This is a genomic window from Herbidospora cretacea, from assembly GCF_001570605.1.
Classification (GTDB): Bacteria; Actinomycetota; Actinomycetes; order Streptosporangiales; family Streptosporangiaceae; genus Herbidospora; species Herbidospora cretacea.
Genome location: NZ_BBXG01000017.1, coordinates 1 through 111258 on the forward strand (window position 1 = coordinate 1; position 111258 = coordinate 111258).

The following is a 111258-nucleotide window of genomic DNA, read 5'->3' on the forward strand; positions in this document are numbered from 1 at the left end:
CGATGACGTCCTGCTTGCGGATGCGGCCGCCGACGCCGGTGCCGTTGAGCTGCTCGAGGTTCACGCCGTGCTCGGTGGCGAGCTTGCGGACCAGCGGGGTGACGTAGGGCGTGTCACCCGTCGGCGCCGGGGCGGCCGGGGCCTGCTGGGCCGCCGGGGCCGGCTGGTAGCTCTGCGGCGGGGCCGGGGGGGCGGGCTGCGGGGTCGAGGAGATCGGCGCGCTCTGCTGCGCCGGCTGCGGGGCCGGGGCGGGAGCGGCCTGCGGGGCCGGCTGGGGCGCGGGCTGCGGGGCAGGCTGCGGGGCGGCCTGCTGGACCGGCTCGGGCTCGGGTTCCGGCTCGGGCTCCGGCTCCGGCTCGGGGGCCGCGGCGGGCGGCTCCTCCTGCGCGGCCGGAGCGCCGCCCTCGGCGGCGTTTGAGTCGATGACGGCGAGCTCGGCGCCCACCTCGACCGTCTCGTCCTCGGCGACCAGGATCTTCGTCAGATATCCGGCGGACGGTGAGGGGATCTCGGTGTCGACCTTGTCGGTCGACACCTCAAGCAGCGGCTCGTCGGCCTCGACGTGCTCGCCCTCCGACTTCAACCAGCGGGTGACGGTGCCCTCGGTCACGCTCTCGCCGAGCTGGGGCATGGTTACGGAGACAGGCATGGTGAGTCTTCGTCTTCCTTAGAGGGCTCTTAGTTGTGGACGTGGAGGGGTTTGCCGGCCAGGGCCAGCATGGCCTCGCCGAGGGCCTCGGACTGCGTCGGGTGCGGGTGGATGAGCTGCGCCACGTCGCCCGCCGTCGCCTCCCAGTTGTAGATGAGCTGCGCCTCGGCGATGAGCTCGCCGACCCTGGCGCCGACCATGTGCACGCCCAGCACCCGGCCGCCGTCGCGCTCGGCGACGACCTTGACCTCGCCCTGGGTCTGCAGGATCTTGCTACGGCCGTTGCCCGCGAGGTTGTAGCTCAGCTCGACCACGTCGTGGCCGCGCTCCCGGGCGGTCGCGGCGCTGATGCCGACCGCGGCCACCTCGGGCTCGGAGTAGGTGATGCGCGGCACGCCGTCGTAGTCGATCGGGATGACCTTCTGCCCCGCGATGTGCTCGGCGACCATGATGCCCTCGGCGAAGCCGACGTGGGCCAGCTGCAGCGTGGGGATGAGGTCGCCCACGGCGTAGACGCCCGGGACGCTGGTCTGGCAGAACTCGTTGACCAGGACGTAGCCCCGGTCGACCGAGACGCCCTGCTCCTCGTAGCCGAGACCGGAGGAGACCGGGCCGCGCCCGACCGCGACCAGCATGAGCTCCGCGTCGAGGGTCTTGCCGCCCTCCAGGGACACCACGACCCCGGTGTCGGTGGTCTTGACGCTCTCGAAGCGCTGACCGAGTTCGTACTTGATGCCGCGACGGCGGAAGGCCCGCTCCAGAAGCTTGGAGTTGGACTCGTCCTCCAGCGGGAGCAGGTGCGGCAGCGCCTCGACGATGGTCACCTCGGCCCCGAAGGAGCGCCACACGCTGGCGAACTCGACGCCGATGACGCCGCCGCCGAGGATGATGACCGACGACGGCACCCGGTCGAGGACCAGGGCGTGGTCGCTGGTGATGACCCGCTCGCCGTCGATGTCGAGGCCGGGAAGCGACTTCGGCACCGAGCCGGTGGCCAGCACGACGTTGCGGCCCGTGTAGACCTCACCGTTGACGGTGACCTGGTTGGGACCGGTGAGCCGGCCCTCGCCCTCGACCACGGTGATCTTCTTGCTCTTGATGAGGCCCTGCAGGCCCTTCCAGAGCCCGCTGATCACCTTGTCCTTGTAGGCCAGCACCCCCGGCACGTCGATCCCGTCGAAACGGGTCTTCACACCGAAGGCCTCGCCCTCGCGCGCCTGGTCGGCCAGCTCCGCGGCGTGCAGCAGGGCCTTGGTGGGGATGCACCCCTGATGGAGGCACGTGCCGCCCACCTTGGCCTTCTCGATGAGAACGACGCTCTTGCCGAGCTCGGCCGCCCGCAGGGCGCAGGCGTAGCCGCCGCTACCGCCGCCTAGGACAACGATGTCGAAGGGGCCGCTGCCTTCAGCCACTGGAAAGCTCCCTAATGAATACTGCCGTGGTACGGCATCTTTTCACTTGTCTTGGATGATCGTGTGCTCAGCCCGCATAGCGTTCGGCGATGGCGACGAGCGTGCGGGTGATCGCTCCGGTGCCGCCCTTGGGGGTGTAACCGTAGGGCTCGCCCTTGTTGAACGCCGGGCCCGCCATGTCGATGTGAGCCCAGTCAACCCCTTCGGGCACGAACTCGCGCAGGAAGATGCCCGCCGCCAGCATGCCGCCCCAGCGCTCGGGGTGGAGGTTGGCGATGTCGGCCACCGACGAGTCGAGCCCCTTGCGCAGTTCGGCGGGCAGGGGCATGCCCCACACGCTCTCGCCCTGCGCCCCGGCCAGTTCGACCACGGAGCTCCGCAGCCCGTCGTCGTTGCTCATCACCGCGGCCGTGCGCCAGCCGAGCGCCACGATCTGGGCGCCGGTCAGCGTGGCCGCGTCGACGATCAGGTCGGGCGAGTCCTGGGCCGCGCGGGCGATGCCGTCGATGAGGACCAGCCGGCCCTCGGCGTCGGTGTCGAGCACCTCGACGGTCTTGCCGCTGTAGGTGTGGAGCACGTCGGAGGGCCGCTGGGCGGTGCCCGAGGGCATGTTCTCGGCCAGGCACAGGTAGCCGACGGCGTTGACGTGGAGCCCGAGACGGGAGACCGCCAGCAGGGCGCCCAGCACGGCGGCCGCGCCGCCCATGTCGGACTTCATCCAGTCCATCGACGCGGACGGCTTCAGCGACAGGCCGCCGGAGTCGAACGTGATCCCCTTGCCGACGAACGCGACCGTCTTGGTGGCCTGCGGGTGGGAATAGGCCACCCGGGCCAGCCGCGGCGGGCGGGACGAGCCCTGGCCGACGCCGACGATGCCGCCGTAGCCGTTCTCCTTGAGCTCGTTCTCGTCGAGCACCTCGACGCTCAGCCCGTTCTTGCCGCCGATCTCCTCGGCGATCTCCGCGAACCGGGCCGGCCACAGGTCGGACGGCGGCGTGTTGACCAGATCGCGGACCAGCGTGACCGAGTCGGCCAGCGTGGCGGCGCGCCGGACGGCGCTCTCGGCCTCGGCGGCGGAGGTGACCAGCTCCACCTCGGCCAGCGGGGCCCTCTGCTGCCCGTTGGTCTGATAGCGGCTGAAGGAGTAGGCCCCCAGGATGGTGCCGATGGCGACCGCCTCGACCTCCTCGGCCGTGGCGGCGGGCAGCGCGACGGCGGCCGACGCGGTGCCGGCCAGCGCGCGCGCTCCGGCGCCGGCGGCCCTGCGGAGGGTCTCCAGTTCCAGGGACTCGCCGTCGGCGGGCGGGGCGCCGAGCCCCACCGCCACGACGAGCGGCGCCGGGATCGCGCCGAACGTGGGGAACTTGGCGATCTCCTCGGGCTTGCCCGCGAAACCCATCGCGGTCAGCGTGGCGGCGAGCCGTCCGCCCAGGGCCTGATCAAGGCCGGCGGCCCCGGCCGCGGCCTGTGGGCCCTCCGGGGTGGCGTGGATGCCGATAACGAGGGCATCGGTCTCTATGGAGACCGTGTCAGATGCATTGACGCGCACTGTGGTCACGTGAGCCGATGCTAGCTGTGCTTTCTCCGTACTCATAAACTCGGGTTCGTCCTACCAATAGGTTGGGGGATGTTTACGGGGCGGTGAACGTCACCGCGACGGCGAGCAGGCTCGCCGCGGTCGCGACCTCCGCGAGCGCCCCGAGCACGTCCCCGGTGATCCCCCCGAGCCGCCTCACCGCGGCGGCGAGGACGAACCAGGCGGCGGCCAGCCCGATGGGCACCGCGCTGACCAGCACCGGAACGTCGCGAAACGCGATCATAGCGACGATCGTCAAGGTGCCAGTAGAGGCCAACGCCCCCGGGACCCCCACTGTTCCCGCCACGAGCACGCCCAGCCCCTCGGGCCGCGCGGCCCTGAACCGGGGCGTACAGGCCCACATGACCGCGAGCCGCCCGGTCGCCACCGCGACGGGCAGCGCCCACACGGCGCGGGGCCCCGCATCTCCCAGCGCGGCCACCTGGAGTCCCACGCAGAAGATCAGCGCGACCACCCCGAAGGGCCCGATGTCGGACCGCTTCATGATCGCCAGCGCCTCCGGCGCGGCCTTCCCGCTCCCCAGCCCGTCGGCCAGATCGGCGAGCCCGTCGAGATGCAGCGCCCGCGTCAGCAGCACCAGCGTCCCGAGCGCCAGCAGCGCGGCCGTCACCGGCCCGAGCCCGAACCAGAACGCCCCCTGCCAGACCACGGCCGCGATCGCCCCCAGCAGCAGCCCGACGAGCGGCGCGAGCGTCATGGCCCGCCCGGCGGTCCGCGCGTCGACGGCGACATGCCGGGGCACCGGCAGCACACTGAGCAGCGACACCGCCAGCCACCAGCCGTCCACCCACCCCCGGGCCGTCGTCGGGACGCTCACGGCAGGGAGGTGACCCGGCCCGCGACGACCAGGGCCGCCTCCTCCGACTCGTCGGCCAGGCGCCGGTTCAGCTCACCGAGCGTGTCGCGGAAGATCCGCCCCGAGGCGTGTTCCGGCACCACCCCGAGCCCGACCTCGTCACTGACCAGCACGACCCGCGCCCGCGTGGCCCGCCACGCCGCCACCAGCCCGTCACAGGATCCGCGCACCCGCCCCGGGTCCTCCCAGCCGCCGAGCTCGTCGAAGACGCCCGCCAGCCAGGTCCCCAGCCCGTCGACCAGGACCGCGCCGGTCTCGGCGGCCAACACGTCTTCCAGGTCGCGCGTCTCCCGGGTCCGCCAGTGGGCGGGCCGGCGGTCGCGGTGGGCGGCGATCCGCCCGGTCCAGTCCGCGTCGCCGTGCGCGTCACCCGTGGCGACGTAAAGGACGTCCGGCTCCCCGGCGAGCCGCATCTCCGCCTCCTCCGACTTCCCCGACCGGGTCCCCCCCAGCAGGACCGTCCGGTGAGGCCCCGCCGAGTCGTGAGCGGCCCGGTCGGAGGTCTCCAGCACGGTCCCGTCAGGCACCCGCACCGCCCCCCAGAAGCCCAGCCGCCGGTCGAACTCCGCCTCCGACCTGACCCGATGGTCCAGCCCCACCGCCACAACCCGGGTCGCCCGGTTCACCAGCCCACGGCTCCTTAGCGCCCCCAGCCGGAAGGGGTCGTCAAGAAGGTCGATCAGCACCAGGTCGAACGCCGGCCCCGGCCCGGTCCCGCCGCCCCCGTTGGCGAACAGCAGGCTCCCGCCGTCCGGCCCCACGACGACGTCCCCGTCGTCGGTCCGCGCGAGCTCATACCCGTCGAGCGCGGCGTTGTCGTCCACCACCACGGAAAGAGGCCTGACCCCCGCCCCCACCGAACGACACGAAGCGCACCCGTCCGACGGCCACCCGTTGGGCCCACCCGTCCCGCTCAGCTCGACCTTCAACCCCGTCTCCTCTCACCCGGAAGCCGATGGAAGCATCCATCCCCTCGGGCATCCCACTCCTGCACGAGCCCCCTCATCGTGGATTCGGCGTCTCAAGGCCAGGACGAATCCCCGCTCCCCGGAAATCCATGAGCGCCCAACCGCCTCCAAGCGGCGCAACCCCTGCCAGCCCGTCGAGGACCGGCGAGGAGGTCGGCCTGGAGATGCCGTACAGAAAAACTAAGACCGCCGCCCGAAACCCTAGAGGGCCGGGCGGCGGTCGCGGCGGGCGGGTGCGCGCCTGGGGGAACGGGTTTCAGCTCGCGCGGCGGCGCAGGAGGAAGAAGACGCCGGCGCCTGCCGCCACCGCGGCGGCGCCGCCCGCGATGAGCAGGACGGGGACTCCGCCCTCCTCTGCGGCGGGGGAGGCCGGGGCGGCCTGGCTGACGGGGAGTTCCCGGCCCGTCGTGGTGTTCTTGGCCGGGTAACCGCTGACGGCCAGCACGTTGCCGGTCTCGTCGACCCTCGGGCGGGTCGTGTCCGAGGACAGCAGCTGGAGCGACGTCGCCGACTCGGGGGCGACGACGCAGGTCACGGTGCTCGCCGGGGGAGTGTCGCCCGGGTAGGCGTCGACCTCGCCGTCGCCGTAGTCGACGGCCAGGACGACCCGCTTCTGGCCCGACGTGGCGGCCTGCTTGCCGCAGACGTCGTCGAAGGCGGGGACCTCGCGGGGCGAGTCGGTGCCGGTGCCGTCGGGGGAGACGCCGAAGCGCCAGCCGATGACCGAACCGTCCTGCGGCACGCCGGCGGACTCCGGCAGCAGCCAGGCCAGGCCGTCGCTCTGCCAGAAGGTCCAGGCGCGTGGCGTGTCGGGCCCCGGCTGGGGCGCGAACGCTGAGAGCGCGGCCAGCACCAGCGCGCCGAGAGTAACGCGGATCAGCAGTTTGTGAGGGTTTGAGGGCAGCATGGAATGGCCTCCGTGCTCGGGTTTGAACGCTGGGGGAGATAGGGTTCCCAGGCACCCTTCGGATTTCCCCTGGAGGGAACGAGCGGCCGCGAACAGGAGCGTATGGCATGACATGGCGCTGGCGTTATGAAAACGCTAATGGTGGTGAGGTATCCGCCGCAGAATTGTCGCGCGAGGTCTTTCCCAGCCAGGCCGATGCGGAGTCGTGGCTCGGAGAAAGCTGGCGTGAGCTGCTGGAAGCAGGTGTGGAGCAGGTGACTCTGCTCGATGGCGACCGGGTCGAATACAAGGGAATGTCATTGCGCCCACAGGAATGAAAAAGGCCCGCCGTGAATGGCGGGCCTTTTGTTCTACGGGCGTTTCTTGGGAGCGTTGGTACTCGTGAGGGAGGGGTCGGTCACGACGACCGGGCCGAGGATGTCGTCGACCTTCTTCATGACGTCGGCGTCGAGCTTGACCCCGGCCGCCTTGACGTTGTCGCGCACCTGCTCGGGCCGCGAGGCGCCGATGATCGCCGACGACACGTTGGAGTTCTGCAGCACCCACGCCACGGCGAACTGGGCCATCGACAGCCCCAGGTCGGCGGCCACCGGCTTGAGCTCCTGGACGCGGGTCAGCAGGTCGTCGTCGAGCATCCGCTTGATGAAGTTCCCGCCGCTCGGGTCGAGCGCCCGCGAGCCCTCGGGCGGCGCCTGGCCGGGCAGGTACTTGCCGGTCAGCACGCCCTGGGCGATCGGCGAGAACACGATCTGGCCGATGCCCTCCTTCTCGGACAGCGGCACGACCTCGCCCTCGATGACCCGCCACAGCGCGGAGTACTGCGGCTGGTTGGAGACGATGCGGTCGAAGCCCATCTCGTCGGCCAGCTTCAGCGCGGCGGCGATCTGGTCGGCGGTCCACTCGCTGACGCCGATGTACAGCGCCTTGCCCTGCCGCACGATGTCGTCGAAGGCCCGCAGGGTCTCCTCGAGCGGCGTCTCGTGGTCGTAGCGGTGGGCCTGGTAGAGGTCGACGTAGTCGGTCTGGAGGCGGCGCAGGGAGCCGTTGATCGACTCCATGATGTGCTTGCGTGACAGGCCCCGGTCGTTGCGGCCCTCCCCGGTCGGCCAGTAGACCTTGGTGAAGATCTCCAGCGACTCACGGCGGACGCCTTCGAGGGCGCGACCGAGCACCTCCTCCGCGCGGGTGCCCGCGTAGACGTCGGCGGTGTCGAAGGTCGTGATGCCCTCGTCGAGGGCGGCCTTCACGCAAGCGCGGGCGGCGTCCTCCTCGACCTGGGAGCCGTGGGTGATCCAGTTGCCATAGCTGATCTCGCTGATGACGAGGCCACTTCGGCCCAGATGGCGGAATTCCATGGGCCAACTCTAGACAACTAAGACAAAAACCTACCTTTTGGGGGAGGTTTCGGGGACCGGCGCGCCACCCGGCTGGACGGTCGGCTTGGGGAAGCGCAGCCGCCGGATCTGCGAGGACCGCATGGCGGCGTAGAAGCCGACGCCCTTGAGGTTCTCGTCGGGGAACCGCTCGGCCGCGAGCTTCTTGACCTTGCCCGCGACGTAGAAGGAGCTGCCGACCACGAGCACCAGCACCACCGGCAGCGACATCGTGTAGATCGTGAGCACCCAGCGGCGGATCTCGACCGGGAAGGGGATCATCGACAGCAGCATGATGATCAGCACGGCCGGCAGGAAGTACTGCCCCGGAAGACGCCGGGCGTCGACGAAGTCACGCGCCAACTTGCGCACCGGGCCCCGGTCACGGGCCGGCAGATAACGGTCTTCACCCCGCATCATGCCCTCTCGGGCCTTGTCGCGGAGCAACCGGTCACGCTCGCGCGCCTGCCGGTAGGCCTCCTTGCGGTTCTTCGGTGCCGTCACCGGAGACCGGCGGCGCCCCTCGGCCTCGCTGCGCTTGGGCGTCGGACGGCCCTTCGCAGGGGTCACGGCAGGCTTAGGATCAACATCAGGGACGGGGGTAGCGTCCGTGGTGGTCTGGGTACGACGTCGGAACACGTTGTCCAGCGTACCGGGAGTGCAACTTAGTGACGCCCCCGTGCGTTATGCGTAGGGTGAACCCAGGCGGCCTTGGCCGCCTTTGCGGGGCTTGAAACGGCTGGGGTTACCCACGCACAACCTAAGAAGGGGACGGCCGACGCGCATGAGCGTGATGAAGAGACTTTCCATGATCTTCAGGTCCAAGGCCAACAAGGCCCTGGACAAGATGGAGGATCCGCGGGAGACCCTGGACTACTCATATCAGCGCCAGCTCGAGTTGCTCCAGAAGGTACGGCGCGGCGTGGCGGATGTGGCGACCAGCCGCAAGCGGGTCGAATTGCAGATCAACCAGGCCGAGGCCGAGGCCGCCAAGCGTGAGCAGCAGGCCAAGAGCGCGCTGGCCGCCGGTCGCGAGGACCTGGCCCGTGACGCGCTCTCGCGCCGGACCGCCATCGCGGCGCAGGTGGCCGACCTGCGGATCCAGTACAACAACCTGCAGGGTGAAGAGGAGAAGCTGACTCTCGCGAGCCAGCGTCTCCAGTCCAAGGTCGACGCCTTCCGCACCCGGAAGGAGACGATCAAGGCCACCTACACCGCCGCCGAGGCGCAGACCCGGATCAACGAGGCCTTCTCCGGCATCTCCGAGGAGATGGGCGACGTCGGCCTGGCGATCCAGCGCGCCGAGGACAAGACGGCGCAGATGCAGGCCCGCGCGGGCGCCATCGACGAGCTGCTGGCCAGCGGCGCGCTCGACGACTACACCGGCCAGCGCGACGACATCCAGGCCGAGCTCGACCGCATGGGCGCCGGCGGCGACGTCGAACTGGAGCTGGCCCGCATGAAGGCCGAGCTGGGCCAGGGCCCGGCGCCGAAGAGCGCCATCGAGCAGGGGCAGCCGGCCGGGCAGCCGCAGCCCCAGCACACCCAGCAGTACCGCCAGCCGGGGGAGGCATAACAGTGATCGTCCGCATCATGGGTGAGGGGCAGGTCCAGATCGCCGACGGCGACCTCGACGTGCTGAACGCCCTCGACACCGAGCTCGAGTCGGCCATCAACACCGACGACGAGCCCACGTTCCGTTCCGCGCTGCACGCGCTTCTCGACAAGGTCCGCCATGTCGGCAAGCCCCTCGCGGACGACGCCCTGGAACCGTCTGAGCTGATCCTGCCCCCCGCGGACGCCTCGATCGAGGAAGTCCGGGAGATGCTGGGCGACCAGGGGCTCATCCCGGGTTAGCCCCGTGTCCCGGTACCGGCCCGACTCCGGGCTGACCCGCCGCATGGTCCTGACCATGTTCCTGCTCGGCCTGCTCTACGTCGTGTTCATGGCGGTGCTCATCGCCGTCGGGGCGCGTGCGGTCGTCGTTCTCGTCATCGCGGCGGGCTTCCTGCTGGTGCAGTACTTCTTCTCTGACAAGATCGCCCTGTACGCCATGGGCGGCAGAGAGGTCTCACCGCAGGAGGCCCCGCAGCTCCACGCCGTGATCGACCGCCTGAGCGCCCTCGCCGACATGCCCAAACCCCGCGTGGCCGTCGCCGACAGCGACGTGCCCAACGCGTTCGCCACCGGGCGCAACCAGAAGAACGCCGTCGTCTGCGTGACGACCGGCCTGCTCCGGCGGCTCGATCCGCCCGAGCTCGAAGGCGTCCTGGCCCACGAGATGTCCCACGTCGCCCACCGCGACGTCGCGGTGATGACGATCGCCTCGTTCCTGGGCGTGGTGGCCGGGCTGATGACCCGGTTCGCCCTCTACGCCGGCCTCGGCCGCAGCCGCGACAACCAGGGCGGCCTGCCGATCGGGCTGATCATCGTGCTGGTCTCCACGATCGTCTACGCCGTCAGCTTCGTGCTGACCAGGCTGCTGTCGCGCTACCGCGAACTGGCCGCCGACCGGGCCGGGGCCTATCTGACCCAGCGGCCGTCCGCGCTGGCCAGCGCCCTGACGAAGGTCACCGGCGAGATCGCCCGCATTCCGACGCGGGATCTGCGCGAGGCGCAGTCGTTCAACGCGTTCTACTTCGCCCCGGCGCTCAACCGGGCGAGCGTGGCGACGCTCTTCGCGACCCACCCGCCGCTGGAGAAGCGGCTCGAACAGCTCGCCCGGATCTCCGGCGAGCTCGGCAGGGAGGCCTGATGGGCTGGTTCGACGCGCTCCTCGGCCGGTCCAGACAGGCCAAGCCCGATCTCGACGCGCTGTTCGCGCTGCCGTCGGCGGCGATCACGCTGCAGGTCGCGACCACCTTCGCGCCGGCCGGGGTGGGCTCGGTCTGCTTCCGCGCCGCCGAGGGCGGCGCGTTCGCGCGTCTCCAGGACGACGTGAAGGCCCTCGTCGGCACGCCCGAGATCACCCAGGACGACTACGGCTTCACCTGGCTGACCGTCCGCGACGACGACGTGTCGGCGCTGGTGACCAACCTCCACGGCGCCAACTCCAGCCTGGAGTCGGCCGGGTTCGGAAGTTCGCTGCTCTGCACGACCGTCGTGTTCGCCGACCCCACCGGGCGGCGGCTGGCCCTGGTATACCTCTACAAGCAGGGCACGTTCTACCCGTTCGCCCCTCTGCCGGGCCAGCGGCGCGACAACGCCCTGGAACTGCAGGTGCGCGGCACTCTCGCCGGCGACCTGCCCGTCGAGGCCGACCTGTCCCGCTGGTTCGCGGTGTGGGGCGCGCCCGGACTGTGAACCCGCAGAAGGGGGAGTTCGTGGAACACGCCGCCGACCGCATCCTGCGCCTGGCCGACACGCTCAGAGGGCAGGACCTGTCGAAGCCGGTGCCGACCTGCCCCGGCTGGGATCTGCGCGAGCTCGTCGCCCACCTCGGAGCGGGCCACCGCAGGGCCACCGTCGTGGCCCGCGAGCTGCGCCAGGAGCCGGTCCCCCGGGAGGACGTCGACCCCGGCCTGCCCTCCGACCCCGCCAAATACGCCGACTGGCTGGCCGAGGGCGCCGAGCCGCTGCGCGACGCGCTGGCCGCCCACGACCCCGCCACCCAGGTCTGGACGTGGACCGGCCCCCGCCCGCTGGCGTGGTGGTCCCGCCGCCAGCTCCACGAGACCACCGTTCACGCCGCCGACGCCGACATCGCGCTGGGCCACACCCCGCGGATCGACGAGGCGGTGGCCGCCGACGGCGTCGGCGAGCTGCTCGACATCCTCCCCTACGCCGACTGGAACCCCCGCGAGCTCACCGGCGACGGCGAGCGCCTGTCGTGGCAGTCCGACACCGGCGTGGGCTTCCTGGTGACGCTCTACCCCGACGGCTTCACCTACGAGCCGTCGGCCATGCCCGGCGAGGTCACGGTCCGGACCTCGACCGCCGCCGACATCCTGCTGCTCCTGTGGGGCCGGCGGGGCTACGGCGACTACTCCGTCGAGGGCGACGCCGCCCTGCTCAAGCGGTGGGTGACCAACACCACGATGTGACCAAGGAGGGCGTGGCGCGCGGTCGCCGCAGGTGAGCGGGATGATGGGATCGCGGCCATGATCACCTTCAGGTACGCGGCCGCGGCCGCCTTCCTCGCCGCCGGACTGGTGTCCGCCCCGCTGGCCGCCCCGGCGTTCGCGTCGACGTCCGTCGGGTATGCCGGGATCGTGGCAGACGACGCGAAGATCACCGTCACCGGCAACGGCACGGTCTCGGCGGCCCCCGACCGCATGCGCCTGCAGGCCGGTGTCGAGGTCCGCCGCGCGAGCGCCGGAGCCGCGTTCAGCGGGGCACGCACGGCCGCCGCCACCCTCCGCGCCGCCCTGCTGGCCGCGGGCGTGGCCGAAGACGACCTGCGCACCAGCGAGATCTCCCTCGGCCCCGAGTACGACGACTACCCGAAGGTCTCCGGCTACCGCGCCGGGCAGGGCGTCGAGGTGCTCGTCCGCGACCTCGACATCGCCGACCGCGTGGTCGACGCGGTGGCCTCCGCCGGCGAGGAGGCCCGCCTCAACGGGATCTCCTTCGAGATCGGCGACCCCGCGAGAGCCCTGGCCGCCGCGCGCGACGCCGCGTACAAGGACGCCCTGGCCAAGGCCCGGCAGTACGCAGGGCTGACCGGCCGGACCCTCGGCGCGGTGCTGCGCCTGGAGGAGGACTCCGACGGGCGCTCCCCGATCCCCTTCGAGGGCATCCACCTGATGGCGGCCTCGGACAAGTCGATCTCCCCGGGCCGCCAGTCGGTCGGCGTGAGCGTCAAGGTCGTCTACGAACTGCGCTAGGACGCGCGGCGGCGCCCGGACGCGACGTCCGGGCGCCGGTCCGGTCTACGGGAGCGCGAGCATCCGGTCGAGGGCGACCTTGGCCCAGTGGGTGGTCTCGGCGTCGACCGTGATCTGGTTGGGCACCTGCCCCGCCACCAGCGACTCCAGCGCCCACACCAGGTGAGGCAGGTCGATGCGGTTCATCGTGGAGCAGTAGCAGACGGTCTTCTCCAGGAACATGACCCGCTTGTCGGGGAACATCGCGCCCAGCCGCCGCACCAGGTTGAGCTCGGTGCCCACGGCCCACGTCGACCCGGCGGGGGCCGCCTCCAGCTTCTTGATGATGTACTCGGTCGAGCCGACGTAGTCGGCCTTGGTCACGACCTCGTGGCGGCACTCGGGGTGGACCAGCACGTTGACGCCGGGGACCTGGGCCCGGACGTCGTCGACGTTCTCGGCGGTGAAGCGGCCGTGGACCGAGCAGTGGCCGCGCCAGAGGATCATCTTGGCGTTCCTGAGCTGCTCGTCGGTCAGGCCGCCGTTGGGACGGTGGGGGTTGTAGACGACGCAGTCGTCCAGGCTCAGGCCCATCTCCAGCACGGCGGTGTTGCGGCCCAGGTGCTGGTCGGGCAGGAACAGCACCTTCTCGCCCTGCTCGAAGGCCCAGTCGAGGGCCTTCTTGGCGTTGGACGAGGTGCACACCGCGCCGCCGTGCCGCCCGCAGAACGCCTTGATGTCGGCGCTGCTGTTCATGTACGTCACCGGCACCGTGACCCCCGCGATCCCGGCGTCCTCCAGCGCCTCCCAGGCCTCCTCGACCTGGTCGAAGGTGGCCATGTCGGCCATGGAGCAGCCGGCGGCCAGGTCGGGCAGGACGACCTTCTGGGCGTCCGAGGTCAGGATGTCGGCCGACTCGGCCATGAAGTGGACGCCGCAGAAGACGATGAACTCGGCCTCGGGCCGGGCGGCCGCCTCGCGGGCGAGCTTGAAGGAGTCGCCCGTCACGTCGGCGAACTGGATGACCTCGTCGCGCTGGTAGTGGTGACCCAGCACGAAAAGCCGCTCGCCGAGGGCCTCCTTGGCCTTGCGGGCCCGCTCGACCAGCGCCGGGTCCGACGCGGGCGGCAGCTCGCCGGGACAGTCGACACCGCGCTCGCTGTGCGGGTCGACGCCCTGCCCGAGGACGAAGAGCGGAAGACTCGTGGTCGTCACGACCACACCCCCTTGGGGACTTATCGTCGAACTGACGACTACTACATTACACATCCGCTTTGGGTTGTATTCCGGCAGGGTGTCCGTCCCGGGAATGTAGGGACAGGGCCAACGTGTTGCTAACGTTCTAGAAGGACGTCAGATACAGACGGTGGGAGTCACCAACATGACGGTTGAGAGCAGCGAGACCACGCGGCAGGGCCTGAACCTTACCGACGCGGCCGCCGCCAAGGTCAAAGGGCTGCTGGAGCAGCAGGGCGAGGAGGGCCTCCACCTCCGCGTCGCCGTGCAGCCGGGGGGCTGTTCGGGCCTCCGTTACCAGCTCTACTTCGACGACCGCTCGATGGACGGCGATGTCGTCTCCGACTTCGGCGGCGTCTCGGTCGTGACGGACCGGATGAGCGCCCCCTACCTGATCGGTGCCACGGTCGACTTCGTCGACACGATCGAGAAGCAGGGCTTCACGATCGACAACCCCAACGCCACGGGTTCCTGCGCCTGCGGCGACTCCTTCAACTAGGACGTCGCCCGGCGAGACACCCGCGAGCCCGCTCGGGGCACGCGGGTGTCTCGTCATGTCCCGGGTCAACCGGAATATCGCGTATTCTTGCGAGGCTCGCGATCCGGCGGGCGTTTCACGCGCTGCTGACAACGAGGAGAAAACCCCGTGCGCATCGCCGTCACCGGCTCCATCGCGACCGACCATCTGATGACCTTCCCCGGTCGCTTCGGCGACCAGCTCATCGCCGAGCAGCTCGACCGCGTCTCGCTGTCGTTCCTCGTCGACGAGCTGGAGATCCGGCGGGGCGGCTGCGCGGGCAACATCGCGTTCGGCATGGGCGGTCTGGGGCTGCGGCCGATCCTGGTGGGCGCGGTCGGCGACGACTTCGCCGACTACCGGTCCTGGCTGGAGCGCCACGGTGTCGACTGCGACTCCGTCCACGTCTCCGAGCTCCACCACACCGCGCGGTTCCTGTGCACCACCGACCAGGACCACAACCAGATCGCGTCGTTCTACACCGGCGCGATGGCCGAGGCCAGGAACATCGAGCTCGGCCCGATCGCGGCCCGCGTCGGCGGCCTCGACCTGGTGCTGATCGGCCCGAACGACCCCGACGCCATGCTGCGCCACACCGCCGAGTGCCGGTCGCGCGGCATCCCGTTCGCCGCCGACATCTCCCAGCAGCTGGCCCGGATGCCCGGCGACCAGATCCGCGAGCTGATCGACGGCGCGGCCTACCTCTTCTCCAACGACTACGAGAAGGGGCTCATCGAGCAGAAGACCGGCTGGTCCGACGAGGAGGTCCTCGACCGCGTCGGCGTCCGGATCACCACGCTCGGCCCGAAGGGCTCGCGCATCGACCGCAAGGGTGAGCCGTCGATCCACGTCTCCCCGTCGCCCGAGCGCGGCAAGGCCGACCCGACCGGCGTCGGCGACGCGTTCCGCTCCGGCTTCCTGGCCGGTCTGACCTGGGGCCTGAGCCTGGAGCGCTGCGCCCAGATCGGCAACCTCACCGCCACCCACGTGCTGGAGCGGGTCGGCGGCCAGGAATACGAGCTCGGCCAGGCCGACTTCCTCGAGCGCTTCGCCGCCTGCTACGGCAAGGACGCCGCCGAGGAGATCGGCGCGCACCTGCGCTGCCTGCGCCCGTAGTCATCCCATGAGAAGGCCGCCCGGTCCGGGCGGCCTTCTTCAGTACTTCCGCCGCACGTGGATGGCCCAGCCGCCCTGCGGCAGCTCGTAGCTGTCCACGTGTTCGTGCGACTTCAGGCGGCACCACGCGGGGATGTCGGTGAAGGCGGCCGGGTCGTCGGCCAGCACGGAGATCACCGCGCCCATGGGCACCTCGCCGACGCGCTCGGCCAGCATGATGATCGGGATCGGGCACTTGCGGCCCAGCGCGTCGATGGTCAGCGCCGTCTCCGGGATGACCGGAGCCGGGTTCTCCACGACAGGCGCGGGCGCCTTCTTACGCCAGATCACCGCACCCCCAGACTCCGGCGGACGCGAAGCACGACGTCGGGGAGGACCGTGAGGAACCGCTCGACGTCGTCTTCAGGGATCCCACGTGGCAGCGATACCCGGACATTTCCATGCGTAAGCACGCCCATCGCCTCCAGCACGTGTGATGGACGAAGCGTACTCGCCGTACACGAACTTCCTGACGAGACGGCGAAACCGGTCTTGTCGAGTTCGGTCAGGAGGGCCTCGCCGTCGACGTACAGACACGAGAAGGTGACCAGATGGGGGAGGCGGTCCACCGGATCGCCGATCACCTCGACGTCGGGGACCCGGCGCGGGACCTCGGCGCGGATCCGGTCGACCAGCGCGGACAGGCGGGCGTTCTCGGCCGCCGACTCGGCGGCGCGGGCCCGCAGCGCCGCCGCGGCGGCCACCACGGCGGGCACGTTCTCGTAGCCCGGCACCCGGCGCTGCTCGCGCTCGTCCTCCGGATAGGGCGAGCGCCAGCGGGTGCCCTTGCGGACCGCGAGCACCCCCACCCCGGCCGGGCCGCCCCACTTGTGGGCGCTGGCGGTCAGCACCGACCAGCCCGGCGGGATCGGCAGCCGCCCGGCCGACTGGGCCGCGTCGACCAGCAGCGGCACCCCCGCCGCCCGGCACGCCTCGGCCGCCTCGGCCACCGGCTGGACCGTCCCGACCTCGTGGTTGGCCGTCTGGAGCGCCGCCACCGCGACCCCCTCGGCGGCCACCGCCCCGGTGAACTCCGGCAGGTCGACGCGCCCGGACAGCGCGACGCCGACCGTCTGGACGGTCCCGCCGTCCCGCTCGTGGACCCCGGCGGCGTGGAGCACGCTCGAATGCTCGACCGCGCTCACCACCAGGTGCCTGCCGGCCCGCCTGCGGCCCTGGAGGGCGCCGAGCAGGCCCAGGTGGACGGCCTGCGTCCCCGACGAGGTGAACGACAGCTCGTCGGGACGGGCCCCCAGCACCTCGCCGATCTCGGCCCGCGCCTGGTCGAGCAGCAGCCGCGCCCGGCGCGCCGAACCGTAGAGCCGGGCCGGATCGGCCCATCCCACGTCGAGAGCTGCCAGCATGGCCTCCCGGGCCGCCGGATGGAGGGGCTCGGTCGATGCCGCGTCGAGGTACGCCACAGTGAGGACATTAACGGGGGCTGGAACGAGGACCGGTGCCGGTCCGCGCTAAAGTGTCTCGGCATTGAAGTGAATCAAGTAAAGCGGGGGAGAAGATTCCCCCGGCTGTGTGGAATCCTCGAAAACCGCCCAGGGATGTGTCCCGTGGGCTTCAAGTGTGGGGTAGGCGATCCGTGAGTCCGACCCGCCGTACGACACGGCGATCGTTGGCCCGCCGCCGGCTGCCCAGTCTCGCCGGTGTGGCGGTGCTGGTCGCGTCCGCGACGGCGTGTAGTTCCGAGGCAGCCGATCAGTGGTCCAGGCTCGCCCAGCCTGAGCCGCAGACGCAGCAGGGCAACCTGATGCTCGACCTGTGGCTGGGCTCGTGGGTGGCCGCCTTTGCGACGTTCGTCGTCGTCTTCGGCCTGATCGCGTGGTCGGTGCTGTTCCACCGCAAGCGCAAGAACACCGATCAGCAGCTGCCGCCGCAGGTGCGGTACAACCTGCCGATCGAGATGCTCTACACGCTCGTCCCGCTGGTCATGGTGGCGGTCTTCTTCTACTTCACCGCGCGCGACGAGACGGAGATCATCAAGGTCTCCGGCACCGCCCCGGTGAAGGTCAAGGTCGAGGGCTACCAGTGGAGCTGGCGCTTCACGACCGAGGCGCAGGGCAAGACGGCGAGCGTGGCCGGGGTGCCGGTCGACCTGTCCAAGCAGAGCCTGACCAACCCGCAGGGCCCGCAGCTGGTGCTGCCGGTCGGCACGAAGGTCGAGTTCGCCCTGGAGTCGCCCGACGTCATCCACTCGTTCTGGGTGCCGGCGTTCCTCTTCAAGCAGGACGTCATCCCGGGCGTGCACAACAAGTTCGAGCTCGACACGCTCGACAAGCCCGGCGTGTTCGTCGGCCGCTGCGCCGAGCTGTGCGGCGTCGACCACAGCAAGATGCTCTTCTCGGTCAAGCTGGTCCCGCAGGCGGAGTTCGACCAGTACATGACCACCCAGTCCGCGGCGGGAGGCGCCCAGTGACCGCCACAGTGGAGAACACGGGCCTCGCGACCGCGCGGCCCTACCGCAAGGGCTCGACGGTCGTGAAGTGGCTGACCACCACCGACCACAAGATCATCGGCCACCTCTACCTGATCACCTCGTTCGTGTTCTTCCTCATCGGCGGCGTCATGGCTCTGGTCATGCGCGCCGAGCTGGCCCAGCCCGGCATGGAGATCGTCTCGAACGAGCAGTTCAACCAGCTGTTCACCATGCACGGCACGATCATGCTGCTGATGTTCGCGACCCCGCTGTTCGCGGGCTTCGCCAACGAGCTGATGCCGCTCCAGATCGGCGCCCCCGACGTGGCGTTCCCGCGTCTGAACATGGTGAGCTACTGGCTCTACCTCTTCGGCAGCATCATCGCCGTCAGCGGCTTCTTCACCCCGGGCGGCGCCGCCGCCTTCGGCTGGACCGCCTACGCGCCGCTGTCGAACGCGGTCACCTCGCCGGGCATCGGCGGTGACCTCTGGGTGATGGGCCTGGCCCTGTCGGGTCTGGGCACCATCCTCGGCGCGGTCAACTTCATCACCACGATCATCTGCATGCGCGCGCCCGGCATGACGATGTTCCGCATGCCGATCTTCACCTGGAACATCCTGCTCACCAGCATCCTGGTGCTGCTGGCCTTCCCGGTGCTGGCGGCGGCGCTGCTGGTGCTGGAGGCCGACCGGAAGCTGGGCGCCCACGTCTTCGACCCCGCCAACGGCGGAGCGATGCTGTGGCAGCACCTCTTCTGGTTCTTCGGGCATCCCGAGGTCTACATCATCGCCCTGCCGTTCTTCGGCATCATCACCGAGGTCCTGCCGGTCTTCAGCCGCAAGCCGATCTTCGGCTACATCGGCCTGGTCGGCGCGACGATCGCCATCGCCGGTCTGTCGGTGACGGTGTGGGCCCACCACATGTTCGTCACCGGCCAGGTGCTGCTGCCGTTCTTCTCGTTCATGACGTTCCTCATCGCGGTCCCGACCGGGGTGAAGTTCTTCAACTGGATCGGCACGATGTGGCGGGGGCATCTCAGTTTCGAGACGCCGATGCTCTTCGCGGTCGGCTTCCTGGTCACCTTCCTGTTCGGTGGCCTGACCGGCGTCATCCTGGCCTCGCCGCCGCTCGACTTCTCGATCTCCGACTCCTACTTCGTGGTGGCCCACTTCCACTACGTGGTGTTCGGCACGGTCGTGTTCGCGATGTTCTCCGGCTTCTACTTCTGGTGGCCGAAGTTCACCGGGAAGATGCTGAACGACAAGATCGGCAAGGTCCACTTCTGGACCCTGTTCTTCGGTTTCCACCTGACGTTCCTGGTCCAGCACTGGCTCGGCGTCATCGGCTTCCCGCGGCGCTACGCCGACTACTCGGCGGTCGACGGCTTCACCGACCTGAACATGATCAGCTCGGTCGGCGCGTTCCTGCTGGGCGCCTCGACCCTGCCGTTCCTCTGGAACGTCTGGACGACCTGGCGCAACGCGCCCAAGGTCACCGTCGACGACCCGTGGGGCTACGCCGGTTCGCTCGAATGGGCGACGTCGTGCCCGCCGCCGCGGCACAACTTCCACCGGCTGCCCCGCATCCGGTCGGAGCGGCCGGCCTTCGACCTCAAGTACCCCCACATCGCGCCGGGCAAGGCCCAGCCTGAGCTCATCGAGGAGGCCAAGTCGTGAAGGTCCAGGGATGGATGTTCATCCTCACCGGCCTGTTCTTCGCCGCGGCCGACATCGTCTACTGGTTCTGGTCCAAGGAGGTGACCGGCACCACCGCGATGGCGATCTCGGTGGGCCTGGCCCTCATGATCGGCTACTACCTGCTGTTCACGGCCCGCCGCATCGGCGACCAGCCGGAGGACGACAAGGAGGCCGAGATCAGCGACGGCGCGGGTGAGCTGGGCTTCTTCAGCCCCCACTCGTGGTGGCCGCTGTTCGTGTGCCTGTCGGCCGCGCTGACGTTCTTCGGGTTCGTCATCGGCTGGTGGCTCTTCATGATCGGCCTCTTCGCGGTCATCATGAGCACGATCGGGTTCGTCTTCCAGTACTACCGGGGTCACTTCTCCCACTAGTGGGTATGTCAGAGTCCCGGTCCGCCTTTGGCGGGCCGGGACTTTTTCTTTGCCGTCGAATGGAGTGTCGGCCGACCGAACTCCCCGTAATCGGGTAATAACTCAGAGATAGTGATCAAGGTGACCCGGGGGGAGATCCGCGTGCGAACTCGTGCTGCGGGGGCGTTGGCCCTACTGATGCTGACCGGTTGTGCGACCACGGCCACAGCGGGCGAGGACGCGGCCAGCAAGAAGACGGCCGAAGCGGTGATGATCTTTCCGAGCAACGGGGCGGCCAACCTGCCTCCCGAGCTGCCGATCAAGATCTACGCCTCGGGCGCGGCGCTGGGCTCGGTCGCCGTCACCGCCGAGGGCGGGAAGGCCGTCGAGGGCGTCTACAGCGCCGACCGCACGATGTGGCGCAGCGTGCGCCCGATGATGCCGGGCACCCACTACACGGTCACGGCCACCGCCGGGTCGGCGCGGTCGACCAGCTCGTTCTCCACGCTCAAGGCCGCCAAGACCTTCGAGATCGACACGCTGCTGCCGAACAAGGACTACACCGGCCTGACCGTCGGCGTCGGCATGCCGATCATGATCACCTTCAGCACGCCCGTGAAGGACCGGGTGTCGATCGAGCGGAACCTGGTCGTCCAGGCCTCCAAGCCGGTCGAGGGCGCGTGGCACTGGTTCGACGACAAGACGATCGCCTACCGGCCGAAGAAGTTCTGGCCCGCCCGGACCAAGGTCCGGGTCACCGCCCGGATGGCCGGCGTCCGCGGCGACACCGGCCTCTACGGCGGCAAGGACGTCGTCCGCGACTTCACCATCGGCCGCTCCCAGATCACCAAGGGCAGCATCAACGAGCACACGATGGACGTCATCCGCGACGGCAAGGTCATCCGGACGATCCCGTTCAGCGCCGGCAAGGGCGGGGTGTGGAAGTACCACACCACCAGTGGCATCCACCTGGCCATGTCGCGCGAGGACGTCACGGTCATGACCTCGCCCGACGCGGGCCCCGGCCAGGCGGGCTACTACCAGCAGACCGTCTACGACACCGTCCGCATCTCCAACAGCGGCGAGTACGTCCACGGCGCGCCCTGGTCGGTCGGCTCGCAGGGCAACTCCAACGTCAGCCACGGCTGCGTGAACATCAGCCCGTCCAACGCCCAGTGGTACAAGGACGAGACCCTGATCGGCGACCCGATCATCCTCACCGGGTCGCCGCGCCCGCTGGAGACCACCAACGGCTGGGGCCACTGGCAGCCGAAGTGGAGCGAATGGCTCAAGTGGAGCCGCCTGCGCGACGCGACGACCGACCCGATGGTCTAGCCCAGCCGTGCCAGGAGCGCCGCGCTGCGGCGTTCCAGGTGGGGGATGGCCAGCTCCCGGTGCGTCCGGGCCGCCCGCCGCGCGTGGTCGCGGGCGCGGTCCGGGTCGCCGAGGGCCTCGTACAGCTCGGCGACGGCCTCGTGGATGGAGCCCCACGAGACGCAGCCGGTGCCCAGGGTGGCGATCTGGCCGGCGACCGGCAGCAGGGCCGTCAGCATCTCCTCCGGGGCCGGACGGCCGATCCGGGCCGACACCAGGGCCCACTGCCAGGCGGAGAACTGCCAGGCCCAGTCGCGTTCGACGGCGGCGCCCCAGCGGGTGAGCAGCTCCTGGGCCCGTGACCGCTCGCCCGACTCCCACAGGGCCAGGATCGCGGTGGGGCGCAGCAGCCGGTCGGACGGGTCTTCGGCTCGCTCGGCCAGGGTGGCGACCAGGGCGGGCGGCACCGTGCCCTGGGACCAGTCGATGTAGAACTCGCTCATCAGGTCGACCACGTCGGGCCCCCACAGGCTGGTGCGGCGGTACCACTCGCCGGCCAGCGCGCTGTGGCGGCGGGCCTCGGCCCAGTCGCCCGCCAGCACCGCCCGGCCCGAGGCGGCGTAGTTGACCTGGGCGGTGATCTCCGGGATCCGCAGTTCCTCGGTCAGCCGCAGGCAGCGGGCCAGTTCGGCGTCGTACTCGGCGATGGCGCCGTCCTGCATGAGGCCCTGCATGCGGTGCAGCCGCGAGATGACCTCGGTGAGCCTGGGCAGGCCGGGCAGGGTGAGGATCTCGGCCGCGGCGGCGAACCGGTCGGCGTCGTGGTCGGGCGACCAGTTCGCGATGACGTAGTTGTTCAGGGTCCGGGCCAGCAGCTGGGGGTCGCCGGTCTTGCGGGCCAGCGCGACCGCCTCGGCGGCGTGGGCGCGGCCCTCGGCGCGGGGGCCGTAGTAGAGCTCGACGGCGAGGGTGCCCAGGAGCGCGGCGCGGCGGGCCAGGTCGTTCTCGGGCAGCCGGGTGAGCTGGTCGCGCAGGACGTTCACCATGCGCGGGTTGACGACGCCGTAGGACCACCAGTTCCAGAGGGTCACGCCGCCGAAGACGCTGGTGGCCTCGATGGCCATGTCGTCCTCGCCCAGGCGGGTGGCCAGGTCGACGGCCTCGTCGAGGGGCGCGCGGGCGCCCAGCACGTCGCCGGTCAGCCGCCGGGCCCGGCCCAGCTCGATCAGCAGGCGGCAGCGGCGGGAGGTGCCCGCCGGGCCGTGGGAGGCCAGCGCGAGCTCCCAGTAGCGGACCGCCTCGTCGTAGGCCAGACCGGCGGCGGCCTGCTCGGCGGCCTTTTCGGCGTAGGCGACGGCCTTCTCCGCGTGGCCGACCCGGGCGGCCTGGGCGAAGTGGTGGGCCAGCACCGGGACGCGGTCGAGGTCGCCGCCGCCGAACGACTCGGCCGCCTCGCCGATCCTCCCGTGGAGCTGGGCTCTCTGGAGGCGGGTCAGCTCGGCGTACAGGGCCTCCTGGACGAGGGCGTGCGAGAACCGGTAGTCCCAGCCGCCCTCCACCTCGACGAGCAGGCCGGTCGCCACGGCCGGTTCGAGCAGCAGGAGCAGCCGCGCCGGATCGAGCCCGGCCGCGCCTGCCAGCACGTCGCAGTTCACGTCGCGGCCCACCACCGAGGCGGTGCGCAGCAGCGTCTGGGTCTCCTCGGGCAGGCGGGAGACGCGCTGCGCGATGACGTCGCGCACGCCGTCGGGCACGGGCAGCGCCGCGATGTCGGCCGACCGCGTCGAGGCCGCCAGCCGGAGCAGTTCGCCCAGGTAGAAGGGGTTGCCGCCGGTCCGGTCGTGGAGGACGGCCACGTGGTCGAGCAGGCCGGGGTCCCGGCCGTCGAGGTAGTCGGCGACGTCGGAGGCGGTCAGCGGGCCCACCGTGAGCCGTTCGGTGCCGCGCTGGCGGGCGAGCTCGGCGAACACGTCGACCGGCTGGGGGGCGTCGTGGTGGCGTACCGTCACGATCACCAGGAGCGGGACGCGGTGCAGCTCCGCGCCGAGGAAGGTGAGGAGCTTCAGGGTCGCGGCGTCGGCCCAGTGGGCGTCCTCCAGGACGATCAGCAGCGGGCCGCGGGCGGCGCGCCGTTCGAGGGCGCGGGCGATCGCGTCGTGCAGCAGGAACCGGGCGGCGTCGGGGTCGGCGGCCTCGCCGGGGGCCGACAGGCGCTCGGCGGCCGGTGGATCGAGCACCCGCAGCGCCTGGATCCACGGCCAGAACGCGGGCGCGTCCTCGGCGCAGCGGCTCCACGCGGTGGTGAAGCCCAGCGCGGCGGCCGTCTCGGCGGCGGCCTCGGCCAGCGTGGTCTTCCCGATGCCCGCCTCGCCGCCGATCAGCAGCACCCCGCCCGCGCCTCGGGCGGCGTCGGTGATCCGGTCGTGCACGCGGCGGCGCTGGGCGGCCCGGCCGATGATCCGGGGCAGCTCGGCGTGGGCCGTCTCCGGGGCCACGACCACGGTGACCCGTGAGGCGGGCAGCTCCTCCTGGCGCAGCACGGCCTGCTCCAGTGCCCGCAGCTCCGGGCCGGGCAGCAGCCCGAGCTCCTCGTCGAGCATCGTGCGGCAGCGCTGGTAGGCGGCCAGCGCGTCGGCCTGCCGCCGGTCGGTGTAGAGCGCCCGGATGAGCAGCGACCAGAGCCCTTCTCTGTACGGCGCCGTCTCCAGCAGCCGCTCGACCTCCAGCGCCACCTCGGCCGGACGTCCCAGCGCCAGGCGGGCCTCGGCCCGGGTGGACAGCGCGGTCAGCCGGGCCTCGTTGAGGTGGGCGATGGTAGGCCGCAGGTACTCCTCGTCCTGGAGCCCCGTGTACGGCTCGCCGCGCCACAGCGCCAGCGCCGGGTTGAGGATCTTCTCCACCTGGTCGGGCGGGGCCGCCTCGGCCCGCTCCATGGCCTTGAGGAACCGGTGGGAGTCGATCTGGTCGGGGTCGATCTCGAGCAGATAGCCCGGCTCGCGGGTGCGCAGGATCTTCGCCGGGGTCCGGGGGGACCGCTCGGGTTCGAGCGACTTGCGGAGCTGGAAGATGTACGCCTGGAGCGTTCCGGTCGCGCTGGAGGGCGGCTCGTCCTGCCACAGGGCGTCGATGATCTGATCGAGCGCCACGACCCTCGGGGCGTGGGTCAGCAGCAGCGCCATGACCGCCCGCTGCTTGCGGGGACCGAGGTCGACCGTCCGTCCCTCGCCGAGGACCTCCACGGGTCCGAGGACCCGGAAGTCGTGCCGCATCGGAAGCCTCCTAGTCGATTAGGACCCCACTAGGATGCCGCCTTCAGCGGCATACGAGGGCACCATGGGACAACTCTCCCATGAACGAAATCACGGGTTTCAACCTCGCCGTCCGGCACCACCCCGCCCTCGTGGCCGAGGCCGAGACGGCCCAGGACGTGGCCGAGGCCCTCGCGTACGCGGCGTCGCGTGATCTTCCGGTGGCGGTCCAGGCGACCGGGCACGGGGCCGTCCAGGCCGCCGACGGGGCGGTCCTCATCCTGACCTCCCGGATGCGGTCGCTGACCGTCGACCCGGTGGAGCGCACCGCGACCGTCGGGGCGGGCTGCACGTGGGCGGAGGTCGTCCGGGCGGCGGCCCCCTTCGGGCTCGCGCCCCTGTGCGGGTCGGCCTCGGGGGTCGGCGCGGTCGGGTTCACGCTCGGCGGCGGCATCGGGCCGCTGGCCCGGACCTACGGCTTCGCGGCCGACCACGTCCGCAGTCTGACCGTGGTGACGCCGGACGGCGCCGTCCGGGTCGCCGACCCCGGCAGCGAGCCCGACCTGTTCTGGGCGCTGCGCGGCGGCAAGAGCGGCTTCGGCATCGTCACCTCGCTGACCGTCGAGCTGTTCCCGCTGGCCACCGTGTGGGGCGGCGGGTTCTACTTCGCCGCCGCCGACGCTCCCGCCGTGCTGCGGGCCTACCAGCGCTGGGCGCCCGGCCTGCCCGAGACGCTGACGACCTCGCTCGCCTTCCTGCGGCTGCCCCCGCTCCCGCAGCTCCCCCCGCCGCTGAGCGGACAGTTCGTGGCCCACCTGCGGGTCGCCTCGGTGGAGCCCCAGGAGGCGCTGCTGGCGCCGATGCTCGGGGTGGCCGAGCCGGTGCTCGGCGGGGTGGGGGAGCTGCCGTACACGCAGCTCGACCGCATCCACAACGACCCTGCCGACCCGATGCCGGCCGTCGAGCGCAGCACCCTGCTCCGCGAGCTGACCCCCGAGGCCGTCGAGACGCTGATCGCCGTCGCCGGACCCTCGGTGGAACTGCCGGTCCCGGTGGTCGAGATCCGCCACCTCGGCGGCGCGCTGGCCCGCGAACCGAAGGAGCCCAACGCGGTCGGCGGCCGGGACGGCGCCTTCAACGTGCTGGCCATCGGGCTGCCCGGGAGCGACCCCGGGGCGGTCGTGGGGGCGCTCGCGCCGTGGTCGACGGGGGGCTCGCTGATCAACATGCACGGCTCCGACCTGACCACGGTGGGCCGCGCCTGGCCGGAGGCGACGGCACGGCGACTGGCGGAGATCCGGCGGACCGTCGACCCGGGCAACCTGTTCCGGCTCGGGCACGTGGCTCCCCGGTAGTTCTCACTCCACATTTCGGTACGGAATTATGGAATAGCCTTTCATGGCTATTTTGTCACCTTAATTGAGGTGAATTCCGGCGTAGACTCCGGGCCGTGTCATCGCTGGTGAAAGCGGCCATCCGGGGTTCCCGAATTCTCTTTCGGGCGGCCGGTAAGAACAACATCTTCTGGGGCGAAAGGGGCGAATCCCGCGCCCCGGAACGGGAAAGCCGGCAAGGAGGGCCCCGCACCCCCGCCGGGCTCGTCGAGAGCGACGCCCGGCACCGGCCGTCCCCGGCCCCTTTTTCCGTCACCGGGGCCGACGATCGAGCGAACGCCGGGCGGCCCTCGGCCATCAGATGGCGGACCAGCCGCTCGACGCCCGCCGAGGAACCCCGGATCTGGCAGGTGGTCGCAGGGCGGGTCCGGCGCGCCGGGCATGGGGGGCTGGACCTGACGGAGTGGGCGGTCACAGGGCGGTCCCAACGCGCCGCGTTTGGGGGGCTGGATCCGAGCGAGCGGACGCTCGCAGGGCGGGTCCAACCCGCCGGGCATCTAGGGCGGGACCAGAGCTGGCGGGTGTTGGCGGTGCGGCTGCAACGTTCTGGGTGTGTGGGGCAGGTCTCGCGCGGGCGGGGCTGGAGGGACTGGAACGTCCTGGTGTCTGTCTTGTCGTGGTTTGGAACGGTCCCACAATGTCGAGGGGCGACGGTGAGGCGCCTACTGTCACGCATGGGGGTGGCTTCGGGGCTGGTGCTGGCTTCGCTGGTGGCGCCTGCCGTCGCGGTGGCCGACGATGAACCCGCTGAGCCTCTGGCCAAGACCGACTGGCATCTGTTCGAGATCCCGCTCGGTGAGTTCGTCGAGCGGCTGGGGCGGGAGGACCGGGACGGGCGGCTGATCTGGCGGGCCGACGGCTGCACGTTCACGGACACGGGGACCTTCGTCTTCGCCGACGCCTGCCGGCGGCACGACTTCGGCCACCGCAACTACGTCGCGCAGGGGCGGTTCACGACTGCGGGCCGCAAGCGGATCGACGACCGGTTCCGGGAGGACCTGGAGGCCGTCTGCGACGGCTACACGGGCTGGCGGTCCGAGCGGGCCGCCGCCTGCCGGGCCGCCGGGGCGGTCCTCCACGACCTGGTGCGTTCGGTGGGCCGCGCCCGGCCCGCCGCGGTCGTCTCCCAGTCGGGGCGGACGATCCGGCTCCACGTCAGCGTGGACGAGCCCGCCGCCGTGGCGCACCTCGCCGGGGGCGTCCCCGGCGACTGGGTGTGGGTGGACCGTTCCTGGGACTCCGGGGCGAGCTGGAGCCAGCTCGGCCCCACCCAGGTCCGGCGGCCCGCCACGAGCGCGGTCACGCCGCCCATCTGGTCCCACTACGTCAGCCTGCGCGCCTGCGGGCTCGTCCACGGCGGCCGGGTCGCCTGCACTCGGTGGATCGCGCCCTGACGCAGGTCGTACAGACGGAAAAAGAAGAAGACCCGGAGCGGGAGGCTCCGGGTCTTCTCCGTGGAACGGCTAGTGCAGTTCGCGCGGCTTGTCGCCCGCGCCGACCGCGGCGTGGTCGTCACCGTGACCGTCACCGTGACCGTTACCGTGGCCGTTGTGGCCGTGGCCGTCGAGCGGCACGTGGTCGGTGCCGTAGAACTTGCTGGCCTTGGCGCGGAGCTTGCCGATCGGGTTGCGGACGCCCTTCGGCGGGATCCCGTCCTTGTCCTCGTCGCCGTCGACGATCGGGATCTCCTTCTTGCCGCGGACGTGGTCGGCGAGGTCCTCCGCCAGGGGCGTGTGGACCTCGATGTACTCGCCGTGCGGCAGGCGCTTGATGACGCCGGACTCCACGCCGTGGGACAGGATGTCCTGGTCCTTGCGCTGGAGGCCGATGCAGATCCGGTAGGTGATCCAGTAGGCCAGCGCCGGGCCCAGGAAGATCGCGAACCGGCCGATGATCGTCGTCTCGTAGAGGCCGATGTGGAAGTAGGCCGAGATCCAGTCGTTGGCGCCCAGCAGCCACAGGATGCCGTAGAACGTCACGCCCGCCATGCCGATCGAGGTGCGGACCGGGGCGTTGCGGGGACGGTCGACCAGGTGGTGCTCACGACGGTCGCCGGTGATCCACTGTTCGGCGAACGGGTAGACCGCCAGGCCCGTCATGATGATGCCCATCGGGACCAGCGCCGGGATCAGCACGCTGAGCGGCACCGTGTGGTCGAGGAAGTTGATCTCCCACGACGGCATCAGCCGCAGCGCGCCCTCCAGGAAGCCCATGTACCAGTCGGGCTGCGACCCCGCCGAGATGTCCGCCGGGGTGTACGGGCCGAACAGCCAGATCGGGTTGATCTGGGCGAACGTCCCGAGACCCGCGACGGCCGCGAACGTGAACAGGAAGTAGGCGCCGGCCTTGGCCATGAAGGCCGGGTAGAACGGCGCGCCCACCACGTTGTGCTCGGTGCGGCCCGGGCCGGGCATCTGGGTGTGCTTCTGCACCCACATCAGCACCATGTGGGCCGAGATGAGCGCCAGCAGGATGCCGGGGATCAGCAGGATGTGCAGCGAGTAGAACCGCGAGATGACGTCCTCGCCCGGATATTCCCCGCCGAACAGGAAGAACGTGATGTACGTGCCCACGATCGGCAGCGAGATCGCCACACCCTCGGTGATCCGCAGACCCGCGCCGGAGAGCAGGTCGTCGGGGAGGGAGTAGCCGGTGAGGCCCTCGGCCAGCGCCAGCGTCAGCAGCAGCACGCCGATGATCCAGTTGAGCTCACGCGGCTTGCGGTAGGCGCCGGTGAAGAAGACGCGCAGCATGTGGACCGTCATGCCGGCCACGAACAGCAGGGCCGCCCAGTGGTGGATCTGCCGGATCAGCAGACCACCCCGGACCTCGAAGCTGATGTGCAGCGTCGAGGCGTAGGCCTCCGACATCCCCACGCCCACGAGCGGCTGGTAGGAGCCGTCGTAGATGACGTGCTGCATGCTCGGCTTGAACCAGAACGTCAGGAACGTGCCGGTGAGCAGCAGGATGATGAAGGAGTAGAGCGCGATCTCGCCGAGCAGGAACGACCAGTGGTCGGGAAAGACCTTGCGCAGGTTCCGCTTCAGGAAGCTGCCCGCGCCGAGCCGGTCGTCGAGGTAGGTCGCGGTGCCCGCGATGGGCTTCGGAGTCTCGTTCACGACTGGTTCCCCCTGGCTTCCCGGGCGTCGGCCTCGGCGTCGCCGCGCTCCCAGAAGCTGGGACCGACGGGGACGTCGAAGTCGGCCTGGGCGATGAGGTAGCCCTGGCCGTCGACACCGATCGGCAGCTGCGGCAGCGGCCGGGCGGCCGGGCCGAAGATGACCCGCGCCCCGTCGGTCGCGTCGAAGGTCGACTGGTGGCAAGGGCACAGGATGTGGTGGGTCGTCTGCTCGTAGAGCGCCGCGGGACAGCCGACGTGGGTGCAGATCTTCGAGTAGGCGACGATGCCGTCGTAGGTCCAGTTCCTGATCGTGCCCGACTTCAGGTCCTCGGGACGGAACTTGATCAGGATCAGCGTGGCCTTGGCGAGGGCGTTGAGGTCGTGCTCGTACCCTTCGGGCACGACCGACAGGATGCCGCCCGGCGAGTCGAAGTCGGAGGCCAGGATCGGCTGTCCGGTGCCTTCGACGACCAGCTTCATGCCCTTCTTCCACACCGTGTGGCGCAGCGAGGTGCCGGGCAGCGGGCCGAGGTCCTTGAGCAGCACCAGCGGGGCCAGGCCGAGCGGCGCCGCCGCCAGCAGCAGCGTGCGGCGCATCATCTTGTGCTTGACGAAGCCGCTCTCGTTGGCCCCCGCGCGGAACGTCTCGTCGACGTAGCCGCGGGTGTCGTCGTCGGAGCGCATCTCGTGGCGCTCCTGGACGAGGTTGTATTTCGGCATCATCCGCCGGACCCACACCACCACGCCCGAGGACAGCGCCAGCAGCGCCACCGTCAGGCTGCCGCCGAGCGCGAGGTTCGACGCGGCGGTGGAGTCGATGTCGCCGACCTGGAAGATCACGTAGGAGGCGATGAAGGCGATGCCCGCCAGGAAGGCGACGAAGAACAGCAGGGTGACGACCCGCTCGGCCTTGCGGGCGTCGGCGGGGTCGGGGAGCGTCACGCCGGGCGTCTCCACCTCGGCCTTGGCCGGGCGGGTGCCGAGTACGGCGGTTCCCTGAGCCGGGGTGCCGATGACGCGACGCGGGACACGCGTCTCGTCATCGGGGCCGGGAAGCTCTTTATCGGTCATTTTGATGTTCTCTTACGCTTCTTGGCGGTGATCCAGATGGCGGTGAGGGACATGAAGGAGATCCCGGCGATCCACGCGACCAGGCCTTCGCTGACCGGGCCGATGCGGCCGAGCCCGAAGCCGCCCGGGTCGACCTGCTCGCGCACGCCGACGATGTAGGCGATCATGTCGCGCTTCTGCTCGGGCGTGATGATCGAGTCGTTGAAGACCGGCATCGCCTGGGGGCCCGTGACCATCGCCTCGTAGATCTGCTCGGGCGTGGCCGGGTTCAGGTTCGGGGCGTACTTGCCGTAGGTGAGACCGCCGCCGGCGCCGACGAAGTTGTGGCACTGGATGCAGTTCGCGCGGAACAGCTCACCGCCCTTGGCGGCGTCGCCCTTGGCCGGGTCGACCATGTCGGCGGTGGGCACCGTGGGGCCGCCGCCGAGGCTCTGCACGTAGGCGGCCAGCTGCCGGACGGCCTCGGGTGTCACCCACTCGCCGAGCGGCTTGCGCGGGGCCTGCGAGCTCGGGTCGGCGGCCGGCATGCGGCCGGAGCTCACCTGGAAGTCGACCGCGGCGGCGCCCACGCCCACGAGCGTCGGGCCCATGGAGGTGCCCTCGGCGTTCAGGCCGTGGCAGCTCGCGCAGTGGGCCACGAACAGGCTCTTGCCCTCGGCCACGTCGTCGGCCTTGCCCGACGCGACCGCCGCGTCGGCGGTGCTGTCACTGGGCGCCGCGGCGGCGTATACCCCGCCCAGCAGCCCCAGCGCGAGCGCCACGACCGCGAGGCGCGCGAGGGGATGCCGCCGTCGCGCGGTGATGGAGTTCACCGAAATCCCCGTTCCGATCATTTGATGATGTAGATGGTCGCGAAAAGGCCGATCCAGACGACGTCGACGAAGTGCCAGTAGTAGGACACGACGATCGCGCTGGTGGCCTGCTCATGCGTGAAGCGCTTCGCGGCGTACGTGCGTCCCAGAAGGAAGAGGAACGCGATCAGACCACCCGTCACGTGCAGGCCGTGGAAGCCCGTGGTCAGGTAGAACACCGAGCCGTAGGCGTCGGAGGAGAGGGTCGTGCCCTCGTGAACCAGCTCGTTGTACTCGATCAGCTGCCCGGCGACGAAGACCGCGCCCATGAGGAAGCTGATGAAATACCACAGCCGGAGCTTCTTGACCTGGCCCTTTTCCGCGGCCCACACGCCGAACTGGCATGTCACCGAGGACAGCACCAGGATGATCGTGTTGACCGTCGCGAACGGGACGTTCAAGTGGGCGCCCGGCCAGCTCGCTGGGTCCTGGCCGACGCTCACAGAGCGGATGGTGAAGTACATCGCGAACAGCGCCGCGAAGAACATGAGCTCAGAGGACAGCCAGATGATCGTCCCGACGCTGACCAGGTTGGGCCGGCGCGACGAGTGGGCTGTCGTCGTCGTAGTAATTGCGGATGCTGTCGCCACGCCCGTCATTATTGCGGCTCGTGAGGCCGGGTCGGCGCACGGCCCCCCGATAGGGGGTGCGCGACGCGGCGAAGGGCGGGATGTCGACGGCCGCTCAGGGCCGATAGCATCCCTGGTGACCCTACCCGGTGACTGGAGTGCGCAACATGAAGGTTCTCGTCTACAGCGACGACGCGGCCACCCGTGAGAAGGTGCGGCTGGCCATCGGCCGCCGGCCCGCCGCCGACCTGCCGCTGGTGGAGATCGTCGAGTGCGCGACCCAGGCGGCAGTGGTCCGCAAGCTCGACTCGGGGGAGATCGACATCGCGATCCTCGACTCCGAGGCCGCGCCGGCCGGTGGCATGGGCATCGCCAAGCAGGCCAAGGACGAGGTCCACGACTGCCCGCCCATCTGCCTGATCATCGCCCGGCGTGACGACCGCTGGCTGGCGAACTGGTCGCGGGCCGACGCCGTGATCTCCCAGCCGCTCGACCCGATGATCGTCGCCGAGACGATCGCCGGGCTGATGCGCGGGCGGCTGCCCGCCGTCTCCTGACATCCCTATATCCATAAGGACCGCCATGGACGCCCGTACCACCTGGCCCTCGCTGCTCAACGCGCTGCTCGCCGGTGAGCACCTGACCGCCGACGAGACCTCGTGGGCGATGGGCGAGATCATGTCGGGCGCGGCCACCCCGTCCCAGATCGCGGCGTTCGTCGTCGCGCTGCGGGCCAAGGGGGAGACCGTCGCCGAGGTGTCCGGGCTGGCCCGGCACATGTTGTCTATCGCCACCCCCCTCAAGATCGAGGGTCCGGCGGTCGACGTCGTCGGCACCGGCGGCGACCGGGCCCACACGGTGAACGTCTCGACGATGGCCGCCGTCGTGGTGGCCGCGGCGGGCCCCAGGGTGATCAAGCACGGCAACCGGGCCGCCTCGTCCAAGTGCGGCGCGGCCGACGTGCTGGAGCACCTCGGCGTCGTGATCGACCTGTCGCCCGAGGCGACCGTCGAGGTGGCGCAGGAGGCCGGCATCGCGTTCTGCTTCGCGCCGGTCTACCACCCGTCGATGCGCTTCGCCGGGCCGACCCGCAAGGAGATCGGCGTCCCGACGGTGTTCAACTTCCTCGGCCCGCTGACCAACCCGGCCCGCCCCTCGGCGCAGGCCATCGGGGTCTTCGACCAGCGCATGCTGCCGGTCATGGCGGGCGTGTTCGCCGAGCGCGGCGTGTCGGCGCTGGTCTTCCGGGGCGACGACGGCCTCGACGAGCTGTCGACGGCCGCCCCCTCGACCGTGTACGTCGTGGCCGACGGCGTCTCGACCAAGACGACCTTCGACCCGGCCGACATCGGCATCGCCCGCTCGCAGCCCGCCGACCTGAAGGGCGGCGACGTCGCCTTCAACGCCGGAGCGGTCCACGACCTGGTCCGCGGCAAGACCGGCCCGGTCCGCGACGCGGTGCTGCTGAACGCCGCCGCCGCCCTGGTGGCCAGCGAGGGCCCGACGGCCGACGACCTGACCGGGCGGATCGCTGCCGCCTACGCCACGGTCGGCCAGGTGGTCGACTCCGGCGCCGCCGCGACCCTGCTCGACCGCTGGGTCGAGGTCTCCCAGCGCCTGCGCGGCTGAGTCCCGCCGGCGGGGGCCTCCGGCGACCCGGAGGTCCCTCCCGCGGGTAATCCCCTGGGCTGACCCACGCTCACCTCCTGGGAGGACGTCCCGGGGGCGGGCGGCGGCTTAGATTTCCGGCATGATGCGCCTCTTCGCCCGCCTGGTCCGTCCGGTCCGACGCCGGTCGGCGGATCCCGCCGACGCCGTGACCCGGGAGCGGCTCAGGATCGCCGAGGAGCTCCACGACGTCGTGGCCCACGACCTGAGCGTGCTCACCCTGGGGGTGGGCGCAGGCCGGGTCATCATGGACCGCGACCCCGAGCGCGCCCGGCAGACGCTCCGCGACGCCGAGGAGGCCGGCCGCCAGGCGCTGACGGATCTCCAGCGCGTCGCGGGGCTGCTGCGGTCGGGGAGCGCCACGACCACCGGCCCCCAGCCCACCCTCGGCGCGCTGCCCGCCCTCTTCGACCGCTTCCGCGCCGCCGGGCTCTCGGTCGCTTTCTCCGAGGACGGCCCCCGCCGGCCCAGCCCGGTCCTGGAGCTCTCCGCCTACCGCATCGTGGAGGAGGCCCTGGTCAACGCGCTGGAGCACGGCTCGGCGCGGAAGGCGCAGGTGCGTCTTCGCTGGCAGGGCGGGGTGGTGGAGCTGTGCGTCCAGGACGACGGCGGCCCGAGGGAGCGCCTCCTGGGCATCTGGGAACGCGCCGCCCTCTTCGGCGGCTCCGTCACCTCGGGCCCGGTCCAGGGCGGCTTCGAGATCCGGGTACGCCTGCTGACCGGAGGCCGCACCCGGGCCCTGACCGGGGACCGCACGGGCTGACGCCCGGCGTCGCCACCCGAGGGTGACCGAGCAGGCCAGGCCCGAGCCGCGTCCCGCCGGGCCCTCAGAAGGTGGTAGGGGCCTCAGACGAGTTCCAGGCCGCCGTCCACGGTGAGGATCTGGCCGGTCAGCCAGGTCGCCGACGGGTCGGCCAGCCGGAGGATCCAGGTCGCGACCTCGCCGGGGTCGCCGCGGCGGCCCAGGGGGATGCGGGCGGCCTCGTCGGACTTGATCTGTTCGACGGTCGCGGCGGGCAGGCCGGCGGCGGTGAGGGCCTCGCTCTCGGTGGGGCCGGGGGCGACGGCGTTCACGCGGACCCCTGTGGGGGCCAGTTCCAGCGCCCAACTGCGGGTGAGTTGTTCGACGGCGGCCTTGGTCGCGGCGTAGTGGGCGCCGCCGGGCAGGGGGCGGTGGCCGAAGGTGCTGCTGACGTTGACGACGCAGCCCGCGGTCGCGCGCAGGTGGGGCAGGGCGTGCCGGGCGAGCAGACTCGGGGCCGTGACGTTGAGCGTGAACAGATCGGCGACGCCGTCGGCGGTCGTCTCGGCCAGCGGCATGATCTTCGTGGCCCCGGCGTTGTTGACCAGGACGTCGAGCCGGCCCCAGCGGGCGACGGCCGCCGAGACGATCTCCTCGGGCGCTGCGGGATCGCGCAGGTCGGCGACGTGGACGCTGATCGCCTCGTCGCGGCCCGCCGTCCCGGCGAGGGCCTCGCGGCGGCGGCCGACGCCCAGGACGAGCGCGCCCGCGCCGGCGAACAGCCGGGTGGTCGCGCGGCCGATGCCCGATCCGGCGCCGGTGACGATGACGGTTCTGCCGGTGAAGTCCATGGTCCCTCCGAGGTTCGGTGCCGGGGGGACGGTCAGGAATCTAGTCGGCGTCGGGGAGGCCGATGGAGAAGGCGGCCTCCAGGTCGTGGCGGCTGTAGGTCCGGAAGGCGATGTGGGTGTCGGTGGCGCGGACGCCCTCGATCTTGTTCAGCCGCCCCGGCACGACTTCGGCGATCTCCTCGTAACGGGCGACGCGGACCATGGCCATTAGGTCGAACTCGCCGGTGATCGAGTAGACCTCGCTGACGCCCGCGAGCCCGGCGATCGCCTGGGCGACCTCGGGGATCCGGTCGACGTCGGCCTTGATGTGCACGATCGCGGTGACCAAAGCGTGCTCCTTTCCGAGGGCCCCAACCTATCGCAGCGGTCTGCCCTCCCTCGCTGAGCGGGAACCCCCCTGGTCGTACGCCCGGTCGATGCGCCCCTTGAGCCGGGCGGCGCCGAACGCGGGCAGGCTCCAGCCCCCGTCGACCCTGACCAGCCGGACCCCCGGCGACTCCAGCCAGCGCAGGATCGTCTCGGTCTCCTCGGCGCTGGCCGCGGGGGTGGGGCCGGGACCGGGGAAGACCGTCTCGGCGGTCGCGACCAGGGCCTCGACGTAGGGGACCGGGTGGGCGCCGCGCGGCATCACCCCGGCGGCGGCGAGCCGGCCGTGGCGGATGACGTGGATGTCCCAGGCGCCCTCCTTGCCGGGGCTGGCGGCGACCATCTGGCCGATGCTCGTCAGGCCGGTCAGCCGCTGCATCCGGGCGGCGGCGCGGACGTAGGCGGCCAGGCGGTCGCGGTCGACCGCCGCCTCCTCGTAGCGCTGCTCGGACGACAGGCGGTCCATCCGCGCCTCGACGGCGGAGAACACGCTGCTCCCGTCGACCAGCATGGCGTGGCGGGCCGCCGCGACGTGGCGGGCGTAGTCGTCGAGGCTCTCCCGGCCCTCGCACGGGGCGCCGCACTTCCCGATCTCGGCCAGCGCGCAGGCGCTGCGCCGGACCGTGAGGGACAGGCGCTCGGTGCACTGGCGCAGCGGGAGCGCCTCGTGGATGGCGGTGCGGGCGTCGTCGGCGGTGCGGCTGCTGCCGAACGGGCCCAGGTAGGTCGCGCCGTCGTCCTTCAGGTCGCGCACGATGCTCAGGCGGGGGAACGGCTCGTCGGTCAGCTTCAGCCAGACGACCCGCTCGGGGAAGCGGGACCGCCGGTTGTAGCGGGGCTTGGTCTCGCCGATCATGCGTAACTCGCGGATCTCCGCCTCCAGCGGGGTCGCGCACACGATGTGGCGGACCCGCTCGGCGATGCCGACCATCTCCCGGACCCTCGGCCGGGTCTCGCTGGCGGTGAAGTAGCTCCTGACCCGGGTCCGGAGACTGCCCGACTTGCCGACGTAGAGCGCCTCGCCGCGGGCGTCTTCGAAGACGTAGACCCCCGGCTTGTCGGGCACGCCGTCGGCCAGGTGGCGCTTGCGGCGCTGCTCGGGGGTGGGCATCCGGACGAAGCCCTTGAGCTCCTCCAGCGTGTGGACGCCCAGGTTGCCGACCCGGCCGATCAGCCCGTGGAGCACGTCGACGGTGGCCTGGGCGTCGGCCAGGGCGCGGTGGCAGGGCTCGGTGGAGCTGCGGAAGTGGCGGGCCAGGGTGGCGAGCTTGCAGTTGGGGGTCTCGTCGCGGGTCAGCACCCGGCGGGCCAGGTCGGCGGTGTCGACGACCGCGTTGACCGGCGGCGGATAGCCCTGGCGGGCGCACTCGGCCTTGAGGAAGCCCATGTCGAACGGGGCGTTGTGGGCGACCAGGGCGGCGCCCTTGACGAACTCCAGGAAGCTCGGCAGCACCTCGGTCATCTTGGGGGCGGCGACGACCATCGCGTCGGTGATGCCGGTGAGCACGGAGACGAACGGGGGGATCGGGCCGCCGGGGTCGACCAGGGTGGCGAACTCGCCCAGCACGACGCCGCCGCGCACCTTCACCGCGCCGATCTCGGTGATCGCGCACTCGGCGGGGGAGGTGCCGGTCGTCTCCAGGTCGAACACCACGAAGGTGACGTCGACGAGGGGGGTCCCCAGATCGTCCAGCGTGCCCTGTTCCACGCAGACGACCTTAGAGACCCCCACCGACACTTCTTCTTCGAGGCAGGTTCACGGCGCGAGACGCGACCGGCCTTCGGCCGGCCGCGTCTCGCTTAGAAGTCGCGCCGCAACATCGCGTAGACGATCTCGTCGGTCCACTCGCCCTTGACGATCTCGTTCTCCACGAAATGGGCCTCCCGGCGCATGCCGAGCCGTTCCATCACCTTGGTCGAGGCGGTGTTGCGGCCGTCGCAGCGGGCCACGATCCGGTGCAGGCCGAGGCCCTCGAAGCCCAGCCGGAGCACCTCCCGCGCCGCCTCGGAGGCGTAGCCCCTGCCGTGGTGGCCGGGGTGGAAGACGTAGCCGATCTCGCCCTGGCGGTGTTCGCGGCTGCGCCAGAACAGGAGCACCTCGCCGATCAGCTCGCCGGTCTCGCGGAGGGTGACGGCGAGGCAGAGCACCTGGCCCTCGTCGGTGAGCTCGGTGACGGCCGCCTTGTCGGCCAGCACGGTCCGCACCTGGTCGAGGTCGCGCGGCTCCCAGTAGAGGAAGCGGGCGACGTCGGGGCGGGAGTAGAAGGAGTGGAGCTCGGTCAGGTCGTCGAGGGTGAAGGGGCGCAGCACCAGGCGGGAGGTCTCGACGGGCAGCGAGGGCTTGAACATCCGTGCAGGGTAAACCTGGACAAACAGCTCAGGCGACTTCTTTGTCGAGGCGCGCCGCGACGATCGTGGCCTCCGTCGACAGGGCGGCCAGCAGGGCCCGGTGGCGGTGGAGCTCGACGTCGAAGCGCCGGGCGGCCGGGCCGGTCCATCGGGGGAAGGCCCGCAGCGCCCGCACGGGTTCCAGCACGTCGTCCATCTCGGCGGCGAGCCGCCGCAGATGGTCACTCGCGATCGTCACGCCTGTCATTGTGACATCACGTGACCATTCCTTGACGTAACGTGAGCGATTTATGAGACAAGTGGTTCGTGTCCTACTTGCTCCCTGTTGGCGTCGCTGAACGTGATGTAGTGGACTCGCAGAGCCGTACTCTTGAATGAACGACCAGGACAGGAAGAGAGCAGCAGGGATGAGTTCAGCCGGAGAGGGCCTGTCTCGTCCCCTGCCCGAGCAGGTGCGAACACACGTCGTCGAACTGGCGGCCCAGGTGCTCGGGACGATGCCCGCCGCGGCCGTGCCGGCGCCGCTTCGCGCGGTGGCCCGCTTCGAGCCCCGCAAGCGCGCCCGCCTGGGGTCGGCCCCCATCGCGGCCCAGCTCGAGAACGACAAGAAGTTCCGCGAACTGGTCGCCGAGTCGCTCACCCAGGCCTGGCCCGAGCTGGTCGCCTCGCTCGCCGAGGAGACGGTGCCGCCCGCAGCCGAGCCCGTGCTGGTCGCGGCGGCAGCCTATCTGACCCGTCCGCCCGGATGGGCCGGGATGGTCGAACTGGCGCGCGAAGACCTCGACCAGGCCGCCGCCCTCGACACGCAGCGTGAGCAGGCCGAGGGACGGCTGAAGGAGCAGCTCGCCCAGCAGCGCACGGCCGCCAAGGAGGAGATCGACCGCGTCCGCGACCAGCTCAAGGCCGCCCGCGCGGAGAACACCGACCTGCGCCGCAAGCTCCACGACGCCCGCGAGCGGGTCAGGGCCGCCGAGCAGCGGGCCGGGGAGCTGGAGGCGGCCACCGCCGAGGCCCGCGCCCGGGTCGCCGGGGCCGGGGCCGCCGCCGAGACCGAGGTCCGCCGCCTCAAGGAGCGCCTGGCCGAGGCCGAGCGCCATCTGGAGGCCAGCCGCCGCGCCGCCCGCGAGGGCCGCAGCGTCGAGGACGCGCGCATCCGGGTGCTCATGGACGCCCTGGAAGACGCCGCCAAGGGCCTGCGCAAGGAACTGGCGCTGCCCACCACGATCAACAGGCCGGCCGACTACGTCGCCGCCGTCAGCGGCACCGCCCCCTCGGTCCGCGACGTGCCGGCCCGCGCGCTGGCCGACGACGACCCGCAGCTGCTCGACCAGCTCCTGGCGATACCCAACCTCCACCTGATCATCGACGGCTACAACGTGACCAAGGCCGGCTACGGCAAGCTCACCCTCGCCGACCAGCGGCAGCGGCTGCTGACCGGGCTCGGCGGGCTGGCCGTCCAGGTGCGGGTGGAGATCACGTGCGTCTTCGACGGCGCCGAGCTCGACGGACCTGTACAGGTGTCGGCTCCCCGGGGGGTGCGGGTGGCGTTCAGCGCGCCCGGTCAGATAGCCGACGACCTCATCCGGGAGATGGTCCGGATCGAACCGCAGGGCCGGGCCATCGCGGTCGTGTCGTCCGACCGGGAGGTCGGAGTCTCTGTCCGAAAAATGGGCGCGCGTCCGGTTCCTTCCGTTCTGCTCCTCCGCCGCCTTGGCCGTGCGTGATCACGCTGTAGCCAACCGTGATGACCTGCGCGAATAGTGGCGAATCGGTTGAGGGTACATGATCGGCTGAGTAAAGTCCCGACCCAGGTCTGTCCGGTATGGAAGGGGTTTCGGGCGTGCGTGGGCGGGTACCGGCCGTAGCCGGTTTTGCGGCGTTCGTACTGCTTCTTCCGATCGCGGGAGCGGCGGCCGATCCAAAGCCGACCATCCCCCAGGCGAAGGCGAAGCTGGCCAAGCTGAACAAGCAGGCCGACCAGCTGGTCGAGGACTACAACCAGGCCAACGAGAAGTACAAGAAGTCGAAGAAGAAGTACGGCCTGATCAACGCCTCCTTCAAGAAGCAGAACGTGAAGGTCGAGACGCTCCGCGTCGGCGTGGTGGGCCTGGCGGTCTCCAGCTACCAGACGGGCGACGTGCGCGGCCTGAGCGGCATGTTCGGCAGCCCCGACCCCCAGCTCGCGCTCAGCGGCATGGCGATCCTCAACCAGCTCGCCACCAGCCGCCAGCTCCGCCTCGCGGAGTACGAGGGCGCCATCGCGGGCCTGAAGCAGCAGCGCGACGATCTCCAGGCGGCCCTCAAGGAGGACACCGAGATCCGCGCCGACCTGGCGGCCAAGAAGAAGAAGACCGACAAGATGGTCGACGAGCAGATGAAGCTGCTCCGCGAGCTGGGCGCCTTCAACCCGGGCAACCCGCAGAGCACCGGACAGGTCTACTCCGGCCCCGCCTCCGGCAACGCCCGCGCCGCGCTCGACTTCGCCTTCGCCCAGATCGGCAAGCCCTACCAGTACGGCGGCACCGGCCCCGGCGCGTGGGACTGCTCGGGGCTGGTCCAGGCCTCCTGGCGGGCCGGCGGCGTCAGCCTGCCCCGCACCAGCTACGAGCAGTGGGCCTGGGGCAAGAACCGCCAGGTGGCGATCAGCGACCTGCAGGCCGGGGACCTGGTCTGGCACAGCGGTTTCGGTCATGTCGGTCTCTACACCGGCCAGGGCTCCGTCGTGCACGCCCCGCAGACCGGCGACGTGGTGAAGGTCACCCCCCTCGCCCAGTACAACCCCGATAAGGCTGTGCGTCCTTAAGCGAGACGCGGACGGCCGAAGGCCGGCTGTGGCTCGCGCGGGGGAATCTGCCTCGGGAAGCAACGTGTCGTTTGGGGCTTTTTTCGGGTTGTGAGCCAAGGGGTGTGACCAGAGTCACATCAACCCCTCAATTCCCGGCATATGCAGGCGTTTTCGAATAGCGCGCACGTTTACCTGATCTTTATCTTTCGCCAAAACTTTGCCGTCTTATGGCGGAGTCGGTAACTTCTGGCCTCGCGACGAGCAAGCCATGCCGTCCGAGGAGAGTCCGGCCCGTGGGCCGCGATGTCTTAATAAAGATCCATGTGTCGCCCATCACGCGACACGGCCGAATCCGTGCAGCCAGGAGGCATGGAACCGGGGACCCAAAAGGCTCCCCAGAGGAGCCAACGGGGTGAATCGGCGTGAATATCGCGTCGTAGGGCGCCTTCCCTGCCCGAATCCGTCAGCTAACCCGGTAGGCATCAGAGGAAGATCCAAGGAGCAATCCTGTCCACCACCCCCGCATGTCTGTCCCGCATCGCCCGCATCTCCCTTGGCGGCGTCGCGCTCACGGCCTCGGTCGGAGCGGTCGCGGCGCCACCCGCGCGGGCCGATGAGGTGACGGTCACCGTCACGAACACCACGGCGGTCCCGGTCTCGGGAGAGGCGGCGCCCGCCGCTCCCTCGGCCACCAAGAGCCAGTCCCGGAGCAAGTCGGCCAAGCGGGTCAAGAAGCTGAGCAAGGCCCAGCGTCAGCGGGTCCTGGCGACCAAGGCGGTCGCCATCGCGAAGAAGCAGATCGGCGACCCCTACCGCTGGGGCGCCACCGGCCCCGGCGCGTTCGACTGTTCCGGCCTGGTCCAGTTCGCCTGGCGCAAGGCGGGCGTCAAACTGCCCCGTACCACCTGGTCCATGAAGAGCTCGGTGAAGAAGAAGATCAGCTGGAAGGCGATGGAGCCGGGCGATCTCGTTTTCACCAGCGGCGGCGGCCACGTGGGCATCTACGTCGGCCACGGCAAGATGGTCCACTCCCCGAACTCCGGTTCGCGGGTGCGGATCGACAAGCTGGACACCTACCGCAAGCGCACCTTCGTGGGCGCGGTCCGGCCCGGGTTCTAACCAGCCCGGCGAAGTACCGATCGGCCCCGTCCGCCACCTTCCCGGCGGGCGGGGCCGCGGTGTTTTCGTTTGTAGTATCCGTTGACATGCGGTTCCTGGTCACGGTCGGTGCGCTGCTGGCCGTCCTGTCCGCCGGGCAACCCCCGAAGGTCCTCTACGGCCAGAGCTGGCCCCTCGCCGTCCGGGGAGACCATGTCCGGGTGCTGGCGGCCGACGGCCGCTTCCCCGATCTGGCGGAGGAGGCCGACCGGGCGGCCGAGGCCGTGCGGCGCGTCTGGGGGTCCGAGGTGACCGCGACGATCCTGGCCCCCGCGACGACCGAGCGGGCCGCCGAGATCGCCCGCCCGGCCCCGGTGACGGGCATGGCCGCCCTGGCGGGGCCGGGTTTCGTGGTGATCGAACCGGGCAGCTGGGCGTCGTTGTCGCCCCAGGGGAGGGTGATCGTGCTGGCCCACGAGCTCACCCACGTCGCCACCGGCGCGGCGACGAGCGCGGGCATCCCGATGTGGCTGGTGGAGGGCTACGCCGACTACGTCGGCTACCGTGACAGCGGCCTCCCGACCGCGACGATCGCCGCCGAGCTCGCCGCAGACCCCAGCGCGCCGCGGGAGCTGCCGGGCCCGGAGGACTTCCGCGCCGGGGGCGCGCGGGTCCCGCAGGCCTACCAGGAGGCGTGGCTGGCCTGCCGCTACATCGCCGAGCGCTACGGCGAGCCGAGACTGACCGCGCTCTACCGCGCGGCCCTGGCCGATCCGGCCACGGCCCTCGAACGGACGCTCGGCGTCGGGGAGCCCGAGCTGACCGCGGCGTGGGCAGACTACGTGATACGAAGTGTTCCGGAGGCGGAGTGGAACGTACGGGGATGAGGGCGGCGGCGGTCGCCCTGGCGGGGCTCGGGGTGGCGATCGTCGCCGTGGTGGCGGTGACCACGCCCTGGCGCGCGCTTCCGGCCGGGGCGCCGCGGGCGGCGCCCGACCCGGCCCGTGACTTCGGGGCCGCCCAGATCGCCCGCGCCGACGCCTTCGACGCCGCGACGAGCCTGCCGTCCTACCTGGCGCTCGGCGTCTCGCTCGTGATCGCCGGGGTGCTGGTCTCGACCCCGCTCGGGGCGCGGCTGATCGGGCGGCTGCCGTTCCGGGCGGGATGGCTGCGGGCGCTCACCGGGATCGCCGGGGTCTACCTGGTGTCCCTGGTGCTCCGCTGGCCGCTCGGCATGTGGTTCGAGACGATCCTGCGCGACTACGGCCTGTCCACCCAGACGTGGGGCACCTGGAGCGCCGACCGGCTGAAGAACTTCGCCCTCCAGCTGCTGCTGTCGGCGGTGATGGTCCTGGTGGTCATCGCGCTGGCCCGCCGGTGGCCGCGCCGCTGGTGGATCCCGGCCTCGGTGGGGGCCTTCACGCTGACGCTGGCGCTGTCGTTCCTCTACCCGATCGTGGTGGAACCGGTCTTCAACGACTTCCGGCCCCTCCCGCAGGGCCAGCTCCGCGACAGCCTGCTGGCGATGGCCGACCGCGACGGGGTGCCGGTCGACGACGTGCTGGTCGCCGACGCCTCTCGCCGGACGACCGCGCTCAACGCCTACGTCTCGGGCTTCGGCGCGACCCGCCGCATCGTCGTCTACGACACGCTGCTGGAGGTGCCCGAGCCGGAGATCGAGCTGATCGTCGCCCACGAGCTCGGCCACGCCAAGACCGACGACGTCCTCCACGGCACCCTCGTGGGGGCGCTGGGGGCGGCGTTCGGGGCGTGCGCGCTGTTCGTGGCGGGCAACCTGCTGCGGCGGCGGACGGGGGTGCCCTCGCTCGGCGACCCGAGGGCGGCGGCGCTGCTGGTCGGGCTGGTCTCGCTCGCCACCGTGCTGTCGGGCCCGGCGCAGAACCTGGTCAGCCGGCACATCGAGGCGCGCGCCGACGTCCACGCGCTGGAGCTGACCGAAGACCCGGCCACGTTCGCCGCCATGCAGCGCAACCTGGCCCTCCGCAACATCTCCGACCTGAGCCCGTCCCCGCTGGAGTACGTGCTCTACTCCTCCCACCCCACCGGGCCGCAGCGCATCGCGATGGCCCGGTCGTGGGCCCTGTTTCACGGGCAGCCGGTGCCGTGACGCGGGTCGTGGTGGTCACCAACGACTTCCCGCCGCGCTCGGGCGGCATCCAGTCGTTCGTCCACGCCCTGGCCGTCCGGCTCCCGGCCTCCTCCGTGGTCGTGTACGCCCCCCGCTGGGAGGGCTGCGCCGAGTTCGACGCCCGGCAGGGCTACCGGGTGGTGCGCCACCCGACGAGCCTGATGCTGCCGACGCCCGACGTCGCCCGGCGGGCCGGGGAGCTGGTCCGGCCGGGCTCGACCGTGGTCTTCGGGGCCGCCGCGCCGCTCGGCCTGCTCGGCGGGGCGCTGCGGGCCGCCGGGGCCGAACGGGTGGTCATGCTGACCCACGGCCACGAGGCGTCGTGGGCCCGGCTGCCCCTCGCGGGCGGGCTGCTGCGGCGCATCGGAGCCCACGCCGACGTGGTGACCTATCTCGGCGACTACACCCGGCGTCACCTGTCGGGCCGCATCCCGGCCGGGAAGCTCGCCCGGCTCGCCCCCGGGGTCGACACGTCGGTCTTCCGGCCCGGTGCGGGCGGTGCGCGGGTGCGCGCCGAGCTCGGGCTCGGGGACCGGCCCGTGGTGGTCTGCGTGTCGCGGCTGGTCGCCAGGAAGGGGCAGGACCGGCTGATCGAGGCGTGGCCCGAGGTGGCCCGTGCCGTACCGGAAGCGGCTCTGCTGCTGGTCGGCGGCGGGCCGGGGCGGGCGGCGCTGGAGCGCGCGGCGCGGGGGCGCGAGGACATCCGGTTCGCCGGGCCGGTGGCCGACGGCGACCTGCCCGCCTACTACGACGCCGGAGACGTGTTCGCGATGCCCTGCCGGACCCGCCTGGGCGGGCTCGACGTCGAGGGGCTCGGCATCGTCTACCTGGAGGCCTCGGCCAGCGGGCTGCCGGTGGTGGCCGGGTCGTCGGGCGGCGCGCCCGACGCGGTCAGGCACCGCGAGACGGGGCTGGTGGTCGACGGCGGATCGGCGCGGCAGATCGCCGCCGCGCTGATCCAGCTGCTGAGGAACCCCGAGGCCGCGCGGGCCATGGGCGCGCGCGGCCGGGAGTGGATCGAGCGGGAGTGGACCTGGGACCAGGTCGCCGCCCGCTTCGGGGAGCTGCTGACGGCGCCGGTCGGTCAGCCGTAGATCTCCTCGACCTGCTTGGCGTAGTCGCGCATCACGATGTTGCGCTTGAGCTTCAGCGACGGGGTCAGGTGGCCGGACTCCTCGGTCAGGTCGCCGTCGAGGATGGTGAACTTCTTGATCTGCTCGGCCTTGGACACCATCTTGTTGGCGTTGTCGACCGCGCCCTGCACCTCGGCCCTGATCTGCTCCTCGGTCAGCTCGACCCCGGCCATGGCCTCGGGGTCGAGGGTGACCAGCGCGGCCACGAACGGCCTGTCGTCGCCGATGACCAGGACCTGGCTGATCAGGCGGTGGGCCCGGATGCTGTCCTCCAGCGGGCCCGGCGCGACGTTCTTGCCGGCCGCGGTGACCAGGATCTCCTTCTTGCGGCCGGTGATGCGCAGGTAGCCGTCGGCGTCGAGCTCGCCGACGTCGCCGGTGTGGAACCAGCCCTGCGCGTCGATGACCTCGGCGGTCGCCTTCTCGTTGTTCCAGTAGCCGTCGAAGATGTGGCGGCCCTTGACCAGGATCTCCTTGTCGTCGGCGATCCGGACCGTGACCCCCGGGAACGGCTTGCCGACGGTGCCGATCTTGTTGGCGCCCGGGATGTTGACCGTGGACGGCGCGGAGGTCTCCGTCAGGCCGTAGCCCTCCAGGACCTCGATGCCGACGCCGCGGAAGAAGTGGCCGAGGCGCTCGCCCAGCGCGGAACCGCCCGAGACGGCGTTGGTCAGGCGGCTGCCGGTGGCGGCGCGCAGCTTGGTGTAGACGAGCTTGTCGAACGCGGCGTGCTTGAGCCGCAGGCCGAGCCCGGCGCCGCCGGAGGCCTGCGCCTTGCTGTAGTCGATGGCGACCTGGGCGGCGGTGGCGAAGATCTTGCCCTTGCCGTCGGCGGTGGCCTTCTGCTCGGCGCCGTTGTAGACCTTCTCGAACACGCGCGGCACGCCCAGCAGGAACGTCGGCTTGAACGCCTGGAGGTCGGGAGCCACGTTCTTCATGTTCGGCGTGTGGGCCAGGACGGTGCCGGTCTCCACGGTCACGATCTCGACCATGCGGGCGAAGCTGTGCGCGAGCGGCAGGAACAGCAGCACGGCCCGCTCGTCGATCGAGAACATCTTCTCGAGCGGCCCCTGCGACACGTTCCGCGCGGTGAACAGCAGGTTGTCGTGGGTGATCCGGCAGCCCTTCGGCAGGCCGGTCGTGCCCGAGGTGTAGATGATCGTGGCCAGGTCGTGGCCGCCCCGGGAGGTCCGGCGCTCGGTCAGGGTCTCGTCGGGGACGTCCCGGCCTGCTTCGATCAGCGCGTCGACCGCGCCCTCGTCGAAGGTCCAGACGTGGGGCAGGTCGGGCGCGGCCTCGCGGACGGTCTCCACGTGGGCGGCGGTCTCGGTGAAGGCGCCCTTGGCGCCGGAGTCGGAGAGGATCCAGCGCACCTGCTCGGTCGAGCTGGTCTCGTAGATCGGGACGCTCACGCCGCCCGCGGCCCAGATGGCGTAGTCGGCGACCGTCCACTCGTAGCGGGTGCGGCTCATCAGGGCCACCCGGTCGCCCGGCTCGACGCCGGTGGCGATGAGGCCCTTGGCGACGCCGGCGACCCTCTGCCGGAAGTCGGCGGCCGTCACCGGATTCCAGTCGGCGCCGTCCTGCACCTTCATCACGACGGCGTTCGGGGTGTCGGCGGCCCGCTGGAACACCGCATCGGTGCAGTTGGCCGACAAGGGAACGTCCACCAGCACGGGAACGGTGTACTCCTGCACGTGCTCTCCTCTGGGACCCGGCTCGGTCAGGTTGCCCGGGACGCTACCGCGTGACACGAACGGTGGATAGTGCCGTCACACAGGCGTTATCCGGTCAATCGCACGGTATCAGTCCGTGACCGCCCGAATCCTCAATGGCACCAGACCGTAACCAAGCGATTGCTCGGGAATATCATGTCGGCCATGCGCATCAACGTCGTCAGCGACGTCCACGGCCGTGCCGACGCCCTCGCCAAGGCGGGAGAGGGCGCCGACGCCCTGATCTGCCTCGGTGACCTGGTGCTGTTCATCGACTACGCGGACATGTCCCAGGGCATCTTCCCCTCGCTGTTCGGCGTGGAGCGGGCGACGGAGTACGTCCGGCTGCGCACCGAGAAACGCTTCAACGAGGCCAGGGTCATGTCGGCGGCCCTGTGGGCCGAACTCGGCGGCGATCCGCGCGCCCACATCGAGAAGCAGGTGCGGGCCCAGTACGCCGACCTCTTCGCCGCCATGCCGGTGCCCTCCTACCTGACCTACGGCAACGTCGACGTGCCGTCGCTCTGGGCCGAGTACACGCGGGAGGGGCAGACCGTCCTCGACGGCCAGACGGCCGAGATCGGCGGCCTGACCTTCGGCTTCGTCGGCGGCGGGCTGCAGACCCGCTACCGCACGTCCTACGAGCTCGCCGACGAGGTCTACGCCGCGAAGGTCGCCGCGCTCGGCCCGGTCGACGTGCTCTGCACGCACATCCCGCCCGCGGTGCCCGACCTGCTCTACGACGTGGTGGCCCGGCGCTTCGAGCGGGGCAGCGAGGCCACCCTTGACTACATCAGGGAGTTCCAGCCCCGGTACGCCCTCTTCGGGCACGTCCACCAGCCGCTGGTGCCCCGGACGCGGATCGGCCGTACCGAATGCCTCAATGTCGGGCATTTCCGGGGACGCGGCACACCGTTCACCCTGGACCTGTGAGCTAAGGTCGGGCCATGGCTGATCGCACCACGTCGAGCATCGGGATCGCCGCGAGCCGGCCGACGATCCTGGCCGTCATCGCCGACTTCCCCTCCTACCCGGAGTGGGCCGGGCAGGTGAAGTCGGCGCAGGTCCTCTCGACCGGCGACGACGGGCTCCCGGCGACCGTCCGGTTCGTCCTCGACGCGGGCGTCATCAGCGACGACTACGTGCTCGCCTACACCTGGACCGACGAGCTGGTGAGCTGGCGGATCGCGCAGGCCGGGAAGATGGTGTCCGGCCTCGACGGCAGCTACCGCCTGGCCGAGAAGGGCGCCTCCACCGAGGTCACCTACGAGCTCGCCGTCGACCTCAAGGTCCCCATGATCGGCATGATCAAGCGCAAGGCCGAGAAGGTCATCATCGACACGGCCCTCAAGGGGCTGAAGAAGCGCGTCGAGAAGGCATGAGGACTCTCCTCTTCACGGGTAAGGGCGGCGTCGGCAAGACGACCGCCGCCGCGGCGACCGCGACGCTGGCCGCCCGGCAGGGGCTCAAGACCCTCGTCGTGTCGACCGACACGGCCCACTCGCTGGCCGACGCGCTCGCGGTCGCGCCCTCCGGCGAGCCCGCCGAGGTGACCCGCGGCCTCTACCTCCAGCAGGTCGACACGCAGAAGTCGATGGAGCGCCACTGGGGCGACCTGCAGGACTACGCGCGCGGCCTGTTCACCGAGCTCGGCCTCGACGCCATCACCTCCGAAGAGGTGACCGTGCTGCCCGGGGCCGAGGAGATCATCGCCCTGCTGGAACTGCGCGAGCAGGCCCGCACCGGCCGCTGGGACGTCATCGTCGTCGACTGCGCCCCCACCGCCGAGACCCTGCGCCTGCTGGCGCTCCCCGAGGCGCTCGACTGGCACGTGACCCGCCTGCTGCCGATCGGCCGCCGCGTGATGCGCGCGGTCGCCCCGGTCATCCGCGCGGTCGCCAAGGTCAGCGCGCCGGAAGAGGGCGTGGTCAACGCGGGGGAGCGGCTCCACAAGGGCCTGATGGAGGTCCGCGCGCTGCTCACGGGGGACGAGGCGTCGGTCCGGCTCGTGCTCACCCCCGAGGCGGTGGTGGTCGCCGAGGCCCGGCGCACCCTCACCTCTCTTTCCCTGTACGGATACCGCGTCGACGCCGTCATCGCCAACCGCGTCTTCCCCGGCGAGGGGGCCGACCCGTGGCGGGCCAGATGGGTCGAGGCGCAGGCGCGCCAGATGGAGACCGTCCACGAGTCGTTCGAGCCGCTGCCGATCCTGCGGGTGCCCTACCTGCCGGAGGAGCCGGTCGGGGTCGACGCGCTGGCCGAGGTCGCCGACGCGCTCTACGACGGGGTCGACGCCTTCGCCGCCCCGCCGGCCGAGCCGCCGCTGGTCTTCGGCCCGAACGAGGTCGTGCTGAGGCTGCCGCTGGCCGGGAAGGACGACATCGACCTGGCCCGCAAGGCCGACGAGCTGATCATCACCGCCGGGCCCTACCGCCGCGTCATCGCGCTGCCCGCCGCGCTGGCCCGCAGGGAGGTCGCCCAGGCGGCGCTCCGCGACGGCCACCTCCGGGTACGGTTCGAGATATGACGGAAAGCAACGAACGTCCCGACCCCTTCGGCTCGGCCGCCGACGAGGCGTTGAAGCTGCTCGACGCGTTGCAGCAGCGGGTGGGCCGAGAGCTCGGCAAGGGTTTCGTGAAGGGCGCCTTCTCCGGGGTGGCCGGAGCGACCCAGCGGCCCCGCACGACTTCCCCCTCTCCGGATGTGTGGAGCGAGGCCGTTTCAGGGCATGATCACGAGGAGTACATCTGCCGGGCTTGCCCGGTCTGCCGGGTGATCGCGGCCCGCCGGGACACCGGCGGCGACGTGAGTGACCACCTGATGGCGGCGGGAAGCGAGCTGCTCGCGGCCTTCCGGCAGGCGGTCGACTCCCTGCAACGCCCGCCGTCCCCGCAGGGACCGGGCGGCTCGAACCCGAAGGTAGAACACATCGATCTGGGCTGATCCGGACGGGAGACACACGACATGGCGCTGACCATCGGTATCGACATCGGCGGCACCAAGGTCGCGGCGGGCGTCGTCGACGCCCACGGGCTGATCGTCGAGAGTCTCCTCAAGCCGACCCCGGCCGACAACCCGGCCAAGGTGGCCGAGACCGTGGCCGAGGCGATCAAGGAACTGGCCGACAGCTACGAGGTCGAGGCGGTCGGTGTCGGCGCGGCCGGGTTCATCGACGAGACCCGCAGCGTCGTCCGCTTCGCCCCCAACCTGGCCTGGCGCGAGGAGCCCCTCCAGCGCCGCCTCACCGAGATGACCGGCCTGCCCATCGTGGTGGAGAACGACGCCAACGCGATGGCCTGGGGCGAGTTCCGCTTCGGCGCCGGCCGGGGCGAGAGCCACCTCATCGCCGTCACCGTCGGCACCGGCATCGGCGGCGGCCTCATCCTCGGCGGCTCCGTCTACCGGGGCCGCTGGGGCATGGGCGGCGAGCTCGGCCACATGCAGACCGTCCCCGGCGGGGTGAAGTGCGGCTGCGGCAACCTCGGCTGCTGGGAGCAGTACGCCAGCGGCAACGCCCTGGTCCGCGACGCGAAGCGGATGGCCGCCGAAGACCCCGAGCGCGCCGCCACGCTGCTCAAGCTGGCCGGCGGCACCCCCGAGAGCATCGAGGGCCGCGAGGTCACCGACGCCGGGCGGGCCGGCGACCCGGTCGCCCTGGAGGCCTTCGCCACCATGGCGCAGTGGATCGGGCAGGGGCTCGCCGACCTGGCGTCCATCCTCGACCCGGGCTGCTTCATCCTCGGCGGCGGCGTCTCCAACGCGGCCGACCTCTGGCTCGACCAGGCCCGCGAGGCCTTCGCCCAACGCCTGACCGGCCGCGGCCACCGCCCGGTCGCCGACGTGCGGCTGGCCGAGCTCGGCGCGTCCGCGGGCGTGGTCGGCGCGGCGGATCTGGCCCGGCTGCCCTGATCCGGGTCGCCACCTACAACCTCCACGGCCTGCGTGACTCCAGCCCCGCGCTGGCGCGGGTGGTCCGCGCGCTGGCCGTGGACGTGCTGTGCGCGCAGGAGCGGGGTCTCGGGCAGGTGTTCTCCCGGCTGACCGGGCTGGAGCAGGTGTGCTCCGCCCGGCTGTCGGGGGTGGCGGTGCTGGTCCGGCCCGGGGTGCGGGTCCTGCACGCCGAGCACCACCGGCTGCGCTGGTTCCCCGGCCTCGAACGGCGCTCGGTCGCGCTCGCCGTGGTCGAGGCCGAGGGGCTGCGGCTCGCGGTCGCGTCGTTCCACCTCGACCTGCACGCCGGGGCGCGGCTGGCGCACGCCGTCGAGATCGTGCGGCGGGTGGAGACCATGTCCGCGGCGTTCGACGCGCCGCCGGTGCTCGCGGGCGACCTGAACGAACTGCCGCAGGCGGCGGCGTGGCGGCACCTGGCCGCGCGGTACGCCGAAGGCGGTGACGGCCCGACGTTCGCCGGGAAGCGCATCGACGCGATCTTCACCGGGCCCGGCCTGGAAGCGCTGCCCCGGGGCGTGGCCGGGGCCGGGGAGGACGACCTGGCGGCGGCCTCGGATCACCGGCCCGTGGTGGCCGACATGCGCCCAGTCTGATCCGCCGTCTGATCCGCCGGCTCCTCTTCGTTGAACGTGCCCTCCCGGCGGATGCCGTGCCAGCGCAGCCGCACGCCCAGCAGCGCCGTCGCCAGCGAGTGGATGACCACCAGGTACATCAGCTGGCGGTAGACGAACTGCTGGAGCGGCAGGATCCACAGCGCCGAGGCGCGTTCGCCGTCGAGGAGCAGGGCGTACCAGCCGATCACCATCTGCACCAGCACGAAACCGGCCCACACCGCGACGACCGGCAGCGGGTCGCCCACCGCCATGCTGTATACCGCCATGAGGTCGACGACGGGCGCCAGCAGGGGCAGCAGCACGTGGAACAGGGTCAGGTAGCCGAGGCAGCGGCGGCCGAACGGGTTGCGCTCGAACACGGCGCGCCGGTGCTTCCACATCGCCTGCATGGTGCCGTAGCACCAGCGGTAGCGCTGCTTCCAGAGCTGGCCGAGCGACCCGGGCGCCTCGGTCCAGGCGACCGCGTTCTCCTCGTAGACCACCCGCCATCCGGCCCGGCACAGCGCCATCGTCAGGTCGGTGTCCTCGGCCAGCGTGTCGGCGCTGACCCCGCCGAGCGCCACCAGCGCCGAACGGCGGAACGCCCCGATCGCGCCGGGCACGGTGGCCATGCAGTCGAGCAGTTCGAAGGCGCGGCGGTCGAGGTTGAAGCCGATGACGTACTCGATGTGCTGCCAGCGGCCGATCGCGCCGCGCCGGTTGCCGACCTTGGTGTTGCCGCTCACCGCGCCGACCGCCGGGTCGGCCAGCCGCCGGACGAGACGGCCGATCGTCGCGGGTTCGAACACGGTGTCGCCGTCGACCATGACGAGCAGCTCGTGGGAGGCCTGCGCGATGCCGGTGTTGAGCGCGGCCGACTTGCCGCCGTTGGGGCGGCGGATCACCCGCACGCACGGGAACCCGAGCGAGGCCGCCAGGTCGGCGGTGCCGTCGGCCGAGCCGTCGTCGACGACGAGGACCTCCAGCTCGCCCCGGTAGGCGGTGGCGACCAGGGAGCGGATCGTCGCCTGGATCCCCGCCGCCTCGTTGTAGGCGGGCACGATCACGGTCACCGGCGGAGGGCCGGACCATCCGGGCGCCTGGCTCCCGCGCCTTCGGCCGCCTCTCGTGCGGTGGGCGTGCACCCCGGCGAGCACCATGAAGAAGCCGAACCGGCCCAGGGTGAGCGCCCCGGCGGTGAACAGCGCCCATCGCAGCACGTCGGTGAAGGTCTCCGAGGCGCGCTGGGCCAGATTCAGCGCGGCGCCGGAGAAGCGGTCGACGCCGCCGGCCGGCCGGTGGGCCGACGGCATGCCGATCGCCTGGGTGACCGTGACGGCCCGGTAGCCCTTGCCCTTGAGGTTCTCCAGGACGAGATCGACGGCCTCGACGGTCTGCCGCCGGTCGCCGCCGGAGTCGTGCATCATCACCACGGCGCCCTCGCCCTTCGCGGGAAGGGAGGCCGCCACGATCTTCCCGGCGCCGGGGCGGCTCCAGTCCTTCGCGTCGAGGTCGGTCAGCACGATCAGGTGTCCCTCGGCCGCCAGTTCCCGCATGCTCGCCCACTGGAGCGTCGTGGTCGCCCAGGTCGGTGAGGAGTAGGGCGGGCGGGCCAGCGTCGTGTGCAGGCCGGTCGCCCCCGCCAGCGCCCGCTGCGTCAGCGACGACTCCAGCCGGAGCCGCCATCCGGGGACGGCCGTCAGGTCGGCGTGGGAGTAGGTGTGGTTGCCCAGCTCGTGGCCTTCGGCGACGATGCGCCGGGTCAGCTCGGGGTGCTTGGCCACCCTCGACCCGACCACGAAGAAGGTCGCCTTGGCGCCGTGTTCCGCCAGCACGTCGAGCACCCGGGGAGTCCACGTGGGGTCGGGGCCGTCGTCGAAGGTGAGCGCGACGGTCCGGTCGGGCAGGCGCGCGCTGGTGGGCCGGTCTCCGGTGAGGTTGACGACGGGGCCGCCGCGCCGGATCTCCTCCAGTTCGGGGATGGGGAAGTCGGCGGCGGGCGGGCCCGGCTCCGTCTCGCCGACGACGTTGGTCACGTAGCCGTTGAGCGTCAGCGCGGAGGCGATGAGCAGCATGCCGACGGCGAACAGGAACCAGTGTCCCCGGGGTGCGGGCGGGCCGCCGGTGGCCGTCTCGGGTCTGGTCTTCGGTGGGCGTCTGCGGGGTGAGCGGCCCCTGGGGGGCGGTCGCGTGGCGCTCTGAGACGGAGGGCGTCGGCGGCCGGATCCGGTCGGGGTCATCGAACGGGCCGGTCCCCGTTCGCGGCCGGGGCCGTGGGGCCGACCGTCGAGCCGCCCGTGGGGCCGCCCGTGGGGCCGCCCGTGGTACTGCCGGTGGGGCCCGTCGTGGGCCGGCCGGAGGGGGCGTCCGGGGGCTCGGTGGTGGGGACGGTCGTGAGGCTGGTCGTCGGTTCGGCGGTGGGGCTGGGGGAGTGCTCCGGCCGCCGTCTGGGGGCCTGGCTCTTCACGGGCCGAGGGCGGTGGGAGGGGCGCGCCGACGGCGAGGCCGGGCGGGCGGTGCTGACGGCCGGGTGGATCGCCGCACGTGTCCTGGAGGGCGACGGCCGCTCGGGCCGGGGCTTGCGGGCGGGGCTGGGTGAGGCGATGTCGGCCGGCCCGGCCTGCCGCTCGCCGGGCCACCCGTGCACCGAGAGCCCGGTGTCGGAGAACAGGCCGCCGATCACGACCGCGAGCAGCGCCACGAGCGGGATGCTCGACCCGATCGAGACCATCGTGATCAACCGGCGGCGGCGGCCGCTCTGGTCGACGAAGACGGCCGGTGGGGGATAGCGCTCTTGAGACACGCGTAAATGATAGTGAAAGGGCTGACGCGCGAGTGACCGGTTTCATTCGCGGCAAGGTTGCGAATTCAGATCATTCGGGTGCCGGTCTCGAAGCGGCGGATACCGGACAGTATTCCTGATTCGCTTATGGTGTGGAACGGGCGTATCGGGCCAGGTCAGATCCTGTTCTCTTGGTGTACGGGGCACATTTTTCCCGGAGAATGACAATGGTGTCGGGATTTGTCGTATTAATTCGGAAAGACTAATCCGCTTCCACCCGGAAAGGTGATCCGGCGTCGCGGCGCGGGGGATGAGCGGCCGGTCGGCGCCGGGTGCGGGGAGGCCGCCGGGCGGCGGGTGGGGTCAGGGTGGGCGGAGCCGTGACGGAAGGAAGCTTTGAGGATCTTCCGGGTGTCTCGGTCTTGCCCGAATACCGGTGCGGACCTGGCCGAATCCGGGGTTTGGGGTCGGAGATCTAAGGGTGGATGGGCCGCCGGAGAGGCGGTCTTGACTGGGGGAATTCCGTCCTATCGCCCGCGGGGGGCGTGCCTCCCCGTACGATTTGTTCATGCCCCGCCGCTTGATGCGGTGTGCGGTGCCGTTGTGTGTGTTCATCGCCGGTCTGACGGCCGGTCAGTTCCCGCTCGCACCATCGCTCGCGCACGTGTCCACCGCCTCCGCCTGGTCCGCGACCGTTCCCGAAGAGGTCGTGCGGCAGGCCTCGTCGGCGCGTCTCGGCCAGGACGCCGCGCTCGCCGACGTCAGCGGCGTGTCCGACACGGCGGTCTGGGCCGTCGGGCAGATCGGGCTGTGGGACGTCTGGCGCAACCGCGGCATCGTCACCCGCTGGAACGGCGCCACCTGGACCGAGGTGCCCACGCGCGGCGACGCCACCGGGGCCGGGCCGCTGCGGTCGGTCAGCGCGGTCTCCGACAACGAGGTCTGGGTGGTCGGCGACGGCCACGACGGCGTGCCCTACGTCGGGCGGGGCGGTGGCGGCGGCATCGACCGCGTCGTGGTCCCGCAGGTCAGGGCAGGCGACTGGCTGCGCTCGGTGGCGGCCGAGCCGGGCAGGGCGGCGATCGTCGGCAGCCGCGGCGGGCGCGCCCTCATCGTGACGAGCGGGTCCTCCTGGAAGGTCCACGAAGGCCCCGACGGCGTGCTCCACGGCGTCGACCTGCGCGGCAAGGACGGCTGGGCCGTCGGCAACAACGGCGACGAACCGCTGGTCATGCGGCTGTCGGGCGGCTCGTGGAAGCCGGTCGACCTGCCCGACGTCAAGGGCGGCTACCTGCGCGACGTGCACATCACCAGCGCCAAGCGGGCGGTCGCGGTCGGCGGCGTCTTCACCGCCGACGGCACCACGCTCCCGCTGATCCTGCGCTGGGACGGCCGGAAGTGGCTGCGCGAGGCGCTGCCCGACGGCGACGCCGAACTCTACGGCGTGACCGGCGACGGCCACGGCGGCTACTGGGCGTCGGGCTACGACGCCGAGCGCCCCAGCGAGGCCTTCCTGCTCCGCTACACCGACAAGAAGTGGAAGCCCCTGCGCGGCGAGGCCGGCGGCGGCGACCGGTCGGTGAGGCTCCAGTCGGTGGTCCGCACCGACGGCCTGACGATGGCCGTCGGCCACGTGCTCGCCGACGACCACTACACCGACCTGGTCGAAACCTTCGGCCCCGCCGAGGCGCCGGTCCGCTAGATCACCGCTCCGTCGTCCCACCCCGAGTCGTTCGGGGGGCCGTCGCCCATGCGGACGACCAGCGCCACGAACCCCCCGATGAAGCAGGCGACCGCGGTGAAGACGATCCACGGGTCCATCGGCAGTTTCAGCATCGCGGCCAGCAGCAGATAGGCCGGGCCGCCGAACAGGGCGGTCCAGGCGACCCGGGTCACCAGGTCGGCCTTGGGCAGGGGCGGGGGAGGCGGCGGGACGTAGTGACCGCCGTCGTCGTCCTCGGCCGGTTCCTCGGAGGAGTCGCCGGACTCGTCGCGGGGCTCGGCCGGCTCGTCGTCGGCTTTGGGCGGGGGCTCTTCGCCCTTCGGGACGTTCTCCCGGTCGGGCCATGGCTGATCGGCCGGATCGGCTCCGGCTGACTCGTTGAAAGAGGCGACGATCTGACGCCAGACCTCGTCCTCGTCACTCTGCGGCGTCACATCGATCCCAGGTCACATGTCTTTGGTCAAGGGTACAGAGGCGTGCGCGCGGACGAAGTCGAGGCTCCCCGAGAAGATGAGCGGGGCGTCGTTGTCGAGCGTCGCCACGTGGTAGCTGTTCACGCACTCCCGGATTTCCAGGTTCCCTCCCATTCTGTCGCGCAGGAAGGCCACACTGGCCGCTTTGACCACATGATCTTCCGGGCTTCGGTAGACGAGCACCGGCTGACGGATCTTCGCCAGTTCCGATTGGGTGAGCCGCCAGAGTTTGGGCAGCGTCGCCGCCGCCTTCACTGGAGTCCTCGTGTACGCCAACTCCGTCGCCCCCGCCTTCTTGATGTCGTTGGCCACCCCCGCGACCGAGGGCAGCACCCACTTGAGCACGGGCGCGAAATTGAGCGCCGGGTTGTCGTTGACCACCGACGGGTTCACCAGCACCAGCCCCCGCACCGCGGCGCCGTGGACCTCGGCCAGCCGCAGGCCCATGCAGCCGCCCATGGACAGGCCCATCACGAACACATCCGCGCACTTGGACTTCAGCACGGTGAAGGCCCGATCTATTTCGGCGTACCAGTCCTCCCAGCGGGTGCGGTTCATTTCCTGCCAGGTGGTTCCATGCCCCGGCAATCGGGGCAGTGAGACCGTCAGCCCGGCCTCCGCGAGGTGTTCACCCCAGGGGCGCAGCGACTGCGGCGTCCCCGTGAAGCCGTGGCAGAGCAGCACCCCGACCGGTCCGCCCTCGTGGTGGTAGGGCTCCGCGCCCGGCAACAACGGCATGGCACCTCCCGATGGGAAATATGCCCGATAGTCGCACGTTGAGCCGTAGTCGTGCGAGGGGACCCGGCGTGGCAAGATGACACGAACAGATGGCACAGGCATTGCCGAGAGAAGGAGCCCCCGCGTGTTCTACTGGGTGGTCAAGGCCATCCTCTGGCCCTTCCTCCACACCGTGTTCCGCCCTTGGGCCGAGGGCGTGGACAATGTGCCCAAGGAGGGTCCCGTCATCCTGGCCGGCAACCACCTGTCGTTCGCCGACCACTTCTTCGGGGCGCTGTTCCTCCCCCGCAAGGTCATCTCCCTCGGCAAGTCCGACTACTTCACCGGTTCCGGCCTGAAGGGCCTGCTCAGCCGCGCCTTCTTCTCCGGCGTCGGGACCGTCCCCATCGACCGTTCGGGCGGCAAGGCCAGCGAGGCCGCCCTCACGACCGGCCTGCGGGTGCTGGGCGAGGGCAACGTCCTGGGCATCTACCCCGAGGGCACCCGCTCGCCCGACGGCCGCCTCTACAAGGGCAAGACCGGCGTGGCCCGGCTCGCCCTCGAGTCGAAGGCGCCGGTCATCCCCTGGGCGATGGTCAACACCTTCGAGATGATGCCTCCCGGGCGGCTGATCCCGAAGTTCGGCATCCGCCCCGGCGTCCGCTACGGCAAGCCGCTCGACTTCTCGCGCTACTACGGGATGGAGAACGACTTCCACGTGCTGCGGGCCGTCACCGACGAGATCATGTACGCGCTCATGGAACTCTCCGGTCAGGAATACGTCGACAAGTACGCGGCCAGCGCCAAGGTGGAGATGATCCGCGCCGCCAAGGCGGCCAAAGCCGACAACTGATCTACAACGTAAAGGGCCCGAGCTCGTCCGAGCTCGGGCCCTTCTCCGTGATCAGCGCTTCCAGAAGGGCTTCGGCTCCGGTACGCCGCCCGTCAGCCGCCGCAGCAGTTCCTCGGTCTTGGCCCACATCCGGGCCAGGTCGAAGTCGGGCCGCTCGGCCCATTCGAGCTCGCTGGCCAGCGCGGACAGCTCGTGCTGCCCGCCGACCATGTGGGCCGCCACCCTCAGGCGGCTGGCCAGGTCGGCCAGGTAGCGGCGGCGCTCGTCGTCGGGCCGCCCCTTCGCCTCGGCGAGCCGGGTGAGCTCGGCCTGGAGCAGCGGGACGATCCCGCTCATGTCGGTCTGCGGGGCCTGCTCGCGGCCGGGGTGGGGCATCATCCGGTCGGGCTGCCCGCCGCCTCCGAAGGCCCGGCGCAGCCTTCCCGCGACCTTCGGCGCCGACCCCGGGGCGGGCATCGGCGGGGCCATCGGGGCAGGCATCGGCGCGCCCGGGGCCGGAGGCGGGGCGAACGCGAAGGAGGCCTGGGCCATCATCGGCATCGCGCCTCCGGCGGTCAGGTGGAGCGGCGCGGCCGTGTCCCAGCCCGCCGGGGTCTCGACCGGCTGGATCACCTGGTAGACGGGCGGGCCGTCGCCGACCACGCGGGCGTCGACCGCCACGAACGCGGTGAAGCGGCAGAGCACCCCGAACGCCAGCGACGTCTCGACGATGCGCTTCTCCAGGGCGTGCTCGCCGATCGTGTACCTGTCCTCCAGCCGCCGCAGCTCTGCGCGGGCCCAGATCGCCCGGACGGCCGGATTTCCGCTCTCCCGCGCGGTGACGGTCTGCGACCAGGGGGCCGCCGCCTGGCCGCGTACCGAGATCGAGGCCTTCTCCGACGCCGCGCGGTAGCGGCCGTGGGCGGTGAGCGGGACGCCCGGGAACAGCGAGCCCACGTGGGTGACGCTGTCGTCGGCGATGGTCAGGCCCTCGGCGTGGAGGGTCAGGTCGGTGACGAGGGGCGCGCCGATGCGGCGGTGGATGTGCTCCATCGCGGCGTCGAGCCGGTCCTCCGACTCGACGAGCTCGCACCGGCCGCCTCCCAGCAGCGCCAGGCGGCCCAGGAAACCGGCGTTGACCGCCTGGTCGATGCCGACCGTGTGGACCCGCACGTCGCCGGTGAGCCGGCCGCCGAGGCGTTCGATGATCTGGTCCTCGTTGCCGACCTGGCCGTCGGTGACCATGACCAGCACCCGGTCGCGCCCGGGGTCGGTCAGCAGGCCCAGCGCCGTCTCCAGCGGCTGGAGCATCTCGGTGCCGCCCCGGGCCTCCAGGCGGGCCAGGTGCTCGATCGCGCGGTAGCGGGTGCGGTCGGTCGCCTCGGCCAGGCCGGGGAACGGGTGCTCGACGACGTGGTCGAACGAGAGCACCGCGAACCGGTCGTCCGTGGTGAGGGTGTCGACGATCCGGGCGGCGGCCCGGCGGGCGGCGACCATCTTCCAGCCCGACATGCTGCCCGACCGGTCGAGCAGCAGCACCACGTCGCGGGGCGAGCGCCGGCTCTCCATCTCCGGCGGCAGCACGGTGAGCGCGAACGTGCCCTCCTCGCCCTCGGCGTCGGGGGTGAGCGTCAGGGAGGTCGAGGCGGCGAACCTGAACCGGAGGATGAAGTCGCGGTCGAGCCGCTCACCGGGCCGGACCGTGAGGGTGCCGCCCTCGCGGTCGACGTCGTGGAGGCTGCTCTGGATCTCGGTGATGTCCAGCCCGGCCGGGTCGAGCGTCGCGCTCAGCCCGAGCCTCACCCGGCTGGGGAACCCCGGCAGCAGCACCGGTGGCGTGATCCGCGACGCGTCGGGCACGGCGTCGGTGTCGGCCTCGACGCCCGCCCCGGCGGGCGCGCCGTCGATCGGGCTGCCCGGGATGTAGCGAGGGGCCACGACCAGCGGGAACCGGAACTCGGCCGCGCCGTCCTCGTAGGGGAGGGGCTGGCTGAGGTCGAGGTGGACGGTCACCCGCTCGCCCGGCACGATGTTGCCGACCCTGATGGCGAAGACGTCGTGCCGGTCCTCCTCGGCGATGGCGGCCCGTCGGCCCTCCTGGAGGGCCTGCGTGTAGTCGGCCCGCGCCTGGCCGCGCTCCTTCAGCACGCCCTCGACGACGTGACCGTCGGCCTCCATCCGGAAGGCGGTGACGGCGGCGCGCGGCGGCAGCGGGAAGACGTAGGTCGCCTCAAGGGTCACGTCGTGGGGGTTGCGGAACCCCTGCGTGACCTTGACCTCGGCGCTGAGCGCCACGATGCCGGCCCGGACGTCGACCGACTCCAGCGGCAGGTTGCCCTTCTCGGTCTCCAGGGCCCCGAATCCCGCGTCGGGAACCGGCTGCACCTCGTCCGGCCTGATCGGCGTGATGGGAACGGTCATGATGGCATCCCTTCGGAGAGACCGAGGTCGGTCAGGAGATCGATCAGAGGCCGCGCGGCCCTGGCCACAGCCGCCCGTTCGTCGTCGCTCAACGGGCGCGTGAGCAGCAGCGCCGCCGCGGGGGTCAGGCTGACGCCGTGAAAGGCGAGAGGGAAGGCCGGTGGCGGCGTGGGAACAGGACCCGAATCGGGGCCGGACTCAGGGCTGGATCCAGGGACATAGTTGGAATCAAGGCCGGGCGCGGGACTGGAACCAGGGCCACGCGCATGGCCGGACACAGGGTCTGGCAGAGGGGCGGGGGCGTGGTCGGAAGCCCAGCCGGGTGCGGGGCTCGAATCAGGGCGCGGCGCAGGGCCGGACGCGGGGCTGGAAACAGGGCCAGGCACACGGTCGGGTGGTGCGGTCGCTGCGCCGGGTTGTGCGGCGGTCGCGGGGCGGTCGGCCCAGAATCTGGGCCGTGGTTCGGCCGGGTCCGGCCTGCGGTCGCGGGCCGGCCCTTTCTCGGGTGCTGAGTCCCGCGGACCGGTTCCGGCCGGGGTGGGGCGTCCGGCGGTCTGGCGTGAGCTGACGGCGTCGGGGGTGGTGGGGAGCGTTGCGCCGGCCAGTTCGGCCAGGCGGGTGTTGGTCGCGCCGACGAGTTCGCCCTGGATGGCGGCGATGGAGACGCCTTCGGCCTGGCGGCGTTTGACCGCGACCAGTTGCAGCAGGTGGCGGCGGCCGTAGAGGGCGATGCGGCCGCGGCGGGCGAGCGGGGGGTCGAGGAGGCCGATCGTCGTGTAGTAGCGGATCAGGCGTTCGTTCGGCACATCTCTGACCCGGCCGTTGGCGGGCGCCAGCCCGGCGAGCGCGGTGGTGGCGCGCTCGGCCAGTTCGGCGATGGTCCAGGTCTCGTCCATGCCTCAACAGTGACACTGTCACGATGACACTGTCAACTAGGGAATATGGGCGATTCGTCCACTGTTAGGCGCAATAGACCGACTTTGTGGGAGGGAGATCCGCTTTCATGGCTTCGATCACCAGCCTTCTGAGCGCGGAGGACAAGAAGGTCACAGCGGAGGCGCTGCAGGGGTCGCTCGTCGACCTGCTGGACCTGTCGTTGCTCGGCAAGCAGGCCCATTGGAACATCATCGGGCGCTCGTTCCGGTCGCTGCACCTGCACCTGGACGAGATCGTCAGCCTGGCGCGGGACAGCGCCGACAGCGTGGCGGAACGCGCCGTCGCCGTGGGGCTGAACCCCGACGGCCGGGCCCGCACGCTCGCCGAGCACACGCACCTGCACCAGCTGGAACCGGGTTACATCGAGGACGGCAAGGTCATCGCGGCGATGACCGACATCCTGGAGTCGATCGTGCGGCGCATGCGCGAGCGCATCGAGATGACGGAGAAGAGCGACATCCTCACCCAGGACCTCCTGATCGGCATCACCCGGGAGCTGGAGAAGCAGCACTGGATGATTCAGGCCCAGCGCTGACCCCCCGAACCTGAACGGCCGCCGTTCCTGATCACGTGATTGGCTGGATCCCTTTCAGGAGCGGCGGCGCCAACCTGGGTCACCGGGAACCGGTGCCGCAGCCTCGCCTGGGCTGCGGCACCGGTGTTTTCTCACGCTTCGAGAGAGGCCACCAGGTCGGGGGCGTCGGCCGGGGCGAAGATGGGCTGCAGGACGAACATCCAGCCAGGCCGCAGCGCCTCGAGCTCGTGGACGTAGTCCCACGCCGCCCGCGCCGCCATCGGGCCCACGACGACGCTGTCGCAGTCCTCCTCGCCCTCGTCGCGGACGGTCACCTCGATCACCCACTGGGACGACCAGTCGGCCGACATGGACGCGAAGGAGTCGTCGGCGTCGTCGGCGTCGGCGTGCAGGGGATAGATGAGCGCCATTTCGGTAGCGTACCGCGACGAATCGGTTACAACAGGCGTCTCGCCAGGTCGGTCACCGAGGGCGGGGCTGCCAGCAGCACCCGCAGCGGATCCCATTTCGGCCCCGGCTCCAGACCCGCCGACACCAGCTCCTCGTGCCAGGAGGCGGCGTCGCCGGAGGCCTCCTCCAGACGCCCGAGCACCGCGCCGCCGGACAGGCGGGACAGCAGGTGGGGCCAGCGGACCGTCAGCGCCGCGAGCTTGGCGACCTCGGCGTCGGAGGCGGCCCGCTCCCCGGCCAGGCGCTGGCGGTAGGTGACGAAGGAGTAGAACCGGAAGACGTTCACGTAGCGCTTGAGCTCGCGCGGGTTCGACGCCGCCAGGACCGGGAGCGCGCCGCGGATCGCCCGGTAGGCGTTCTCGTCGCTGTAGAGGTCGTCGAACACCCGGTCGGCGGCCAGGCGGGTCTCCGCCCACAGGTGGCCGAGCGCCGAGGTCTCGCCCTCGGCCACCGCGAAGGTGTCCTGGGCGGCGCGGGCGGCGTCGTCGAGGGTGTCGACCCGTGCGCCGGAGCCGCGGATCGCCCGTTCGATGCGGGCCACCATCGCCAGGTCGACCGACGGCCGGGCGGGGGCGGCGACCGGGGCGGAGCGCTGGGCCGGGATGTCCATCAGGGCGCGCACGTAGTCGGGCAGGCGCGCGTCCTCGTCGAGCAGGGGCACCCGCAGCGGGAGCTGGACGATCTTCTCCAGGAACCGCCACCCCAGGTCCTCGCGCAGGTGGGCGGGCATGCTCTCGGCCAGGTCGCGGTAGGCCACCTCGACGTGCGCGGCCACCACCTCGGGCTCCATGGCCAGCACGAACACGCAGTTGGGGAACTCCCCGGCCAGGAACAGGTTGATCGCCTCGATCACCTGGGCGACCGCGCCCGAGGAGCAGCGGTCGAGGTCGTCCACGAAGACCACCAGGGGGCGCTCCGAGGTGGCGACCAGATCGAGCACGTGTCTCATGTCGGTCTGGACGAGATGCAGGAAGCCCGTCCGCGCGCCGTAGCCGGGCCCGTCCCCGCTGAGAGGGTCGGGGGCCCGGACCAGGGAGGCGAAGGCCGACTCGGCCGACTCGGTGAGGAAGCGCGCCAGGCGTACCGAGGCGGCGAAGACGGCGGCCACCGCGCCACCGGAGGCGAGCGCTCCGGCCGTGCCGGACAGGAAGGGCAGCAGGGGCGAGGCCAGCAGGGACGCGCCCGACAGCAGCAGCGTCAGAACCAGCCCCAGCAGGACCGGGCCGACCCGCATGAGCGCCAGGTGGTAGGCGCGGCGGCGGACCGCCTCGCGGTCGACGCGGGCCAGGTTGAGCCGCAGCCAGAAGCGCTCGCGCTCGGCGCGGGGGAGGCGGTCGGTGATCTGGGTGATGATCTCGTGGGCGAGCCCGGCCCAGACCTGCTCGTCGTTCTGGTACATCCACGGGTTGAACCAGACCGTCGGCCGCCAGCTCCCCGAGGCCGACTCGACCGGGGCCGGCTCGCCGTCGGCCGCCTTGGCGGCGGCCCGGACCTCGGCGTTGGTGACGCCTTCCGCGCCGCGCCCGCCCGGCCACAGCCGGGCCATCAACCGGATGACCCGCGACGGCGGCCGGGCCGGGAGCGAGCGGGGGAGCCGCAGCTCACGGGCGTGCCCGATCGACGCGCCGGGGTCGAGCTGCTCCTGGATCATCCGCATCAGCGAGGTCTTGCCGGTGCCCCACGGCCCCTTGACCCCGATCGTGAGCGGCGGGCGGGTCTCGGCGTGCCGGATGAACGCGGCGATGGCCTCCGCGTAGACGCCGTGGCCGAGGTGGTCGTCGACGGTCCACCGGTCGGGGGTCAGCCGGGCCCTGGGCCGGGTCGCCTTGCGCCGGGCCCGCCAGCGGCGCAGCGCGCCCGGCAGGGCGGCCTTCTCCTCCGCGTCGAGCCGGGCCCGGCCGAAGTCGGTCACGGCCGGGTGGCTGAAAGGTTCACCGAGAAGGCCCCACTCGGCGAGTTCGGTGCGGGCCGCGCGGGCCCCGCCGAGCACCTCGGCCACCTCACCGGTCAGCCGCTCGCCCTCGGCCAGCAGGCTGCCCCGCCGCAGCAGCAGCTGCGCCTGCGGCGACAGGTGCTCGTCGTAGATCCGCGCCACCGCCTGCTCGGCCGACTTCGGCCGGGGCCCGCCCAGCATCGCGGCGGCCCGTTCGAAGACCGTGGGCAGCGTGCCCGGCACGGTGCCGCGCACCGCCACCGCCACGTCGAGCGCCTCCGGCGAGGTCAGCAGGTGGGGCAGGAACTCGGCGTGCTCGCCGAAGACGGCCAGGGCGTGGGCCAGCAGGTCGGCGACCGAGACCACGCCGTCGCCGCCGAGGTCGGCGTCGAAGGTCAGCAGCCCCTCGGCGACCACCTCGGTCAGCGAGGGCGCGCCGGGCCGGACCTCCGCGCCGACGGCCAGCCCCGTGGTCAGCGCGGCGGCGACGACGCCGGGCGGGGTGAGCAGGGCGCTGACGGTCTGCTCGTCGGGGGAGGCGCTGCCGATCCACCCGAAGTCGACGATCATCAGCACCGCCGAGGCGGTCGACTCCCCGGCGGAGCTCCCGAACCGCTTCACCAGCGCCGCGAAGTCGGCCCCCGACCAGGTCGCCGTCGACGGCCACCGCACCAGCAGCAGGTCGCCGGGCCGGCCGGACCCGAGGAACTCGGTCAGCCGCTCGTGGTCGCGGCGGCCGGCCTGGCAGGTCTCCACGGCATAGCCGGACGATCTGAGGGCACTCGCCAGCCGCCGGGCCGGTGGATCCTGGTCCAGGAACACGAGAGCGCGGCGCGAGGTGACCGAAGGGGCGATCACGTCGGGAGAGAGGGGCATGGCCGACCACTTTAGAAATGGTCCAGGTCCCCGCCGCCCGTGGTTTGGGCAAAGTTTTAGCCTCAGACCCGCGCCGATTCCCCGTAAGTTCACGTCGCTCGGTTCGACTGTCCCCGCCTGCCGCGCGTAGCGTGAATCGTGAGGGAGGTCCGATGGCTGCCGGTTCGGGGAGGTTCGCGGCGCGGATGAGAACACCTGCTGATCCGGCGATCGAGCTGGCCGAGGGCTTCACCAGCCGCGTGGTCGGCCGCACCGGCGAACGGGTCGGCGGGGTGACCTGGCACCAGGCCCCCGACGACGGCGCCTGCTTCGCCGACGGCGACGGCTGGATCTACGTGTCCAACTCCGAGATCCCGCTGCTCGGCGGGGTGTCCGCGCTGAAGTTCGGCCCCGACGGGTCGATCCGCAGCGGCTACCGCATCCTGTCGGGCACCGACAGCAACCGCGCCGGGGGCGCGACGTCGTGGAACACGTGGCTGTCGTGCGAGGACAGCAGCCGCGGCCGGGTCTTCGAATGCGACCCCTACGGCCACTTCGCCGCCATGCCCCGCCTGGCCATGGGCCTGTTCCGGCACGAGAGCGCCGTCTGCGACGAGACCGGCCAGGTGGTCTACCTGACCGAGGACCACCCCGAGGGCTGCCTCTACCGGTTCCGCCCCGTCGACTGGCGCGACCTGACGACGGGCGTGCTGGAGGTCATGGTCGGCGACGGCCCGGGGAAGGTGACGTGGTCACGCGTCCCCAACCCGGCGGCGACCGACGCGCCCACCCGCGACCAGGTCGAGGGCGCGGTGCGCTTCCAGCGGGCCGGGCGCTGCTCGACGTCGGGCGGCTTCTGCCACTTCTCGACCGACGACGACCGGGTGTGGTCCTACGACCCGTCGGCGGGCGAGCTCGCGGTCCTCTACGGGGCCGATCCGAGGCTGCTGGCCGGTGCGGGCGACCTGTTCGTCACCCGCGACGGCGAGATCGACATCATCGACGACGACGGCGCGGTCACCCCGCTGCTGCGCGTCGGCGGCCCGGAGAAGTCCATCGCGGGCCTGGCCTTCTCCCCCGACGGCGAACGCCTCTACTTCTCCTCCCGAACGGGAGGCGTCACCTACGAGGTGACGGGCCCCTTCAAGGGCTGATCACCCACACGAGCTGCCCGCCGCCCCGGCCGCCGGCCGCGCCGACCGCGGACGGCGACCCGGGATCGCTGACGTGTGCTCCTCAGGACGCCACTCCGGCGCGGGCCGAGGCGGCGTCCCGGATGGCGGCCTCGACCTTGTCCCGCAGGCCCTCGCTCACCCGCGCGTCGAGCGTGATCCGCCCGGGAGGGCCGGCCAGCGCGATCACCCGGGTGCCCAAAGTGGTCGCCTCGGTGACGTCGTGGGTGATGAACAGGACCGTGACCCCGGTGCTGCGCCACAGCTCCCGGATCTCCTCCTGCATCCGCTCGCGGGTGAAGGCGTCGAGGGCGCCGAAGGGCTCGTCCATCAGCAGCACCTTCGGCCGGGGCGCCAGCGCCCGCGCGATGGCGGCCCGCTGGCGCATCCCGCCCGACAACTCGTAGGGCTTCAGTTTGGCCGCGCCCTCCAGGCCGGTCATCGCCAGGAGCTCGGCCACCCGGGCGGCCCGTTCGGCGCGGGCCAGCCGGCGCAGGCCGAACCCGATGTTCCCGGCGACGGAGAGCCACGGGAACAGCCGTGGCTGCTGGAACACCACGCCCCGCGAGGGGCCGGGCCCGGTCACCGGCGTCCCGTCGGCCAGCACCGTCCCGGCCGTGGGCGGGGCGAAACCCGCCACCAGGCTCAGCAGGGTGCTCTTGCCGCAGCCGGAGGGCCCGACGACCGTCAGGAACTCCCCGGCGGGGAGGGCCAGGTCGACCGGCCCGAGCGCCGGGCGGTCGCGGTAGACCCGCGTCACCGCCCGCAGCTCGATCGCCGGCGCGCTGGAAAGCGCCGGACCGGAGGCGGGCACATCCGCGCCGGGCTCGTCACCCCGCCGATCAGGGGAGGGCATCGGTCAGCAGGCCCTTCTGGAAGACCGTCAGCTCCGGCACCGCGTCGAGCTGTTTCTGGCCGACCAGGAACTCCGCCGCGCTGCGGAGGTTCTCCGCGAGCTTGCCCGGGGCGCCGGCGGTGCCCAGGTACTCGGGGGAGCGCTGCTCGGTGGCGTCCAGGAGCACGAGCTGGCCCATCTGGCGGGCCGCCTCGGCCGGGTCGAGGTTGAGCTGGCGGCCGACGGCCGCGGCGGCGGCGGGCGGGTCGCTGCGGGTCAGCTTGACCGCGCGGTCCTGCTGCTTGATCCACTCGGCCAGGATGTCGGGGTGCCGGGTGGCGAACTCGGTGCGGACCACGGCCAGGTCGGCGGTCAGCTTGCCCTTGGCGGCCAGCTCGCGGCTGGTGGCCAGGACGCCGCCGTCCTTCTGCAGCTCGGCCAGGACCGGCGTCCACACGTAGGCGGCGTCGATGTCGCCCCGGGTCCAGGCGGCCTGGATGTCCGGCGGCTCCAGGTCGATGACCTTGGCGTCGGTGACGCCGGCCTCGGCCAGGACGGCCAGGAGGCTGTAGTGGGCGGTCGAGGAGAAGGGGGTGGCGATCGTCTTCCCGGCCAGCCCGGCGACCGAGGTGATCTCCTTCTTGGCCACCAGCGCCTCGTTGTCGCCGATCACGTCGAAGATCCACGGCACCCGGTAGGGGATGTTCAGCGGCGCGGACAGGCCACGGGTGACCGGCGAGCTCCCGGCCAGGCCGATGTCGATCGCCCCCGCGATCATGGCCGTGTTCACGTCGCCGCCGGAGTCGAACTTGCTCCAGGTGATCTCGGTGCCGGGCAGGGCTGTCTCCAGCCACTTCTGGTCCTTGACGATCAGGTCGCCGTTGGGGATGAGCTGGTAGCCGATGCGCAGGACCGTCTTCTTCTCACCCGGCGCCTCAGCCGGGGAGGAGCAGGCGGTGGCCGCGGTGGCCAGCACCAGCAGCGCCGCGATGACGCGTTTCATGGGGGGCTCCTTCAGATGTGACGGCCGCGCCAGGGCACGAGCCGCCGGTCGAGCGTTTGCAGCAGGTAGTCGATGAGCAGCCCGGACAGGCCGATCACGATGATCCCCAGCACCACCACGTCGGTCTGGTTGTAGCGCTGGGCGTCGCGCACCATCCCGCCGATGCCGGGCACGCCGTTGACGGTCTCGGCGGCGACGACGGTCGTGTACGCCACCCCGACCGCCACCCGCACCCCGGTGACGATCTCCGGCAGCGCGCTGGGCAGCACCACGCGGTAGGGGATCTCCCACGGGCGCGCCCCGAGGGAGCGGGCGGCGTTCAGGTAGTCCTCGTGGACGCCCCTGACCGCGTCGGCGGTCGCGACGGCCACGGGAGGCAGTGCGGCGAGCAGCAGCAGCCACACCTTCGGCTCCTCGCCGATCCCGAACCAGATGACGAGGAGACTCAGGTAGGCCAGCGGGGGCAGCGTCCGGACGAACGTCACCAGCGGGTTGAGCAGCGTGCGCAGCACCGGCACGACCCCGATGAGCAGACCGAGCACGACGCCGCCGCTGATGCCGTAGAGGCAGCCGAGGACGATCCGGCGCAGGCTGGCCAGCAGGTGACCGGCCAGCGTGTGGCCGCTGTATCCCTCGGAGGAGGTGCGCAGGAGCTGGTCCCAGACGGCCAGCGGTTCGGGCACGAACACCGGCGGCCAGATCTTCAGCCAGGCCACCACCTGCCAGACGGCGAGCAGGAAGAGCACGGCCCCCAGGCGCAGGGCGAGGTTCATGTCAGAGGGTCATTTCAGCAGCGGCAGCAGGAACTCGCCGGCCCGGATCGACTCCTCCAGGTGCGGCCAGCCGGAGAGGATGAACTCCTCCAGCCCGAGCGCGGCGTATTCGCGGATCTTCTGGGCCACCTCGGCGTACGACCCCACCAGGGCGGTCCCGGCGCCCTCGCGGACCAGGCCGACACCGGCCCACAGGCCGGGGGAGATCTCCAGGTCGTCGGCGCTGCCGCCGTGGAGACCGGCCATGCGGGCCTGGCCGACGGAGTCCATCCGGGCGAAGCGGGCCTGGGCGGCGGCGATCCGGTCGGGGTCCATGCCCGAGAGCAGGTGGCGGGCGTAGGCCCAGGCCTCCTCGGAGGTGTCGCGGGCGATGACGTGGAGGCGGATGCCGTAGCGCAGGGTGCGGCCGGTCTCGGCGGTCAGCTTGCGCATGCGCTCCAGGCGCTCGGCGATCATCGCCGGGGGCTCGCCCCACATGAGGTAGACGTCGGCGTGCTCGGCCGCGACGCGCTCGGCCGCCGGGGACGCGCCGCCGAAGTAGATCTCCGGCGGGTCGGCCAGCGGGGTGGCCAGGCCGGCGTTCTCGACCCGGTAGTGGTCGCCGGTGAAGGAGAAGGGCACGCCCTCCCAGGTCCGGCGCAGGACGTGGAGGTATTCGGCGGTCCGGGCGTAGCGCTCGTCGTGGTTCAGGAAGTCGCCGTAGGCGCGCTGCTCGGCGGGGTCGCCGCCGGTCACCACGTTGAGCCGGAGCCGCCCGCCGCTGATCTGCTGGAAGGCCTCGGCCTGCTGGGCGAGCAGGGTCGGCAGGGTGAAGCCGGGCCGGAAGGCGACCAGGATGCCGAGCCGGTCGGTCCGGGCCGCCACGGCCGCGCAGGTGACGAGCGGGTCGGGGCAGCCCAGGCCGACCGGGGTCAGCGCGGCCTCGAAGCCGGCCTCTTCGGCGGCGAGGGCCACTTGGGTCAGGTATCGGAGCGTGGGCTGCCGGACCGGCGCCGCGCCTCCCGCGACCGTCGTGGTCGCGGGACGCACGTAGTGGCCGTCGCCCGAGGTCGGGAGGAACCAGTGGAACCGCATGCCCCGGATCCTATTCCGCTAATTCCTATCAGTAAAGCCGGAAATATCGCGCTCCCAGATCTCGTCCACGAACCCGTCGGCCTGCTCGGTCCCGGTGACCTCGAAACCGGCCGCCTGGTAGATCCGCCGGGCGGAGGTCAGCACGTCCCGCGTCCACAGCCGGATGCGCGTGTACCCGGCGTCGGCGGCGAAGCGCAGGCACTCCTCGACCAGGCGCGCGCCCACCCCGCGCCCGCGCGCCCAGGGCTCGACCAGCAGCAGCCGCAGCTGCGCCGTCCCCTCGTCGTTGCCGCGCACGCAGAGCACGCAGCCCGCCGGGCGTCCGTCGACCTCGGCGATCCACCCGGCCTGCCCGGGATCGTCGCGGTGGTCGAGGAAGTCGGCGCAGATCCGGGCGACCAGCGCCTCGAACTCGGCCCCCCAGCCCTGTTCGCGGACGTAGATCGCCGCGTGCCGCTGGACCACCCAGCCGAGGTCGCCGGGGCGGGGCGCCCGGATGACCACGGTGTCGCTCCGGGGCGCGCCGCCGAGGATCTCCCGGATGGCGGTCATGCTCGCCAGCAGGCGCGACAGGTCCGCGCCGTCGATCAGCGCGGCGACCTGCGCCGCCGACTTCCGGTCGAGATCCGTGTACGTCGCCCGCCCCGCCCCCGTCAGGGAGACGACCTGCCGCCGGGCGTCGTGGCCGGCCCGCTCCCGGGTCACCATCCCGTCGGTCTCCAGCCGGGTCAGCACGCGGCTGAGGTAGCCCGCGTCGATGCCGAGCGGGCGGCGGATCTCGCCGGTCTCCAGCGGGCCGGGGGCCTGGCCCAGTTCGTACAGGACCCTGGCCTCGGTCAGTGAATAGGGGGAGTCGTGCATGCCCGGACCGAGCACGCCGATGACCTCGGTGTAGAAGCGGTTGAACGCCCGGACCTCCGCGACCGCATCCATTGCTCTCCTCAAGTAAACCGTTGACTCAGGCAACGATAATGCGGATGCGCTAGGGTTCCAACCCCGCCCGCCTTGCCGAAGGAGCGACGTGAACACGGTCTACATCGGGGGTTACACGCCGGACACCGGAGGGGCGGGACCGGGCGTGACCGTCGCCGCCCGCGCCGCGGACGGGTCCCTCACCGAGGCCGGCACGGCCGCCGCCTCCGGCCCCTCGTTCCTCGCCGCCCACCCCTCGCTCCCGGTCCTGTACGCCGTCGGCGAGGCCGACCACGGCACGATCACCGCCTTCGGCACCGCGACCGGCGAGCCCGAGCGCCTCGCCACCCGGTCGAGCGGCGGCAGCTCCCCCTGCCACCTGGCCGTCTTCGAGCACCTGCTCGCCGTGGCCAACTACGCCGACGGCATGGTGGCCCTGCACACCCTCGACGACGAGGGCCTGTTCACCGGCCCGCCCCTGCTGTTCCCGAACGACGGCGGCGGCCCCGACCCCGAGCGCCAGCGCGGCCCCCACGCCCACCAGGCGACCTTCGAGGCCGGCGTCCTTTACGTCACCGACCTCGGCGCCGACCAGATCCGCCAGTGGCGGGTCCGGCGCGAGGTCACCGAGCTCGAACCCGTCGCGCTCACCCCGGGCACCGGCCCCCGCCACCTGGTGAGCGCCCCGGGCGGCTGGTTCGTCACCGGCGAGCTCGACGGCCGGGTCCACGCCTTCGACCGCAACTGGAACCCCACCGGCCACGCCCCCGCGAGCGGCCGCGAGGGCGTCAACTACCCCTCCCACATCCAGCTCCACCGCGACCGGCTCTACGTCGCCAACCGGGGGCCCGACACGATCGCCGTGTTCGACCCCGAGACGCTGAAGATGATCGCCGAGGTCGACTGCGGCGGCGACTGGCCCCGCCACTTCGCGATCGACGGGGACGATCTCTACGTCGCCAACCAGCGCGGCGGCGGCGTCGTCCACTTCCGGCTGGCCGACGGCGTGCCGGAGCCGACCGGCCACGTGCTGGCCGTGCCGACCCCGACCTGCGTCCTCCTTTAAGGCGCGTCCGGCAGCCCGTCGCAGAGCGGGTTCGCGGCGGGCGGCTCGTCGGCGTCGAGCGGTCCGCAGCGGACCAGGGGCGGCGTCGGTTCCTTCTCGACCCTGAGCATGCCGACCGCCTTGTTCACCGGGTCGTGGCGTTCGCCGTGGCCGAAGTCGATGACGCCGCTCGACCCGTTCCACGCCGACGGGCCCGAGGTGCGGGCCAGGCGGTAGAGCACGTCGCCCCGGCTGGGCAGGTCGTCGCCCGGCCGGTAGGCGCGGTCGGCCGCCCGGTAGACCACGTCGACCGCGTCGTAGGTCAGGATCAGGTTGTCGTCGGCGGCGTCGGCGTGCGCGCCGGCGCGCAGGGCGCTGACGAAGCCGGTCGGTTTGACCTCGCCCCACATCTCCCGGCTGGCCAGCGCCACGTAGTAGACCTCGGTCTGGGCCATCGCGGCGATCTCGGCCCGGTGGTCGGCGACCACCCGGATCACGTCGTCGCCCGCGACCACCTTGAGCACCCCGGCCCCGCAGGCGCTGCTGCCCTCCAGGGCCTTGAGGAAGCCGACGAACTCGCGGGCGCGACCGGCGTACATGAAGACGTCGGCGTCGCGGGCGCAGGCGGCGGCGACCGCGCCCGACATGCCCTCGCGGGAGGCCCCGTAGGCGACCGGCGCGCCCACCTCGACCTTCTCGGCGGTGAGCGCCGTGGAGAAGTCCCCGGCCAGGTTGTTGGTGTAGGTGTCGTCGACCGTCCCGTCCTGGACGATCACCGCCGTCTCCGCCTTGAGGGTGCGGCGGGCGAACCGGGCCGACAGGGTGGCCTCGCGGAAGTTGGTCGGGCCGACGCGGAAGAAGTAGGGCGAGGGCCGGTCGCCGACGATGCCCAGGTCGTCGGCGGTGGCCGTGGTGGTCATGTTGGGGATCTTGGCGGCGTCGAACCGGTCGACCGCGGCCTCGACCCCGCCGACGCTGCGGCCCAGGCCCACCACCCCGACCAGATGGGGGTCGTCGTCGGCCAGCCGGGCCACCAGTTCGGCCGCCCGGCCGCCGTGGGCGTAGTTGTCGCCCGCGTTGACGATCAGGATGCGCAGCCGGAGCGGGTTCTGGAGGGTGCGCTGGTACTCCTCGGCGGCGGTCAGCTCGGCGACCATGCTGGGGAAGCGGGTGTCGTCCTGCGCGGTCTGCCGCACCGAGTATTCACCGAACAGCGCCAGGGTGACGTACTGCGCCGACTCGACGGCGAAGGCGTTGTTGGCGTCGATGCGGCCGACCAGGCCGGCGATCGGCTTGGCGAACAGGCCGTCGGGGGCGGCGCCGTCGGCGTTGACCACGCCGACGCACTCGCCGCCCACCCGGTCGACGTAGGGGAGCCCGCCGCAGTGGGCCGCGCGCTCCGACAGGTTGACCACCACGAACCCGATGATCAGGCCGGGCAGCACCGCCAGCACGACCGCCCAGTAGATCCAGGCGCGCAGCTGGTGCCCGGCGGGCCGGAAGCGGTGCGGGACGCCCGGGTGGGCGGCGTGGTCGCCGGGCCCGATCACCAGCCGGACCGGCATCCGGCGGCCCCGGTGCTCCCGCCGCCAGGTCCCGACGTGGCCGGTGATGTCGGCGAGCGGGGTGGCCGCGATCGGCCGGGGCTCGGCGAGCTGGTCGGGCACGGCCGCGACCACGACCACCGGCACCGGATGACCGGTCAGCGCGGCGGCGTCCTCCAGCAGCCGCAGGAACCGGGCGTTCACCCCGCGGGGGTCGGCGACCTGTAATCGCAGCAGGCAGTAGAGCCCGCGCCCCCAGCTCGGCCACGGGATGCGCCATTTCTTGTACGCCTGCCGCAGGTCCTCGCACATCGCGTTGACCGCCAGCCGTTCGATGTCCTCCGGCGAGGCGTTGGCCAGCCGCAGCGCGTACCAGGCGATCCGCTCCCACGACCCGCGCCGCAGCACCGGCTGGCGGCGGAACCAGCCGTAGAAGAACCAGCCCCGGATCGACGCGAAGCCCTGCGCCGCGACGCCGACCACGGCCACCAGCGCGCCCAGCACCCACGGCAGCACGCCGACCAGGTCGGTCGGCCCGGCCAGCAGCCAGACCACGATCGTGCCGATCGGCACCCAGGTCAGCGCGGCCCGGCCGATGAAGAAGTCGGCGACCAGCCGCAGCGACGCGTCGGCGGGGCCGCGCCGCCGGTCGCGCAGCCGGCGGCGGAAGTCCTGGTAGCCCTCGTGGGACTGCGGCTCGGGCGCGTGGTGCTGCCCGGCGGCCCACAGCACGAACTGGGCCAGCGGGAACCGGGGCGGCGGCAGGAACGAGCCGCCGACCGGCCGGCCGAGCTGGCCGCGCGGCCCCGCCAGGGCGGACACCAGCGCGAGCACCGACCCGTGCTCGCCGTCGCGGATCAGCGCGGTCGGCAGATGGTCGACGAACGGCGCGGTCAGCTCGGCGACGACGCCCGGCGCGTCGCGGCCGGTCACCAGCACGACGGGAAGCTGCTGGTCGCGCCGCCAGAACCAGGGCCGGCGGAGGAACCCGGCTAAGTCTCCACGCAGGTCTGCCGTCACCGCGCGGCCCACCCCCGCGACCGCTCCACCGCGCGCAGCCAGTCGTCGTAGGCCCGGTCGTCGCGGGCCCCCGGCTCGAACCGCCGGTCGAGCCGCCAGGTGTGCCTGAGCTCCTCGCGGGTCGACCAGACCCCGGCGCCGAGCCCGGCCAGGAACGCCGCGCCCAGCGCCGTCGTCTCCTGGATCTCGGGCCGCTCGACCGGGATGCCGAGCTGGTCGGCCTGGACCTGCATGAGCAGGTCGTTGGCGCTGCCGCCGCCGTCGGCCTTGAGCACGGTCACCTCCTCGGACATGGTGGCGACGATGTCGCGCACCTCGTAGGCGATCGCGTCGAGCGTCGCCCGCGCCAGATGTGCCTTGGTCGTACCCCGCGTGAGGCCGGTGATCGTCCCCCGGGCGTCCGGATCCCAATGAGGCGCTCCCAGGCCAGTGAGAGCGGGCACGAAGACCACGCCGCCGGCGTCGGGGACCGACCGGGCCAGTTCCTCCGACTCGGCCGCCGTCGCGATCAGGCCGAGCCCGTCGCGCAGCCACTGCACCGCCGCGCCGGTCACGAAGATCGCCCCTTCCAGGGCGTAGGTCAGCTCACCCGAGGGCTCCTGCCAGGCGACCGTGGTGAGCAGCCCCGCCTCGGAGCCCACCGCCTCGCGGCCGGTGTTGACCAGGACGAAGGAGCCGGTCCCGTACGTGCACTTGACGTCGCCCACCTCGAAGCAGGTCTGGCCGAACAGCGCCGCCTGCTGGTCGCCGGCCATCCCGGAGATCGGCAGGTCGAGGCCGAGGAAGTGGGCGGGGTCGGTCCGGGCGATCTCGCCGTAGTTGGGCACCACCTCGGGCAGCAAATCGAGCGGCACCCCGAACAGGTCGCACAGCTCCGGTGACCAGGCCCCCGCGTGGATGTCGTAGAGAAGCGTGCGGGAGGCGTTCGACGGGTCGGTCACGTGGCGGGCGCCGCCGGTCAGCCGGGCCACCAGATAGCTGTCGACCGTGCCGACGGCCAGGTCCTTCGCCGCCCAGGCCTCCGGGTCGCGCTCGGCCAGCCAGGTCAGCTTGGTGCCGGTGAAGTAGGGGTCGAGGCGCAGGCCGGTGAGTTCGGTCACACGCGGTTCGTGACCTTCCTCGCGAAGACGGGCGCAGATGTCCGCCGAGCGCCTGTCCTGCCAGACAATGGCGTTGCGGGGGGCGTCCAAAGTGGTGGTGTTCCACACAACGGCCGTCTCGCGCTGGTTGGTCAGGCCGACGCACCGGACCGTGGTGCTTGCCCTGGCCAGAGCGGTGCGGCAGGCTGCCAGCGTCGCGCGCCAGATGTCGTCGGGCGCGTGCTCGACCCAGCCGGGCTCCGGGAACCGTTGCTCGAATTCCTGGTATCCGCGGGAGTCGATGTGGCCGTCCTCACCCACCACGAGTGCGGTCACACCGGTCGTACCAGCGTCTATCGCCAAAACCGCCACGGCGCCTCACTTTTTGGTCTAGACCATTGTTGCGCCGTCACGGCAGAATGCCACCGTCGGCGTCCAGACACAGTCTGGCCGCGCTATCTCATATGGAGGAACCCGACATGCGTATTGGAGTGCTCACCGGTGGCGGCGACTGCCCCGGTCTGAACGCCGTGATCCGGGCCGTGGTCCGTAAAGGCGTCGGCGTCTACGGTCACGAGTTCGTGGGGTTCCGCGACGGCTGGCGCGGCCCGCTTGAGGGCGACACGATGCCCCTCGACGTTCAGTCGGTCCGCGGCATCCTGCCGCGCGGCGGCACCATCCTTGGCTCCTCGCGCACCAACCCGATCAAGATCGAGGGCGGCGTCGAGCGCATCAAGGACAACCTTGCCAGCCTGAACATCGACGCCCTGGTCGCCATCGGCGGCGAGGACACCCTTGGCGTCGCCAAGCAGCTCTACGACCGGGGCGTCAAGGTCGTGGGTGTGCCCAAGACGATCGACAACGACCTCAACGCGACCGACTACACCTTCGGTTTCGACACCGCGGTGAACATCGCGATGGAGGCCATCGACCGCCTCCACACCACCGCCGAGTCGCACCACCGCGCGCTCATCTGCGAGGTCATGGGCCGCCACGCGGGCTGGATCGCGCTGCACGCCGGCATGGCCGCGGGCGCCAACGTCATCCTGATCCCCGAGAAGCCCTTCGACATCGACAAGGTCTGCGAGTACGTCGAGTCGCGCTTCAAGACCCGCTACTCCCCGATCATCGTGGTCGCCGAGGGCGCCCACCCGGTCGACGGCCAGATGGAGCTGCAGGCCGGCGAGCTCGACGCGTTCGGCCACGTCCGCCTCGGCGGCATCGGTGACCGTCTCGCCCAGGAGATCGAGAAGCGCACCGGCAAGGAGGCCCGCACCACGGTCCTCGGCCACATCCAGCGCGGCGGCACCCCGACGGCCTACGACCGCGTGCTGGCCACCCGCTTCGGCCTGGCCGCGATCGACGCCGTCCACGAGGGCGACTTCGGCAAGATGGTCGGCCTCCAGGGCACCGAGATCGTCCGCAGCGGCCTCGACGCCGCGACGGCCGAGCTCAAGACCGTGCCCGTCCACCGTTACGCCGAGGCCGAGGTCTTCTTCGGCTAAAGACCTCCTGATCTCACCTGCGCGGTGTGAACAGGTCGTCGCCCTCGGGGCGGCGGTGCGCCGCGCGGGTGGGCTGCGGGGGAAGGGGCGGGGCGGGCGGAGCGTTCCGGCGGCTCTGCAGGCGCTCCAGCAGTTCGGTGTCCTCGCGCATCTCGCGGGCCGAGGGCGAGAGCAGGATCGCGAGCAGCAGGCCCACGGTGATCAGGCTGATCCCGGCGATGAGCGGCAGCAGGAAGTCCATGGCGGCGGCGCCCGAGATCGCCCTGTCGCCGGGGGTGACGCTGAGGGCGTACATGCCGGTGTAGTGCATGCCCGTGACGGCCACGCCCATCATGAGGGCGGCGCCGGTGGTGGCCAGGGGGCCGTTGACCTTCAGGGTGAACCAGAGCGCGACGGTGGCCGCGACGATGGCGATCAGGACCGACAGGGCGACCAGCAGCGGGTCGTAGACGAGGGTGCCCGTCATGCTCATCGCGAACATGCCCAGGTAGTGCATGGCGCCGACGCCGGTGCCGGCCAGCAGGCCGCCGGCGAGCAGGCGGGGGAAGCCGTCGCCCTGCGCGACGACGTACAGGCCGCCGTAGACGACGGCGACCGCGACGACCGCGGAGACGGCGGTCAGCCCGACGTTGTAACGGATCTCGTCACCGGTGACGTCGAAGCCCATCATGGCGATGAAGTGCATGACCCAGATGCCGGTGCCGCCGATGGCGAGCGCACCTCCGGCCAGCCACCGGTAGCGGGACGCGCCCTGCGCCGACCGTGCTCTGGCGGTCAGCAGCAGACCCAGGAGTGAACCGACGACGGACATCAGATACGCGAGGAGCGGTGTCAGGGCCCCATGGGAGAAGTGGTTGATATGGGACATGCGATCTCCTGGTTGTGGTTGCAACAAAATTATTGCACCGCTCCATCTGTGTCGTTTGTCCCTTTCAAGGGTTCATGTTCTGTTCGTTATGTAGTCGTGCGGTGACCGGCATGAGCATCGAGACGCCCTTCTGGCGGGCCATCGCGGTGTTCCGGGTGTGCTCGCTCGGATACGCCCTCGTGCTCCTGATCGACGGCGGCGGATACGCCGACCCGGTCGCCGGATGGTCCGTGCTCGCCGTGATGGCGGCCTGGACGGCCTTCGCCACCTACGCCTACGCGCGCGACCGGCTCAGGGGCTGGCCGCTGCTCGTCGCCGACCTGGCCGTCACCGCCGCCTGCCTGCTGTCGTCCATCTGGGTCCAGGGTTTCGGCGGCGAGCGCGGCACCATGCCGATCACCGCGACGTGGGTGGCCGCGCCGGTGGTCGCCTGGGCGGTCTACTCGGGCCGCCGCGCCGGGGCCGCGGCGGCGGCGGTGATCGCCGCCCTCGACGTCTGGCTGCGCGGGGTCGGCGTGCTCGACCTCAACACCGTCCAGATCAACGGCGCGGTCCTGCTGTTCCTCGCGGGCGTGGTGATCGGCCACGTCGCCCAGCTCTCCCGCCGGGCCGACGCGCTGATGCAGCAGGCCGTCGAGATCGAGGCGGCCGGACGCGAACGCGAACGCCTGGCCCGGGGCATCCACGACTCGGTCCTCCAGGTCCTCGCCCTGGTCCAGCGCAGGGGAGCCGAGATCGGCGGCGAGGCGGCCGAGCTGGGCCGCCTGGCGGGGGAGCAGGAGGCGGTGCTGCGCGAGCTGGTCCGCACCACCCCCCGCCCGCGTGTGGCCGAGACGGCCGATCTCAACGAGGTGCTGCGCCGGCACGCCTCCGCCACGGTCACCGTCGCCACCCCGGCGACCCCGCTCGACCTGCCCGCCCGCACCGCCGAGGAGCTGGAGGCCGCCGTCGCCAACGCCCTGAGCAACGTCCGGCACCACTGCCCCGAGGGCACGAAGGCGTGGATATTGGTCGAGGCGGAGGACGGCGCGATCACGGTGACCGTCCGCGACGACGGCCCCGGCATCCCCGAGGGCCGCCTGGCCGAGGCCGAGCGGTCGGGCCGCCTGGGCGTCTCCCAGGCGATCAGGGGCCGGGTGGCCGCCCTGGGCGGGACGGTCACGATTGTCTCCTCCCCTGAGGGGACGGAGATCGAGATGGTTATCGTGGCGCCATGAGCGTGCGCGTCATGGTCGTCGACGACCACCCGATGTGGCGGGAGGGCGTGGCCCGCGACCTCGCCGAGGCCGGCTACGAGATCGTGGCCACCTGCGGCGAGGGCCGCCAGGCGCTCCGGGTGGCGGGGGCGGTCCGGCCCGACGTGGTCGTGCTCGACCTCCAGCTCCCCGACCTGCCCGGGGTCGAGGTGGCCCGGGGCCTGGGCGCCGCGGACGACCCGCCGAAGGTGCTGGTGCTGTCGGCCAGCGCGGAGCACGACGACGTGCTGGAGGCGGTGAAGGCTGGCGCGTCGGGCTATCTGGTGAAGTCGGCGAGCCAGGCCGACTTCCTCGACGCCGTGGCCCGCACCGCCCAGGGCGACGCCGTCTTCACGCCGGGCCTGGCCGGGCTGGTGCTGGGGGAGTACCGCCGTCTGGCCGCCCAGCCGAAGGCCGCCGAGGAGGGGCCCCGGCTGACCGACCGGGAGACCGAGGTGCTGCGGCTGGTGGCGAAGGGGCTGTCGTACAAGCAGATCGCCGAGCGGCTCGTGCTGTCGCACCGGACGGTGCAGAACCACGTGCAGAACACCCTGAGCAAGCTCCAGCTGCACAACCGCGTCGAGCTGGTGCGCTACGCCATCGAAAAAGGTCTGGCCGACCTCGACTAGAGTTAAAAGGTTCCCGCCAGTCTTTCCCGAAGGACCATCACCATGACCATGACCGCTCTGGGTGAGCCCTGCGTGCTGCTCAAACTGGGCGAGATCGTCCTCAAGGGAAAGAACCGGGAGATCTTCGAGCAGCGGCTGCGCGCCAACATCAAGTTCGCCCTGGCCGGTTACGAGATCGACCTGCGCCAGCGCCACGGCGTGATCGCCCTGTTCCTGCCCGACGGCACCGGCGTCGACGTCGCCGAGAAGGTGGCCGCCCGGGTCAGCGAGGTGCCCGGCATCGTGCTGGTCCACCTGGCCTGGCGGGTCGCCAAAGACCCGGCGGTGGTCACCAAGGCCGCGCTCGAACTGATCAGGGACACCCCCGAGGTGGCCCGCAAGGCCCGCTTCGCGGTCCGCTCGCGCCGCCGCGACAAGCGCTTCCCGATGAAGTCCAACGAGCTCGACTGGCACGTCGGCAGCGAGATCAACGACACCTACGGCCTGCCGGTCGACCTGAAGCGCCCCGAGCTGACCGTCTCGATCGAGGTCGACCGCGACGAGGTGTTCGTCTACATCGACAACCGCCCCGGCCAGGGCGGCCTGCCGGTCGGCACCAGCGGCCGGGGCCTGGCCCTGCTGTCGGGCGGCATCGACTCGCCGGTGGCCGCCTACCGCATGATCCGGCGCGGCCTGCGGGTCGACTTCCTCCACTTCTCCGGCATCCCGTTCACCACGACCGAGTCGATCTACAAGGCCTACGCCCTGGTGCGCCGCCTCGACGCCTTCCAGGGCCGCTCGCGGCTGTGGGTGGTGCCGTTCGGCAAGGCCCAGCAGTCGATCCGGGTGTCCGGCAGCGACAAACTGGCGATGATCGCCCAGCGGCGGCTGATGCTGAAGACCGCCGAGGAGGTCGCCCACCGCCACAAGGCGACCGCCCTGATCACGGGCGACTCGCTCGGCCAGGTGTCCTCGCAGACGATGGCCAACATCGTCGCCCAGGACGGCGCGACCGACATGCCGATCCTGCGCCCGCTCATCGGCCTCGACAAGATGGAGGTCATCGCCGAGGCCCGCCGCATCGGCACCCTGGCCATCTCCGAGCTGCCCGACGAGGACTGCTGCACGATCCTGGCCTCCCGCCAGCCCGAACTGGCCGCCAAGATCGAAGACCTGAAGCTGATCGAGAAGCGCCTCGACGCCGAGGAGCTCGCGGTCCAGCTCGCCGACCAGATCCAGTCCTACAAGCTAGAGGCCTGAGCGCCTCACCGGGCTGAACACCCCGCCCGCCGCCACCAGCACCAGCCCGGCCCCCATCAGCGCCACCACCGTCGGCACCCCCCGCCCGGCCGCCGCGAACGTCGCCAGGGCCGCCCCGATCGGCCCGCCGGCGAAGTGGATGGTCCAGAAGGCCGCGGTGACCCGGCCGAGCAGGTGGGGCGGGGTGATCTCCTGCCGCAGCGACATCGAGCAGATCGCGCCGACCGTGATCGCCAGGCTGAACACCGCCATCAGCGCGCCGATCCCGGCCACCCCGGGCGACAGCGCGATCGTCACCATGGCGGTCCCCGCCGCCATCGTCGACCACAGCCACGTCGGCCCGAACCCGAGCCGCCGGCGCACCCGCGCCACCGCCATCGACCCGAGGATCCCGCCCACGGCCCCCGCGCCGAGCACGTAGCCGACCACCGCGTCCGGCTGCTCCAGGGTCTCCTTCAGGTGGAACACCACCAGGTCGTCCAGCCCGGCGGTCAGGAAGATCAGCGCCGTCAGCAGGATCGTCATGGTCCGCAGCACCGGGTTGCCGAGCAGGAACCGCGCCCCGGCCAGCCGCCCGCCGCTCTCCTCCTTCTTCTCGTACGGCCGCAGCCTGATGAACCGCAGCCCGAACGCGGAGACCAGGAAGGTGGCCGAGTCGAGCCCGATCGCGGCGACCGGCCCGAACGCGCCGGAGACCACCCCGGCCAGCGCGGGCCCCGCCACCCCCGCCGCCGCGTAGGTCGCGTAGAGGACCCCGTTGGCCCGGGTGATGTCGCCGGAGTCGACGATCGACGGCAGCACGGTCACGTACGCGACGTTGAACACCATGCCGAGCACGGCCGCCAGGGGGACGAGCACGTAGAGCGGCCAGATCACCGGGGAGACCCACCAGAGGAGCGGGATCAGGCCGTACAGGAGGAACCGCCCGACGTCGCAGGCGACCAGCACCCGCCGCCGGTCGAACCGGTCGACGATGCCCCCGGCGAAGGTCCCGGCCACCACCGAGGCGACCCCCGTCAGGGCGGTCAGGACGCCCATCTGGGCGACGGACCCCGTCGCGTGCAGCGCCAGCAGGGGCACCGCCACGAACGAGAACGCGTCGCCCAGCACGGACAGCGTCTGCACGCCAAGGAGAAGAACGAAGCTCTTGTCACGGTAGAGATCCCCCGAAAACACCACGGGGGCGCACGCTACACGGCGACCGACTCCCCGGCCAGGTCGCCGGCCGGGGTGCGGCCGAGCAGCGGCGCGAAGTCACGCATGATCTTGGCGAGTTCCGCCAGGTCGCCGTCGACGAGGGCCTGGGGGCCGTCGCAGAGGGCCTGCTCGGGGTGCGGGTGGACGTCGATGATCACGCCGTCGGCCCCGACCGCGACGGCCGCCCGGGTGAGCGGCAGCACCAGGTCGCGCCGCCCGCCGGAGTGGGACGGGTCGATGATCACCGGCAGGTGGGAGAGCCGCTGCGCCACCGGCACCGCCGACACGTCGAGGGTGTTGCGGGTCGCCGTCTCGAAGGTCCGGATGCCCCGCTCGCACAGCACGATGTCGAGGTTGCCGCGCTGGGCGATGTACTCGGCCGACATCAGCCACTCCTCGATGGTCCCGCTCATGCCGCGCTTCAGCATGACCGGCTTCCCGGCCGCGCCGACCGCCTGGAGCAGCGCGAAGTTCTGCGTGTTGCGGGTGCCGACCTGGAGCATGTCCGCGTACGACGCCACCAGCGGCACGTCGTGGGCGTCGACCACCTCGGTCACGATCGGCAGCCCGGTCTTCTCCCGCACGTCGGCCAGGATGCGCAGGCCCTGCTCGCCGAGGCCCTGGAAGGCGTAGGGCGAGGTGCGCGGCTTGAACGCGCCGCCGCGCAGCAGGGTGGCCCCGGCGGCCTTGGCCATCTGGGCGGCCTCAAGCGTCTGCTGCGGCGTCTCGACCGCGCACGGTCCTGCGATGAGGGTGACCGTGTCGGGCCCGATCGGGACACCGCCCACTCTCACCGTCGACCGGTCGGGATGGTTGTCCCGGCTCACCAGCTTGAAGGGCGTGGACACGCGCATGACGTCGGCGACGCCGCGCTGGCCGCGCAGGTTCAGGCTGGCGAACTGCTCGACGTCGCCGATCAGCCCGATGATCGTGCGATTCACTCCGCGGGACACGAACGCCTCACCGCCCGCCGCCGCGACCAGCGCGACGACCTCGGTGATGTCTTCCTGGGTGGCCTCCGGGGCCATGACGATGACCATTTCTTCTCCTTAACATGCGAAAAGCCCCGGGTCCTGTATCGGACCCGGGGCTTTTCGATCGCCTGTGGCTGCTAGCGCAGAACCATATGGCGAGCGGTCCTCACGGGTCCGTCGCCATACCAAAACAGGAATGCGCCAAGCATGGTCGAAATATATCGCACAACCCTGGTGCGGGCGCACCGCGGGACGGGTGACAGGATGGGCGGGTGCCGGAGACGTCCGAGGAGGAGAACCGGCTGCCCCCGGGTCAGTACGTCCCGCGCGGCAGGCCCGTGATGCACTACGGCAGGGTCCCGGCGTTCCGCCCGGCGACCTGGCGCCTCCAGGTGTTCGGCGCGACCGCGTCCGGGGAGCAGCACTTCCTGAGCTACGACGAGTTCGGCGACCTGCCCCGGGCGACGGTGCTGTCCGACGTCCACTGCGTCACCAAGTTCTCGATCATGGGCAACGAGTGGACCGGCGTGCCCGCCCGCGCGCTGCTGGCCGCCGTGCCGCCCGCTCCCGGGGTCGGCCACGTGATGATCTGGGCCGAATACGGCTACAGCGCCAACGTCCGGATGAGCGACTTCGACCGCGAGTCGACGCTGTTCGCGACCGAGCTCGACGGCAAGCCGCTGAGCCCCGAGCGCGGTTTCCCGGTCCGCGCCGTGGTCCCGCACCTCTACGCGTGGAAGAGCGTGAAGTGGGTGCGCGCCATCGAATACCTGACCGAGGACCGGCGCGGCTTCTGGGAGGACCGGGGCTACCACAACGTCGCCGACCCCTGGCGTGAGCAGCGCTACTCATACCAGGAGGAGCCGGGCGAGGGCCCGCCGTAGCCCGGCCGGGAGGTCTAGTCTCGCCCGGGTGTGCTGCTTCGACCTGCCCTTCAGTCTCACCCCCGAGGCCGCCCGAGCGGCCCTGCCCCACCTGGAGAAGGCCGTCGGCGCCCCGCTGACCATCACCTCGGCGACCGAGGTCCTGGCGGGATCGGCGGCGGGCTGGACGGCGGCCGTGGCGGCCATGCGGGGGAGGCCCTCACGGACGGCGGTCCCCCTGATGATCATGGGTGAGGCGGTCGGGGCACTGGTCGCCCACACCCCGGCCGGGGGCCGCGAAAGGGCCACCGCTCTCCCTTGGGATCGAGCCCCGCTCCTCGCCACCGGCCCTGACGGCGAGCGCGGGTCGCCCGTTGAGGACGGCCCCGGCTCCTCTGCGCCCGAGCCGGGCTGTGACCTGCGCAACGCCGCCCGGTGGCTCTCCGACCAGCTCGAACTGGATCACCTGCGCAGAAGGGCGGCCGAGGAGTCGATCCCGGTGGAGCTGGGCGGGCGGACCCGCTTCATCGAGCCGGGTGCCGTCTGGTTCGCCGAGGCGCGGGGCGACTACGTCAGGCTGCGCACGGCCGAAGGGGGCTTTCTCGTCCGGACCTCCATGGCCGCGCTGGAGCAGCGCTGGGCGCGGGCCGGGTTCATCCGGGCCCATCGCAGCACGCTCGTGAACGCCCGCCACGTGAGCGAACTGCGGTTCGCCGACGGGCGGGCGCTGCTGCTGGTGGGGACCGAGACGCTGCCGGTCTCGCGGCGGCACACCCGCGAGGTCAGGGAGCGCCTGACCGCTCGTCGCGCCTGACACGCCGTCTGTCGCGATCAACCGGTGTGGCGCTGACCTGCGAAATAAGGTGGGCCGCACGGATCCGGTCGTTCGGGGGACGGCCGGATCCGCCCGCTATCCGCGCAGCTTCTTCAGCAGGTCGATGTCCTGGCGGTGCTGGTCGGCCTTGCCGGGCGTCTCGATGCAGAGCGGCACCCCGGCCACCGCCGGATGGCGCATGACCTCGGCGAAGCCCTGCGCGCCGATGTGGCCGGCGCCGATGTTCTCGTGGCGGTCCTTCTTCATGCCGAGCAGGTCCTTCGAGTCGTTCGCGTGGATCAGCTTCAGCCGTCCCGGCGCGATCTCGTGGAGGGCGTCGAAGGTCTCCTTGACCCCCTCGGGCGTCGACAGGTCGTGGCCCGCGGCGAAGGCGTGGCAGGTGTCGAGGCAGAGCCCCGCCTTCGGGTGCCACTCAAGGGCCTCCAGGTAGGGGCCGAGGTCCTGGACTGTCGCGCACAGCATCTGGCCCTGCCCCGCCATCGGCTCCAGCAGCAGGTCGGGACCGTCGTCGGGGATCTCCTCCAGCAGCGGGAGGAGTTGGTCGCGCACCTGGAGGAGGGCCGCCTCGCGGGGCTGGCTGACCGCCGAGCCGGTGTGGACGACCACGCCCAGCGCCCCGATCTCCCGGCCCCGCCGCAGGGTGTGGCGGACCGACGCGACCGAGTTCTCCAGGGTCGCCTCGGTGGGGGAGCCGAAGTTGATCAGGTAGTTCGCGTGGACGTAGACCGGCAGGCCGCTCGCCCGCAGCTTCTCGTCCTCGGCCGGGTTGCCCTCGTTGAGGGCCCAGCCGCGCGGGTTGGTGACGAAGACCTGGGCCATCTCGGCGCCGATCTCGGCGGCGTATTTCAGCCCTCCGGTGGCCAGCCCCCCGGCCACCAGGACGTGGCCGCCGATCGCGTTTCCAGTGCTCATAGTGGCATCAGGTTACCCGGGGGTTTCGCCGGTTTGTGGCAACGTACAAACCATCGGCCGCTCATGGACGGGGCTTTGGGAGCTCCCGCTGCTGGATTCGGCCGGAACCAGGTTGTGTACTGGCGACCATGCGCGAACTGAGCCGGGACGACCTGCTGGCGTGCTGCGCGTCCGCCCGCTGGGCCGACGGCGTGGCCGGGCGGCCCTACTCCGACCTGCCCGCGCTCCTCGACCGCGGCGACTCGGTGCTGGCCATGCTGAACTGGGCCGACGTCGAGGAGGCGCTGGCCGCGCACCCCCGGATCGGGGACCGCTCGCCGGGCGCGGACCGGGAGTCGGCGTGGTCGCGCGACGAGCAGTCGGGGACGGCCGCGGCCGGTCAGGACGTCCTGCGGCGGCTCCGGGAGGGCAACCGCGCCTACGAGGACCGGTTCGGGCACGTGTACCTGGTCTGCGCGACCGGGAAGTCGGCCGGGGAGATGCTGGCGATCCTGGAGGATCGTCTGGGCAACGTACCGGAGAAGGAACGGATGGTCGTGCGAGACGAACTCGGGAAGATCGTCCGGCTACGGCTGGCCAAGCTGTGGGAGGAGACCGCGTGACCCTCTCCACCCACGTGCTCGACACCGCGCGCGGCTGCCCGGCGGGCGACGTCCACGTGAGGCTGGCCCGGCGGGCCGCCCACGGCTACGTCGCCCTCGCCGAGGGCCGCACCGACAAGGACGGCCGCATCAGGGAGTGGACGCCGCTCGGCCGTGAATGGACCGGGGAGCTGGAGGCCGCGACCTACCGGCTGATCTTCGACACCGGCGGCTACCTGGGGGACGACGCGTTCTTCCCCGAGGTCACGGTCGTCTTCACCATCGCCGACGCCGAGCAGCACCACCACGTGCCGCTGCTGCTGAGCCCGTTCGGCTACTCGACCTACCGCGGGAGTTAGACAGTGTTCGTGCTCGGCCCCAACCGCTACGGCAAAGCCGAGACCCGGGTCGTGCGGGTCACCCGGAACGGCGACGCCCACCACATCACCGACCTGAACGTCAGCACGTCGCTGTCCGGCGACATGACCGACGTCCACCTGACCGGTGACAACGCCGCGGTGCTGCCGACCGACACGCAGAAGAACACCGTCTACGCCTTCGCCGGGAAGCACGGCGTCGGCTCGGTCGAGGAGTTCGCCCTGCTGCTGGCCCGCCACTTCGTCGACTCCCAGCCGACGATCCACCACGCCCGCGTGGAGATCGAGGAGTACGCCTGGGAGCGCCTCGGCGACCACTCCTTCGCCCGCAGGGGCCAGGAGGTGCGCACCTGCCTGGTCCACTACGACGGCGAGAGGGCCACCGTGGTCTCCGGGCTCAAGGACCTGGTGGTCCTCAACACGACCGACTCGGAGTTCTGGGGCTACCTCAAGGACCAGTACACGACCCTGCCGGAGACCCGCGACCGGGTCCTGGCCACCGCCGTGACCGCCCGCTGGCGGCACGACGGCCCCGAGAAGGACTGGGACGCCTCCTACGGAACCGCGCGGGCGGCCCTGCTCGACGCCTTCGCGACCACCTACAGCCTGTCGCTCCAGCAGACCCTCTACGCCATGGGCGCCCGCGTCCTGACCGACTGCCCGGACGTCTGCGAGGTCCGCCTCGAACTGCCCAACAAACACCACTTCCTCGTCGACCTGGGCCCGTTCGGCCTGGACAACGACGGCGAGGTCTATTTCGCCGCCGACCGGCCCTACGGCCTGATCGAGGGCGCCGTGCTCCGCGAGGACGCCCCCGGCGCCGGGAAGGCCTGGGACTGATGGACTTCCTGCGCGCCACCACCTGGGCCGAGGCCCTGCGGATGAAGGCCGACCGGCCCGACGCGACGCCGGTCCAGGGCGGCACCGACGTCATGGTCGAGATCAACCTCGACAAGGGCCGCCCGAAGGCCCTGCTCGACCTCACCCCGGTCGCCGAGCTGACCGAGTGGTCGGTGGAGTCCGGGAACATCAGGGTCGGGGCCGGGGTCACCTACACCCGGGTCATCACCGAACTGGCCGACCGGCTGCCCGGTCTGGCCCAGGCGTCCCGGACGGTCGGCTCGCCGCAGATCCGCAACCGGGGCACCGTCGCGGGCAACCTGGGCGCGGCCTCCCCGGCGGGCGACAGCCACCCGCCGTTGCTGGCCACCGGCGCGATCGTCGAGGCGGAGTCGGTGGACGGCGTCCGGATGATCCCGATCGGCGACTTCTACACCGGCGTGAAGCGCAACGCCCTGGCCGCGAACGAGCTGATCCGGGCGGTCCACGTGCCGCTCAGGGCCGGTCCCCAGTACTTCTCCAAGATCGGCACCAGGAACGCGATGGTCATCGCGGTCTGCTCGTTCGGCATCGCGCTGAACGTGGCGGAGCGGACCGTCGGCACCGGCATCGGCTCCGCCGCCCCCACCCCGCGCAGGGCCGTCGAGGCGGAGGCCTTCCTGGCCGAGAACTGGTCTCCGGGGGATCCCGAGGTGGGCCGGAGGTTCGGGGAACTCGTCGCCGCCGCGGCCGCGCCCATCGACGACGTCCGGGGCAGCCGGGACTACCGCGTCCACGCCCTGGCCGTGATGGCCCGCCGCACGCTCGGCTGGGCCTGGGAAGAACACAGGAGGACGTCATGAGGGTCAACGTCACCGTGAACGGCGCGCCGATGGTCGCCGACGACGTGTGGCCGGGGGAGAGCCTGCTCTACGTCCTGCGCGAGCGGCTCGGCCTGCCCGGCGCCAAGAACGCCTGTGAGCAGGGCGAATGCGGCTCCTGCACGGTCTATCTCGACGGCGTCCCGGTCTGCGCCTGCCTGGTCGCGGCCGGTCAGGCCGAGGGCCGCGAGGTCCGCACCGTCGAGGGGCTCGCCTCCGCCGGGGGCGACCTCGACCCGGTGCAGGAGGCGTTCGTCGAGTGCGGCGCCGTCCAGTGCGGTTTCTGCACGCCCGGCCTGATCGTCCAGGCCCATTCGCTCATCGAGAGCCACGACGGGGTGCCCGCCGACGCGGAGATCCGCGAACACCTGGCCGGCAACCTGTGCCGGTGCACGGGCTACGAGAAGATCCTCGACGCGGTCCGCCTGGCCGCCCGCCGGAAGGCCGGTCTGTGATCGTCATCGAGAACGCCCACATCGCCCCCGTCACCGGCCCGGAGATCCCCGCCGGCCACGTCGCGATCGACGGCAATCGCATCGCGGCGGTGGGAGCGGGGCCGTACGACGGAGACGGCGAGCGGATCGACGGGCGCGGCTGCCTGGTCACCCCCGGGCTGGTCAACACCCACCACCACCTCTACCAGTGGGCCACCCAGGGCCTCGCCCCCGACGGCACGCTCTTCGAGTGGCTCGTGGCCAGCTATCCGGTCTGGGCCCGGATGGACGCCGAGGTCGTGCACGGCGCGGCGACGGCGGGCCTGGCCTGGCTGGCGCTGTCGGGCTGCACCACCACGACCGACCACCACTACGTCTTCCCCAAGGGCCGGGGCGACCTGTTCGCCGCCGAGATCCAGGCCGCCGCCGAGGTGGGGCTGCGCTTCCACCCGTGCCGGGGCTCGATGGACCGGGGCCGCTCGCAGGGCGGCCTGCCGCCGGACGAGGTGGTCGAGACCCTCGACGAGATCCTCCAGGAGACCGAGGCGGCGGTCCGGAAGTACCACGACGCGTCCTTCGGCTCGATGCTCCGCGTCGCCGTCGCCCCCTGCTCGCCCTTCTCGGTCAGCGGCGACCTGATGCGCCAGGCCGCCGGCCTGGCCCGGTCGCTGGGCGTCCGCCTGCACACCCACGGCGCCGAGACCCTCGACGAGGACGACCACTGCAAGGAGCAGTTCGGGATGCTCCCGGTCGAGTACCTCGAATCGCTCGGCTGGCTCGGCCCGGACGTGTGGATCGCGCACAGCGTCCACCTCACCGACGCCGACATCGCCCGCTTCGCCGCGACGGGCACCGGCACCGCCCACTGCCCCTCGTCCAACGGCCGCCTCGGCGCGGGGATCGCCCGGGTCAGCGAGCTCCTGCGGGCGGGCGCGACCGTCGGCCTCGGCGTCGACGGGCCCGGCTCGGCCGAGTTCATCCCGCTCGCCGGGGAGATCCGCCAGGCCGTCCTGATGCAGCGGGCCCGCTACGGGCCGCAGGCGCTCACCGCCCGGCAGTCGCTGGAGATGGCGACCCTCGGCGGGGCCCGCTGCCTGGGCCGCGAGAACGAGATCGGCTCCCTGGAGCCGGGCAAGCTCGCCGACATCGCGATGTGGCGGGTCGACGGCCCCTACGCGGCGGCCGACGACCCCGTGGTCGCGCTCGCCCACGGCCAGACGCCGCCCCTCGCCCGGCTCATCGTCAACGGGGTGACCGTGGTCGAGAACGGCGATTTGCGCACCGTCCCCGGCGACGCCGCCGGAGCGGCGGGGGCGCGGGCACACGCTCGGCTGCTTCGGTCATGATGACGGCATGAAGGATCACGTCGTCATCGCACCGGACAAGTTCAAGGGCTCGCTGACCGCCCCCGAGGTCGCCCACCACGTCGCCGCCGGGCTCGGTGACGTGCCGGTGGTGCTGCTGCCGGTCGCCGACGGCGGCGACGGCACCGTGGACGCGGTCGCGGCCTGCGGTTTCACCCGCGTCGAGGTGGAGGTGACCGGGCCGACCGGCCGGCCGATCCGGGCCTCGTACGCGGTCAGGGACGACACCGCCGTCGTGGAGATGGCCGAGGCGTCAGGTTTGCGCCGCCTGCCGGGTGGGCTGGAGCCGCTGACCGCCTCCAGTTCCGGCACCGGCGAGCTGATCGCCCACGCGCTCCGGGGCGGCGCGACCAAGATCGTGCTGGGCCTCGGCGGGAGCGCCTGCACCGACGGCGGCACCGGCCTGGCCCGCGCCCTGGGCGCCCGCTTCCTCGACGCCGGCGGCGCCGAACTGCCGCCGGGCGGGGGATCCCTCAAGGACCTGGCCACGATCGACCTGTCCGGCTTCGACGCCGGCTCCGCCGAGTACGTCGTCGCCTCCGACGTCGACAACCCCCTGCTCGGCCCGCACGGCGCCGCCGCCGTCTACGCCCCCCAGAAGGGCGCCTCGGCCGACCAGGTGACGCTGCTGGAGACGGGCCTTTCGCGGCTGGCCGCCGTCGCCGTGCACACCCACGGCCTGACCGGGTCGGTCGAGCACGACGGGATCGTCCGCGCGATGGGCGTGGCCGGGCAGCCCGGCGCGGGGGCCGCCGGAGGCGTCGGCTTCGCCGCGCTCGCCTTCCTCGGGGCCTCGATCCGGCCCGGCATCGCCTACCTGCTCGGCCTGCTCGACTTCGAGACCCACGTCGAGGGCGCGCGGCTGGTCGTCACGGGGGAGGGCTCGCTCGACGAGCAGTCCCTCAGGGGCAAGGCCCCGGTCGGGGTGGCCGCCGCCGCCATGCGCCACGGCGTGCCCGTGGTCGCGGTCTGCGGGCGGCGTGAGGTCACCGACGACGACCTGCGCAAGGCCGGGATCGAGGCGGCGTACGCCCTGACCGACATCGAGCCCGACCCCGCCCGGTGCATGGCCGAGGCCGGGCCCCTGCTGGAGCGTCTGACCGCAAGAGTGGTGAGGGAGCATCTGTGACGGTTCTGGTCAGGTCACGCCGGGTGGTCACCCCCGAAGGGGTACGGCCGCTCGGCGTCGACGTCGTCGACGGGCGGATCGCGGGGCTGGTGCCGTACGACACCCCAGAGGGCCTGGACCTCGGTGACGTCGCGCTGCTGCCCGGCCTGGTCGACACGCACGTCCACATCAACGAGCCCGGCCGCACCCACTGGGAGGGCTTCGCCACCGCGACCCGCGCGGCGGCGGCCGGGGGCGTGACGACGGTGGTCGACATGCCGCTCAACTCGCTGCCGCCGACCACGACCGTGCCGCACCTGGAGATCAAGAAGAAGGCCGCGTACGGCCAGATCGCGATCGACGTCGGCTTCTGGGGCGGCGCGATCCCCGGCAACCTCGCGGACCTGCGCCCGCTGTGGGACGCCGGGGTGTTCGGCGTGAAGTGCTTCCTGTCCCCGTCGGGCGTCGACGAGTTCCCCGCCCTCGACGGCGACGGCCTCACCCTCGCGCTCCGCGAGCTGGCCCGCTTCGACGGCCTGCTCATCGCGCACGCCGAGGACCCCTGGACGCTGACCGAGCCCACCGGCCCGTCCTACTCCGAGTTCCTCCAGTCCCGGACCCAGGAGGCCGAGGTCCGGGCCATCGAGACGGTGATCGCGGTGGCCCGGGAGACCGGCGCGCGGGCCCACATCGTGCACGTCTCGGCCGGCGACGCGATCGCGGTGCTGCGCGAGGCCCAGGGGCACGGGGTGCGGATCACCGCCGAGACCTGCCCCCACTACCTGACGCTCAGCGCCGAGGAGGTCACCGGCACCGCGTTCAAGTGCTGCCCGCCGATCCGCGAGGCGGCCAACCGCGACGCGCTGTGGGCGGGCCTGGCCGACGGGACCCTGATGGGGATCGTCTCCGACCACTCGCCCTGTCCGGCCGACATGAAGGGCCTCGACTCGCCCGACTTCGTCACGGCCTGGGGCGGGATCTCCTCCCTCCAGCTCGGCCTGCCGGCCATCTGGACCGAGGCCCGGTCGCGGGGCCACTCCCTGGAGGACGTCGTCCGGTGGATGGCCAGGGGGCCCGCCGACTTCGCGGGCCTGCCCTTCAAGGGCCGCATCGAGGTCGGCGCGGACGCCGACCTGGTGGCCTTCGACCCCGACGCGGAGTTCGTCGTCGAGGCCGGCGAGCTCGCCCACAAGAACCCGGTCACCGCCTACCAGGGGCGGCGGCTGACCGGGGAAGTCCAGCGGACCTGGCTGCGCGGCTCGGCCCCCGGGCACGGCCGGTTCCTCACGAGAGGCGCTCGATGACCTTCCGCCACCTGCCCGACCTGGCCGTCCGCTCCCTGGGAGGGTCGGTGATCGCCGCCAACGACGAGGCGTTCGCCGAACGCCAGGCGCTGATCCTGCCGCACCCCGCCCAGTTCCACACCCACGACTTCGGCGCCAAGGGCCAGATCTACGACGGCTGGGAGACCCGCCGCCGCCGGACCACCGGGCACGACTGGGCGATCGTCCGGCTCGGCCTGCCGGGCGTCGTCCACGGGCTGGTCGTCGACACCGCCTGGTTCAAGGGCAACTACCCGCCCTACGCCTCGGTCGACGCCTGCGCCGTCGACGAGCCGCTGGCCGCCCACGAGCTGACCGGCTGGACCGAGATCCTGCCCAGGAGCCCCCTGGGCGGCGACCGCGAACACGAGTTCACCGTCGACGACCCGAACCGCTACACCCACGTGCGGCTCAACATCTACCCCGACGGGGGAGTGGCCCGCCTCCGGGTGCACGGCGAGGTCGTCCCCGACCCCGCTTTCCTGTACGGCCTGACCGTCGACCTGGCCGCGCTCGCCAACGGGGCCAGGGTGATCGACTGCTCCAACGAGTTCTACAGCTCGCCCAACAACGTCATCGCCCCGGGTCTGGCCCGCCACCAGGCCGAGGGCTGGGAGACCGCCCGCCGCCGCGACGACGGCAACGACTGGCTGGTGGTCCGCCTGGCCGGGCGCGGCACCGTCACCGTCGCCGAGATCGACACCACCCACCTGGTCTTCAACGCCCCCGGCTGGGTGTCGCTGTCGGGCCGCGACGGCGACGGCGACTGGTTCAGCCTGCTCGGCAAGTCCCGCCTCCAGCCGGACGCCCCGCACCGCTTCCGCCTCGACAGCGACCGCCCGGTCACCCACGTCAGGTGTGACATCTACCCCGACGGAGGCCTGGCCCGGCTGCGCCTGCTGGGCGACCTGCTGTGATGAGAAAGATCTATGTCGCGAGCCACGGCCGGCCTTCGGCCGTCCGCGTCTCGCTCTAGTACCAGAGATGGATCGTGCTCCCGGCCGGCTGCTGGCCGAACGGCTGCTGGCCGCGGATCCGCTTGCCGGGGCCGCCGCCGCCGGGACCGCCCCGCGAGAACAGCTTGTGCACCTGGACCTTGAAGCCCGCCGCCTCTAACTCGCGCTTGCCCTCGTTGAGGTCCTTGAACCGCACGTCGGGGACGTTCACGAAGTCGGGGGCGGCGACCGACGGGTCCTGCTCCCAGGGCCACTTCCAGCCGGTGTCGGGGCCGCGCGAGACGGTCAGGCAGACCCGGGCGCCCTTGTCGACCTCGGCGCCGGCGGCCGGCTCCTGGGCGATGACGAGGTTGGCCTGCTGGTCGTCGACGACCTCGTTGATGCAGCTCGGGTCGAAGCCGTTCTCCCGCATCAGCGCCTCGGCCTGGTCGCGGGGCAGGTTGACCACGTCGGGCATCAGCAGGCCCATGCTGATCGCCAGGATGACGTTGGAGCCCTTCTCGACCTTCTTGCCGACGACCGGGTCGGTCTTGATCACCATGCCCCGGGCGACCGTGGTGCTCGGGGTGCGGCGGACGCGGGACACGTTCAGGCCCGCCTCGGACATCGCGACCCGGGCGTCGGCCTCGGTCATGCCCTCGGTCTTCGGCACGCCCACCATCTCGGGCCCGCGCGAGGCGATGATCGTGATGACCGAGCCGCGCTCGGCCTCGACGCCCTTGATCGGGCTGGTCTCCAGGACCATGTCCTTGGGGACCTTGGCGTCGAAGCGGCCCTCACCGATCTTGATGGTGAAGCCGTTGCTCTCGGCGAGCTGGCGGGCCGCCTCGATGTTGCGCTGGACCAGGTCGGGCACGACGGCCGTGCGCGGCAGCGTGAAATACCACCCGCTGAACGCGACGCCGCCCACCATCACCACGGCCAGCGCGACGATGAACCAGTTGACCTTGAACCCGCCCCGCGGCCTCGGGGGCCGGGTCTGGGTGACCTCGATGGCCGGCTGGATCATCGTGTGCGAGCCGGAGAAGAAGGCCTGCTCGGCCGGCTGCGGCCGGGCGGGCACGGCGTGACGCCCGGTCGTGCCCTTCGGGAGGGTCCGGTGGACCTCGACCGCCGCCACCAGCATCGCGTTGGCGTCGTGGGGGCGGCCTGAGGGCTCCTTGGCCGTCGCCCTGGCGACCAGCGCGTCGAGCGTCGGCGGGATGTCGTAGGAGAACGACGACGGCGCGGGCACCGACTCGTGGACGTGGCGGTAGGCCACCGACACCGGGCTCTCGCCGCCGAACGGCTGACGCCCGGTGAGCAGCTCGAACAGCATGATCCCGGCGGCGTAGACGTCGCTGCGGACGTCGGCCTGGCCGGAGGTGACCTGCTCGGGGGCCATGTAGCCGACCGTGCCGATCATAACGCCGCTGCGGGTCTGGTTGCCGCCCTCGATGGCCCGCACCAGCCCGAAGTCGACGACCTTGACCCGGCCGTCTTCGGTCATCAGCACGTTCTCGGGCTTCACGTCGCGGTGGATCAGCCCGGCCTGGTGGGCGCTGCCGAGCGCCGCCAGCACCGGGATCATGATCTCCAGCGCCTCGCGCGGGGCCAGCGGCCCCCGCTCGTCGAGGACCGCCCGCAGCGTCTTGCCGGGGAAGTACTCCATCGACAGGTAGACGTGGTCGCCGTCGGTGCCCTGGTCGAAGACGTGCACGATGTTGGGGTGGGAGAGCGAGGCGACGGACTTGGCCTCGCCGATGAACCGCCGGACGAACTCGGGGTCCTCTGCCAGCGACCGGTGCATCACCTTGATCGCGACCATGCGGTCGAGCCGGACGTCCAGAGCCAAATAGACGGACGCCATGCCGCCCCGGGCGATCCGGGACTCGACGCGGTAGCGACCGTCGAGCACATGCCCGACGAGCGGATCGGAAAGCGTCGTGTCCACGGCCTCGAGTTTACGGGTGATTTGCCACTTGCTGAGTGCAGGAATCCCAAACCGAGACCGAAACAGGAAGGTTTACCCGTCTTGGAACGGTCGCCCCGGCGAGGACGCCTCAGCATATCGCCGCCGGGGAATTCGGCCCGCCAGAAACGCCCGGCGCCCCGCCTCGACCGCGCCGCGCATCGCCGCCGCCATGAGATCGGGCTTCTGCGCTCTGGTCACCGCCGTGGCCAGCAGCACCGCCGAGCAGCCCAGTTCCATGGCCAGCGCGGCGTCGCTGGCGGTGCCGATCCCGGCGTCCAGGATCACCGGCACCCCGGCGGATTCCACGATGAGCTCGATGTTGTGGGGGTTTCGGATGCCCAGTCCCGATCCGATCGGCGACCCCAGGGGCATGACGGCCGCGCACCCCGCCTGTTCGAGCCGCCGGGCCAGGATCGGGTCGTCGCCGATGTACGGCAGCACCACGAACCCGTCGGCGACGAGCCGCTCGGCCGCGTCGAACGTCTCGATCGGATCGGGCAGCAGGGTGCGTTCGTCGGCGATGACTTCGAGCTTTACCCAATGGGTATGGAGCGCCTCCCGGGCGAGCCGCGCGGTCAGCACCGCCTCGCCCGCGGTGAAACACCCGGCCGTGTTCGGCAGCACCTTGATGGCGCGCTCGCGCAGCACGTCGAGCACCGAACCCCGGGAGGACGGGTCGAGCCTGCGCATCGCGACCGTGGTCAGCTCGGTGCCCGAGGCCACCAGGGCCCGGTCGAGCACCTCCAGCGACGGCGCGCCGCCGGTGCCCATGATGAGCCGCGAGCCGAACTCCTCGCCGCCGATCAGCAGAGGATCGTCCATCAGTCGTCAGCCTCCCTGGACCGCGGTGAGAACCTCGACCCGGTCGCCCTCGGCCAGCGGGGTCGCGTCCCACGCGCCCCTGCTGACCACTTCGTCGTTGACGGCCACCGCGATGCCGGTGGCCTGCCCGGTGAGTGTCCTCACCGCCTTGGTGACGGTCGCCCCTTCGTCGAGGTCGCAGGGGTCGCCGTTGATGGTGATGCGCATTCAGATCCTCGCCGGAGAGCATTCGGGCATGAGATCGGCCTCGTCGAACAGGCCCGCGACGACGGCCTCGGCCGTCAGCGGCGCGAGCAGCACGCCCGCGCGGTGGTGGCCCGCCGCCACCCACACGTCGCGGTGTCTCCCCACGTAGGGGAGGTTGTCGGGGGTGCCGGGCCGCAGCCCCGCGAAGGTCTCGGCCAGGTCGAGCTCGGTGATCCCCGGGACGAGTTCGCGCGCGTCCCGCAGCAGCTCGTAGACCCCTCCGGCGGTGACCCGGGTGTCGAACCCGAGCTCCTCCATCGTCGCGCCGACCACGATCTCGCCGTCGTCGCGGGGGACCAGGTAGACGTCGGAGCCGCGCACCTTGCCGCGTACGCACCTCTGGAGCAGGCCGCGCGGGCCCCGCAGCCGCAGGATCTGGCCCTTCACCGGCCGGACGGGCAGCTCCGGGAGCAGGCTCGGGGTCCAGGCCCCGGCGGCGACCACGACGTGACCGGCCCGCAGGTCGCCGAGGTCGGTGACGCGCTCCCTGACGATCCTCCCGCCCGCGTTCTGGAACGCCTGCTGGAGGGCCTGGGTCACCCGGCGCGGGTTCACCCACAGGTCGTCGCGGGCCAGCAGCCCGCCCCGCACGTTGGGCGACAGCATCGGCTCGGCCTGGCGGCACTGCCGCCCGGTCAGCCGCTCCACCCGCAGCCCGAGCTTCTCCTCGAACGCGGCCAGCTCGTCGAGCTGCGCGAGGTCGTCGGCGTCGTAGGCGACCTCGACGGTCCCGTCGGAACGGAGGTCGACCGGGACGCCGCTCGCCTGTTCCAGTTCGGCCGCGAACCGCGGCCAGCGCTCCAGCGAGGCCAGGCCCAGCCGCAGCAGCGGCTCCTCGGTGTAGGTGACCTCGCTGACCGGGGCGAGCATGCCCGCCGAGGCGCGCGTCGCCCGCGAGCCGGGATCGGGGTCGGCCAGCGTGACGGTGAGGCCCCGCGTGGCGGCCCTCCAGGCGATCGACAGCCCGGCTATGCCGCCGCCGATCACGAAAACGTCCGAAGCGTTCATCGCGCTCCCTTCGCCGGCATGATCCGGATCAGGTTCGATAGCGGTCGGGAACCTGTGGAGTTCCCCTCTCAGCCCGGTCAGCCGGACTCCCGCGCGTCTTTGTCCAGAGTAATGCGAATTGATCGGATTCGCACAACACGGAACCGTCCCACTGTGCGAGCTACTTACTCAATTCGTTACCGAATCTCCATTGGCGAGTGGGCCCGTCGGCAATCTAGGGTCTACTCGTGGATCACGTCGTGGTGGTGGGGGCCGGGCTGGCCGGCGTCCGGAGTGTCGAGGCCCTGCGGGCCCACGGTTACCAGGGGCGGATCACCCTCGTCGGCGAGGAGCCTCATCGGCCCTACGACCGGCCGCCCCTCTCGAAGGCGGTCCTGCTCGGCGACGCCGACTCCACGGTCGTCGACTCCGACCTGGAGGCCCTGAACGTCCGCCTGATGCTCGGCACGGCCGCCAAGGGCCTGCGCGACGGCGTGCTGTCCACGACCGACGGCGAACTCGCCTTCGACGGCCTCGTGGTCGCCACCGGCGCCACCCCCATCCGCCTGCGCGGCGAGGGCCACCAGCACGTCCTGCGCACCATCGACGACGCCCTGGCGCTCCGCGCCGTCCTCGTCGAGGATGCCCGCGTCGTGATCATCGGCGCGGGCTGGATCGGCGCCGAGGTCGCCACCGCCGCCGCCCGCGCGGGCTGCCGGGTCACCGTCGTCGAGGCGGCCGGGGCTCCCGTGGCCACCGCCCTGCCGATCGGCCGCTACATGATCCCCTGGTACGCCGAGGCGGGCGTCGAACTGCTGCTCGACGCCACCGTCGGCAGCGTCGACCCCGACGGCCTGACGCTGATGAACGGCGACAAGGTCCCGGCCGACGTGGTGGTCACCGGCGTCGGCGTGCGCCCCAACGTCGCCTGGCTCGACGGCTCCGACGTCGAGCTCGACAACGGCGTGCTGGTCGACGAGCACCTGCGCAGCTTCTCGCCCAACGTGGTCGCCGTGGGCGACTGCGCCAACTGGTACAGCCGCCGCTTCGGCCGCCGCATGCGCGTCGAACACTGGGACACCGCCCTCGGCGCGCCCGACACCGCCGCCGCGACCCTCATGGGCGAGAACGCGATCTACGACCCGGTGCCCTACTTCTGGTCCGAGCAGTTCGGCCGGATGGTCCAGTACGCCGGTCACCACGCCGGCGCCACGCTGGTCCTGCGCGGCGATCCGGAGACCGACGCCAAGTGGGCGGCCTGCTGGCTGACCGCCGACCACCGCCTGACGGCCATCCTCACGGTGGACAGACCGCGCGATCTGGTGCAAGGCCGACGTCTCGTCGAAGGACGGCAAAGGCTCGACGCGACCCGCCTCGCCGACCCAAGCGTTACCCTTCGAGACTGCACCGTGGCGTAAACTGGGTGTTTCATGGTGGCGGACGTGTGGTAATGGTGGATTCGTGACGCTTACAGTTGCGCAGATCGACCGAGACACCGACCAGCTCGTGGGGGAGTGGCTCCCTCTCTCGGACGTGGCGAAGAAGCTCCAGCTCAGCATCGGCAGGGCGAAGCAGCTCATCAAGGACAAGAAGCTCGTGGGCGCCCGCAGGGGCGGCGGCGAGCCGCAGATCCCGGCGGTGTTCATCGCCGGAGACGATGTCATCAAGGGCCTCCCGGGGACGCTGACCGTGCTCGCCGATGCGGGCTTCAGCGAGGTGGAGTCCATCCGGTGGCTGTTCACCCCCGACGAGTCCCTGCCCGGCGCTCCCATCGACGCCATCAAGGCGGGGCGCCACACCGAGGTGAAGCGCAGGGCCCAGGCACTGGGGTTCTAAGGTCCATGGCAATGTGGGCGGGTGACCGATTCCTCCCGGCGCAGACTCGCCGGTTCCCGCCTGTACCTCTGCACTGACGGCCGCCGAGAGCGCGGCGACCTGGTCGACTTCCTCGACGCGGCGCTCTCGGGCGGGGTGGACGTCGTGCAGCTCCGTGAGAAGGGCCTGGAGGCACGGGAGGAACTCGCCCTCCTCGAAGTCTTCCGCGCGGTCTGCGACCGGCATGGAGCCCTGTTGTCGGTCAACGACCGGGCGGACATCGCGTGGGCGGCCAGGGCCGCCGGGTTCGGTCCCGACGTGCTCCACCTGGGTCAGGACGACCTGCCGGTCCCGATCGCGCGCGCGATGCTGGGCGAGGAGATCCTGATCGGCCGCTCGACCCACTCGGCCGCCGAGGCCACCGCCGCGTCGGCCGAGACCGGCGTCGACTACTACTGCTGCGGCCCGACCTGGCCGACCCCGACCAAGCCGGGCCGCCCCGCACCGGGCCTGCCGCTGCTGTCCCACGCGGCCGCCCTGCCCGCCGAGCGCCCGTGGTTCGCGATCGGCGGCGTCGACCTGGGCAACCTCGACGAGGTCCTCGCCCGGGGCGCGACCCGCGTCGTCGTGGTCCGCGCCATCACCGAGGCGGACGACCCGAAGGCCGCCGCCCAGGAGTTCAGCCGCCGCCTCGCGGAGCGCGCCTAGTTGCGCCGGGTCGTGGCGGCCACGGCCAGGGCCTTGAGGGCCTCGCGGGCCTCGGCCTCGATCGGGGCCGCGTCCAGGACCGCCAGGGCCTCCCGGACGTAGGTCGTGATGAGCTCCTCCGCCGACGCCAGGGCGCCGGTGTCGACGATGACGCCCCGCAGGGTCTCCACGCCCTCGGCGTCGAGTTTGGCGTCGCCGACCAGGGCTCTCACCGCGTGGGCCTGGGACGGCGACGCGAGCTCCAGCGTCCGCGCGATGAGCATGGTGCGCTTGCCCTCGCGGAGGTCGTCGCCGGCCGGTTTGCCGGTCTCGGCGGGGTCGCCGAAGACGCCGAGCACGTCGTCGCGGAGCTGGAAGGCGATGCCGACGTTCTGGCCGTAGCCGGCGCAGACCTGGTCGATCCACTCCTCGCGCGACTGGGCCGCCAGCGTCATGCCCAGGCGCAGCGGGTGCTCCACCGAGTACTTGCCGCTCTTGAACAGGGCCACCCGGCGAGCGCTCTCGAAGGAGTTCTCGCCGTGGGCCTGGGCGAGCAGGTCGAGGTACTGGCCGTTCATGAGCTCGGTCAGCATGTGGTCGAAGACCGGCTGGGCGGCGGCCACGCCCTCGGCCGGGACGCCGGAGGTCCGCCACAGCTCGCCCGACCAGATGAGGAGCAGATTGCCGACCAGGATCGCCGCGCCCTCGCCGAACTGGACCGCCGACCCGTGCCACCCGGAGTCGACGTGGAGCTTCTCGAAGCGGCGGTGCGCCGAGGGCATCCCGCGACGGAGGTCGCTGGAGTCCATCACGTCGTCGTGGACGAGCGCGCTCGCCTGGAGCAGCTCCAGGGCCGCCGCGGCCGAGATGACCGCCGGGTCGTCGCCGCCTCCGGCGGCGCGCCAGCCCCAGTAGCAGAAGGCGGGCCGCAGGCGCTTGCCGCCCGCCACGAAGTCCTGCACCGCGCCCAGCACAACGGCCAGATCGGGGTCGTCGAACGCCATCCGGTGGCGGTCGATGAAACGCTTGAGGGCCCGATCCACCTCGGGGCGGATGAAGTCCAAAGGCGCGGTGGCATTTGTCATGTATTGAGGGTATCTGGAGGTGATCGATTCGTTCATCAGGCGGGGTGGTTGTTGCAGGCGAGGTCCAATTCGATCATCTTCTCCACCGCATTCCGCCGCCGTTCCGGCGGGACTAGTAACCTTGGCCGCATGGCTCTGGGTCTCCCCTCACGCTTTCCCGACCGTGTCGCCACCGTGAGGGAGCTCCTCGCGGCGGGCGAGCGGTCCTTCTCGTTCGAGTTCATGCCGCCGAAGACCCCCGAGGCGGAGCGGCAGCTCTGGCGGGTGATCCGGGAACTGGAGTCGCTGAAGCCGACCTTCGTCTCGGTCACCTACGGCGCGGGCGGCTCCACCCGCGACCGGACCGTCGACATCGTCGAGCGCATCGCCCACAGCACCACGCTGACCCCGGTCGCCCACTTCACCGCCGTCAACCACTCGGTGCGGGAGCTGCGCCACCTGATCGGCCGGTTCGCCGACGCGGGCGTGCGCAACATCCTGGCCGTCCGGGGCGACCCGCCCGGCGACCCGATGGGCGAGTGGATCGCCCACGAGGAGGGCGTCCACTACGCCGAAGACCTGGTCCGGCTGATCCGCCAGTCGGGCGAGTTCTGCGTCGGGGTGGCGGCCTTCCCCTACAAGCACCCCAGGTCGCCGTCGATCGAGTCCGACGTCGAGTTCTTCGTGCGCAAGTGCCGGGCCGGCGCCGACTACGCGATCACCCAGATGTTCTTCGAGCCCGACGACTACCTGCGGCTCCGCGACCGGGTCGCGGCGGCGGGCTGCGACACCCCGATCATCCCCGGCATCATGCCGGTCACCAAGTTCGGCACGATCGCCCGCTCCGAGCAGCTCTCGGGCGCGCCGTTCCCGGCGAAGGTGGCCGAGCGCTTCGAACGCGTCAAGGACGACCCCGACGCGGTCTACCAGCTCGGCATCGAACACGGCGTCGACCTCTGCCGCCGCCTCCTCGACGAGGGCGCCCCGGGCATCCACTTCATCACCTTCAACCGCTCGAACGCCACGCGAGAGGTCTACCAGGCCCTGATGCCCGCCGTCCCGGCGACCTGACGCACGACAAAGGCGGGGCCGTCTCGATGACGGCCCCGCCTTTTTCGTGGGACTACGGCAGGGCGCACATCACGGCGTCGCGCCAGTCGTACTCGGCCCAGTTGTAGTCCGCGGAGTGGCCGCCGGTGATCTCGGCGAGCTCGGTCTCGTCGAGCGGGCGGGCGGAGGATGCGAAGTCGCTCATGGGAACCCCTTGGGTGAGAGAACCTGTCGCGGCCACGCTGTCAAAGTGATCTTGCAACCGTCTTGGGGATCACTGCCGCCCGCCTGCCGCGGCGTCTCTAGGCGGATGGCGCGAGGGGGAGGCGGGCCCCCGCGATGGCGTAGAGCTCCGAGCCGCCCGGGAAGGCGAAGGCGGTCATGAGGTCGTAGAAGCCGAGGCTCGCGTAGAGGTGGCGGGCGGCGGTGGGGGCGTCGTGGGTCGACAGGACGGCGGTGCGTTCCGGGCGGCCCTCGCACATGGTGTGGATCATGCGGCGGCCGACGCCCTTGCTCTGGTGGGCGGGGTGGACGTGGATCTCGGCCAGCTCCAAGGCGTCGCCGAACCAGTCGTCGGCCACCAGAGGGCCGGCCCGCTCGTAGAGGGACCTCTTCACCACGTCGTGCCACCACTGGCCGTGGGCGCCGTGGAAGCCGTAGGCGAAGCCGGCGATCTCGCCGCTCTCGGCGGTGGCCAGCACTCCGGCGAACGCCGGATAGGTCGTGTGGTTGCGCATTATGGCCAGCCGCCCCGACAGCTGGTCGGGCGGCGGGCGCATGGCGGCCGTGTAGATGCCCAGGACCGTGCGCAGTTCCGAGGCGAAGCTCTCGGGCCCCACCCGGCGCATCTCGATCATCCTCCGCACCCTAGCCGATCACGCCACGTCGGCGGGTGTGCCCCCGGTCAGCGAGACCAGCTCGTCGAAGGTCGTCGGGAAGACCGTGTGGGGATGGCCCGCCGCGGCCCAGACGACCGGGTGCTTGCCGAGCCAGGTGTCGACCAGGGTCCGCACCGGGGCCGGATGGCCGATCGGGGCCACCCCGCCGATGGGGTGACCGGTGTGCTCGCGGACGAATTCGGGCGTCGCCCGGCGCACCTTCCGGACACCGATCAGCGCGGCCACCAGGTCGGTGTCGACCCGGTGGGCGCCGCTCGTGAGCACCAGCAGCGGGGCGCCGTCGGCGTCGAAGACGAGGCTGTTGGCGATCGCGCCGACCTCGCACCCGAGCTGTGCGGCGGCCGTCGCGGCGGTCGGCATCGCCTCCTCGAACACGACGATCTCCCCGGTCGCCCCATGAGAGCGGAGAATTCCGGCGATGTGGACAGCACTCGGCGGCAACTTTTCTGGCACGCGCCAACTCTAAACAGATCGGATGGGACATGGCGGGTTGATAACGACACCATGCCCCCCACTTGGACCAAACGCCCGTTGGGTTATGGTCCATTGACCCGAGCTTTGTGTGCATTTGGAGGGGTTGGTAACAATGGGGGTTCGGCAGCATCTGGCTGTCGCCGCCGCGATGATCACGGCGGGGGCCGTGCTTGCGATATCTCCACCGGCCATGGCGGCGCCGGTGGCCGTGCGGCAAACCGTGCAGCAGACCGTTCAGCAGACCGGGCAGCAGGCCGCGCCCGTCTGGGTCGCGCCCGGCAAGACGGTGAAGTTCGGCGCGAAGGGCAGCGTCGTCAAGGTCCTCCAGGCCCGCCTGAAGGAACTGGGCTACATGCCCGGCAAGATCGACGGCCGCTACGGCGGCGCGACGCAGAGCGCCGTCTGGGCCTTCCAGAAGGTCAACGGCATCAAGCCGACCAGCACCGTCGTGGCGAAGACCTGGCGTGCCCTGGAGAACCCGAAGCTCCCCAAGGTGCTCGCGCCGACCGGCAAGCCGACCCGCGCCGAGGTCAACCTGTCGACCCAGATCCTGGTCCTGTACGTCAAGGGCCAGATCAAGCTGATCTCGCACATCTCGTCGGGCAGCGGCATCCCCTACGTCGAGTACGCCACCTGGAACGGCACCCGCCAGCAGTTCTCCGGCGACGCCCGCACCCCCACGGGAACGTTCAAGACGACCTGGCGGCGCACCGGCTGGCACAAGTCCTATCTGGGCGAGCTCTACAACCCGATCTTCTTCAACGGCGGCATCGCCTTCCACGGCGCGCTGTCGGTCCCCCTCTATCCGGCCTCGCACGGCTGCGTCCGCCTCCCGATGCACGTCGCGGAGGTCCTTCCCGGCCTCCTGGGCACCGGAGTGCCGGTCATCGTGCGCGGGAAGTTCCAGCGCTGACGTCGTTCCCCGAAGGCCCCGCTCCGGCGGGGCCTTTTTTCTTTCCCCGGCGATGATCGAACGGGCATTCGAACATTCTTGACTTTAGCATGGGTCGAAACTATGTTCGATGGAGGTGGGAGCGGGACTCGCGGCTCGCTCTCACCGCGTGGGTCCGGGCTTCCGTCATCGGCGGAAGGACGGATGTCGCGGCCCCACAGCTTCGGGCCGGACGGGGAGAGGGGAAGCTCCTCGTCCGGCCGCCCGATCCGGCGGAAATGTCGGTGGGGTCTGCGACTGTTGACCCTGACCGGCGACGAGACCGCCGGTGGCCACTCGTTTAGGAGGCCGAACCACCATGACCGGACCGCAGCAGAACGGCCAGGGGTCCGCCCCGACCGGGCCCTCCAGCGGCCCCAAGGTGTCGCGGACCGTCCTCGCGCATCTCACCGACGCACGCGCCTGCCTCGCCGACGCGGCGACGGCGGGCAACCCGGCCGACCGCTACATCCACGCCCACCTGGCCGCCCTCCGATCGGCCGCGGCCATCCTCGCCGCCCGCCCCCAGCCGATCGACGGCCGGCGCCGCCGCCTGCGCAGCGCGTGGGAGCTCCTTCCCGAGGTCCAGCCCGAACTGTCCCAGTGGGCCGCCTACTTCGCCGTCAGCGCCAAGAAGCGCGCCGCGGCCGAGGCCGGGCTGGTCCACCTGGTGAGCGTCCACGACGCGGAAGAGCTCATCACCGAGGCGACGGCGTTCGTGACCATCATCGAGTCCACCCTCGGCGTGACGACCCAGGAGACGCTGCCCATGGCGGGATAGCGCGGGCTCCCGGATGCGTTTCCCCGCCGCATCCGGGAGCGGTTACCTTTGATAACCGATGAACTGTCCGGTTACCGAAGGGTGAGTGCCGTGTCACACCAGACCGAGGCCCATCAGGCGCTGCTGTCGATGGGCCGGATGTGCCTCGAACACGATCCAGACGTCTTCCGGTCCGTGCTCGACCGGGTGGGCGACAAGTGGAGCCTGATTTTGATCGGCCTGCTCGACACCGGCTCGATGCGCTTCACCGAGCTGCTGCGCTCCACCCCCGGCATCTCCCGCCGGATGCTGACCCTCACCCTGCGCAACCTCGAGCGCGATGGGATCGTCCAGCGGACGATCTACCCCGAGATGCCGCCGCGGGTCGAATACGAGGTCACCGCGTTCGGCCACACCCTCGCCGACCCCGTTCTCGGGCTGGCCCGGTGGGCCGCCGACAACCAGAACACGATCGTCGCCAACCGCCGCGCCTTCGACGAGGCGGCCGGCGATCTCGGCGACGACCTGGACTGAGCCGGTCCCACCGGTGTGACCCGGTTCAGTTGAAGTTACCGGTTACTGGCGTGTACTCAGTACTCATTGGTTACTGAGCAGGTGGCGGAGTCGGCTCCGCCGCCGCTTCACGCGAGAGGACCCCTCCCATGACGCGCATCGGCATCATCCTCGGCAGCACCCGGCCCGGCCGCAACGGTGAACAGGTCGCCCGGTGGGTGCTGGAGCACGCCTCGCGGCGCACCGACGCCACCTTCGAGATCATCGACCTGCTCGACTACCCGCTCCCGCACTTCGACGAGCCCATGTCCCCCCTCATGGGCCAGTACCAGAACGACCACACCAAGGAGTGGGCCGCCAAGATCGCCTCCTACGACGGCTACGTCATGGTGACCCCGGAGTACAACCACTCGACCTCGGGCGTGCTGAAGAACGCGATCGACTACCTGTTCGCCGAGTGGAACAACAAGGCCTTCGGCGTCGTGTCCTACGGGGGCGTGGGCGGCGCGCGGGCGGCCGAGCACCTGCGGCTGATCGGCGGCGAGCTCAAGATGGCCGACGTGCGCACCAACGTCGCGCTGTCGCTGTTCACCGACTTCCTGGAGTTCACCAAGCTCGCGCCCAGCGACTACCAGGTGGCCACCCTCACCACCCTGCTCGACGAGGTCGTGGCCTGGAGCGCCGCGCTCGCCCCGCTGCGCCGGGCCGCCTGACCGGCGGGCTAGCGGGTGGCCGACCGGGCCAGCACGACGACCGGGCACGGGGCGGCCCGGACGAGCTTCAGCGACATGTCGCCGGTGAAGACGCGGCGCACGGGGCCGGCCGAACTCGAACCGCAGAGCAGCAGCTCGCCGGGGATCCACGTGGTCTCGGCCAGCGCGCGGGCCGCGTCGGGCCCGGCCACCACCTCGGTGCTGACGCCCTGGCGGAGGGCCGCGGTCCGGCGGGGGCCCCGGACGGCGGCCCGGAGGTCGCGCTCGTACCGGTCGCGGACCTCCTCGATGACGCCCTCCTCCACCTCGGGGGTGCCGTGCTCCGTGAGCAGCACGGTGATCAGGCGCAGGGGGACCTCCAGCTTCACCGCCGCCCTGATGGCCAGAGGGAGGGCGTCGTCGCAGGTGGGGGACCTGTGGTAGGCGTAGGTGATGCGGGTCAGGGTGTCCGGCGGGTCGTTCGCGTAGCCCCTGGGGGCGATGGCCACCGGGGTGCGGGAGGTGTGCAGGAGCTGGTCGGCCGTGCCGCCCACGGCGATGCGGTCGCGGGGGCCGTGGGGAGCCGAGCCGACGACGATCAGGTCGCACTCCTCCTGGACCGACAGCCGCACCAGACCGAGCGCGGCGCTGCGGTGGGCGGTGGTGGCCGGCTCGACGTCGGTCAGCCCGGCCTCCTCGCCGGCCTTGGCGGCGGCGGCCAGCGCCGCGTCCTGCCGCTCGCGCAGGTAGGCCTTCCACTCGGCGTCGACCCGGCCGGGGCCGGGCGTCTCCCACGTCGTCGGCCGCACGTTCGCCACGATCACGTGGCCGTTCAGCGCCCTGGCGATGACGCCCGACAGTGCCAGGGCGTCGCGGCCGCGGGCGTCGGGCGCGTACCCGGTGATCATCCTGATCGGGTGGGTGCGGACGGCGGGCACGGCTGCTCAGATCCCGTCGCGGTGCAGCGGGCAGCTCATGCAGCGCGGGCCGCCCCGGCCGCGGCCCAGCTCGCTGCCCCGGATCGTGACGACCTCGATCCCGTTGGCCCGCAGGAAGTTGTTGGTGGTGGTGTTGCGTTCGTACCCGATGACCACGCCGGGCTCGACGGCGAGCACGTTGCAGCCGTCGTCCCACTGCTCGCGCTCGGCGGCGTGCACGTCCTGGGTCGGGGTCAGCACCCGGATGTCGTCGAGGCCGATGGCGCGGGCGATCGCCCGGTGCATGTCCTCCGGCGGGTGGTCGGTGACCTTGAGCTCCTTCTCGTTGTCACCGGGCTCGATCGTGTACGACGGCAGCATCCCCAGCCCCGCGTACTTGGTGAACACCCCGACGTCGACGTTGGTCATGACCGTGTCGAGGTGCATGAACGCGCGCGCCCGCGGCAGCCGCAGCGCCACGATCACCGTGGCCGAACCGGCCGAGAACAGGTTCTTGGCCAGCATCTCGACCGACTGCGCCTGGGTGCGCTCGCTCATCCCGACCAGCACGGCCCCCCGCCCGAGGACCAGGACGTCGCCGCCCTCGATGGTGGCGGGCGCCATGGACGTGCCGGGATACCAGACGTGGAAGCGCTCGTCGGCGAACATCGGGTGGAAGCGGTAGATCGCCTCCATGTTGACCGTCTCGCGCCGCCGGGCCCGCTTGCGCATCGCGTTGACCGAGACGCCGTCGTAGACCCAGCACGACGTGTCGCGTGTGTAGAGGTGGTTGGGCAGCGGCGGCAGCACGAAGTCGTCGGCGCCGAGCGTGTGGAAGACCAGCGACTTGGGGTCGCAGCCGAGCTCCAGGGTCTCCCGCTTGGTCAGCCCGCCGGTCAGGTAGGTCGCCAGCGTGCCGGGGGCCAGCGCGTCGAGGGCGTTGCGGATCTCGTCGGCGGCCATCGGGCCGATGAACCGATCGTCGACGCCGCCGTCGAGGATGTGTTTGCGGGCCTCGGGGATCTCGGCGGTCTCGCGCAGCAGGTCGTGGAGGAGGGTGACCCGGACGCCCCGCTCGTTCAGGACCTTCTGGAACTCCTCGTGCTCCTCGACGGCCCGGGCGACCCACAGGACGTCGTCGAAGAGCAGGCCGGTCATGTTGGTGGGGGTGAGCCGTTTCAGCGCCAGGTCGGGGGCGTGCAGCAGCACGTGGTGGAGGCGCCCGACCTCGGAGGCGACGGTGAACGTCATGTCCGGCGACCTGCCCGTCACCGAATGTGGTCAAACGCTAGTTGATCGCCATGAAGGGCATCAGAAAGGCCGTTATCAGCACGATTCCGGCTACGGCCATGGCGGGACGGCCGGTCATGAAGGCCGGGAGGATGGGGACCTCCCGATCCTGGGCCCGATCCTGGGAGCCGTGTTCGGCGAGGTCCTGGGCGAGCTGGGGGTCGCTCCGGCGGAAATGGCCCGCGATCTCGTCGAGAACGCGCCGCTCGGCCCGGGACAGCCTCATGTGATCTTCCTTCAGTTGGCGAAACCGTGAAGGAAGTTTTAGCGTTATTTGTCCGAAATGACCAGACTTTGACCTGGTGCGATCACCCCGGCTCGCGGATGGGGTGATCGCGGGGTCAGAACGACTCGACGGCGCGGCGGGCCTCGGCGTCGAGAACACCCCAGGCGATGAACTCCTCGGTCAGCTCGGCCGGGGACCGGTCGTAGATGACGGCCAGGGACCGCAGGTCCTCCTGGCGGATGCTCAGCACCTTGCCGTTGTAGTCACCACGCTGCGACTGGATCGTCTGCGCATATCGGGCCAGCGGGCCGGCCTTGTCCTTCGGCAACTGGCTGAGGCGCTCAAGATCGATCACGAGCTTCGGCGTGGGCAGCAACGGTGAGGGCGCGGCGCCCCCGGGAAGCAGCTCGGACACCGGCACCCCGTAGAAATCGGCCAGCTCGGCGAGCTTCTGCACGGTCACCGCGCGGTCGCCACGCTCGTAGGAGCCCACCACGACGGCCTTCCAGCGGCCGCGGGACTTCTCCTCCACCCCGTGCAGCGACAAACCCTGCTGTGTTCGGATCGCGCGCAGCCGCGCGCCAAGCGACTTGGCGTAGTCAGACGGCATCGTTTGGGCCCCCGGCTTTCTATGTCTGTTCTTACTTGATTGTGTGCCCACGTCCCGTATGCCCGGTTCACCGGGTGCGGCACCTGGGGGCAGGTACCAACGGTGACCGTTGCGTCGGGTTTTACCCAGGAAGGTCGAGAGTTGTGGTTACGGACAGTGACGGTAAAGCCGTCACAGTCAAAGGTCAAGTCGATTGGGAAAAGATGGCGAAACCGTGCTCTCGGCGAGAACCGAACATCCTTCGGATTTCGGGCGCTCCGCGACCGTCGGCCTCCTACCTGCCATGGGACCCGTCCCCGCTGGCAGCGGCAGGGGGCCTGGTAGGGTTTCGGTGGCCAGACACCCTTTTAAGACCCGTCCTGTGAGGCGGGAAAGGCGGTGAACTATCCGATGACGCATGCCCGAAATCAGGTCGCCAGGGCCGTGCTCGAAGGGCCCGACATCCACCGGGCGCTCACCCGGATCGCCCACGAGATCCTCGAACGGACCCGGGGCGCCTCCGACGTCGTCCTTCTCGGCATCCCCACCCGCGGCGCCACCCTCGCCCACCGGCTCGCCGAGCGCGTGGCCCAGTTCGAGGGCGTGAAGGTCCCGGTCGGCTCGATCGACATCACGATGTACCGCGACGACCTCCGCCTCGGCCCGGCCCGGCCCCTCGGGAAGACCGACGTCCCGGCCGGGGGGATCGACGGCAAGACCGTCGTCCTGGTCGACGACGTGCTCTTCTCCGGCCGCACGGTCCGGGCCGCGCTCGACGCCCTGGGCGACATCGGCCGTCCGAAGGCGGTGCAGCTCGCCACCCTGGTCGACCGGGGCCACCGCGAGCTGCCCATCCGGGCCGACTACGTCGGCAAGAACCTGCCGACCGCCAAGAGCGAGAAGGTCAAGGTCCTGCTCTCCGAGATCGACGGCCGCGACGCCGTCGAGCTGCTGAAGGGAGCGGAGAAGTGAAGCACCTGATCTCCGCCGGAGACCTCTCCCGCGACGAGGCCCTGCTCATCCTCGACACCGCCGAGGAACTGGCCCGCGTCTCCGAGCGCTCCATCAAGAAGCTGCCGACGCTGCGCGGCCGTACCGTGGTGAACCTGTTCTTCGAGGACAGCACCCGGACCCGGATCTCCTTCGAGGCCGCCGCCAAGCGCCTGTCGGCCGACGTGATCAACTTCTCGGCGAAGGGGTCGAGCGTCTCCAAGGGCGAGTCGCTGAAGGACACCGCGCTGACCCTGGAGGCCATGGGCGCCGACGCCGTGGTCATCCGCCACGGCGCGTCCGGCGCGCCCCATCGGCTCGCCAACTGGGTGCGGGGGAGCGTGCTGAACGCCGGCGACGGCACCCACGAGCACCCCACCCAGGCGCTCCTCGACGCCTTCTCGATGCGCCAGCGCCTCGGCCGGATCGACGGCCTGAAGGTCGCCATCGTGGGCGACATCCTGCACAGCCGGGTGGCCAGGTCCAACGTGCTGCTGCTGTCGACCCTGGGCGCCGAGGTGACCCTGGTCGCGCCGCCGACGCTGCTGCCGGTCTCGGTCGAGCGGTGGCCGTGCCAGGTCTCCTACGACCTCGACGCCGTGCTGCCCAAGTCCGACGTCGTGATGATGCTGCGCGTGCAGCTCGAACGCATGAACGCCGCCTACTTCCCCAGCGCGCGCGAGTACAGCCGCCGCTACGGCCTCGACCGCGACCGCTTCGCCAAGCTCCACGACGACGCGATCGTCATGCACCCCGGTCCGATGAACCGGGGCATGGAGATCTCCGCCGAGGTGGCCGACTCCCCCCGGTCGACCATCGTCGAGCAGGTCGGCAACGGGGTGACCGTGCGGATGGCCGCGCTCTACCTGCTCATCGGAGGCGAGAACCAGTGATCGTGATCAGGAACGCCCGCATACTGGGCGGCGAGCCGCGCGACATCCTCATCGCGAACGGGCTGATCTCCGAGATCGGCGCCGGTCTCGGCGGCGAGACGGTCATCGAGGCCGAGGGGCTCATCGCCCTGCCGGGCCTCGTCGACCTGCACACCCACCTGCGCGAGCCCGGCCGCGAAGACGCCGAGACCGTCGAGACGGGCACCCGCGCCGCCGCCATGGGCGGTTTCACCGCCGTCCACGCGATGGCCAACACCTCGCCCGTGGCCGACACGGCCGGCGTGGTCGAGCAGGTCTGGCGGCGCGGCCAGGAGGCCGGCCACTGCGA

Annotated in this window: 114 protein-coding genes and 2 riboswitches (1 of these 116 only partly in view); of the genes, 61 read left to right on the forward strand and 53 right to left on the reverse strand. The window is 71.6% G+C overall.

Annotated features, from left to right (window positions below; all coding sequences use genetic code 11):
* The 6 genes from AW270_RS27575 to AW270_RS27600 all read right to left on the reverse strand — a co-directional run.
* Positions 1-649, reverse strand: a 649-nt coding sequence (locus tag AW270_RS27575) for a biotin/lipoyl-containing protein (protein ID WP_174549900.1), incomplete at its 3' end; no start/stop codon positions are given.
* 29 nt (positions 650-678) lie between these two features.
* The gene (gene lpdA, locus AW270_RS27580; RefSeq protein ID WP_061299011.1) at positions 679-2061 is read right to left on the reverse strand and encodes a dihydrolipoyl dehydrogenase; all 1383 of its coding nucleotides are present in this window, start codon (positions 2059-2061) and stop codon (positions 679-681) included.
* 67 nt (positions 2062-2128) lie between these two features.
* Entirely contained in the window at positions 2129-3655 is a 1527-nt protein-coding gene (locus AW270_RS27585) for a leucyl aminopeptidase (RefSeq protein ID WP_061299012.1), read from the reverse strand.
* Positions 3656-3692: 37 nt separating this feature from the next.
* Entirely contained in the window at positions 3693-4475 is a 783-nt protein-coding gene (locus tag AW270_RS27590; RefSeq protein ID WP_245674882.1) for an adenosylcobinamide-GDP ribazoletransferase, read from the reverse strand.
* A complete protein-coding gene (locus AW270_RS27595; RefSeq protein ID WP_245674883.1) occupies positions 4472-5344 on the reverse strand; it encodes a bifunctional adenosylcobinamide kinase/adenosylcobinamide-phosphate guanylyltransferase in 873 nt (290 codons plus the stop codon). Before AW270_RS27595 ends, AW270_RS27590 begins: the two co-directional genes overlap by 4 nt.
* A 394-nt stretch (positions 5345-5738) precedes the next feature.
* On the reverse strand, positions 5739-6389 hold the full coding sequence (locus AW270_RS27600) for an SCO2322 family protein (protein WP_061299014.1): 651 nt from the start codon (positions 6387-6389) through the stop codon (positions 5739-5741).
* A 107-nt stretch (positions 6390-6496) separates the two neighbouring features.
* On the opposite strand from AW270_RS27600, the gene AW270_RS27605 reads away from it, so the two are divergent.
* Positions 6497-6706 (forward strand): hypothetical protein, encoded by a 210-nt coding sequence (locus AW270_RS27605; RefSeq protein ID WP_061299015.1) that lies wholly within the window; start codon positions 6497-6499, stop codon positions 6704-6706.
* Positions 6707-6739: 33 nt separating this feature from the next.
* Here the strand turns inward: AW270_RS27605 and AW270_RS27610 are convergent, their stop codons facing one another.
* Positions 6740-7744, reverse strand: a complete 1005-nt coding sequence (locus AW270_RS27610; RefSeq protein WP_061299016.1) for an aldo/keto reductase family protein — start codon at positions 7742-7744, stop codon at positions 6740-6742.
* Between the two features lie 30 nt (positions 7745-7774).
* Positions 7775-8332, reverse strand: coding sequence for a DUF3043 domain-containing protein (locus AW270_RS27615; protein WP_245674884.1), 558 nt, complete (start codon positions 8330-8332; stop codon positions 7775-7777).
* A gap of 214 nt (positions 8333-8546) precedes the next feature.
* Here AW270_RS27615 and AW270_RS27620 point away from each other — a divergent pair, with 214 nt between their 5' ends.
* Genes AW270_RS27620 through AW270_RS27645 form a run of 6 tightly spaced genes read left to right on the forward strand, consistent with a single transcriptional unit; the run spans position 8547 to position 12588 of the window.
* Positions 8547-9338 (forward strand): PspA/IM30 family protein, encoded by a 792-nt coding sequence (locus tag AW270_RS27620; RefSeq protein ID WP_082801879.1) that lies wholly within the window; start codon positions 8547-8549, stop codon positions 9336-9338.
* A 2-nt stretch (positions 9339-9340) separates the two neighbouring features.
* Complete coding sequence (pspAA, locus tag AW270_RS27625) at positions 9341-9619, forward strand: PspA-associated protein PspAA (protein ID WP_061299019.1); 279 nt, start codon at positions 9341-9343, stop codon at positions 9617-9619.
* A 4-nt stretch (positions 9620-9623) separates the two neighbouring features.
* Positions 9624-10517, forward strand: a complete 894-nt coding sequence (gene htpX, locus AW270_RS27630) for a zinc metalloprotease HtpX (protein ID WP_275477778.1) — start codon at positions 9624-9626, stop codon at positions 10515-10517.
* Entirely contained in the window at positions 10517-11065 is a 549-nt protein-coding gene (gene pspAB / locus AW270_RS27635; protein ID WP_061299020.1) for a PspA-associated protein PspAB, read from the forward strand. The genes htpX and pspAB overlap by 1 nt, the downstream gene beginning before the upstream one ends.
* Positions 11062-11805 carry a maleylpyruvate isomerase family mycothiol-dependent enzyme gene (locus tag AW270_RS27640; protein ID WP_169807387.1) on the forward strand — a complete coding sequence of 248 codons (744 nt, stop codon included), beginning with the start codon at positions 11062-11064 and terminating at the stop codon, positions 11803-11805. Before pspAB ends, AW270_RS27640 begins: the two co-directional genes overlap by 4 nt.
* Positions 11806-11862: 57 nt before the next feature.
* A complete protein-coding gene (locus AW270_RS27645; RefSeq protein WP_061299022.1) occupies positions 11863-12588 on the forward strand; it encodes an SIMPL domain-containing protein in 726 nt (241 codons plus the stop codon).
* Positions 12589-12633: 45 nt separating this feature from the next.
* Here the strand turns inward: AW270_RS27645 and nadA are convergent, their stop codons facing one another.
* Positions 12634-13836, reverse strand: coding sequence for a quinolinate synthase NadA (gene nadA / locus AW270_RS27650; RefSeq protein WP_061299023.1), 1203 nt, complete (start codon positions 13834-13836; stop codon positions 12634-12636).
* A gap of 112 nt (positions 13837-13948) precedes the next feature.
* Between nadA and erpA the strand changes: the two genes are divergently transcribed.
* Both erpA and AW270_RS27660 read left to right on the forward strand, forming a co-directional pair.
* Positions 13949-14302 (forward strand): iron-sulfur cluster insertion protein ErpA, encoded by a 354-nt coding sequence (gene erpA, locus AW270_RS27655; RefSeq protein ID WP_061299167.1) that lies wholly within the window; start codon positions 13949-13951, stop codon positions 14300-14302.
* A 147-nt stretch (positions 14303-14449) separates the two neighbouring features.
* The gene (locus AW270_RS27660; RefSeq protein WP_061299024.1) at positions 14450-15436 is read left to right on the forward strand and encodes a carbohydrate kinase family protein; all 987 of its coding nucleotides are present in this window, start codon (positions 14450-14452) and stop codon (positions 15434-15436) included.
* Positions 15437-15475: 39 nt separating this feature from the next.
* Here AW270_RS27660 and AW270_RS27665 read toward each other — a convergent pair whose 3' ends face one another.
* Entirely contained in the window at positions 15476-15733 is a 258-nt protein-coding gene (locus AW270_RS27665; RefSeq protein WP_061299168.1) for a sulfurtransferase TusA family protein, read from the reverse strand.
* Positions 15734-15762: 29 nt separating this feature from the next.
* Positions 15763-16896, reverse strand: coding sequence for a cysteine desulfurase family protein (locus AW270_RS27670; protein ID WP_061299025.1), 1134 nt, complete (start codon positions 16894-16896; stop codon positions 15763-15765).
* A 239-nt stretch (positions 16897-17135) separates the two neighbouring features.
* Between AW270_RS27670 and ctaC the strand changes: the two genes are divergently transcribed.
* The 4 genes from ctaC (at position 17136) to AW270_RS27690 (ending at position 21285) form a co-directional block, all read left to right on the forward strand.
* On the forward strand, positions 17136-17903 hold the full coding sequence (gene ctaC, locus AW270_RS27675) for an aa3-type cytochrome oxidase subunit II (protein ID WP_245674886.1): 768 nt from the start codon (positions 17136-17138) through the stop codon (positions 17901-17903).
* Positions 17904-17911: 8 nt separating this feature from the next.
* The gene (ctaD, locus tag AW270_RS27680; RefSeq protein ID WP_218009369.1) at positions 17912-19579 is read left to right on the forward strand and encodes an aa3-type cytochrome oxidase subunit I; all 1668 of its coding nucleotides are present in this window, start codon (positions 17912-17914) and stop codon (positions 19577-19579) included.
* Positions 19576-19971 (forward strand): cytochrome c oxidase subunit 4, encoded by a 396-nt coding sequence (locus AW270_RS27685; RefSeq protein ID WP_061299028.1) that lies wholly within the window; start codon positions 19576-19578, stop codon positions 19969-19971. The genes ctaD and AW270_RS27685 overlap by 4 nt, the downstream gene beginning before the upstream one ends.
* 141 nt (positions 19972-20112) lie before the next feature.
* The gene (locus AW270_RS27690; protein ID WP_245674887.1) at positions 20113-21285 is read left to right on the forward strand and encodes a L,D-transpeptidase; all 1173 of its coding nucleotides are present in this window, start codon (positions 20113-20115) and stop codon (positions 21283-21285) included.
* On the opposite strand, the gene AW270_RS27695 is transcribed toward AW270_RS27690, so the two are convergent.
* A complete protein-coding gene (locus AW270_RS27695; protein ID WP_061299029.1) occupies positions 21282-24533 on the reverse strand; it encodes an ATP-binding protein in 3252 nt (1083 codons plus the stop codon). The two genes, AW270_RS27690 and AW270_RS27695, sit on opposite strands and share 4 nt — an antisense overlap.
* Before the next feature lie 80 nt (positions 24534-24613).
* On the opposite strand from AW270_RS27695, the gene AW270_RS27700 reads away from it, so the two are divergent.
* Positions 24614-25867 (forward strand): FAD-binding oxidoreductase, encoded by a 1254-nt coding sequence (locus AW270_RS27700; RefSeq protein WP_061299030.1) that lies wholly within the window; start codon positions 24614-24616, stop codon positions 25865-25867.
* 713 nt (positions 25868-26580) lie between these two features.
* Positions 26581-27300: a phospholipase A2 gene (locus tag AW270_RS40700; protein ID WP_061299031.1), complete on the forward strand. Its 720-nt coding sequence runs from the start codon at positions 26581-26583 to the stop codon at positions 27298-27300.
* Between the two features lie 69 nt (positions 27301-27369).
* On the opposite strand, the gene qcrB is transcribed toward AW270_RS40700, so the two are convergent.
* Genes qcrB through ctaE form a run of 4 tightly spaced genes read right to left on the reverse strand, consistent with a single transcriptional unit; the run spans position 27370 to position 31548 of the window.
* Positions 27370-29025 (reverse strand): cytochrome bc1 complex cytochrome b subunit, encoded by a 1656-nt coding sequence (gene qcrB / locus AW270_RS27710; protein WP_061299032.1) that lies wholly within the window; start codon positions 29023-29025, stop codon positions 27370-27372.
* Entirely contained in the window at positions 29022-30098 is a 1077-nt protein-coding gene (qcrA, locus tag AW270_RS27715; protein WP_061299033.1) for a cytochrome bc1 complex Rieske iron-sulfur subunit, read from the reverse strand. Before qcrA ends, qcrB begins: the two co-directional genes overlap by 4 nt.
* The gene (gene qcrC, locus AW270_RS27720) at positions 30095-30910 is read right to left on the reverse strand and encodes a cytochrome bc1 complex diheme cytochrome c subunit (protein ID WP_157522734.1); all 816 of its coding nucleotides are present in this window, start codon (positions 30908-30910) and stop codon (positions 30095-30097) included. The genes qcrA and qcrC overlap by 4 nt, the downstream gene beginning before the upstream one ends.
* A gap of 17 nt (positions 30911-30927) precedes the next feature.
* Complete coding sequence (gene ctaE / locus AW270_RS27725) at positions 30928-31548, reverse strand: aa3-type cytochrome oxidase subunit III (protein WP_082801881.1); 621 nt, start codon at positions 31546-31548, stop codon at positions 30928-30930.
* Positions 31549-31685: 137 nt separating this feature from the next.
* On the opposite strand from ctaE, the gene AW270_RS27730 reads away from it, so the two are divergent.
* The 3 genes from AW270_RS27730 to AW270_RS27740 all read left to right on the forward strand — a co-directional run bounded on the left by AW270_RS27730 (position 31686) and on the right by AW270_RS27740 (position 33949).
* A complete protein-coding gene (locus AW270_RS27730; protein WP_061299036.1) occupies positions 31686-32075 on the forward strand; it encodes a type 2 periplasmic-binding domain-containing protein in 390 nt (129 codons plus the stop codon).
* A gap of 25 nt (positions 32076-32100) precedes the next feature.
* Positions 32101-33147, forward strand: coding sequence for an anthranilate phosphoribosyltransferase (trpD, locus tag AW270_RS27735; protein WP_061299037.1), 1047 nt, complete (start codon positions 32101-32103; stop codon positions 33145-33147).
* 121 nt (positions 33148-33268) lie between these two features.
* Positions 33269-33949 (forward strand): sensor histidine kinase, encoded by a 681-nt coding sequence (locus tag AW270_RS27740; RefSeq protein WP_061299038.1) that lies wholly within the window; start codon positions 33269-33271, stop codon positions 33947-33949.
* An 83-nt stretch (positions 33950-34032) separates the two neighbouring features.
* On the opposite strand, the gene AW270_RS27745 is transcribed toward AW270_RS27740, so the two are convergent.
* The 5 genes from AW270_RS27745 to AW270_RS27765 all read right to left on the reverse strand — a co-directional run bounded on the left by AW270_RS27745 (position 34033) and on the right by AW270_RS27765 (position 37732).
* The gene (locus AW270_RS27745) at positions 34033-34779 is read right to left on the reverse strand and encodes an SDR family NAD(P)-dependent oxidoreductase (RefSeq protein ID WP_061299039.1); all 747 of its coding nucleotides are present in this window, start codon (positions 34777-34779) and stop codon (positions 34033-34035) included.
* A 40-nt stretch (positions 34780-34819) separates the two neighbouring features.
* A complete protein-coding gene (locus AW270_RS27750) occupies positions 34820-35107 on the reverse strand; it encodes an Lrp/AsnC family transcriptional regulator (protein ID WP_061299040.1) in 288 nt (95 codons plus the stop codon).
* Positions 35108-35134: 27 nt separating this feature from the next.
* Positions 35135-36877 (reverse strand): DEDD exonuclease domain-containing protein, encoded by a 1743-nt coding sequence (locus tag AW270_RS27755; protein ID WP_157522738.1) that lies wholly within the window; start codon positions 36875-36877, stop codon positions 35135-35137.
* A 68-nt stretch (positions 36878-36945) separates the two neighbouring features.
* The gene (locus tag AW270_RS27760) at positions 36946-37494 is read right to left on the reverse strand and encodes a GNAT family N-acetyltransferase (protein WP_061299041.1); all 549 of its coding nucleotides are present in this window, start codon (positions 37492-37494) and stop codon (positions 36946-36948) included.
* A gap of 28 nt (positions 37495-37522) precedes the next feature.
* Positions 37523-37732, reverse strand: a complete 210-nt coding sequence (locus AW270_RS27765; protein ID WP_061299042.1) for a hypothetical protein — start codon at positions 37730-37732, stop codon at positions 37523-37525.
* 169 nt (positions 37733-37901) lie between these two features.
* Here AW270_RS27765 and AW270_RS27770 point away from each other — a divergent pair, with 169 nt between their 5' ends.
* The 6 genes from AW270_RS27770 to AW270_RS27795 all read left to right on the forward strand — a co-directional run bounded on the left by AW270_RS27770 (position 37902) and on the right by AW270_RS27795 (position 44620).
* Entirely contained in the window at positions 37902-39218 is a 1317-nt protein-coding gene (locus AW270_RS27770) for an NYN domain-containing protein (RefSeq protein ID WP_082801882.1), read from the forward strand.
* A 116-nt stretch (positions 39219-39334) separates the two neighbouring features.
* Positions 39335-40297 (forward strand): C40 family peptidase, encoded by a 963-nt coding sequence (locus tag AW270_RS27775; RefSeq protein ID WP_061299044.1) that lies wholly within the window; start codon positions 39335-39337, stop codon positions 40295-40297.
* Between the two features lie 316 nt (positions 40298-40613).
* A riboswitch (cyclic di-AMP (ydaO/yuaA leader) is annotated at positions 40614-40776 on the forward strand.
* A gap of 121 nt (positions 40777-40897) precedes the next feature.
* Complete coding sequence (locus tag AW270_RS27780) at positions 40898-41398, forward strand: C40 family peptidase (protein ID WP_061299045.1); 501 nt, start codon at positions 40898-40900, stop codon at positions 41396-41398.
* Between the two features lie 86 nt (positions 41399-41484).
* Positions 41485-42264 carry a gluzincin family metallopeptidase gene (locus AW270_RS27785; protein WP_061299046.1) on the forward strand — a complete coding sequence of 260 codons (780 nt, stop codon included), beginning with the start codon at positions 41485-41487 and terminating at the stop codon, positions 42262-42264.
* Entirely contained in the window at positions 42246-43505 is a 1260-nt protein-coding gene (locus AW270_RS27790) for a M48 family metallopeptidase (RefSeq protein ID WP_245674888.1), read from the forward strand. The genes AW270_RS27785 and AW270_RS27790 overlap by 19 nt, the downstream gene beginning before the upstream one ends.
* Positions 43502-44620 carry a glycosyltransferase family 4 protein gene (locus AW270_RS27795; RefSeq protein WP_061299048.1) on the forward strand — a complete coding sequence of 373 codons (1119 nt, stop codon included), beginning with the start codon at positions 43502-43504 and terminating at the stop codon, positions 44618-44620. Before AW270_RS27790 ends, AW270_RS27795 begins: the two co-directional genes overlap by 4 nt.
* On the opposite strand, the gene AW270_RS27800 is transcribed toward AW270_RS27795, so the two are convergent.
* Positions 44611-46356 (reverse strand): AMP-dependent synthetase/ligase, encoded by a 1746-nt coding sequence (locus tag AW270_RS27800; RefSeq protein ID WP_061299049.1) that lies wholly within the window; start codon positions 46354-46356, stop codon positions 44611-44613. The genes AW270_RS27795 and AW270_RS27800 overlap by 10 nt on opposite strands.
* Positions 46357-46539: 183 nt before the next feature.
* On the opposite strand from AW270_RS27800, the gene AW270_RS27805 reads away from it, so the two are divergent.
* The 6 genes from AW270_RS27805 to AW270_RS27830 are packed head-to-tail and all read left to right on the forward strand — an operon-like array spanning position 46540 to position 50918.
* Positions 46540-47307, forward strand: coding sequence for a metallophosphoesterase family protein (locus AW270_RS27805; protein WP_218009365.1), 768 nt, complete (start codon positions 46540-46542; stop codon positions 47305-47307).
* Positions 47308-47321: 14 nt separating this feature from the next.
* Complete coding sequence (locus tag AW270_RS27810; protein WP_061299051.1) at positions 47322-47756, forward strand: SRPBCC family protein; 435 nt, start codon at positions 47322-47324, stop codon at positions 47754-47756.
* On the forward strand, positions 47753-48901 hold the full coding sequence (locus AW270_RS27815) for an ArsA family ATPase (protein WP_061299052.1): 1149 nt from the start codon (positions 47753-47755) through the stop codon (positions 48899-48901). Before AW270_RS27810 ends, AW270_RS27815 begins: the two co-directional genes overlap by 4 nt.
* The gene (locus AW270_RS27820; protein WP_061299053.1) at positions 48898-49317 is read left to right on the forward strand and encodes a DUF5304 family protein; all 420 of its coding nucleotides are present in this window, start codon (positions 48898-48900) and stop codon (positions 49315-49317) included. The genes AW270_RS27815 and AW270_RS27820 overlap by 4 nt, the downstream gene beginning before the upstream one ends.
* Positions 49318-49338: 21 nt before the next feature.
* Positions 49339-50283, forward strand: a complete 945-nt coding sequence (locus AW270_RS27825; RefSeq protein ID WP_061299054.1) for an ROK family glucokinase — start codon at positions 49339-49341, stop codon at positions 50281-50283.
* 59 nt (positions 50284-50342) lie between these two features.
* Entirely contained in the window at positions 50343-50918 is a 576-nt protein-coding gene (locus AW270_RS27830; RefSeq protein ID WP_061299055.1) for an endonuclease/exonuclease/phosphatase family protein, read from the forward strand.
* On the opposite strand, the gene AW270_RS27835 is transcribed toward AW270_RS27830, so the two are convergent.
* Positions 50882-52993, reverse strand: a complete 2112-nt coding sequence (locus AW270_RS27835; protein WP_061299056.1) for a bifunctional polysaccharide deacetylase/glycosyltransferase family 2 protein — start codon at positions 52991-52993, stop codon at positions 50882-50884. The genes AW270_RS27830 and AW270_RS27835 overlap by 37 nt on opposite strands.
* A gap of 161 nt (positions 52994-53154) precedes the next feature.
* Positions 53155-53721, reverse strand: a complete 567-nt coding sequence (locus AW270_RS39115; protein WP_157522741.1) for a hypothetical protein — start codon at positions 53719-53721, stop codon at positions 53155-53157.
* 547 nt (positions 53722-54268) lie between these two features.
* On the opposite strand from AW270_RS39115, the gene AW270_RS27845 reads away from it, so the two are divergent.
* The gene (locus AW270_RS27845) at positions 54269-55402 is read left to right on the forward strand and encodes a hypothetical protein (RefSeq protein WP_061299058.1); all 1134 of its coding nucleotides are present in this window, start codon (positions 54269-54271) and stop codon (positions 55400-55402) included.
* Here AW270_RS27845 and AW270_RS27850 read toward each other — a convergent pair.
* Entirely contained in the window at positions 55399-55857 is a 459-nt protein-coding gene (locus tag AW270_RS27850; RefSeq protein ID WP_061299059.1) for a prepilin peptidase, read from the reverse strand. The genes AW270_RS27845 and AW270_RS27850 overlap by 4 nt on opposite strands.
* A 12-nt stretch (positions 55858-55869) precedes the next feature.
* A complete protein-coding gene (locus AW270_RS27855) occupies positions 55870-56634 on the reverse strand; it encodes an alpha/beta hydrolase (protein WP_061299060.1) in 765 nt (254 codons plus the stop codon).
* 124 nt (positions 56635-56758) lie between these two features.
* Between AW270_RS27855 and AW270_RS27860 the strand changes: the two genes are divergently transcribed.
* Entirely contained in the window at positions 56759-57466 is a 708-nt protein-coding gene (locus tag AW270_RS27860) for a lysophospholipid acyltransferase family protein (RefSeq protein ID WP_061299061.1), read from the forward strand.
* Between the two features lie 51 nt (positions 57467-57517).
* Here the strand turns inward: AW270_RS27860 and AW270_RS27865 are convergent, their stop codons facing one another.
* Both AW270_RS27865 and AW270_RS38075 read right to left on the reverse strand, forming a co-directional pair.
* A complete protein-coding gene (locus AW270_RS27865; RefSeq protein WP_061299062.1) occupies positions 57518-59866 on the reverse strand; it encodes a VIT domain-containing protein in 2349 nt (782 codons plus the stop codon).
* Positions 59863-60762 carry a helix-turn-helix domain-containing protein gene (locus AW270_RS38075; RefSeq protein WP_061299063.1) on the reverse strand — a complete coding sequence of 300 codons (900 nt, stop codon included), beginning with the start codon at positions 60760-60762 and terminating at the stop codon, positions 59863-59865. The genes AW270_RS27865 and AW270_RS38075 overlap by 4 nt, the downstream gene beginning before the upstream one ends.
* A 107-nt stretch (positions 60763-60869) precedes the next feature.
* Here AW270_RS38075 and AW270_RS27875 point away from each other — a divergent pair, with 107 nt between their 5' ends.
* Positions 60870-61337 carry a Dps family protein gene (locus tag AW270_RS27875; protein WP_061299064.1) on the forward strand — a complete coding sequence of 156 codons (468 nt, stop codon included), beginning with the start codon at positions 60870-60872 and terminating at the stop codon, positions 61335-61337.
* A gap of 131 nt (positions 61338-61468) precedes the next feature.
* Here the strand turns inward: AW270_RS27875 and AW270_RS27880 are convergent, their stop codons facing one another.
* Both AW270_RS27880 and AW270_RS27885 read right to left on the reverse strand, forming a co-directional pair.
* Positions 61469-61747 (reverse strand): hypothetical protein, encoded by a 279-nt coding sequence (locus tag AW270_RS27880; RefSeq protein ID WP_061299065.1) that lies wholly within the window; start codon positions 61745-61747, stop codon positions 61469-61471.
* A gap of 26 nt (positions 61748-61773) precedes the next feature.
* The gene (locus AW270_RS27885; protein ID WP_061299066.1) at positions 61774-64596 is read right to left on the reverse strand and encodes a KAP family P-loop NTPase fold protein; all 2823 of its coding nucleotides are present in this window, start codon (positions 64594-64596) and stop codon (positions 61774-61776) included.
* A 152-nt stretch (positions 64597-64748) separates the two neighbouring features.
* On the opposite strand from AW270_RS27885, the gene AW270_RS27890 reads away from it, so the two are divergent.
* Entirely contained in the window at positions 64749-65729 is a 981-nt protein-coding gene (locus AW270_RS27890) for an alkaline phosphatase PhoX (RefSeq protein WP_218009366.1), read from the forward strand.
* Positions 65730-65811: 82 nt separating this feature from the next.
* On the opposite strand, the gene AW270_RS27895 is transcribed toward AW270_RS27890, so the two are convergent.
* The 5 genes from AW270_RS27895 to AW270_RS27915 are packed head-to-tail and all read right to left on the reverse strand — an operon-like array spanning position 65812 to position 70365.
* The gene (locus AW270_RS27895) at positions 65812-66603 is read right to left on the reverse strand and encodes an ABC transporter ATP-binding protein (RefSeq protein ID WP_082801887.1); all 792 of its coding nucleotides are present in this window, start codon (positions 66601-66603) and stop codon (positions 65812-65814) included.
* A complete protein-coding gene (locus AW270_RS27900; RefSeq protein WP_061299069.1) occupies positions 66590-67585 on the reverse strand; it encodes a taurine ABC transporter substrate-binding protein in 996 nt (331 codons plus the stop codon). The genes AW270_RS27895 and AW270_RS27900 overlap by 14 nt, the downstream gene beginning before the upstream one ends.
* A gap of 11 nt (positions 67586-67596) precedes the next feature.
* Positions 67597-68358 carry an ABC transporter permease gene (locus AW270_RS27905; protein ID WP_061299070.1) on the reverse strand — a complete coding sequence of 254 codons (762 nt, stop codon included), beginning with the start codon at positions 68356-68358 and terminating at the stop codon, positions 67597-67599.
* A 9-nt stretch (positions 68359-68367) separates the two neighbouring features.
* The gene (locus AW270_RS27910) at positions 68368-69432 is read right to left on the reverse strand and encodes an LLM class flavin-dependent oxidoreductase (RefSeq protein WP_061299071.1); all 1065 of its coding nucleotides are present in this window, start codon (positions 69430-69432) and stop codon (positions 68368-68370) included.
* 18 nt (positions 69433-69450) lie between these two features.
* Positions 69451-70365, reverse strand: coding sequence for a bifunctional helix-turn-helix transcriptional regulator/GNAT family N-acetyltransferase (locus AW270_RS27915; RefSeq protein WP_061299072.1), 915 nt, complete (start codon positions 70363-70365; stop codon positions 69451-69453).
* An 88-nt stretch (positions 70366-70453) separates the two neighbouring features.
* Here AW270_RS27915 and AW270_RS27920 point away from each other — a divergent pair, with 88 nt between their 5' ends.
* Positions 70454-71410, forward strand: coding sequence for a lactonase family protein (locus AW270_RS27920; RefSeq protein ID WP_061299073.1), 957 nt, complete (start codon positions 70454-70456; stop codon positions 71408-71410).
* On the opposite strand, the gene AW270_RS27925 is transcribed toward AW270_RS27920, so the two are convergent.
* Together AW270_RS27925 and glpK are read right to left on the reverse strand one after the other, a co-directional pair.
* The gene (locus AW270_RS27925) at positions 71407-73953 is read right to left on the reverse strand and encodes an ABC transporter substrate-binding protein (protein WP_157522743.1); all 2547 of its coding nucleotides are present in this window, start codon (positions 73951-73953) and stop codon (positions 71407-71409) included. The two genes, AW270_RS27920 and AW270_RS27925, sit on opposite strands and share 4 nt — an antisense overlap.
* A complete protein-coding gene (gene glpK, locus AW270_RS27930; RefSeq protein ID WP_061299075.1) occupies positions 73950-75404 on the reverse strand; it encodes a glycerol kinase GlpK in 1455 nt (484 codons plus the stop codon). Before glpK ends, AW270_RS27925 begins: the two co-directional genes overlap by 4 nt.
* 107 nt (positions 75405-75511) lie before the next feature.
* Here glpK and AW270_RS27935 point away from each other — a divergent pair, with 107 nt between their 5' ends.
* Entirely contained in the window at positions 75512-76537 is a 1026-nt protein-coding gene (locus AW270_RS27935) for a 6-phosphofructokinase (RefSeq protein WP_061299076.1), read from the forward strand.
* A gap of 13 nt (positions 76538-76550) precedes the next feature.
* On the opposite strand, the gene AW270_RS27940 is transcribed toward AW270_RS27935, so the two are convergent.
* The gene (locus AW270_RS27940) at positions 76551-77405 is read right to left on the reverse strand and encodes an MHYT domain-containing protein (RefSeq protein ID WP_063819366.1); all 855 of its coding nucleotides are present in this window, start codon (positions 77403-77405) and stop codon (positions 76551-76553) included.
* Positions 77406-77515: 110 nt separating this feature from the next.
* Here AW270_RS27940 and macS point away from each other — a divergent pair, with 110 nt between their 5' ends.
* From macS to thiI, 3 genes are read left to right on the forward strand one after another with little or no spacing between them, the layout of a single operon-like run.
* The gene (gene macS / locus AW270_RS27945) at positions 77516-78622 is read left to right on the forward strand and encodes a MacS family sensor histidine kinase (RefSeq protein WP_061299171.1); all 1107 of its coding nucleotides are present in this window, start codon (positions 77516-77518) and stop codon (positions 78620-78622) included.
* Positions 78619-79269 (forward strand): response regulator, encoded by a 651-nt coding sequence (locus AW270_RS27950; RefSeq protein ID WP_061299077.1) that lies wholly within the window; start codon positions 78619-78621, stop codon positions 79267-79269. Before macS ends, AW270_RS27950 begins: the two co-directional genes overlap by 4 nt.
* Positions 79270-79311: 42 nt before the next feature.
* Positions 79312-80508 carry a tRNA uracil 4-sulfurtransferase ThiI gene (thiI, locus tag AW270_RS27955; RefSeq protein ID WP_061299078.1) on the forward strand — a complete coding sequence of 399 codons (1197 nt, stop codon included), beginning with the start codon at positions 79312-79314 and terminating at the stop codon, positions 80506-80508.
* On the opposite strand, the gene AW270_RS27960 is transcribed toward thiI, so the two are convergent.
* Both AW270_RS27960 and aroF read right to left on the reverse strand, forming a co-directional pair.
* Complete coding sequence (locus tag AW270_RS27960; RefSeq protein WP_369409008.1) at positions 80497-81687, reverse strand: MFS transporter; 1191 nt, start codon at positions 81685-81687, stop codon at positions 80497-80499. The genes thiI and AW270_RS27960 overlap by 12 nt on opposite strands.
* Positions 81688-81698: 11 nt before the next feature.
* Positions 81699-82745: a 3-deoxy-7-phosphoheptulonate synthase gene (aroF, locus tag AW270_RS27965; RefSeq protein ID WP_061299080.1), complete on the reverse strand. Its 1047-nt coding sequence runs from the start codon at positions 82743-82745 to the stop codon at positions 81699-81701.
* A 275-nt stretch (positions 82746-83020) separates the two neighbouring features.
* On the opposite strand from aroF, the gene AW270_RS27970 reads away from it, so the two are divergent.
* Both AW270_RS27970 and AW270_RS38080 read left to right on the forward strand, forming a co-directional pair.
* Positions 83021-83563 (forward strand): molybdopterin-dependent oxidoreductase, encoded by a 543-nt coding sequence (locus AW270_RS27970; protein WP_082801896.1) that lies wholly within the window; start codon positions 83021-83023, stop codon positions 83561-83563.
* A 28-nt stretch (positions 83564-83591) separates the two neighbouring features.
* The gene (locus AW270_RS38080; protein WP_245674890.1) at positions 83592-84356 is read left to right on the forward strand and encodes a LytR/AlgR family response regulator transcription factor; all 765 of its coding nucleotides are present in this window, start codon (positions 83592-83594) and stop codon (positions 84354-84356) included.
* A 96-nt stretch (positions 84357-84452) separates the two neighbouring features.
* Here AW270_RS38080 and AW270_RS27980 read toward each other — a convergent pair whose 3' ends face one another.
* Positions 84453-85289 carry a deoxyribonuclease IV gene (locus AW270_RS27980; RefSeq protein WP_061299082.1) on the reverse strand — a complete coding sequence of 279 codons (837 nt, stop codon included), beginning with the start codon at positions 85287-85289 and terminating at the stop codon, positions 84453-84455.
* Between the two features lie 128 nt (positions 85290-85417).
* Here AW270_RS27980 and uraD point away from each other — a divergent pair, with 128 nt between their 5' ends.
* Genes uraD through alc form a run of 9 tightly spaced genes read left to right on the forward strand, consistent with a single transcriptional unit; the run spans position 85418 to position 93092 of the window.
* Complete coding sequence (uraD, locus tag AW270_RS27985) at positions 85418-85891, forward strand: 2-oxo-4-hydroxy-4-carboxy-5-ureidoimidazoline decarboxylase (protein WP_082801888.1); 474 nt, start codon at positions 85418-85420, stop codon at positions 85889-85891.
* Entirely contained in the window at positions 85888-86229 is a 342-nt protein-coding gene (gene uraH, locus AW270_RS27990) for a hydroxyisourate hydrolase (RefSeq protein WP_061299084.1), read from the forward strand. Before uraD ends, uraH begins: the two co-directional genes overlap by 4 nt.
* A gap of 3 nt (positions 86230-86232) precedes the next feature.
* Entirely contained in the window at positions 86233-87087 is an 855-nt protein-coding gene (gene pucL, locus AW270_RS27995) for a factor-independent urate hydroxylase (protein WP_061299085.1), read from the forward strand.
* Entirely contained in the window at positions 87087-87929 is an 843-nt protein-coding gene (locus AW270_RS28000; protein WP_061299086.1) for an FAD binding domain-containing protein, read from the forward strand. Before pucL ends, AW270_RS28000 begins: the two co-directional genes overlap by 1 nt.
* Positions 87926-88402 (forward strand): (2Fe-2S)-binding protein, encoded by a 477-nt coding sequence (locus tag AW270_RS40705; RefSeq protein ID WP_061299087.1) that lies wholly within the window; start codon positions 87926-87928, stop codon positions 88400-88402. The genes AW270_RS28000 and AW270_RS40705 overlap by 4 nt, the downstream gene beginning before the upstream one ends.
* Positions 88399-89727: an 8-oxoguanine deaminase gene (locus AW270_RS28010; RefSeq protein ID WP_245674891.1), complete on the forward strand. Its 1329-nt coding sequence runs from the start codon at positions 88399-88401 to the stop codon at positions 89725-89727. The genes AW270_RS40705 and AW270_RS28010 overlap by 4 nt, the downstream gene beginning before the upstream one ends.
* Before the next feature lie 7 nt (positions 89728-89734).
* On the forward strand, positions 89735-90874 hold the full coding sequence (locus AW270_RS28015) for a glycerate kinase (RefSeq protein WP_061299088.1): 1140 nt from the start codon (positions 89735-89737) through the stop codon (positions 90872-90874).
* On the forward strand, positions 90871-92157 hold the full coding sequence (allB, locus tag AW270_RS28020) for an allantoinase AllB (protein WP_061299089.1): 1287 nt from the start codon (positions 90871-90873) through the stop codon (positions 92155-92157). Before AW270_RS28015 ends, allB begins: the two co-directional genes overlap by 4 nt.
* Positions 92154-93092: an allantoicase gene (gene alc / locus AW270_RS28025; RefSeq protein WP_061299090.1), complete on the forward strand. Its 939-nt coding sequence runs from the start codon at positions 92154-92156 to the stop codon at positions 93090-93092. The genes allB and alc overlap by 4 nt, the downstream gene beginning before the upstream one ends.
* Before the next feature lie 55 nt (positions 93093-93147).
* On the opposite strand, the gene pknB is transcribed toward alc, so the two are convergent.
* The 4 genes from pknB to thiO form a co-directional block, all read right to left on the reverse strand.
* Positions 93148-95064, reverse strand: coding sequence for a Stk1 family PASTA domain-containing Ser/Thr kinase (pknB, locus tag AW270_RS28030; protein ID WP_061299091.1), 1917 nt, complete (start codon positions 95062-95064; stop codon positions 93148-93150).
* A gap of 72 nt (positions 95065-95136) precedes the next feature.
* On the reverse strand, positions 95137-95907 hold the full coding sequence (locus AW270_RS28035) for a thiazole synthase (protein WP_157522745.1): 771 nt from the start codon (positions 95905-95907) through the stop codon (positions 95137-95139).
* Positions 95908-95913: 6 nt separating this feature from the next.
* Positions 95914-96114 (reverse strand): sulfur carrier protein ThiS, encoded by a 201-nt coding sequence (gene thiS / locus AW270_RS28040; protein ID WP_061299093.1) that lies wholly within the window; start codon positions 96112-96114, stop codon positions 95914-95916.
* Positions 96115-97161 (reverse strand): glycine oxidase ThiO, encoded by a 1047-nt coding sequence (gene thiO / locus AW270_RS28045; protein ID WP_061299173.1) that lies wholly within the window; start codon positions 97159-97161, stop codon positions 96115-96117. It lies immediately after the preceding gene.
* A riboswitch (TPP riboswitch) is annotated at positions 97150-97264 on the reverse strand. (Overlaps the previous gene by 12 nt.)
* 124 nt (positions 97265-97388) lie before the next feature.
* Between thiO and AW270_RS28050 the strand changes: the two genes are divergently transcribed.
* Genes AW270_RS28050 through thiE form a run of 3 tightly spaced genes read left to right on the forward strand, consistent with a single transcriptional unit; the run spans position 97389 to position 99663 of the window.
* On the forward strand, positions 97389-98558 hold the full coding sequence (locus tag AW270_RS28050; protein WP_061299094.1) for an NAD(P)/FAD-dependent oxidoreductase: 1170 nt from the start codon (positions 97389-97391) through the stop codon (positions 98556-98558).
* Positions 98559-98601: 43 nt separating this feature from the next.
* Positions 98602-98976, forward strand: coding sequence for an Rv2175c family DNA-binding protein (locus AW270_RS28055; protein ID WP_061299095.1), 375 nt, complete (start codon positions 98602-98604; stop codon positions 98974-98976).
* Between the two features lie 21 nt (positions 98977-98997).
* Positions 98998-99663, forward strand: coding sequence for a thiamine phosphate synthase (thiE, locus tag AW270_RS28060; protein ID WP_061299096.1), 666 nt, complete (start codon positions 98998-99000; stop codon positions 99661-99663).
* On the opposite strand, the gene AW270_RS28065 is transcribed toward thiE, so the two are convergent.
* The gene (locus AW270_RS28065) at positions 99660-100727 is read right to left on the reverse strand and encodes a polyprenyl synthetase family protein (RefSeq protein WP_061299097.1); all 1068 of its coding nucleotides are present in this window, start codon (positions 100725-100727) and stop codon (positions 99660-99662) included. The two genes, thiE and AW270_RS28065, sit on opposite strands and share 4 nt — an antisense overlap.
* 129 nt (positions 100728-100856) lie before the next feature.
* Here AW270_RS28065 and metF point away from each other — a divergent pair, with 129 nt between their 5' ends.
* Positions 100857-101777: a methylenetetrahydrofolate reductase [NAD(P)H] gene (gene metF, locus AW270_RS28070; RefSeq protein ID WP_061299098.1), complete on the forward strand. Its 921-nt coding sequence runs from the start codon at positions 100857-100859 to the stop codon at positions 101775-101777.
* A gap of 52 nt (positions 101778-101829) precedes the next feature.
* On the opposite strand, the gene AW270_RS41890 is transcribed toward metF, so the two are convergent.
* From AW270_RS41890 to AW270_RS28080, 3 genes are all read right to left on the reverse strand, one after another.
* Positions 101830-101961, reverse strand: coding sequence for a hypothetical protein (locus AW270_RS41890; protein WP_275477779.1), 132 nt, complete (start codon positions 101959-101961; stop codon positions 101830-101832).
* Between the two features lie 97 nt (positions 101962-102058).
* Complete coding sequence (locus AW270_RS28075) at positions 102059-102613, reverse strand: GNAT family N-acetyltransferase (RefSeq protein WP_082801890.1); 555 nt, start codon at positions 102611-102613, stop codon at positions 102059-102061.
* Positions 102614-102631: 18 nt separating this feature from the next.
* Entirely contained in the window at positions 102632-103108 is a 477-nt protein-coding gene (locus tag AW270_RS28080; protein ID WP_061299099.1) for a YbaK/EbsC family protein, read from the reverse strand.
* Positions 103109-103331: 223 nt separating this feature from the next.
* On the opposite strand from AW270_RS28080, the gene AW270_RS28085 reads away from it, so the two are divergent.
* The 4 genes from AW270_RS28085 (at position 103332) to AW270_RS28100 (ending at position 106046) form a co-directional block, all read left to right on the forward strand.
* Entirely contained in the window at positions 103332-104042 is a 711-nt protein-coding gene (locus AW270_RS28085; RefSeq protein ID WP_245674892.1) for a L,D-transpeptidase family protein, read from the forward strand.
* Positions 104043-104379: 337 nt separating this feature from the next.
* A complete protein-coding gene (locus tag AW270_RS28090; RefSeq protein ID WP_061299101.1) occupies positions 104380-104841 on the forward strand; it encodes an SAV_6107 family HEPN domain-containing protein in 462 nt (153 codons plus the stop codon).
* 90 nt (positions 104842-104931) lie between these two features.
* A complete protein-coding gene (locus tag AW270_RS41895; RefSeq protein ID WP_275477780.1) occupies positions 104932-105354 on the forward strand; it encodes a winged helix-turn-helix transcriptional regulator in 423 nt (140 codons plus the stop codon).
* A 128-nt stretch (positions 105355-105482) separates the two neighbouring features.
* A complete protein-coding gene (locus tag AW270_RS28100; protein ID WP_061299102.1) occupies positions 105483-106046 on the forward strand; it encodes an NADPH-dependent FMN reductase in 564 nt (187 codons plus the stop codon).
* A gap of 8 nt (positions 106047-106054) precedes the next feature.
* On the opposite strand, the gene AW270_RS28105 is transcribed toward AW270_RS28100, so the two are convergent.
* From AW270_RS28105 to bldD, 4 genes are all read right to left on the reverse strand, one after another.
* Complete coding sequence (locus AW270_RS28105; RefSeq protein WP_082801891.1) at positions 106055-106963, reverse strand: universal stress protein; 909 nt, start codon at positions 106961-106963, stop codon at positions 106055-106057.
* Positions 106964-106969: 6 nt separating this feature from the next.
* The gene (locus AW270_RS28110) at positions 106970-108193 is read right to left on the reverse strand and encodes an arginine deiminase (RefSeq protein WP_061299103.1); all 1224 of its coding nucleotides are present in this window, start codon (positions 108191-108193) and stop codon (positions 106970-106972) included.
* Positions 108194-108230: 37 nt separating this feature from the next.
* On the reverse strand, positions 108231-108458 hold the full coding sequence (locus AW270_RS28115; protein ID WP_061299104.1) for a DUF3040 domain-containing protein: 228 nt from the start codon (positions 108456-108458) through the stop codon (positions 108231-108233).
* Positions 108459-108573: 115 nt separating this feature from the next.
* Positions 108574-109068 carry a transcriptional regulator BldD gene (gene bldD, locus AW270_RS28120; protein WP_061299105.1) on the reverse strand — a complete coding sequence of 165 codons (495 nt, stop codon included), beginning with the start codon at positions 109066-109068 and terminating at the stop codon, positions 108574-108576.
* 390 nt (positions 109069-109458) lie between these two features.
* Here bldD and pyrR point away from each other — a divergent pair, with 390 nt between their 5' ends.
* The 3 genes in view from pyrR to AW270_RS28135 are tightly spaced (each overlapping or abutting the next) and all read left to right on the forward strand, a layout consistent with a single transcriptional unit that may run on beyond the window.
* Positions 109459-110019, forward strand: coding sequence for a bifunctional pyr operon transcriptional regulator/uracil phosphoribosyltransferase PyrR (pyrR, locus tag AW270_RS28125; RefSeq protein WP_082801898.1), 561 nt, complete (start codon positions 109459-109461; stop codon positions 110017-110019).
* A complete protein-coding gene (locus AW270_RS28130) occupies positions 110016-110930 on the forward strand; it encodes an aspartate carbamoyltransferase catalytic subunit (RefSeq protein ID WP_061299107.1) in 915 nt (304 codons plus the stop codon). The genes pyrR and AW270_RS28130 overlap by 4 nt, the downstream gene beginning before the upstream one ends.
* Positions 110927-111258, forward strand: partial view of a dihydroorotase gene (locus AW270_RS28135; protein ID WP_061299108.1) — the 5' end (the start) only. The gene runs 958 nt beyond the window's last position; only the first 332 of its 1290 coding nucleotides appear in the window; its start codon is at positions 110927-110929; the stop codon falls past the right edge of the window. Before AW270_RS28130 ends, AW270_RS28135 begins: the two co-directional genes overlap by 4 nt.

What these genes read in the sequence shown, in the direction of transcription:
- AW270_RS27585 (WP_061299012.1), bottom strand. Translation starts at nt 3,655, where the DNA reads ATGAGTACGGAGAAAGCACAGCTAGCATCGGCTCACGTGACCACAGTG.
- AW270_RS27600 (WP_061299014.1), bottom strand. Translation starts at nt 6,389, where the DNA reads ATGCTGCCCTCAAACCCTCACAAACTGCTGATCCGCGTTACTCTCGGC.
- AW270_RS27605 (WP_061299015.1), top strand. Translation starts at nt 6,497, where the DNA reads ATGACATGGCGCTGGCGTTATGAAAACGCTAATGGTGGTGAGGTATCC.
- AW270_RS27610 (WP_061299016.1), bottom strand. Translation starts at nt 7,744, where the DNA reads ATGGAATTCCGCCATCTGGGCCGAAGTGGCCTCGTCATCAGCGAGATC.
- AW270_RS27620 (WP_082801879.1), top strand. Translation starts at nt 8,547, where the DNA reads ATGAGCGTGATGAAGAGACTTTCCATGATCTTCAGGTCCAAGGCCAAC.
- pspAB (WP_061299020.1), top strand. Translation starts at nt 10,517, where the DNA reads ATGGGCTGGTTCGACGCGCTCCTCGGCCGGTCCAGACAGGCCAAGCCC.
- AW270_RS27645 (WP_061299022.1), top strand. Translation starts at nt 11,863, where the DNA reads ATGATCACCTTCAGGTACGCGGCCGCGGCCGCCTTCCTCGCCGCCGGA.
- nadA (WP_061299023.1), bottom strand. Translation starts at nt 13,836, where the DNA reads ATGTGTAATGTAGTAGTCGTCAGTTCGACGATAAGTCCCCAAGGGGGT.
- erpA (WP_061299167.1), top strand. Translation starts at nt 13,949, where the DNA reads ATGACGGTTGAGAGCAGCGAGACCACGCGGCAGGGCCTGAACCTTACC.
- AW270_RS27695 (WP_061299029.1), bottom strand. Translation starts at nt 24,533, where the DNA reads ATGCGGCACGACTTCCGGGTCCTCGGACCCGTGGAGGTCCTCGGCGAG.
- AW270_RS27700 (WP_061299030.1), top strand. Translation starts at nt 24,614, where the DNA reads ATGAACGAAATCACGGGTTTCAACCTCGCCGTCCGGCACCACCCCGCC.
- AW270_RS40700 (WP_061299031.1), top strand. Translation starts at nt 26,581, where the DNA reads ATGGGGGTGGCTTCGGGGCTGGTGCTGGCTTCGCTGGTGGCGCCTGCC.
- qcrA (WP_061299033.1), bottom strand. Translation starts at nt 30,098, where the DNA reads ATGACCGATAAAGAGCTTCCCGGCCCCGATGACGAGACGCGTGTCCCG.
- ctaE (WP_082801881.1), bottom strand. Translation starts at nt 31,548, where the DNA reads ATGACGGGCGTGGCGACAGCATCCGCAATTACTACGACGACGACAGCC.
- AW270_RS27730 (WP_061299036.1), top strand. Translation starts at nt 31,686, where the DNA reads ATGAAGGTTCTCGTCTACAGCGACGACGCGGCCACCCGTGAGAAGGTG.
- trpD (WP_061299037.1), top strand. Translation starts at nt 32,101, where the DNA reads ATGGACGCCCGTACCACCTGGCCCTCGCTGCTCAACGCGCTGCTCGCC.
- AW270_RS27740 (WP_061299038.1), top strand. Translation starts at nt 33,269, where the DNA reads ATGATGCGCCTCTTCGCCCGCCTGGTCCGTCCGGTCCGACGCCGGTCG.
- AW270_RS27745 (WP_061299039.1), bottom strand. Translation starts at nt 34,779, where the DNA reads ATGGACTTCACCGGCAGAACCGTCATCGTCACCGGCGCCGGATCGGGC.
- AW270_RS27760 (WP_061299041.1), bottom strand. Translation starts at nt 37,494, where the DNA reads ATGTTCAAGCCCTCGCTGCCCGTCGAGACCTCCCGCCTGGTGCTGCGC.
- AW270_RS27770 (WP_082801882.1), top strand. Translation starts at nt 37,902, where the DNA reads ATGAGTTCAGCCGGAGAGGGCCTGTCTCGTCCCCTGCCCGAGCAGGTG.
- AW270_RS27785 (WP_061299046.1), top strand. Translation starts at nt 41,485, where the DNA reads ATGCGGTTCCTGGTCACGGTCGGTGCGCTGCTGGCCGTCCTGTCCGCC.
- AW270_RS27805 (WP_218009365.1), top strand. Translation starts at nt 46,540, where the DNA reads ATGCGCATCAACGTCGTCAGCGACGTCCACGGCCGTGCCGACGCCCTC.
- AW270_RS27810 (WP_061299051.1), top strand. Translation starts at nt 47,322, where the DNA reads ATGGCTGATCGCACCACGTCGAGCATCGGGATCGCCGCGAGCCGGCCG.
- AW270_RS27815 (WP_061299052.1), top strand. Translation starts at nt 47,753, where the DNA reads ATGAGGACTCTCCTCTTCACGGGTAAGGGCGGCGTCGGCAAGACGACC.
- AW270_RS27820 (WP_061299053.1), top strand. Translation starts at nt 48,898, where the DNA reads ATGACGGAAAGCAACGAACGTCCCGACCCCTTCGGCTCGGCCGCCGAC.
- AW270_RS27825 (WP_061299054.1), top strand. Translation starts at nt 49,339, where the DNA reads ATGGCGCTGACCATCGGTATCGACATCGGCGGCACCAAGGTCGCGGCG.
- AW270_RS27835 (WP_061299056.1), bottom strand. Translation starts at nt 52,993, where the DNA reads ATGCTGCTCATCGCCTCCGCGCTGACGCTCAACGGCTACGTGACCAAC.
- AW270_RS27845 (WP_061299058.1), top strand. Translation starts at nt 54,269, where the DNA reads ATGCCCCGCCGCTTGATGCGGTGTGCGGTGCCGTTGTGTGTGTTCATC.
- AW270_RS27855 (WP_061299060.1), bottom strand. Translation starts at nt 56,634, where the DNA reads ATGCCGTTGTTGCCGGGCGCGGAGCCCTACCACCACGAGGGCGGACCG.
- AW270_RS27865 (WP_061299062.1), bottom strand. Translation starts at nt 59,866, where the DNA reads ATGACCGTTCCCATCACGCCGATCAGGCCGGACGAGGTGCAGCCGGTT.
- AW270_RS38075 (WP_061299063.1), bottom strand. Translation starts at nt 60,762, where the DNA reads ATGGACGAGACCTGGACCATCGCCGAACTGGCCGAGCGCGCCACCACC.
- AW270_RS27875 (WP_061299064.1), top strand. Translation starts at nt 60,870, where the DNA reads ATGGCTTCGATCACCAGCCTTCTGAGCGCGGAGGACAAGAAGGTCACA.
- AW270_RS27880 (WP_061299065.1), bottom strand. Translation starts at nt 61,747, where the DNA reads ATGGCGCTCATCTATCCCCTGCACGCCGACGCCGACGACGCCGACGAC.
- AW270_RS27885 (WP_061299066.1), bottom strand. Translation starts at nt 64,596, where the DNA reads ATGCCCCTCTCTCCCGACGTGATCGCCCCTTCGGTCACCTCGCGCCGC.
- AW270_RS27890 (WP_218009366.1), top strand. Translation starts at nt 64,749, where the DNA reads ATGGCTGCCGGTTCGGGGAGGTTCGCGGCGCGGATGAGAACACCTGCT.
- AW270_RS27895 (WP_082801887.1), bottom strand. Translation starts at nt 66,603, where the DNA reads ATGCCCTCCCCTGATCGGCGGGGTGACGAGCCCGGCGCGGATGTGCCC.
- AW270_RS27900 (WP_061299069.1), bottom strand. Translation starts at nt 67,585, where the DNA reads ATGAAACGCGTCATCGCGGCGCTGCTGGTGCTGGCCACCGCGGCCACC.
- AW270_RS27905 (WP_061299070.1), bottom strand. Translation starts at nt 68,358, where the DNA reads ATGAACCTCGCCCTGCGCCTGGGGGCCGTGCTCTTCCTGCTCGCCGTC.
- AW270_RS27910 (WP_061299071.1), bottom strand. Translation starts at nt 69,432, where the DNA reads ATGCGGTTCCACTGGTTCCTCCCGACCTCGGGCGACGGCCACTACGTG.
- AW270_RS27915 (WP_061299072.1), bottom strand. Translation starts at nt 70,365, where the DNA reads ATGGATGCGGTCGCGGAGGTCCGGGCGTTCAACCGCTTCTACACCGAG.
- AW270_RS27935 (WP_061299076.1), top strand. Translation starts at nt 75,512, where the DNA reads ATGCGTATTGGAGTGCTCACCGGTGGCGGCGACTGCCCCGGTCTGAAC.
- AW270_RS27940 (WP_063819366.1), bottom strand. Translation starts at nt 77,405, where the DNA reads ATGTCCCATATCAACCACTTCTCCCATGGGGCCCTGACACCGCTCCTC.
- macS (WP_061299171.1), top strand. Translation starts at nt 77,516, where the DNA reads ATGAGCATCGAGACGCCCTTCTGGCGGGCCATCGCGGTGTTCCGGGTG.
- AW270_RS27950 (WP_061299077.1), top strand. Translation starts at nt 78,619, where the DNA reads ATGAGCGTGCGCGTCATGGTCGTCGACGACCACCCGATGTGGCGGGAG.
- thiI (WP_061299078.1), top strand. Translation starts at nt 79,312, where the DNA reads ATGACCATGACCGCTCTGGGTGAGCCCTGCGTGCTGCTCAAACTGGGC.
- aroF (WP_061299080.1), bottom strand. Translation starts at nt 82,745, where the DNA reads ATGGTCATCGTCATGGCCCCGGAGGCCACCCAGGAAGACATCACCGAG.
- AW270_RS27970 (WP_082801896.1), top strand. Translation starts at nt 83,021, where the DNA reads ATGCACTACGGCAGGGTCCCGGCGTTCCGCCCGGCGACCTGGCGCCTC.
- AW270_RS27980 (WP_061299082.1), bottom strand. Translation starts at nt 85,289, where the DNA reads ATGAGCACTGGAAACGCGATCGGCGGCCACGTCCTGGTGGCCGGGGGG.
- uraD (WP_082801888.1), top strand. Translation starts at nt 85,418, where the DNA reads ATGCGCGAACTGAGCCGGGACGACCTGCTGGCGTGCTGCGCGTCCGCC.
- AW270_RS28000 (WP_061299086.1), top strand. Translation starts at nt 87,087, where the DNA reads ATGGACTTCCTGCGCGCCACCACCTGGGCCGAGGCCCTGCGGATGAAG.
- AW270_RS40705 (WP_061299087.1), top strand. Translation starts at nt 87,926, where the DNA reads ATGAGGGTCAACGTCACCGTGAACGGCGCGCCGATGGTCGCCGACGAC.
- AW270_RS28015 (WP_061299088.1), top strand. Translation starts at nt 89,735, where the DNA reads ATGAAGGATCACGTCGTCATCGCACCGGACAAGTTCAAGGGCTCGCTG.
- alc (WP_061299090.1), top strand. Translation starts at nt 92,154, where the DNA reads ATGACCTTCCGCCACCTGCCCGACCTGGCCGTCCGCTCCCTGGGAGGG.
- AW270_RS28035 (WP_157522745.1), bottom strand. Translation starts at nt 95,907, where the DNA reads ATGGACGATCCTCTGCTGATCGGCGGCGAGGAGTTCGGCTCGCGGCTC.
- thiS (WP_061299093.1), bottom strand. Translation starts at nt 96,114, where the DNA reads ATGCGCATCACCATCAACGGCGACCCCTGCGACCTCGACGAAGGGGCG.
- thiO (WP_061299173.1), bottom strand. Translation starts at nt 97,161, where the DNA reads ATGAACGCTTCGGACGTTTTCGTGATCGGCGGCGGCATAGCCGGGCTG.
- AW270_RS28065 (WP_061299097.1), bottom strand. Translation starts at nt 100,727, where the DNA reads ATGACAAATGCCACCGCGCCTTTGGACTTCATCCGCCCCGAGGTGGAT.
- metF (WP_061299098.1), top strand. Translation starts at nt 100,857, where the DNA reads ATGGCTCTGGGTCTCCCCTCACGCTTTCCCGACCGTGTCGCCACCGTG.
- AW270_RS41890 (WP_275477779.1), bottom strand. Translation starts at nt 101,961, where the DNA reads ATGAGCGACTTCGCATCCTCCGCCCGCCCGCTCGACGAGACCGAGCTC.
- AW270_RS28075 (WP_082801890.1), bottom strand. Translation starts at nt 102,613, where the DNA reads ATGATCGAGATGCGCCGGGTGGGGCCCGAGAGCTTCGCCTCGGAACTG.
- AW270_RS28090 (WP_061299101.1), top strand. Translation starts at nt 104,380, where the DNA reads ATGACCGGACCGCAGCAGAACGGCCAGGGGTCCGCCCCGACCGGGCCC.
- AW270_RS28100 (WP_061299102.1), top strand. Translation starts at nt 105,483, where the DNA reads ATGACGCGCATCGGCATCATCCTCGGCAGCACCCGGCCCGGCCGCAAC.
- AW270_RS28110 (WP_061299103.1), bottom strand. Translation starts at nt 108,193, where the DNA reads ATGACGTTCACCGTCGCCTCCGAGGTCGGGCGCCTCCACCACGTGCTG.
- AW270_RS28115 (WP_061299104.1), bottom strand. Translation starts at nt 108,458, where the DNA reads ATGAGGCTGTCCCGGGCCGAGCGGCGCGTTCTCGACGAGATCGCGGGC.
- bldD (WP_061299105.1), bottom strand. Translation starts at nt 109,068, where the DNA reads ATGCCGTCTGACTACGCCAAGTCGCTTGGCGCGCGGCTGCGCGCGATC.
- pyrR (WP_082801898.1), top strand. Translation starts at nt 109,459, where the DNA reads ATGACGCATGCCCGAAATCAGGTCGCCAGGGCCGTGCTCGAAGGGCCC.